Raw genomic sequence first — 112637 nt, forward strand, 5'->3', positions numbered from 1 at the left:
GCTGGGATTCGAGTCCGCCGACCACCCGGTCGAGGCACGCCTGAAGCGAGCACTGGAAATTTGCGCGGAGTGCGGCGCCGCATCGGCACCGCCGCCGCCTTGCGCCCGCTTGGTCAGCCAGACGAACACGATCAGCACGAAGAACAGCACGCCGGAGATCCAGAAGATGTCGTTGGCGCCCAGCATCGACGCCTGCTGCGACAGGTTGCGCTCGATGACGCCGATGGCCTGCATCTTCGACATGCCCATCTGCATCAGGTGGTCGAGCTGCGCCTGGTAGGCCGGGTTGTACGGGTTGATCTGCTCCACCAGCTGGGCGTGATGCAGCGCCGAGCGGTTTTCCCAGACCGTGGTCGAGATTGACGCGCCAATCGCGCCGAACGTGATCCGCACGAAGTTCGACAGCCCGGAAGCCGCCGGAATCTTCTCGGGCGGCTGCCCGGACAGGATGATCGACGTCAGCGGGATGAAGAACATCGCCATGGCCGCGCCCTGGATCAGGGTCGGGATCACCAGCGCGCGCGTGTCCACGCCGGTCGTGAAGCCGGCGCGCATGAAGCTGACCGCGCCGAACGTGATGAACGCCATGGTCGCCACCCAGCGCGCGTCCACCTTCGGCAGGATCCGGCCGATGATCGGCGACAGGATGATGGCGAAGATGCCCACCGGCGCCGTGACCAGCCCGGCGTCGGTCGCCGTGTAGCCGATGATGGTCTGCAGCCACAGCGGCAGGATCACGAGGTTGCCGAAGAAGAGCCCGTACGCCACCGAAATGGCCACCACGCCCGCCGCGAAGTTGCGGCCCTTGAACAGGTGGATGTCGACGATCGGGTGCTTTTCGTAGAGTTCCCAGGCCAGGAAGAACAGGAATCCCACCACGGCGATCACGGTCAGCGCCACGATCAGGCCCGAGTGGAACCAGTCCAGCTCCTTGCCCTTGTCGAGCATCAGCTGCATCGACCCGACCCAGATCACCAGCAGCGCCAGGCCGATGCGGTCGATGGGCAGCGTGCGGGTGGGCGTCTCGCGGTCGCGGTAGATGGCCCAGGTGACATAGGCCGTCAGGATGCCGATCGGCACATTGATATAGAAGATCCACGGCCACGTCATGTTGTCCGAGATCCAGCCGCCGAGCAGCGGCCCCATGATCGGCGCCACAAGGGTGGTCATGCCCCATAGCGCCAGCGCCATCGAACTTTTGGCCGGCGGATAGCTGGCCAGCAGCAGCGCCTGCGACAGCGGGATCATCGGCCCGGCCACGGCACCCTGCAGCACGCGGGCCGCCAGCAGCGTTTCCAGGTTGGGCGCCACGCCACAGAGCCAGGACGACACCACGAACAGCAGGATCGACAGCACGAACAGCCGCACCGCGCCAAAGCGCGTGGTCAGCCAGCCCGTGAGCGGCACCGAGATGGCGTTGGCCACCGCGAACGACGTGATGACCCAGGTGCCCTGGTTCGGTGAAACGCCGAGGTCGCCGGAGATGGCCGGGATCGATACGTTGGCGATCGACGAGTCGAGCACGTTCATGAACGTGGCCAGCGACAGCGCGATGGTGCCCAGTATCAGCTTGCCGCCCGTGAGCGGCGGATGCGCGGCGGGGCGCGCGGGGGCCGGCGACGGGGCCGGAGCCGCGCCGTCGCCCGGCGTTGCGATGGTGGAATTCGCCATGGGCAGTCAGCCAGTCGTGCGGGGGATCAGGTATGGGCCGGCTTGGCCGCCGGGGCGCGCGCCGCGCTGGCGGGGCCCGCCATGCCGCCCGGGGCCTGCGGGCGGCCGCCGTTGTTCACCGCGATGATGCGGGCGATCAGCGCGTCGGCGTCCTGCGCCACCTTGTCGTAGACGTCGGTCTGCAGCGGCTTGGCGGCATTGGCCGACACCAGCGAGGCGCCTTCCTCCTTGCGGACGTCGACCGTGACGTTCATCGACAGCCCCACGCGCAGCGGATGGGCCTTCAGTTGCTGCGGATCCAGCGCGATCCGCACCGGCAGGCGCTGCACCACCTTGATCCAGTTGCCGGTGGCGTTCTGCGCCGGCAGCAGCGAGAACGCGGCGCCGGTGCCGGCCGAGAAACCGACCACATGGCCCGTGTACTTGACCTTGGAGCCGTAGACATCGGCTTCCAGCTCCACCGGCTGGCCGATCCGCATGTGCGTGATCTGCACTTCCTTGAAGTTGGCGTCCACCCAGACCTGGTCCAGCGGCACCACGGCCATTAGCGGCGTGCCGGCGGCCACGCGCTGGCCTACCTGCACCGAGCGCTTGGCGACGTAGCCGGTCACCGGGGCCGGCATGGTCGACCGCGCGAAGGCCAGGTAGGCCGAGCGCAGGTTGGCGGCGGCGCGCTGCACGTTCGGATGCTTCTCGACCGTGGTCTGGTCGGTCAGCACCTGGTTCGAGGCCAGTTGCTCGCGGGCGGCCACCAGCGCCGATTCGGCGGCCTTCAGCGCGGTCTGGGCGTGGGCGATTTCCTCGCTCGACACGGCGCCCGAGCCGGCGATGGCCTGGCGGCGGCGCAGGTCGTCGCGCGCCTTGGCCACGTCGGCATCGCGCAGCGCCACCTGGGCCGACAGCGAGCCATTGTTGACGTACAGCGTGCGCACCTCGCGCACGGCCTGGGCCAACTGGGCCTCGGCCTGCTCCATCGCCACCTGGGTATCGGCGCGGTCGAGCTGGATCAGCGGCTGGCCGGCCGTCACCAGTTGCGTGTCGTCGGCGGCAATGGACACCACGGTGCCGCCAACCAGCGGCGTCACCTGCACCACGTTGCCGGCCACGTAGGCGTCGTCGGTGTTCTCGAAATGGCGGGCGTACAGGCCCCAGTACAGGCCATAGCCGATGCCGGCCACCACCACGGCGGCGGTCAGCGAAACAAGCAGGCGGCGGCGCTTGCCGTTGTTGTCAGCCGCGGGTGCGGCGGCTTGCGGGTTGGTGCTCATGATGGAATCTCTCTGGATCTCGTGCGGTATGTCGTCTTGTTGTCTGGTCAGGTGCTGGCGGATCAGCCCTGCGCGCTGGCGGACGCGGCCGGTGCGGCCGGCTTGCCGGGGGTGCCGCCGTGGTGCTCGGCGGGGGCCTCGTAGCCGCCGCCCAGGGCCTTCATCAGGCCCATCTGCAGGTCCAGCCGGCGCGCCTGCAGGTCGGTGGCCTGCCGGCGCTGCTGCAGCACGTTGCTCTCGGCGTTCAGCACGGTGAGCTGGGTGCCCAGGCCGGCCTTGTAGCGCGTGGTGGCCAGCGCGTAGGCGTGCTCGGCCAGGTCCAGCGCCTCGCGCTGGGTCTGGATCTGCTGGTCGACGCTGCGGATGCTGGTGATCGTGTCGGCCGTCTCGCGCAGCGCATCGACCAGTGCCTGGTTGTAGCTGGCTGCGGCGATGTCGTACTGCGCGTACTTGCCGCGCAGGTTGGCGCGCAGGCGGCCGCCCGCGAAGATCGGCAGCCGCAGCGAGGGGCCAAAGCCGAACGTGCGGCTGGCGCCGGTCAGCAGGTCGGCCGTATCCAGCGACGCCAGGCCGGCAAACGCGGTCAGCGTCAGGTCGGGCAGGAATTCCTTCTTCGCCACGGTGACGTCCTGCGACGCCGCCTCCACGCGCCAGCGGGCGGCCACGAGGTCCGGGCGCCGGCCAAGCAGGCCGATGGTCAGGTCGTCGGGCAACTGCGGCGTGGCGTTGGCCAGCAGGGTCGGCCGGGCGATCTGGCGCCCGCGGTCCGGGCCCTTGCCCAGCAGCGCGGCGATCTGGTTGCGGGCCAGCGCGATTTCCTCGTCCACGCGCTGCAGGTCAGTCTGGGCGGCGGCCACGGTGCCGCGCGCCTGCGTGGTTTCCACCTGCGTGTCCAGGCCGGCCGCCAGCCGCTGGCGCGACAGGTCGGTCAGGTCGCGGCGCTGCGCGATGGCGCGCTCGGCCACGTCGCGCTGGGCGTAGAGCGCGGCCAGCCGGTTGTAGCCGCGCGCCACCGATGTGGTCAGCATCAGCCGCGCGGCCTGGCTTTCGGCTTCCAGCGCGCGGTCTTCGGACAGCGCCGCTTCCAGCGCGTCGCGGTTCTTGCCCCAGAAGTCGAGGTCCCACGACAGGCCAAGCTGCAGGCGCGACTGGTTCTGCCACGAGCCAGCCAGCGGCGTGCCTTCGAACAGGTCGTTCTGCGAGAAGCGCTGGCGCACGATGCTGCCTTCGAAGTCGACGGCCGGGTACAGCGCGGCGCGCGCGGCGTCGGCCATCGCCCGCGACGCGGCCAGCCGCGCAAAGGCAACCTGGAGATTCGGATTGCCCTGGATGGCCTCGTCGACCAGCGCGCGCAACTGCGGGTCATGGAACTGGTCGACCCAGTCCTGCGATGGCCACTGGCCGTGGTCGTTGGTAAACGTCTGCGGCGACGCCAGCGTGGCCGGGTCCGTCACGGTCTGGGTGCTGTGCGAATCGCCCAGCGCGGCGCAGCCGGCCAGCACGACGGCGGCCAGCAGCGTCAGGGCCAGGCCGCCTGCGCGATGCAGCGGGCCGGGCGCGGCGCGGGGGGTGTCAAGGAGAGCGGTTGTCATAGGGTGTGAACTGTGGCGCGGTCGGGCGGTTTCCGGAATGGCGCTGCCGACGATTGGAATACTTGTTCGGTGTCGGGGAGGTGCCGGCGCCTATCCGGAGTTGCGGTCGAGCAGGCAGCCGGGGTCGGCGCCGGGGCAGCCGCTGTTGGCGATGACGCGCACCAGCATGTCGCGCAGCACCGCGATCTCGGCGTGCGTGAAGCCGTCGAAATGGCGCCGCATCACGTTGCAGAACGCGGCCGGTAGCTGCTCGACCATCGCGTGGCCCTCGGCCGTGATCGACAGGTCCACCACGCGGCGGTCGTCGTCGCGGCGCGTGCGGGCGATCAGGCCGCGCTTTTCCATCCGGCTCAGCAGGCGCGTGACCGAGCCCGCATCGGTATAGAGATTGCGCGCCAGGTCGGTGACCGTGGTGGCCTCGCCCTTGGCCAGCATCATCAGGCAGATGGCCTGGGCGTGCGTCATGTCCAGGCCGCTGACTTCCTGCTCCACGCCAAGCGACAGCATGTTCTTGGCGCGCCCGAGCAGGTAGCCGATGCTCTTGCCGATCTCGTAGTCGGCCGGATCGAACAGGTCTTCGGAAGGTTGGGGTGCTGTGGACGTCATCTCTTGTCACTGCAATCTTTGCTTGGGCAAATATAAGCAGACGAGAAGTGATGCACAAGGTCCGAAACTGGTTATTGCGTAAACCGCAATGAGATTCCTCGACTATGCTGAACAGCGACAGAGTGTTCTGCGCTGCAACATGCTAGAATGTCGGGTTAATTTTTTCCGATAGCTCCGCCTTCAGGGGACGCCGAATGACCCGCGCCATCCGTAATATCGCCATCATCGCCCACGTCGATCATGGCAAGACCACCCTGGTCGACCAACTCCTGCGCCAGGCAGGCACCTTCCGCGACAACCAGCAGATTGCTGAACGCGTGATGGACTCGAACGACCTGGAAAAGGAACGCGGGATCACGATCCTCGCGAAGAACTGTGCCGTCGAATACAACGGTACCCACATCAACATCGTCGATACCCCGGGCCACGCCGACTTTGGCGGCGAGGTGGAGCGCGTGCTGTCGATGGTCGACGGCGTGCTGCTGCTGGTGGACGCCGTGGAAGGTCCGATGCCGCAGACGCGTTTTGTGACGCGCAAGGCACTGGCGCTGGGCCTGAAGCCGATCGTCGTGATCAACAAGATCGACCGCCCGGGCGCGCGTCCGGACTGGGTGATCAACCAGACCTTCGACCTGTTCGACAAGCTCGGCGCCAATGACGAGCAGCTGGACTTCCCGGTCATCTACGCATCGGGCCTGAACGGCTACGCCGGCCTGACCGAGGACGTGCGCGATGGCGACATGAAGCCGCTGTTCGAGACCGTGCTGGCCAAGGTGCCGGTCCGTAACGACGATCCGGACGGCCCGCTGCAGATGCAGATCATCTCGCTGGACTACTCCAGCTACGTCGGCAAGATCGGCGTGGGCCGCATCTCGCGTGGCCGTGCCAAGCCGCTGCAGGACGTGGTGGTCAAGTTCGGTCCGGAAGGCAACCCGATCAAGGGCCGTATCAACCAGGTGCTGAAGTTCAGCGGCCTGGAGCGCGAGATCGTGCCGCAGGCGGAAGCCGGCGACATCGTGCTGATCAACGGCATTGAGGAACTGGGCATCGGCTGCACCGTGTGCGCGCCGGAAGCCCCGGACGCGCTGCCGATGCTGAAGGTGGACGAGCCGACGCTGACGATGAACTTCTGCGTCAACACGTCGCCGCTGGCCGGCCGCGAAGGCAAGTTCGTGACGAGCCGCCAGCTTCGCGAGCGCCTGGACCGCGAGCTGAAGTCGAACGTGGCGCTGCGCGTGGCCGATACCGGCGACGACACCATCTTCGAAGTTTCGGGCCGTGGCGAACTGCACCTGACCATCCTGCTGGAAAACATGCGCCGCGAGGGCTACGAGCTGGCCGTGTCGCGTCCGCGCGTGGTGTTCAAGGAAATCGACGGCGTCAAGCACGAGCCGTACGAACTGCTGACCGTGGACGTGGAAGACGGCCACCAGGGTTCGGTGATGGAAGAGCTGGGCCGCCGCAAGGGCGAACTGCTGGACATGGCATCGGACGGCAAGGGCCGCACCCGCCTGGAGTACCGCATTCCGGCGCGTGGCCTGATCGGCTTCCAGGGCGAATTCCTGACGCTGACGCGCGGCACGGGCCTGATCAGCCACATCTTCGACGACTACGCGCCGGTGCGCGAAGGCGGCCTGGGCGAGCGCCACAACGGCGTGCTGATCTCGCAGGACGACGGCGATGCCGTGGCCTACGCGCTGTGGAAGCTGCAGGACCGCGGCCGCATGTTCGTGAAGCCGGGCGACGCGCTGTACGAGGGCATGATCATCGGCATCCACAGCCGCGACAACGACCTCGTCGTGAACCCGATCAAGGGCAAGCAGCTTACCAACGTGCGCGCGTCGGGTACCGACGAAGCCGTGCGCCTGGTGCCGCCGATCCAGATGTCGCTCGAATACGCGGTGGAATTCATCGCCGATGACGAACTGGTGGAAATCACGCCGAAGAGCATCCGCCTGCGCAAGCGCCACCTGAAGGAACACGAGCGCAAGCGTGCGTCGCGCGAATCGGTGTAATCGCCGAATCGCCGAATCGCCAAAAAAACCGCGCCCTGGGTGGCGCGGTTTTTTTATTCCGCTGCCACTTCGCGTGGCGCGGCGCTACCGGCTGTCCGGCACCGCGGGCTGCGCCACTCGGGCGGTTTCCAGAGATAGCGGAGATCGCGGTCGCGCCACACATCGGCAAGCATCTCGCGCCACTCGTGGAAGGTCAGCGTCAGCGGGTTGTGCGTGCGGATCTGGCGCGTGATGCCGTACTCGGGCGCCGCCTGCTCGGGCACGAAGGTGCCGAACAGCCGGTCCCAGACGGTCAGCACGCCCGCATAGTTGCGGTCGATGTACTGCGGATTCTTCGCATGGTGTACCCGGTGGACGCTCGGCGTGTTGACCAGCCGCTCGACGCGCGGCCAGCGCTGCCCGAGCCGCGTGTGGACGAAGAACTGAAACGCGAGGTTCAGCCCGACGGCCAGGATCACCCAATCTGGCGAAAATCCGATCCACGCCAGCGGAATCCAGAACAGCCACATGCCTGACAGCGGATAGGTCAGGCTCTGCCGGAACGCGGTCGAGAAATTCATCCCTTCCGACGAGTGATGCGCCACGTGCGACGCCCACATCCATCGCACGCGATGGCTGGCGCGGTGGAACCAGTAGTACAGAAAATCCTGCAGCAGCAACAGCAGCGCGAACGACCACCACGTCTCCGGCACGGCGCGCAGCCCGTGGGCGTAGCACCACGTGTAGACCGTGCGGATCATCAGCCAGAGGAAGAACGCGTCCGACGCCTGGTGCATCAGCGCGAGCGTGGCGTTGGACAGCGTGTCGCGCCAGCTATAGACGGACGGGTCGCGCCGGCGCCAGTACCAGGCCTCCCAGCCGATGGTCAGCAGGAACACGGGCGCAAAGGCCAGCAGGATCAGGCCGGGGTCGAATCCGGCGGCATCGGTGGCGGGGGCGGGCGAGGGCGCGGCGGGCGTCATGGCGCCAGTGTGCACATTTCCAGCCGATTCGCACTGAGGATTTCCTCCATACGGCGCCATGTGGCGCCGGCGTAACGCCGGGCAAACCATCACGAAAACGCACGACAGACCATCACGGCAAGTGCATCAAGTCCGCGGCGGCGATGCCGTTCTTTGGGGCGACGGCCATGGAGGAGTGGCCGTTTTTCACGTCACGGAGAGACTGCCCCCATGTTTCGCAACACTACGATTGGAGCCCGGTTGTGGCTCCTGACGATTGTCACAAACTTGTTGCTGCTGATTGTCGGCGGCGTTGGCTGGTTCGGCATGTCGCGCAGCAACGATGCCACGCACCAGATCTACGAGCAGCAGCTGTCGGCGGCCACGCATCTGGCCGAGGCGCGCTCGAACCAGTTGCTGGTGCGCGTGCTGCTGGACCAGGCGGCGTTTGCCACCGATGCGGCCGACGCGAAGGCGCGCGCGGCCACGGCCGAGGACTTCATGCGCCAGTCGAATGCCGCGTGGCAGGCGTACCTGGCCATCCCGCGCAGCCCGGAGCAGGCGCGCGCCACCGAGGACGTGTCCGACAAGCGCCAGGCGCTGTTCGAGCAGGGCGTGAAGCCGATGATCGCCGCGCTGCACGCCGGCAACCGCGACGCGATGATGCGGGCCGTGATGGAGACGATTCCCAGGCTCGACATCGCCTTCACGGCCGTGAACACCGAACTGGGCCGCCTGCAGGTGGCCAGCGCCAGGTCGGTGTACCAGGCGTCGCAGCAGCGCTATGACCGGCTGCTGGCGGTGTCGGTGGCCGTGCTGGCGCTGGGGCTGGTGTTCAGCACGGTGGTGGCGTGGCGCCTGCGGCTGTCGATCGTCCGCCCGCTCGACGTTGCCATCGCCCGGTTCGCGCGCATGGCCGATGGCGACCTGGGCACGTCGTCGGCCCGCGACGCCGATGCCGTGGCCGACGAACACGCCCGCAACGAGACCAGCCGCATGCTCGGCATGCTGGACCGCATGCAGGCGCGGCTGGCCGGCATGGTGGGCGAGGTGCGCAGCGGCGCCGATTCGATCGCCGCCGCGAGCCAGCAGATCGCCAGCGGCAACACGGACTTGTCCCAGCGCACGGAGCAGCAGGCCGCGTCGCTGGAAGAGACCGCGTCGAGCATGGAGCAACTGACGAGCACCGTTCGTCACAACGCCGACAGCGCCCGCGAGGCCAGCACGCTGGCCGTCGACGCGCGCAAGCTGGCCGAGACCGGCAGCGACGCCGTGGCGCGCGTGCAGAGCACGATGCAGCAGATCGACACCGGCGCCAACAAGGTGGTCGACATCATCGAGGTCATCGAGAAGATCGCGTTCCAGACCAACATCCTGGCGCTGAACGCCGCCGTGGAGGCGGCCCGCGCTGGCGAGCACGGCCGCGGGTTCGCGGTGGTGGCGGGCGATGTGCGCGACCTGTCGCAGCGCTGCGCGGCGGCGTCGAAGGAAATCCGCGCGCTGATCGGCGCCTCGGTGTCGAACGTGCGCGAGGGCACGGCGCTGGTGGACAACGCGGAGCGGGCCATGCAGGACATCGTGGACGCGGTGCGGCGGGTCAGCGACATCGTCGGCGGCATCAGCGCGGCGTCCGACGAGCAGTCGCGCGGCATCGAGCAGGTCAACGTGGCGGTGTCCCACATGGACGGCATGACGCAGCAGAACGCGGCGCTGGTGGAGCAGGCCGCCGCCGCGGCCGGATCGCTGGAGGACCAGGCGCAACGGCTGACCGGGCTGATGGCGGCGTTCCGGCTTGCGTAAGCGGGCGCCAGCCCCGGCCCGCAGCCGGTTGAGACGATTCTGAAAAGCGGCCGTCATCGAATCCTGGCAAGTTGGCTGGCGTAAAATTGCCGCCTACCTGAACGAAGATGGAACGGAGACGGACATGACGGAGTTTGTATCGACGGCAGTGCAGGGCGGGGTGGCCTATCTGACGCTGAACCGGCCGCAGGCGCTCAATGCACTGTCGCTCGACATGATTCGCGCGATGACCGACGCGCTGCGCGACTGGGAAAGCGACCCGGCCGTGCACGCGGTGGTGGTGGCCGGCGCGGGCGGCAAGGCGTTCTGTGCCGGCGGCGACATCCGCTGGTTCCACCAGGCCCACCATGCCGGCGATCCGCTGCTCGACCAATTCTTCGTCGAGGAATACGCGCTCAACCACCGGATCCATCGCTACACCAAGCCTTACATCGCGCTGATGGATGGCGTGGTCATGGGCGGCGGCATGGGCATTTCGCAGGGCGCGCGGCTGCGCATCGTCACGGACCGGACCAAGATGGCCATGCCGGAGACCAACATCGGCCTGTTCCCCGACGTGGGTGGCGGCTGGTTCCTGGCGCGCACGCCGGGGCGGCTTGGCGAGTACCTGGGCCTGACGGGCGTGGTCATCCACGCGGCCGACGCGCTCCACGCGAAGCTGGCCGACGCCTACCTGCCGGCGAACGCGCTGGCGGAACTGGTGGCGTCGCTGCAGACCCGGTCATTCGAGAGCGGCGACGCGGTGCTGGCCCACATCGCCACGTTCACGGACGGGCACGCGCAGGGCTGTGCGCCAGCGGAGAGTGCGCTGGCGCACCATGCGGACCAGATCGACCGGCTGTTCGCCGCGCCGACCGTCGAGCAGATCGTGCAGGCGGTCAGCGACGCGGAGGGCGACTGGGCCGCCCAGACCGCCGCCACGCTGCGCAGCCGATCGCCGCTGATGCTCTGCGTCACGCTGGAGCAGATTCGCCGGGCGCGCACGATGTCGCTCGAAGACGAACTGCGGATGGAGCTGGACATGATGTACGACGTGTTCCGCCATGGCGACGGCATCGAGGGCATCCGCGCGCTCGCGATCGACAAGGACCACCAGCCCAGATGGAACCCGGCCCGGCTGGACGCGGTGACGCCGGCCCGGGTGCGGGCCTTCTTCGACAGCAAGTGGCGCAAGGAGGAACACCCGCTGGCCGGGCTGCAAGGCTAGCCGTCTGCGGCGGTCATCCAAGTCGAGTAGAGTGGCGGCTGGGCTGGCGGGCCGCCTGGCCGGCCTGCGCAGCCCTGCGAACGTGTGAAGCCGTGTGAACCGTGTGAACCGTGTGAACAGCGAAAGGAACCGTAATGAGCAATCCTCGTGATGTCGCCGTACTGGTGGGAAGCCTGCGCAAGGATTCCCTGAACCTGAAACTGGCCAAGGCCCTGGCCGAGCTGGCCCCGCCGCAGTTGAAGCTCGAAGTGGTTGGGATCGGCCAGTTGTCGCACTACAACCAGGACGACGACGCCAACCCGCCCGCCGAGTGGGTGGCGTTCCGCGACCGCATCCGCCGCGCCGATGCCGTGCTGTTCGTCACGCCCGAGTACAACCGCTCGGTGCCTGGGGTGCTGAAGAACGCCATCGACATCGGCTCGCGCCCGTACGGCCAGAGCGCGTGGGATGGCAAGCCGGGTGGCGTGATCAGCGCATCGCCGGGCAACATCGGCGGCTTTGGCGCCAACCATCACCTGCGCCAGTCGCTGGTGTTCCTGAACATCCCGGTGCTGCAGCAGCCGGAAGCCTATATCAGCGGCGTCGACAAGCTGTTCGACGAGAAGGGCGGCATCGCCAACGACTCGACACGCGGCTTTTTGAGCAAGTACATGGCCACGTTCGCCACCTGGATCGAGCGCAACGCCGCCAAGTAAGGGCAAGAAATGGCCAGGCCCGGCGCTCCTGATTCATCAGTGGTCAGCCCCGTCCTACAAAGCGAAGCGGGGCGGACCTGACACCGCTGCGGGGCGCTCATTTCTATATTGAACGCATGAACGCGACATATAGAAAGGAGGAAACATCATGCCCTACATCCTAGCCTGGCTGCTTGGCGTACCGGCCTTTGTACTGATCCTGATCTGGCTGTTCATGCACTGATGTGCGTGTGGCCAACGCCACGGAAAGGCGCCTTCGGGCGCCTTTCTTCATGCCGCGAACCGTGGCGGGGGTGGCGCATCGGTGGCGCCGGGCCCAACGCTGAAAATGGGTAACTCGCGTATACTTGCGGGTTGCCCTAGTTTCGCGGCGTCCCGGTTGTCTGGCGGCTTTTGCCGCCCCGGCGGGGCGCCCACGTCACCGTACCCATGACTGTGAATCCGCGCCGCATTTCCGTGGCACCCATGATGGACTGGACTGACCGGCATTGCCGCACGTTCCACCGCTCCCTGAGCCAGCACACCTGGCTCTATACCGAGATGGTGACGACGGGCGCGCTGCTGCATGGCGATGTCGCGCGGCACCTCGATTTCGACGCTGCGGAGCAGCCGGTCGCCCTGCAACTGGGCGGCAGCGAGCCCGAAGACCTCGCCCGTGCCGCCAAACTTGGGGAGCAGTGGGGCTATCAGGAGATCAATCTCAACTGTGGCTGTCCGTCGGAGCGCGTCCAGCGCGGCGCGTTCGGCGCGTGCCTGATGGCGGAGCCGCAACTGGTGGCCGACTGCGTCAAGGCGATGCGCGACGCCGTGGCGGTGTCGGTGACGGTCAAGCACCGGATCGGCATCGACACGGTCGAGCATTACGATTTTGTCCGCGATTTTGTCGGGACAGTGGCTGAGGCAGGTTGCGGCACGTTTATCGTGCATGCGCGCAACGCGATTCTGAAAGGATTAAGCCCGAAGGAAAATCGGGAAATCCCGCCGCTGCGTTATGAAGTGGCATATCGCCTGAAACAGGAATTCCCGGATCTGGAAATCCTGATTAATGGCGGAATCGTGTCGTACGACGAAATGGAAACGCATTTGCGTCATGTGGATGGCGTGATGGTCGGCCGTCAGGCATATCACGATCCCTATATTCTGTCCGAAATGGACCAGCGATTTTATGGCTCGACGGCGCCGGTGCCGACACGGGAAGACGCCGAGCTGGCCATGCAAGCCTACATTGGCAATCTGGTGGAGCAGGGCGGTTATATGGGCGCCACGACGCGCCATATGCTGGGCCTGCATCGCGGCGTCTACGGCGGTCGCGGATGGCGACGGGTCTTGTCGGACGCGCGCCGCATGCATGGCGCCCGCGCGCGCGCGGCGGTCGAGGCGCTTTTCGTCGAAGCCCGCTCGCACTTGCGTCCCGAGATGCAGGACGCGGCGTAAGCGAGCGACGATTCCCGCGCTGGAGGAAAAGCTCTAAATTCGAACGATCGTGCTGTGCCGAAGCCGCAAATGTATGCCCCAGCAGCGTTTGCGGGTGGGTATGTGGCCGGAAACCCGCACCAGCAAAGGGATTCCCCTAATTCGCCCAAAGCGGGCCATGTTCTTACACTGTGCCTGCCCTCGAATACAGGGCTTTCTTCAACTGATTTTTGAGCCCGCCGTGCGCGGGCTTTTTTTCGGCTGTCGGACGGGTGACACACCCACCCGTGGGTTTGCCCGGATGGTGATCGGCCGATTCGGGCATTACATTGAATGGGCCTTCAGGGCATTGAGATCGCTAATTTAAGAGTCCGCCTCGGCGGGCTCTTTTTTTATGTGCGTCCCCAAAAAAAGCAGGCGAACTCGTCGGGAGATCGCCTGTCGGGAATGTTCGAGGGGGTCAATGTCCCTCGCGAACGAGTATCCGATAGTCGTCTCCGCGACAAAACCCCGCGTTGGTGGGGCGGCCTCTGCGCTTTTGACCAACATTCAGATCGCGCCAGCTACTGTGCCGAGGTGCCATGATTTTAAGTCGAGCGACGCCGAGGTCATGTTAGGATGCGCTCGAAAATGCCGCGACAGTCGGCATACGCATACGCATAGGCAGGCCGTGCCGAAAGGGACGACGCCAAGCAGGGGTTAAGCAGGAGGGTTTGTCGATGCCGAGGCCTGAGTCGGGGCCAAGACCGAAACAAGCCCGAAGGAAACAAAATGGAAGCGGAAGAACCGTTCGGTGAAGTCTTCGAAGACTACCGGGTCATCTGGGTAGCGGAGCAGTTGCAGGACGGCAAGTGGACAGCCCGATATTGCTGGCATCCCGGCACGACCATCGAGGCCGGCAAGGCATTGCAGCGGGACGTCCTGAACGGAAAATCGAAACGCCTGCTCGGACTGTTTCCGACCGAGGCCGACACGATCGCCGCTATCAAGGAAGCAGTCCTGCTGGAAGCGAAGTGGGTAGGCCCCCGTTGAAGCGATCCCGCGCACCGGGCAGTACGAAATTTTTTGTGCGGAATACTAGCCATCTGCCGAGAATCCTTGTATAGTCTTGGTCTTCGCTGATCGACACATCGCTCAGCAAGCAATCTCTACGGTGGCTGTAGCTCAGTTGGTAGAGTCCAGGATTGTGATTCCTGTTGTCGCGGGTTCGAGTCCCGTCAGCCACCCCAAAGAATTTCCCGAAGCAGCCGCTCATTCGAGCGGCTGTTTTGCTTTCTGCGTCGGACGCAGCCATCGACGGACTCCCGCGACCTGTGGTTCACTGGCTGCTGTTCGCGGTGGAGCCCGGCAGATGATCCGACAAGCACGACCCTTGACGACTGACTGGGTGCAACGCGCCGTGCCGATGGAAGGCGTGGAGCGCATCGAGGCGTGGTTTCGGGGCAAGGCGTATGCGATGCATCGCCATGACACCTATGCCATCGGGCGCACGCTTGCTGGCGTGCAGCGCTTCAGCTACCGGCGCGCGCGGCGGGACAGCCTGCCCGGCAATACCATCGTGCTGCATCCCGACGAGATTCACGATGGCCAGGCCGGCACGGAGGAAGGTTTCCGATACCGGATGATCTACGTCGAGCCTGCGCTTTTTCAAGAGGTGCTCGGCGGCCAGGCGCTGCCGTTCCTTGAGGGCGGGGTAACAACCGACCCGCGACTGGCGGCCGCGACCGCCACGTTGCTCCAGCATGTCGGCTGCACGCTCGAACCGCTGGAACAAAGCGACGCGCTCGCCGAACTGGCGCATGCCTTGGCGGCCGTTGCCGGCACGCCCGCGCGTCGGTCAGGGGGCAACTTCCACGCGGCAAGCCTGGCGCGCGACTATCTGCAGGCAAATCAGACGCGCGTGGTGACGCTGGACGAACTCGAAACCGCGACGGGCCGCGACCGCTGGAGCCTGTCGCACGACTTCCGCACCTTCTACGGCACCAGCCCCTATCGCTACCTGACCATGCGCCGGCTCGACACGGTGCGCCGGCTGCTGCTGGCAGGCACCTCGCTGGCCGATGCGGCGGCCGGGGCCGGTTTTGCCGACCAGAGCCATATGACGCGCCATTTCTCGAAGACGTTCGGCCTGACGCCGGCGCGCTGGCTGCAGGTCGCCGGCGCCGGCGCCCGGCGCTGACAAGCACCCACGATCGTTCAAGACGGTGGCCAGTGCCCCGCGTAAGCTGGGGCACGTCAACCTTTGAACGGAGAAAACGATGTCCACGCCCTCGACGCCCCATGTCGCGCCTGCCGGCCGCGGTCAGTGCCAGACGATTGACCTTCTCGACAAGATTGCCCTGATCGACGGGCACTGGCAGCCGCGCGTCGTTGCGGAAATGAACGACTACCAGTTCAAGGTGGTGAAGGTCAAAGGCGACTTCGACTGGCATCGGCATGCCGATACGGACGAAACGTTCATCGTGCTCGACGGCGAGCTACGCATCGAGCTGCGGTCGGCTCCCGGAGGCGAGCAGGTTATCGTCCTGCGCGCCGGACAGATGGGTGTGGTGCCGAAGGGCGTCGAGCACAAGCCTTGCGCGGCAGAGGAGGTCCGGATGCTGCTGATCGAGCCGCGTGGCGTGGTGAACACCGGCGACGGCGCGACGAGCGAGCGTACGGTCCAGAATGACCAGTGGATCTGAAACGTTCCAAAGAAAAAACCGGCCGCCGACGGGGTTCGACAAGGCCGGGGGTGCGCATCACGCCAATGCGACAGGAGTACGGGGACGTGTAGGGTTCAGTCGAACCGGTTCAGTCGAACGATTTGGCGCTTGGCTCGGCCAATTCCAGCATGCGGCAGATGGCGGCCATATTGCCGACCATCGTGCGGCGCTGGGCGCCCTGGTAGACGCGCACGCCCTTGATCTGGCGGAACGGTACCGGTTTGACCGGGCGGCGGGAAGCGATGGGATTCGATTGCAGCATGGCAGCACCTCGTAATTTGCGGTCAGCAGTGGTCCGCACCCGTCGTCCAGCAAGGACGGGGCGGCATGGGCAAGGCAAAGCGGGTGACCCGGGCAGACGGCCGTGCTGCCGAAGTCTCGGAGACACGGAGGCGCCGTTCTGGCGTCTCCGCTTGTTGCTAGAAACCTGACGATCGAATCAGGCCGACAGCAATACCTTCCAGTGAGAATTCGTCGCGCCCCGAATGGAGCACGATGTTTTCGAAATCGGGGTTCTCGGCGATCAGTTCGACGGTGTCGCCGCGTTTCTTGAGTCGCTTGACCGTAACGTCCTCGCCGATGCGGGCCACGACGATCTTGCCGTTGGCCGCCTCGCTGGCCTTCTTCACGGCCAGCAGATCGCCATCAAAGATGCCGGCGTCGCGCATGCTCAGGCCGCGTACGCGTAGCAGGTAGTCGGGCCGTTCGTCGAAGACCGAGGCGTCCACCTGGTACTGGCGATCGATGTGCTCGGCGGCCAGGATCGGGCTACCCGCCGCGACGCGGCCCACCAGCGGCAGTGTCAGTTGCAGCACCCCCGCCATCGGCAGCGAGAACTGGTCCGAGCGTTCCGAATCGCTTCGCGCCACCTTGAGCCGGATGCCACGCGACGCGCCCGGCGTCAGCTCGATCACGCCCTTGCGCGCCAGGGCCCGCAAGTGTTCCTCTGCCGAATTGGGCGAGGAAAATCCGAACTCGGCCGCGATTTCCGCGCGGGTCGGCGGGAAGCCGGTGTTCCGGATCGTGTCGCGGATCAGGTCGAAGATCTGCTGCTGCCGGGGTGTCAGGGTCGCCATGGTTCGCCGGTCTCGTGCCTAAGCACTGTATGTTTAAACAGTATGCTGTGATTTTATACAGTATCGTGTGAAGTGCAAGCACAATTTGCGATCCCGGGCAGACACGCGCGACACCCCGTTGGCACGCACGGGTTTTTCACGGGCGCGCGGCGGCGGGCAGGGCAGTTACAATCGGCGCCCACGGCCGCTTGCCTGGCGGCCGCCAATGATCAAGCGTCGCCCATGCCAGATTCCTCGCACCCACGTCTTCCGCGTATCGTCGTGCTCGCCACCGGCGGCACCATTGCCGGTTCGTCCGGCAGTCCCGCCAGCAGCGCCCATTACCAGGCCGCCACCGTGCCGGTGTCCCAACTGGTGCAGGCAGTGCCGCCGCTGGCCGACGTGGCGCGTGTGGAAGCGGAGCAGGTGGCGCAGGTCGATAGCAAGGACATGATGTTCGGCCTGTGGCAGCAACTGGCCGAGCGCGTGGCGCACTGGTCGGCGCAGCCTGACGTCGCGGGCATTGTCATCACGCATGGCACCGATACGCTTGAAGAAACGGCCATGTTCCTGCAGCTCACGCAGGCGTGCCCCATACCGGTGGTGGTCACGGCGGCAATGCGGCCGTCGACCTCGCTGTCCGCCGATGGCCCGCTGAACCTGCTCGACGCCGTGCGCGTGGCAGCCAGCGCCGACGCACTGGGGCAGGGCGTGCTGGTAGTGCTGAACCAGCAGATCCATGCCGCGCGGGACGTGACCAAGGCGCATACGTCGGCCGTGGACGCATTTGTCTCGCCGATGACCGGACCGGTCGGCTTTGTCCAGGACGCCTATGTCCGCTTCACGCGACAGCCGGCCCGGCCGGACGCGGCGCGCTTGCCGGTGCCGGCGGCGTGGCCGATGGTCGAGGTCGTTGCCAGCTATGCCCAGCCCGGCCGGGTGGCGTTAGATGCGCTGGTGGCGGCGGGCGTGGAAGGGCTGGTCGTGGCGGCGGCCGGCAACGGGTCGGTCCACGAGACGCTGGCAGCGGCGCTGGCCGATGCCGCGGCTGCCGGCGTGGCCGTCGTGCGCAGCTCGCGGACCGGCGCGGGGCATGTGGCGATCCCGGCACGGCCGGCGCCCGACGCCGGCATCTTTGTCTCGGCCGGCGACCTCAATCCCTACAAGGCCAGGGTGCTGTTGCTGCTGGCCCTGGCCGCCGACCCCGGCCTGGCTCGCGACGCCGCGCGCCTGCAGGCGCTGTTTGCGGCGTATTGAGCCCCCGGCCCGGCAACCTTGCGAAGCAGCGGGGTTCCGGGCTATACTCGCGGGCTATTCAACCTTGCCGCACCGGACGTGACGCCCGGGTGGCTCATCCCAAAAGGAGCGTCAATGCGTCATTACGAAATCGTATTTATCGTCCATCCGGACCAGAGCGAACAAGTGCCGGCGATGATCGAGCGTTACAAGCAGCTCGTCACGTCGCAAAACGGCCAGGTTCACCGCGTGGAAGACTGGGGCCGCCGTCAGATGGCCTACATGATCCAGAAGCTGGCCAAGGCTCACTACGTTTGCCTGAACATCGAATGCGGCAAGGACACGCTGGCTGAACTCGAGCACGCGTTCAAGTTCAACGACGCCGTGCTGCGTCACCTGATCGTCCAGACCAAGAAGGCCGAGACGGCGCCGTCGCCGATGATGAAGGAAGTGCAGCGCGAAGAAGCCCGCAAGGCCGCGCAAACGACCACGGAAGGCCAGCCCGCCTGAGCGCGGACTGCGGTGCCGCGGTGAACCAGCTCCGGCTGACCGCCACGCTGGCCGAGCGCGATACGTTGCGCTACACGCCGGCCGGCATCCCCGTCGTCAACTGCATCCTGCAGCATGCCGGCGAGGTGATGGAGGCGGAAACGCCCCGGCAGGTGGAATTCGCGATCGTGGCCATGGGCATTGGCCCCATTGGCCAGCGGCTCGAGCGCATGCCGCTCGGCACGCTGATCGATTGCGAGGGTTTCCTGGCCCGCAAGCACCGCAACAGCAAGACGCTGGTCTTTCACATCACTCGATGTAAAGCATTCGAAAAGGATTGAATCATGGCATTCGTCAAACGTGACAACAAGAACAAGAAGCGCTTCCAGCAACAGAACCCGCTGTTCAAGCGCAAGCGCTTCTGCCGCTTCACCGTGGCTGGCGTCGAACAGATCGACTACAAGGATCTGGACACGCTGAAGGACTTCATCGGCGACAACGGCAAGATCACGCCGGCTCGCCTGACCGGTACCAAGGCTCACTATCAGCGTCAGCTCGATACGGCCATCAAGCGCGCCCGCTTCCTGGCGCTGCTGCCGTACACCGACCTGCACAAGAACTGATAGGCCCAGGACCGCAAGGAGAAATACACGATGCAAGTCATTCTGCTGGAAAAAGTCATCAACCTGGGCAACCTGGGTGACATCGTTCGCGTGAAGGACGGTTACGCACGTAACTTCCTGATCCCGACCAAGCGCGCCCGCCGTGCGACGCAAACCGCCATTGCCGAGTTCGAGGTGAAGCGCGCCGAGCTGGAAAAGGCCGCTGCCGAGAAGCTGGCCGCCGCGCAAGCCGAAGGCGAGAAGCTGAACGGCCTGACCGTCCAGATCACCCAGAAGTCGGGTGTGGACGGCCGCCTGTTCGGTTCGGTGACCAACGCCGACATCGCCGCAGCCCTGGAAGGCCAAGGTTTCAAGGTGGAAAAGTCGCAAGTGCGTCTGCCGAACGGCCCGCTGAAGGTCGTTGGCGACTACGCCGTCGGCGTGTCGCTGCACACGGACGTGCTGGTCGACATCACCGTGTCGGTGCTGGGCGACCACGCCTGAAGCCGTACCCGCGACGAGGCGCCGGCCCTGGCCGGTGTCTCCGACGCACCCCGAAAGGCAGGAGCCACGCTCCTGCCTTTTTTGTTGGCACGCCGTCCCGCACCGGTCCGCGCCGCTATAATTGCCCCCCATGAACGCGCCCGCCGCAGATCCCCAACTAGACAGTCTCAAGGTACCTCCGCACTCGATCGAGGCCGAACAATCGGTGCTCGGCGGGCTGCTGCTGGACAACGCCGCTTGGGACCGCATTGCCGATTTCCTGTCCGAAGCCGATTTCTACCGCTTCGACCACCGGATGATCTTCCAGAGCATCGCCCGGCTGATCTCCGCCACCAAGCCGGCGGACGTGATCACCGTGTTCGAGATGCTGCAGGTGGCCGGCAAGGCCGAGGAAGTGGGCGGGCTCGCGTACCTGAACTCGCTGGCGCAGAACACCCCGAGCGCGGCCAATATCCGCCGGTACGCCGAGATCGTCCGGGAACGGTCGGTGCTGCGCAAGCTCGTGACCGTGGCCGACGACATCGCCTCGGCCGCGTTCGCGCCGAAGGGCCGCGAGGTGCGCGAACTGCTGGACGAAGCAGAATCCAAGGTTTTTGCGATTGCCGAGGAAGGCTCGCGTGGCCAGAAGGGCTTCCAGGAAATCCAGCCGCTGCTGACGCAGGTGGTGGAGCGGATCGACGAGCTGTATCACCGGGATACCACCACCGACGTGACCGGCGTCCCCACCGGCTTCATCGACCTGGACCGGATGACCAGCGGCATGCAGCCTGGCGACCTGATCATCGTGGCCGGGCGCCCCTCGATGGGCAAGACCGCGTTCTCGCTGAACATCGGCGAGCACGTGGCCGTGGAGCAGGGCCTGCCTGTGGCCGTGTTCTCGATGGAAATGGCCGGCGTGCAGCTTGCCATGCGGATGCTGGGTTCGGTCGGCCGGCTCGACCAGCACCGGCTGCGTACCGGCCGCCTGCTGGACGAGGACTGGCCGCGCCTCACCCATTCGATCCAGCGCATGAACGACGCCCAGTTGTTCATCGACGAGACGCCGGCGCTGAACCCGATGGAACTGCGCGCGCGCTCGCGCCGGCTGGCCCGGCAGTGCGGGCAGCTTGGCCTGATCATCATCGATTACCTGCAGCTGATGTCCGGTTCGGGCAGCGGCGAGAACCGGGCCACCGAGATTTCGGAAATCTCGCGGTCGCTGAAAGGGCTGGCCAAGGAACTGAATTGCCCGGTGATCGCGCTGTCGCAGTTGAACCGCAGCCTGGAGCAGCGCCCCAACAAGCGGCCCGTGATGTCCGACCTGCGCGAATCGGGCGCCATCGAACAGGATGCCGACGTCATCCTGTTTATTTATCGCGACGAAGTGTACAACCCCGACTCCCAGGACAAGGGCACCGCCGAAATCATCATCGGCAAGCAGCGTAACGGCCCGATCGGTACCGTTCGGCTCACGTTCCTGGGTCAATTCACGAAGTTCGACAACTTCAGCGGTGGCCCGGCGTTCTTCGACAACGACACCTGATCGTTCGTCCGGTACCCCGCAGGACGGTGCAACCCTGTAAAATATTGCGTTTTGATGACAGCTGCCCACAAGGCGGCTGTCATGCCATTTGACCGTCTCCCCCTTTGCAACACAACCGAGCGCTGCCGTGAGGCGCGCCACAAGGACAGTTCATGTTCGGCCGTTTCATGCCCACCGAGGGCAAGTTCTTCGAGTATTTCAACCAGCACGCCGACTGCGCGGTCACCGCCGCGCACGAGCTGGAAGCGTTGGTCAATGACCTGCCCAACGCCGAAGGCCATGCCCGCCGCGTGCAGGCCACGGAAAAGAAGGCAGACCGTATCACCCACGACACGATCGACCTGCTGCACAAGACGTTCATCACGCCGCTGGACCGCGACGAGATCCACAAGCTCATCACGACCATGGATGACATCCTGGACCTGATGGAGGACGTGGCCGAGACCATCTCGCTGTACGACGTCACGCACCTGACCGACGAGGCGCGCCGCCTGGCGACGATCTGCGTGCAGTGCTGCGAGGCAGTCAAGATTGCCGTGGGCCTGCTGGAGGACATGGGCAACGCCAGCACGATACTGAAGACGGCGCAGCAGATCGACCAGCTGGAGTCCGAGGCGGACCGCGTCATGCGCTCGGCCATGTCGAAGCTGTTCCGCGACGAGACCGACGTCAAGCGCCTGATCAAGCTGAAGGCGATCTACGAGCAGCTGGAGTCCATCACCGACAAGTGCGAGGACGTGGCAAACATCATCGAAGGCATCGTCCTGGAAAACGCCTGAGGCCCGCACTGGCATGCAGACAATACAAATGAGTTTGTGGGTCATCGGCCTGCTGGTCGTGCTGGCCTTGCTGTTCGATTTCATGAACGGCTTTCACGACGCCGCCAACTCGATCGCCACCGTGGTGTCCACGGGCGTGCTGAAGCCGCACCATGCGGTGGCCATGGCGGCCATGTGCAACGTGGTGGCGATCTTCATCTTCCACCTGAAGGTGGCGGCCACGGTGGGCACGGGCACGGTCGACGTCAATATCGTCGATCATTATGTGATCTTTGGGGCGCTTGTAGGCGCTATCGTCTGGAACGTGATCACGTGGTTCTACGGCATCCCGTCGTCGTCGTCGCACGCGCTGATCGGTGGCCTGGTGGGCGCCGCGGTGGCCAAGGCGGGCACGGGCGCGCTGGTCGGCCACGGCCTGCTGAAGACCGTGGCGTTCATCCTGATCTCGCCGCTGCTTGGTTTCGTGCTTGGCTCGATCATGATGGTGATCGTGGGCTGGACGTTCTTCCGCACGCCGCCGTCGCGCGTGGACCGCTGGTTCCGCCGCATGCAGCTCGTCTCGGCGTCGCTGTACAGCCTGGGTCACGGCGGCAATGACGCGCAGAAGACCATCGGCATCATCTGGATGCTGCTGATCGCCAGCGGCCACTTGGCCGCTGGTAGCGCCGAGCCGCCGATGTGGGTGATCGTGAGCTGCTACGTGGCCATCGGCCTTGGCACGCTGTTCGGCGGCTGGCGGATCGTGCGGACCATGGGCCAGAAGATCACCAAGCTGAAGCCCGTGGGCGGCTTCTGCGCAGAGACCGGCGGGGCGATGACGCTGTTCATTGCGTCGGCGATGGGCGTGCCCGTGTCGACCACGCACACGATTACCGGCGCCATCGTCGGGGTCGGCTCGGCGCAGAAGATGTCGGCCGTGCGTTGGGGCGTGGCGGGCAACATCGTCTGGGCCTGGGTGCTGACGATTCCGGCTTCGGCGTTCATGGCGGCCATCGCCTGGTGGATCGGCAAGCAGATTCTCTGAAATCACGGGATCGGCAGATTCCGGCAGCCAGTCGAGCAAGCAAGACACCCGCGCAAGCGGGTGTTTTTTTATGTGGCCGGCATCCGCAGAATCCGTGCGATGGTGGCCGGGATCTGACGCCCGGCCCGGCGGCGGTCATTTGTTCGCGAAGGCAGCGATGGGATCGTCGTCGACCGGCGGCGGTGCAACCTCCGGAGCCGGAGCCGGGGTCGGAGCAGGCGTCGGCGCCGGTTGCACCGGTGCCGGCGTCATCGGCAGGTTGCTGGCCGCCACCACGCGCCGGGCGCCGTTGTAGCGCGATGCCCAGTACGACTTGCCCATGTCCTCCAGCCGCACCGTGCCGCCCGTGGCCGGGGCGTGGACAAAGCGGTTCTGGCCAACGTAGATGCCGACATGCGAGTTGGCCCGGCCCGTCGTGTTGAAGAACACCAGGTCGCCCGACGCCACCTCGCTGCGGTCCAGCGACGTGCCGCGCTGGCCCATTTGCTCGGTGGTGCGCGGCAGGTTCACGTTGGCGGCGCGCGAGACGACATAGCGGACCAGGCCGCTGCAATCGAATCCGGAATCGGGCGTGTTGCCGCCGTAGCGGTAGGGCGTGCCGACCAGCGACATGGCCTGGATCGAGATTTCCTCCAGGCCAGCGCTTGGGTCGATCATGGGCTTGCCCGGCTGGCGGGGCGGCGCGCCGCTGTGGCGGGCAGGCGGTCCGCCGGCGCAGGCGGCCAGCAGCATGACGCTGGCGCAGACTGCCGCAAGGGCAGGGCGGGACGACTGGAACGGTACGGGCGGGCGCTGCGGCATCCTTGCTGGGATCGTGGCTGGAACCTGGTGGCCGGGTCGATTGCCGGGTCAGGCGTCCACCTAGCGCTGGTATCCCGGCGGCTTGCCAGGAGAGACCAGCGACCGCGCAAACTTACCAGCGCAACTGTGCGTTGCGCGTGCCGGTGCTGATCTTGATGGACTTGGGCTGACCCTTGTAACTGGCCTCGATATTGTAGCTGCCTTCGGGCGCACGTATCAGGCAGCGCGGGCCGCCAGCGCGGAAATCGGCCACCTTCTGGCCGTCGCGTGTCAATTTCACGTCAACGTCGGCCAGGTACTCGCCCTCGGCGCCCCGCGTGAACAGGATGCCCATGTTGAAATCCTTCTCCTGGGCCGCCAGCCGGGCACGCTCGTCCTCGGCCACGCCGCCGCAGACGTAGCTGACCGGCCCCATGGTGCGGATCACCATCTCGTCGGCCGCCGCCTTGGCGGGTTGCAGCGCGGCGGCGACGATCACCGTCGCGCCGATCAGCGCGGCCACGGCAATGCGTTTGCGCCGGGCCACGCGCGCGTTATGGGAAAACAGGGTCCTGCTGGTCGACAGATATCTGCTGAATGACTGCTGCCGGTTCATCGACGCCTCCGTATCGACATGAACACCCGGCAATCATAGCCGGGTCGTGCGGCCCTGGCTGTCGGCCAAACGCCGACGCGCGGGGGGTGTTGCGCCACACTAAGCGATGCGGAACCGCCCGGCCATGGAACAGGCCGGGGGATACCAGAAAGACGGCCGCCCAACGCCGGGCCGCCGCCGTGCTACAGCACGTCCGCCGCGTGATCGGCCAGCCGCGAGCGCTCGCCGCGGGCCAGCGTCACGTGGCCGCTGTGGCTCCAGCCCTTGAAGCGATCCACCACGTAGGTCAGGCCAGACGACCCCTCGGTCAGGTACGGCGTGTCGATCTGGGCGATGTTGCCCAGGCAGACGATCTTGGTGCCCGGGCCGGCCCGCGTGACCAGCGTCTTCATCTGCTTGGGCGTCAGGTTCTGCGCCTCGTCGATGATGACGAACTTGTTCACAAAGGTGCGGCCGCGCATGAAGTTCATGCTCTTGACCTTGATCCGCGAACGGATCAGCTCCTGCGTGGCCGCGCGGCCCCATTCGCCGGCGCTGTCGTCGCTCTTCTGCAGCACTTCCAGGTTGTCGTCGAATGCGCCCATCCAGGGCTGCATCTTCTCTTCCTCGGTGCCGGGCAGGAAGCCGATGTCCTCGCCCACCGGCACCGTGGCCCGGGTGACGATGATCTCGTTGTAGAGCTTCTGGTCCAGCACCTGTTCCAGGCCCGACGCCAGCGCCAGCAGCGTCTTGCCGGTACCGGCCTGGCCCAGCAGCGTGACGAAGTCCACGTCCGGGCTCATCAGCAGGTTCAGCGCGAAGTTCTGTTCGCGGTTGCGCGCCACCACGCTCCAGACGTTGTTCTTGTTGTGGGTGTAGTCCTTCAGCGTCTGCAGCAGGGCGGTCTTGCCGTTGATCTCCTTGACCTGCGCGTACAGCGGCAGGCTGCCGTCCATCGGCTCCAGGTAGACGAACTGGTTGACCAGGAACGACGGCACCAGCGGGCCGGTCAGGCGGTAGAACATGGCGCCCGACTTGGGGTCCTGCCAGCTTTCCACGCCCTTGCCGTGCTTGGCCCAGAAGTCGTTGGGCAACTGCATCACGCCCGAGTAGAGCAGGTCCTTGTCTTCCAGGACCTGGTCGTTGAAGTAGTCCTCGGCCGGCAGGCCCAGCGCCCGCGCCTTGATCCGCATGTTGATGTCTTTCGACACCAGCACGACCTGGCGCTCCGGGTACTGCTGCTGCAGCGCGCTGACCACGCCCAGGATCTGGTTGTCGGCCTTGCCCTGCGGCAGGCCCTCGGGCAGCTTGATGTCGTTCAGGCGGGTCTGGAAGAACAGCTTGCCGGCGGCGTCGCGGTTGCCCAGCTTGGCCAGCGGCAGGCCCTCGTCGAGCACGCCGTCGGTGCCACCCACAAGCTGGTCCAGCGTGCGGCTGACCATGCGCGCGTTGCGCGCCACCTCACTCATGCCCTTCTTGTGGTTGTCCAGCTCCTCCAGCGTCATCATCGGCAGATAGATGTCGTGCTCCTCGAAGCGGAACAGCGAGCTCGGGTCGTGCATCAGCACGTTCGTGTCCAGCACGAACAGCTTGCTCGGCCCGGCCGACTTGCGCGTGCGGCGCGTGGGGCCGGCGGCGGGCTTGACCAGGCTGACGGCCGGCGCGGCCGGCGTGGTGGTGGCCGGCGGGGCGTCGGCGGTCTTGGCCCGGGTCGTGCTGCCGGCGCGTGCGCGGGTGGCGGGCGCCTGGGTGTCGCCGGTCTCGAGCAGTGCCACCCGCTCCAGGACCGGCACAGGTTTCTTACCCTGCGCGGCTTTGGCCTTGGAGCTTGCGACCGGCGCGAATTCGCTCGGATCCAGCAGTTGGGCAGGCTTGGCGGGCATGGTAGGCAGCGGCATGCTTGGCTTTCCTTTCAGGGGCTAAAGGGGGCGAAAAGACTGGCGTACAACCAGGGAACGGCAGAAAGCGGGAAAACCGAAGGGCGCGGAGACGCGGGGTTGCGGGTTGGAGAATCGAACGCGGATGCGCAAAACAAAAAAGCCGCCAGTCCTGGGGTACAGGTGTGGCGGCTTTGTTGCGGTCCGGCGGCACGGCAGGTCCGCTACCAGCCCTTGGACTGTGCCTGGTGGGCCGGAACGTTACTGCAGCGTGGCAACTGGGATCTGAACGCATTGAGGGCCAATCTACCCGAAGGTTTTGGCTTTTGCAATCGGTCAAATTCTCGTCGCGGCGGCGCAACTGCGATGGGCCGGGAGGATGCTCCCGTTCACATCGCCTTGATGATTTCGAGTACCTCGTCCACGTGGTTCGGCACCTTGATGCCGCGCATCTCGTGGCGCAGCACGCCCTTGCCGTCGACGACGAAGGTGCTGCGCTCGATGCCGCGCACTTCCTTGCCATACATCTTTTTCATCTTGATGACGTCGAACAGGCTGCAGATGGCTTCGTCGGCGTCCGAGATCAGCTCGAACGGCAGCTCCAGCTTGGCCTTGAAGTTCTCGTGCGACTTCAGGCTGTCGCGCGAGATGCCGTACACCGCCGCCCCGGCGCGCTCGAATGCGTCGTACTGGTCGCGGAAATTCATGGCCTCGGTGGTGCAACCCGGCGTGTTGTCCTTCGGGTAGAAGTACAGCACCAGGGTCTTGCCGCGCTGGTCGGCGAGGCGGAAGTCCGCGCCGGTCGCGGGGGCCCGGAAGTCGGGAACGGCCTTGTTGAGACTGACGGTCATGCTGGTGGCTCTCCTGGCTGGCGAAGCATCATCGGTGATGGCGGCGGCCCATTCCTGTCTGACAGCCCGGACCTGCGCCATGGCGGGTGCAGATTGGGGCAGTTAAACGGACTTCAAGCGTGGCGCCGGCTCAACCCGGCAAAAAGGCGCCGGGCGCGCTAGCCCTCGGCGGCGGGCTCCACCAGCAGCACGGCCGCCACCTTGCGGCCCTCGGCCATGAGGATATTGTAGGTGCGGCATGCGGCCTGCAAGTCCATCGCGTCCACGCCGATATGCCGGCGCGCCAGCGCCGCGGTCAGCCGCGGGTGCGGAAAGCGCAGCCGGTTGCCGGTGCCCAGCAGCACCACCTCGGGCTTGCGGTCCAGCAGCGCCTCGAAGTGCGCCGGTTCCAGGTCCTCGAAGCGGCCGGCCGGCCAGGGCACGACCTCGCCCTCGGGCATGACCAGCACGGACTGGTCGTGGCGGACTGCGTTGATCTCGATGTATCCGGGCCCGTAGCCGGTCACGGTATTGAGGTTCTGGGGCTTGTCGGCGTGGAGTTTCAAGTGGGGTGCCTCATGCCGCCCGGGGCTGCCTGGGCGCCGGCCCGGCGGCGCGGGGCGCGGCGGGACGCCTCGGCGGTGGGGGCGGGCGGCGGGTTGGTGGCAGGATCGTGCGCGCAGGCGCCCGGAAGGCGTGCCACGATGCAGGAATCCATGCCGAAGTCTGTCATAATCCGATATCTTATAGCTTTTGGTGCGACACGCACTCTTCGTGTCCGGTAGCTCATCGTTAAGAGCACGCTCAATAGAGCATCGACCTTTGCTGAGACAAGGGGAAGGCCTCGGCCTGAACCGTCCCATCTCAGCCATTTCTTGCTTTGACAAGCCCAGCCGCAAGGTTGGAGCGAGTCCATGTGTTGTGGGAAGGCCAGCGTATCCGCTAACTCGCAGCTTGCTATTTGCTGGATGGATTTCCAGCCATTGCCCAAAGGCGGGGACGCTTGCCTTTGGGCAGGTGTCTTTGCAGTACGCACGCTCCCCGGAGGGTGCGGGTGGACATGCAGCAGCAGTTTCGCTGCGTGTTCGCTACATAGCATTTAAACCGGCCCAATAGGGTCGGCGCTACGTTCTTTGGGACGCAGGCCATGCGCTCGCAAGAGCCCGTCTGTCGTCAAGCGCCTGCCAGCACGGAGGCACTGAAGTAATGAAGTGAGGTTCCCGGAGCGATAGCTCTGCGCGTTATGGTTCGGTCGAATACACCCGCGAGGGTGCCTCGATAGAGAACCTGCTATGCGACTAGCAGTAGCCTAGGGAGACATGCGTCACTGGTAACGGTGGGGTGTGAAGCTCTCCTGACAACGTAGCCCCTGTAAGGGTGCGTCCCTGTCGTGAGATAGGTTCGCAGAGACTCCGAGCAGCAATGGGGTCAAGGAGCCAGGCTGACTGGTATGGGTAATGTAAGTGAACTGCTGATAAACGTCGTAAATAAGGCGGTGCCAAAGCTGCTGATAGGCACTAACCAAACGGTACGTGATCGGATGCTCCGCTCGAAAGTCGGAGTACGTCGCTAGATAGATCACCGGCGAAGAGGCAGGCCCTAAGCCAGTCGTGTAATGCGCAGGGAACGTGGTAAGCCCGTATGGCTGCCGGAGCGCCGTATGGCTCTGGCAGGCGAACCGCAAGGGACGCTGTTGGCTGTGCGGGTATGGGAGGTTGGAGAAAGCGAACGCCGGGTTGTAATGATCCGGATAGGGGTTGAAACATCATCCCACGCGAAAGCGAGCAGACTTCCAACTGGTCTTTCGTCGCAAGACGGCTGACTGAACTCGCTTGTTTAATTTTCTTCCCTTTGGGGGGTGACATGCCCCCAAGGGGGCATGTTGTCTCTGCTGTTTGGGGAAGTCCTCAAGATAGGAGAGCAGCATGGAAGCATTGATCCGAGAGGATGAATCTGCGCCCTCCGGCATCCCGCAGCGATGGGGCGACATCAACTGGCGCCGCGTCGACCGGAATGTTCGGGCAATGCAGATTCGAATTGCGAAGGCAACACAGGAAGGGGATTGGCGCAGGGTGAAAGCCTTGCAACGATCTCTGACCCGCTCGTTTTCCGCCAAAGCATCGGCGGTACGACGAGTGGCGATGAACCAAGGAGCGCGGACGGCGGGAGTCGACCGCGTCGAGTGGGACTCACCTGAAGCCCGATGGGCAGCCATTGGGAGGTTGAAGCGCCGGGGGTATCGCCCGCTGCCGTTAAGGCGGGTGTACATCCCCAAGGCAAATGGGAAAGAACGCCCTCTGGGCATTCCGACCATGCACGACCGGGCCATGCAGGCGCTGTATCTGCTGGCGCTGGAACCGGTGTCCGAAGGAACGAGCGACCCGAACTCTTACGGGTTTCGGATCAATCGCTCTACTGCGGATGCCATGTCCCAGCTGTTTGTTTCCCTATCCAAGAAAGCCTCGGCTCAATGGGTGTTGGAAGCAGATATCAAAGGGTGCTTTGACCATATCAGCCACGACTGGCTGGAGCGCAATGTCCCTATGGATAAAGCAATCCTACGGAAGTGGTTGAAAGCTGGCGTGGTCTTTCAGGGCCAGTTTCAGGCGACCGACGCTGGAACACCACAGGGGGGCATCATTTCCCCGACCTTGGCAAATGTGGCACTGAACGGGTTGGAGCAACAACTGATCGAGTCCTTGCGGGCAAGACTGGGCGTTGCCAACACGAAGAAGCTGAAAGTGAACGTCGTACGGTACGCGGATGACTTTGTGATCACCGGCAACACGCCGGAAGTTTTGGAGCACGAAGTGAAGCCGTGGGTAGAGCAGTTCCTAGCAACACGGGGACTGACGCTCTCCACGGAGAAAACACGAATCGTCAACATCGCTGACGGCTTTGACTTTCTTGGGTGGAATTTCCGGAAATACTCGGGAACGCTGCTCATCAAACCGAGCAAGAAAAACGCGCAAGCGTTCTATCGCAAGGTCAAGGAGGTCATCGGGACACATAGGGGGAAACGGACGGCAGATTTAATCCAGACGTTGAACCCGATGCTGAGGGGCTGGGCGCAGTATCACAGCCCAGTGGTTGCGAAAGCGATGTTCGCCCACATGGAGCATCTGATTTTTAGGTCTCTATGGAGGTGGGCAAAGCGGCGACACCGAAGGAAGGATACCGAGTGGGTGCGAAGGACATACTTCGCCTCAGTTGGGAACCGGAACTGGGTGTTCGGTGCCACGATGTGGAATAGGGCGGGTGAGCGCTACTGGATGGAACTGTATTCGATGCCGAGTACGCCTATCCGGAGGCACAAGAAGGTTCGCGGGGACTACCATCCCTTCGACCCAGCGCAGGAAATGTATGGCGAGACGCTGCGGCAGGAACGTATGGCAGAAAGCATGTCGTACCGAAGGCAGTGGGCAAAGCTGTTCATGTCCCAGCGGGGCTTGTGTGCGGTATGCCAGAGCAAGATTACCAAAGAAACAGGATGGGATGACCATCACATCGAACCTCGGGTATCCGGGGGCTCGGATGCTCTAGGGAACCGCGTTCTGGTGCACCCCGATTGTCATATTCAAGTCCATTTCCACGGCCAAGTTGCTGTGAAGCCGGTGTATGATTCGTCCATATACTTTGTAGAGGCTTGAGCCGTATGCGGGGAAACTCGCACGTACGGTTCTTAGGGGGGAGGGGGTCAGTAATGACCGTTCTCCTACCCTACCCTCCCGGTCTGCCACGCTCGACTGCTGCCCAGCGACGCGCGCCGCCAGACGTCCAGGACAATCCAGAAGATTCCCAAGACCGCTGCCATCGCGACACGCAGCTTGCCCTGACCTCGCCAACACCGCCGTGAAACCCATCCAGAAATCCAACAAGCTCCAGAACGTTTGCTATGACATCCGCGGCCCGGTGCTGGAAAAGGCCAAGCAGATGGAAGAGGAAGGGCACAAGATCATCAAGCTCAACATCGGCAACCTGGCCGTGTTCGGCTTCGATGCGCCGGAGGAAATCCAGCAGGACATGATGCGCAACCTGCCCAATTCGGCCGGTTACTCCGATTCCAAGGGCATCTTCGCGGCGCGCAAGGCGATCATGCACTACACCCAGGAAAAGCAGATCCAGGGCGTGGGGCTGGACGACATCTACGTGGGCAACGGCGCCTCCGAACTGATCGTGATGTCGATGAACGCGCTGCTCAACAGCGGCGACGAAGTGCTGGTGCCGGCGCCCGACTACCCGCTCTGGACGGCCGCGGTGAGCCTGTCCGGCGGCACGCCCGTCCACTATATCTGCGACGAGGCCAACGAGTGGATGCCGGACCTGGACGACATCCGCCGCAAGATCACGCCGAACACGCGCGCGATCGTCGTCATCAACCCGAACAACCCGACCGGCGCGCTGTATTCCGACGAACTGCTGCAGGCCATCGTCGGCATCGCCCGCGAGCACGGCCTGATCATCTTTGCCGACGAGATCTACGACAAGGTGCTCTACGACGGCCACACCCACACGTCGATCGGCTCGCTGTCGACCGACGTGCTGACGGTGACCTTCAACGGCCTGTCCAAGAACTATCGCTCGTGCGGCTACCGCGCCGGCTGGATGGTCGTCTCCGGCGACAAGCGCCCGGCGCACGACTACATCGAGGGCCTGAACATGCTCTCGTCGATGCGGCTGTGCGCCAACGTGCCCGGCCAGTGGGCCATCCAGACCGCGCTGGGCGGCTACCAGAGCATCAACGACCTCGTGGCCGAGGGCGGCAGGCTGCGCCGCCAGCGCGACCTGGCGCACGAGCTGATCACCCAGATCCCCGGCATCACCTGCGTGAAGCCCAAGGCGGCGCTGTACCTGTTCCCGAAGCTCGACCTGTCGATGTACCCGATCCAGGACGACCAGGAGTTCATCTACGAACTGCTGCAGGAGTCGAAGGTGCTGCTGGTGCAGGGCACCGGCTTCAACTGGGACGCGCCGGACCATTTCCGGATCGTGTTTCTGCCGCACGAGGAAGACCTGCGCGAGGCCATCACCCGGGTGGCGCGCTTCCTTGAGAACTATCGCAAACGTCACGGCACTGCCTGAGCAAGCCGGGGCGCCCCCATTTCCGTATCAAGCAACCCAGAGTCAGACGTCCATGAATCCCATCAAAGTCGGCCTTCTCGGCATCGGTACCGTCGGTAGCGGCACGTTCAACGTGCTCCAGCGCAATCAGGAGGAAATCCGCCGCCGCGCGGGCCGCGGCATCGAGATTGCCGTGGTGGCCGACCTCAACACCGAGCGCGCCCGCGAGCTGACCGGCGGCGCCGTGGATGTGGTGGCCGACGCCAACGACGTGGTGACGCGCCCGGACATCGACATCGTGGTGGAGCTGATTGGCGGCTACGGCGTGGCCCGCGAGCTGGTGCTCAAGGCCATCGAGAACGGCAAGCACGTGGTCACTGCCAACAAGGCGCTGCTGGCCGTGCACGGCAACGAGATCTTCGAGGCCGCGCGCCGCAAGGGCGTGATCGTGGCGTTCGAGGCGGCCGTGGCCGGCGGCATCCCCATCATCAAGGCGCTGCGCGAGGGCCTGACCGCGAACCGCATCCAGTGGATCGCCGGCATCATCAACGGCACGACGAACTTCATCCTGTCCGAGATGCGCGACAAGGGCCTGGACTTCGACACGGTACTGAAGGAAGCGCAGCAGCTTGGCTACGCCGAGGCCGACCCGACGTTCGACATCGAGGGCATCGACGCCGCGCACAAGGTCACGCTGATGAGCGCCATCGCGTTCGGCATGCCGGTGCAGTTCGACCGCGCGCACGTGGAAGGCATCACGCGCCTGTCGGCCATCGACATCAAGTACGCCGAGGAACTGGGCTACCGGATCAAGCTGCTGGGCATCACGCGCCGCCGCGAGGAGGGTGTGGAGCTGCGCGTGCACCCGACGCTGGTGCCGGCATCGCGCCTGATCGCCAACGTCGAGGGCGCCATGAACGCCGTGCTGGTGCAGGCCGACGCCGTGGGCGCCACGCTGTACTACGGCAAGGGCGCCGGTGCCGAGCCGACCGCATCGGCCGTGATCGCCGACCTGGTGGACGTGACCCGCCTGCACACGGCCGACCCGAACCACCGCGTGCCGCACCTGGCGTTCCAGCCCGACGAGCTGTCGAGCGTGCCCGTGCTGCCGATCGACGAGGTCACCACGTCGTACTACCTGCGCATGCGCGTGGCGGACCAGACCGGCGTGCTGGCCGAGATCACCCGCATCCTGGCCGAAGGCGGCATCAGCATCGACGCGATGCTGCAGAAGGAATCGCGCGAAGGCGAGCCGCAGACCGACATCATCATCCTGACGCACCTGACCCGCGAGAAGCAGATCAACGTGGCCATCCGCAGCATCGAGGCGCTGCAGACCGTGTTGTCGCCGGTCACCCGCCTGCGCATGGAAGAACTGAATTAAAGAATCTGCTATGAAATACCAGTCGACGCGCGGCGACGACATTCCGCAATCGTTCTCGGAAATCCTGCTCGGCGGCCTGGCCCCGGACGGCGGCCTGTACCTGCCGAAGCAGTATCCGCAAGTCACCGCCGACGAGCTCGAAGCCTGGCGCAAGCTGCCATACGCCGACCTGGCGTTCGAGGTGCTGTCGCGCTTCTGCGACGACATCCCGGCCGACGACCTGCGCGCGCTGACGCGCAAGACCTACACGCCCGAGGTGTACTGCAACGCCCGCCCCGGCGACAACACGGCCGACATCACGCCGCTGCGCACGCTGGGCGAGGAAGGCGGCACCCGGCTGCAGTTGCTGGGCCTGTCGAACGGCCCGACGCTCGCGTTCAAGGACATGGCGATGCAGTTGCTCGGCAACCTGTTCGAGTACGCGCTGAAGCGGGCCGGGCTGAAGCTGAACATCCTGGGCGCCACGTCGGGCGACACCGGCAGCGCGGCCGAGTACGCGATGCGCGGCAAGGAAGGCATCCGCGTCTTCATGCTGAGCCCGCACCGCAAGATGAGCGCGTTCCAGACCGCGCAGATGTTCAGCCTGCAGGACCCGAACATCTTCAACATCGCCATCGAGGGCGTGTTCGACGACGCCCAGGACATCGTCAAGGCCGTGTCGAACGACCACGCGTTCAAGGCGCGCCAGCGCATCGGCACCGTGAACTCGATCAACTGGGCCCGCGTGGTGGCGCAGGTGGTCTACTACTTCAAGGGCTGGCTGCTGGCCACCGACGGCCCGGGCCAGAAGGTGTCGTTCTGCGTGCCGTCGGGCAACTTCGGCAACGTCTGCGCCGGCCACATCGCCCGCATGATGGGCCTGCCGATCGACAAGCTGGTGGTGGCCACGAACGAGAACGACGTGCTCGACGAGTTCTTCCGCACCGGCACGTACCGCGTGCGCACGGCGGCGCAGACGTACCACACGTCGAGCCCGAGCATGGACATCTCGAAGGCGTCGAACTTCGAGCGCTTCGTCTTCGACCTGCTGGGCCAGGACGCCGGCAAGCTGGCCGAGCTGTTCCGCGACGTGGACACCAAGGGCGGCTTCAGCTTCGCGGGCAAGCCCGAGTTCGACCGCATCCGCCAGTTCGGCTTTGTCTCGGGCCGCAGCACGCACGACGACCGCCTGGCGACGATCCGCGACGTGCACCAGCGCTATGGCGTGACGATCGACACGCATACCGCCGACGGCGTGAAGGTGGCGCGCGAGCACCTGGCGGCCGGCGTGCCGATGGTGGTGCTGGAAACGGCGCTGCCGGCCAAGTTCGCCGACACGATCCGCGAGGCGCTGGGCCGCGAGCCCGAGCGTCCGGCGGCCTTCGACGGCATCGAGCAGTTGCCGCAGCGCTTCGAGGTCATGCCGGCCGACGCCGATCAGGTCAAGGCGTACATCGCACGGCACACGGGCCTGTAGGCCGTTATAGCGGCCATTCACGCCGCCCCCGGACGGCCCCGGCGCCAACTCGCTACAATCGGGTTTGCCGGGTCCCGCTGCCACGGCCCCCAGGCGTCCGACGCCGGGGGCTGTTTGCTTTGGGGGCCAACCCTGACCCCGATATCCCCATGACCCAATCCGCAGCGCGCCCGCCGATGCTGACGATGGCCCAGGCCCTGGAAGCCCTGCTGGCCGGCGCCCGCCCCATCACCGAGACCGAAACCGTCGATACGCTGCAGGCCAACGGCCGCGTGCTGGCCACGCCGGTCACCAGCGCGCTGCGCGTGCCGCCGGCCGACAACACGTCGATGGACGGCTACGCCATGCGCGCCGCCGACGTGCCGGCCCCGGGCACCCGGCTGCCGGTCTCGCAACGGATTCCGGCCGGCCACGTCGGCACCGAACTGTCGCCCGGCACGGCCGCGCGGATCTTCACGGGCGGGCTGATCCCGCCCGGCGCCGATGCCGTGGTGATGCAGGAGCAATGCCAGGCCGATGGCGATGCGGTCATCGTCAACCACGTGCCGGCCAGCGGCGAATGGATCCGCCGCGCCGGCGAGGACATCGAGGCCGGCAGCCAGATCCTGCCGGCCGGCGCGCGGCTGTCGCCGCAGGCGCTGGGGCTGGCCGCGTCGGTCGGGCAGGCCCGGCTCGACGTGATTCGCCGCGTGCGCGTGGCCGTGTTCTTCACCGGCGACGAACTGGCGATGCCGGGCGAGCCGCTGAAGCCGGGCGCGATCTACAACTCCAACCGCTTCACGCTGCGCGGGCTGCTGGAAAACCTGGGCTGCGAAGTGTCCGATTTCGGCATCGTCCCGGACACGCTGGCCGCCACGCGCGACACGCTGCGCCGCGCCGCCGCGGGCCACGACCTGATCATCACGTCGGGCGGCGTCTCGGTGGGCGAGGAAGACCACATCCGCCCGGCCGTGACCGCCGAGGGGCGGCTGGACCTGTGGCAGATCGCGATCAAGCCCGGCAAGCCGCTGGCATTTGGGCAGGTCGACAACGGCACGGCGGCGCCGACGTTCTTCCTGGGCCTGCCCGGCAACCCGGTGTCGAGCTTTGTCACGTTCCTGCTGTTCGTGCGGCCGTTCCTGCTGCGCCTGCAGGGCGTGGCCGACGTCACGCCGCGCCGCCTGCCGCTGCGCGCCGATTTCGACCTGCCGAAGGGCGACCGCCGCAATGAATTCCTGCGCGCGCGGCTTAACGATGCCGGCGGGCTCGACCTGTTCCCGAACCAGAGTTCGGGCGTGCTGACGTCCACGGTCTGGGGCGACGGCCTGATCGACAACCCGCCCAACCAGCCGATCGCCCGCGGCGACACGGTGTCATTCATTCCATTTGCCAGCCTGCTGGCCTAGGTTTATCGCCATGCAACTCGAACTTCGATACTTCGCCAGCGTGCGCGAACAGGTGGGGCAGGGCGCCGAGCGCGCCGAGGTGCCGGCGGATGTCCGCACCGTCGGCGACCTGCGCGGCTGGCTGCGCGGCCGGGGCGGCGCGTGGGCCGAGGCACTGGCCGAAGGCCGCGCGCTGCGGATGGCCGTCGACCACAACGTGGCCCGTGCCGACACCCCGCTGGCCGACGGCTGCGAGGTGGCGTTCTTCCCGCCCGTGACCGGAGGCTGAGATGACGGTGCGCGTGCAGCACGACGATTTCGACCTGGGCGCCGAGGTGGCCGCGCTGCGGGCCGGCAACCGCGGCGTGGGCGCGGTGGCGAGCTTCATCGGCACCGTGCGCGACGTCAGCGACGGCGCCCGCGTCAGCACGATGGAGCTGGAGCACTACCCGGGCATGACCGAGAAGGCGCTGGCCCGCATCGAGGCGGCGGCGCGCGAGCGCTGGCCGCTGCTGGGCGTGACGATCGTGCATCGGGTGGGACTGTTGCAGCCGCTGGACCAGATCGTGCTGGTCGCCGTGGCGTCGGCCCATCGCGGCGCGGCGTTCCAGGCGTGCGAATTCATCATGGACTACCTGAAGTCCGAGGCGCCGTTCTGGAAGAAGGAAGCCACGCCCGACGGCGCGCGCTGGGTGGACGCCCGCGTGTCCGACGATGCCGCGCTGCAGCGCTGGGGCATTCCGTCGCTCAATGCAGACCCCGCTGGCGACCCGGCTGCCGATCCCGCCTCCGATTCTTCCGACAAGGCACGCTGATGGGGCCGCTCGGTTTTGTGGCGGTCGGCGTGGGTGCCGCCGTTGGCGCGTGGCTGCGCTGGGGCTTCTCCGTGCTCTGGAATGCGGCGAATCCGGCACTTCCATATGGCACGCTGGCGGCCAACCTGATCGGCGGCTACCTGATCGGGATCGCGGTGGCGTTCTTCCAGACCCATCCCGGCCTGCCGCCCGAATGGCGGCTGCTGGCGGTCACCGGCTTCCTGGGCGGGCTGACCACGTTCTCGACGTTTTCGAGCGAAGTCATCGCCAACCTGGTGTCGGGCGACTACCGCTGGGCGCTGGCCCACCTGGTGCTGCACCTGGGCGGCTCGGTGCTGCTGACCGCGGCCGGCATCTGGTCGTACCGCGCGCTGGCCTGACGCCTTACCTTTCGCCGGCGTTCGGAGACATAGGTAACACTCCTGATGCGCCGGCGCCCCTCCGGGTGCTGTTCAGCGCCTATATTCATTGTCACGGATGCACTTTGCCGGCAGCTTGCGGCGCATGAGCCACATCCGTCCCTGCCCAAGCCACGCGCGCTAGCCGGCCCGCCGTGGCAGTTCCAGAATCCGGTCGCCATACCTGCTGTCTCGCCTGATCCGCGCCCATTGCCGGCGCGTTGTGACGTTTGTGCCACACGTTCGATCCAGAAAACGAGGAGACCTCCCCATGCAGCCCAGCCATGCCCGCGTTTCCCGCCGCAAGGCGCCGTCCCGCCTGCGCCTGACAGCCATTTCTGGCGCGGTGGTCGCGCTGTCCGCCATGACCCTGGCGGCCTGCGGCGGCGACGACGATCCGCCCAGCAACGGCGGCACCCCGCCCAGCCAGACCCAGAACCCGAACAACCGCCCGACCTTTGTGGTCGGCACGATCAGCGTCAAGAGCTACGACGGTACCTCCGACGACCTGGCCACGGGCGGCCTTGGCAAGGACGGCATCGGCGCCGCCGCCGCGCCGCCGTTTGCCGATGCGAACAATCCCACGGCCGCCGAACTGCGCCGCAACGCGATCTTCACGAACTACCGCGCCATCGTCGACATCAACCCGGCCGGCGGCTACGGCACGCTGTACGGGCCCAACGTCGACCCGCAGGGCAACGCGACGGCCGGGCAGGGCAAGGTGCCGGGGACCGAATACATCGCCTATGCCGACGACGGCAGCGGCCGGCAGAACGTGACGCTGATGGCCCAGATCCCGGACAGCTTCGACCGCAACAACCCGTGCATCATCACGGCCACGTCGTCGGGCTCGCGCGGCATCTACGGCGGCATCGCGGTGGGCGAATGGGGGCTCAAGCGCGGCTGTGCCGTGGCCTACACCGACAAGGGCACCGGGGCCGCGCCGCACGACCTGGACACCGATACCGTGCCGCTGATCGACGGCACCCGGCAGGCGCGCGCCGGCGCCGGCAAGCTGGCCCAGTTCGCGGCCCAGCCCGGCAGCCAGACGCTGGCCGACTTCACGGCCGCCAACCCGCACCGGCTGGCATTCAAGCACGCCCACTCGCAGCAGAATCCCGAGGCCAACTGGGGCAAGAACACGCTGCAGGCCATCGAATTCACGCTGTTCGCGATCAACGACAAGTTCGGCACGATGGGGTCCGACGGCGTGCGGCAGGCCACCTTCAAGCCGTCGAACACGCTCGTGATCGCCTCGGCGGTGTCCAACGGCGGCGGCGCGGCCGTCGCGGCGGCGGAGCAAGACACGGCCGGGCTGATCGATGGGGTGGCGGTGGGCGAGCCGATGCTCGAAATCCCGCCCACGCCGGCCATCACGGTCCGCCGCGCCGGCGCCCCGGTGCTGGCGTCGGGCCGGCACCTGTACGACTACACGACCACCGCGAACCTGTTCCAGCTCTGCGCGCGGCAGGACGTCGGGCTGGTCAACGCCCCGTCGGCCGGCGCGCTGCTGCAGGCCACCAACCGCTGCCAGTCGCTGGCCGACAAGGGGCTGGTGAGCGGCGGGACGACCGACGCCCAGTCCGCCGCCGCGCTGACCGCGCTGCGCAACGCCGGCTGGGAGCCGGAATCGGACGAACTGCACGCGTCGCTGTCGGCGCTGGAGGTGGCCAGCTCGATCTCGGTCACGTACGCCAACGCCTACACGCGGTCGAGCGTGACCGACCGTTTCTGCAACTACAGCTTCGCGGCCACGGGCGCCGACTTCAAGCCGATCACCATCCCGGCCGCGTCGCTGGCGGCGTTCTTCTCGACCGGCAACGGCGTGCCGCCCAGCGGCGTGGTCACGCTCGTCAACGACGCCAACCCGGCGCCGACCGGCCCGATCAAGGACTTCGTGTCGCTGTCGCCCAGCACGGGCCGCCAGGACGCCAACCTTGACGGCGCGCTGTGCCTGCGCAACGCGTGGACGTCCAGCGCGGCGCTGCAGGCCGGCGTGGCGCAGACGTACCGCAACGGCAACCTGCAGGGCAAGCCGGCCGTGATCGTCCATGGCCGGTCCGACGCGCTGCTGCCGACCAACCACACGTCGCGGCCGTACCTGGGGCTGAACCGTACCGTCGAAGGCAGCGCCAGCAAGCTGTCGTACATCGAGGTGACGAATGCGCAGCACTTCGACGGCTTCATCGACGTGCTGCCCGGCTACGCGTCGCGCTACGTGCCGCTGCACCTGTACCTGAACCGGGCGCTGGACGCGGTCTACGCCAACCTGCGCAACGGCACCGCGCTGCCGCCGTCGCAGGTGGTGCGCACGACGCCGCGCGGCGGCACGGGCAACCCGGTGGTCGGCCCGCAGATCCTGCCGTCCAACGTGCCCGGCTTTGCCGCCACGCCGGCCGCCGCCGACGTGATCGCGGTCAGCGGGTCGACCGTCGACATCCCCAACTAGCCAGCCGGCGCCGGGGGCCGCCCGCCATGCAGGAATGTGCCAAAACTGCATGGCGGGCGGCTTGAAATGTCACCCTGAAGCCCTATCTTTCGGAAGTACCGTGTCCGGCAGGGTCTGCCGCGCAACGGCAGCCGTCGCGCTGCCCGGCCGCGCCCTCGCAGCAGGACACACTTTCATCGAGAGAGAGGGCACCTGATGCGTATCGACAAACTCACCACCCGGTTCCAGGAGGCGCTGGCCGAAGCGCAGAGCCTGGCGCTGGGCAACGACAACCAGTACATCGAACCCCAGCATCTGCTGCGCGCGCTGCTGAGCCAGGACGACGGCTCGGCGCGCACGCTGCTGTCGCGCGCCGGCGTCAACGTGGCCGGCCTGCAGACGGCGCTGGACGCGGCGATCAAGCGCCTGCCGCAGGTGCAGGGCACCAACGAGATCCAGGTCGGCCGCGACCTGAATAACCTGCTCAACGCCACCGAGAAAGAGGCCATCAAGCGCGGCGACCAGTTCATCGCCAGCGAGCTGTTCCTGCTGGCCGTGTCTGACGACAAGGGCGACACGGGCCGCATCGCGCGCGAGAACGGCCTGTCGCGCAAGGCGCTGGAAGCGGCCATCACGGCCGTGCGCGGCGGCGACAGCGTGAACAGCGCCGACGCCGAATCGCAGCGCGAGGCGCTCAAGAAGTACACGATCGACCTGACCGAGCGGGCGCGCGCCGGCAAGCTTGACCCGGTGATCGGCCGCGACGACGAGATCCGCCGCGCGATCCAGATCCTGCAGCGCCGCACCAAGAACAACCCGGTGCTGATCGGCGAGCCGGGCGTGGGCAAGACGGCCATCGTCGAGGGGCTGGCGCAGCGCATCGTCAACGGCGAGGTGCCGGAGACGCTCAAGAACAAGCGCGTGCTGGTGCTGGACATGGCCGGCCTGCTGGCCGGCGCCAAGTACCGCGGCGAGTTCGAGGAGCGGCTCAAGGCCGTGCTGAGCGACGTGGCCAAGGACGAGGGCCAGACCATCGTCTTCATCGACGAGATCCACACGATGGTGGGCGCCGGCAAGGCCGAGGGCGCCATCGACGCGGGCAACATGCTCAAGCCGGCGCTGGCGCGCGGCGAGCTGCACTGCATCGGCGCCACCACGCTGAACGAGTACCGCAAGTACATCGAGAAGGACGCCGCGCTGGAGCGCCGCTTCCAGAAGGTGCTGGTCGACGAGCCGAGCGTGGAGTCCACTATCGCCATCCTGCGCGGCCTGCAGGAAAAGTACGAGCTGCACCACGGCGTGGAGATTACCGACCCGGCCATCGTGGCGGCGGCCGAGCTGTCGCACCGCTACATCACGGACCGCTTCCTGCCGGACAAGGCCATCGACCTGATCGACGAGGCCGCCGCGCGCATCAAGATGGAAATCGACTCGAAGCCCGAGGCGATGGACAAGCTGGAGCGCCGCACGATCCAGCTCAAGATCGAGCGCGAGGCGGTGAAGAAGGAAACCGACGAGGCGTCGCGCAAGCGGCTGGAGCTGATCGAGCAGGAAATCACGCGGCTGGAGAAGGAGTACGCCGACCTGGACGAGATCTGGCGCGCCGAGAAGGGCGCCGCCCAGGGCGCGGCCGCGCTGAAGGAGGAGATCGAGAAGATCAAGCTCGACATCTCGCGCCTGCAGCGCGAAGGCAAGCTGGACAAGGTGGCCGAGTTGCAGTACGGCAAGCTGCCGGCGCTGGAGGGCAAGCTCCAGGCCGCCAACAAGGCCGAGGCCGACGAGCAGAAGCAGCCCAACAAGCTGCTGCGCACGCAGGTGGGCGCCGAGGAAATCGCCGAGGTGGTCAGCCGGGCGACGGGCATCCCCGTGGCCAAGATGATGCAGGGCGAGCGCGAGAAGCTGCTGAAGATGGAAGACCGGCTGCACCAGCGCGTGGTGGGGCAGGACGAGGCCGTGCGGCTGGTGTCCGACGCGATCCGCCGCTCGCGCGCCGGGCTGTCGGACGAGAACCGGCCGTACGGATCGTTCCTGTTCCTGGGCCCGACCGGCGTGGGCAAGACGGAGCTGTGCAAGGCGCTGGCCGAGTTCATGTTCGATTCGGAAGAGCACCTGATCCGCATCGACATGAGCGAGTTCATGGAAAAGCACAGCGTCAGCCGCCTGATCGGCGCGCCGCCGGGCTACGTGGGCTATGACGAGGGCGGCTACCTGACCGAGGCGGTGCGCCGCAAGCCGTACGCGGTGATCCTGCTCGACGAGGTCGAGAAGGCCCACCCGGACGTGTTCAACGTGCTGCTGCAGGTGCTGGACGATGGCCGGCTGACCGACGGCCAGGGCCGTACCGTGGACTTCAAGAACACGGTGATCGTGATGACGTCGAACCTGGGGTCGCACATCATCCAGTCGATGTCCGGCGAGCCGCAGGAGGCGGTCAAGGGCGCGGTCTGGCAGGAGGTGCGCACGCATTTCCGGCCCGAGTTCCTGAACCGGATCGACGAGGTGGTGGTGTTCCACGCGCTGGACCAGAAGAACATCGAGTCCATCGCGCGCATCCAGCTCCAGCGCCTGCAGGCCCGCCTGGCCCGCATGGACATGACGCTGGACGTGAGCGAACAGGCGCTGGAGAAGATCGCCAGCGCGGGCTACGACCCGGTGTTCGGCGCCCGGCCGCTCAAGCGCGCGATCCAGCAGCAGATCGAGAACCCGGTGGCCCGCGCCATCCTCGAAGGCCGGTTCGCCGCCAAGGACGTGGTGCCGGTGGACTACGTGGACGGCGCGTTCACGTTCGGCCGCCTGGTCCACTGACCGGCGCGGCTGGCCGCAGCTTCGCAAGGACCTCTTCGGAGGTCCTTTTTTTTGCGCGACAATGCCGGCTTCGGGTGAATGTCATCGATCAGGAGCCATCCGCGCCGGCGACGACGCCGAACGGGCCGCCCAGCTCCACCACGTGGCCCACGAAAAGTGCTACATCGCCAACTCGGTCAACTTTCCGATCCGCTGCGAGCCCGTCATCGACGCTGCCGCCGCCTGACTTTTGGCGTCATTGCCAGCAGCTTGACCTGCATCAATCCGGGAACGGGAACGGGTCGCTACTATCGACTCCGTCATGGAGATGCGGGGGCGCTCTTCATGACTTGTCTACCCGTTTCCGGAATGGAAACTTGACCCGCAGCGCAACTCCGGCGCTGCGGGTTTTTCTTTTTGGGGCGCCGGATCGGCACCGCTTACGCGAGCTGCACATCCAGCCGCCGGCCGAGCGAGCCCAGCGCCTTCTCGATCATCTCCAGCTTGGACGAATGCCGCAGGTCGAGCAGCCGATCCACCTGCGGCATATGGACGTCGAGCCGCCGCGCCAGTTCTGCCTTGCGGACGCCCTGTGCCAGCATCTCGTTGGCGAGCAGCACCTTGGCGGTCACCAGCGCAGGCAGGGTGACCGTGCGCTGGCCGCGCCGGGGCTTGGAGGGCAGGGGGATGGGCCGCCGCATGTCGAAGTAGATGTCGAGCGCGGCTTCCAGCGCGTCCAGCGCCTGCGCCAGCGCGTCGGCCTCGTCGTTGCCGACGGAGATCGCTTCGGGGATGTCGGGGAACGTCACGAGCAGCGTGCCGTTGCTGTCGCGGGTCAGGATTACGGGGTACGAGAACATGTCGTGTGTCCTGTGGTGAGGCGGTGAGTGCCGGGTCATGGCGATGCCATCGTCGAGCCGGCCGGCCGTTACTTCAGGCCAAGCTGCTTCTTGATCGCGAGTTCCAGCGATCTGCCCATCTCCTTGGCTCCGTGATACGGAAAAATCGTCGTACGACCTTTGAACGTGACCCGGTAGTGGCTGGACCCGCTTCGGTGCTTCTGGAAGATCGCACCTTGCTGTTCCAGCCACCGCTTGAACTCGCTGTATTTCATGTCCCTCCCTTGCCGGCGGCGGAATGCCGGGCGAGAGGGAAGGATGGTGCAACATAAATGTTGTGCCTGGCAACCGGGAAAATGCAACATTTATGTTGTAATGTCAAGCCCGGCGTGAGATCGGCCAGGCATGCCCATATTCCCGCCCGATCTTATGCAGAAAACGTGCTTGGATCGGCGAAACCATTCGTTCCGTTCAGATAGCCCCGCCGGTAGCCTGTCTCCCTGACAGAAGCCCCGCCGCACCAAGGCGGGGACATTTCACGACAACTCTGACGGGAGCAACCGAAGATGATCCGCAAGCTGGCCCTGGGCCTCGCCGTACTGTCCGCCGTGGGCGCCGCCCCCGCGGCCCTGGCCAATACCAACCTGCTGAACGTGTCCTACGACCCCACGCGCGAGCTCTATGTCGACGTGAACGCGGCGTTTGCCAAGGCGTACAAGGCGCAGGGCGGCGATACGGTGCAGATTCGCCAGTCGCATGGCGGCTCGGGCAAGCAGGCGCGGTCGGTGATCGACGGGCTCGATGCCGACGTAGTCACGCTGGCGCTGGGCTACGACATCGACGCGATTGCCGAGAAGGGGCTGATCAAGCCGGACTGGCAGAAGCGCCTGCCGCACAACGCGTCGCCGTACACGTCGACGATCGTGTTCCTGGTGCGCAAGGGCAATCCCAAGCAGATCAAGGACTGGAACGACCTGGTGAAGCCGGGCGTGCAGGTCATCACGCCGAATCCCAAGACCTCGGGCGGCGCGCGCTGGAACTACCTGGCCGCGTGGGGCTATGCGCTGCGCCAGCCGGGCGGCAACGATGCCAAGGCGCGCGAGTTCGTCGGCCAGCTGCTCAAGAACGTGCCGGTGCTGGATTCGGGCGCGCGCGGCGCCACGACGACCTTCGTCGAGCGCGGCCTGGGCGACGTGCTGATCGCCTGGGAGAACGAGGCCATCCTGGCCATCAAGGAGCTGGGTCCGGACAAGTTCGACATCGTCGCGCCGTCCGTGTCGATCCTGGCCGAGCCGCCGGTGGCCGTGGTCGACAAGGTGGTCGACAAGAAGGGCACGCGCAAGGCCGCCGAGGCGTACCTGCAGTTCCTGTACACCGACGAGGGCCAGGAGATCGCGGCCAAGAACTACTACCGGCCGATCTCGGAGAAGGTGGCGGCCAAGTACGCGGCCAACTTTCCGAAGGTGAAGCTGTTCACGATCGACGAGGTGTTCGGCGGCTGGGCCAAGGCCCAGAAGACCCACTTTGCCGATGGCGGCTCGTTTGACCAGGTGTACCAGCCCGGCAAGCGGTAATCACGATGGCGCGGCGGCGCGGCCAGTCACGGCCCGCCGCGCCGCGCCCGACGAAGGAGCCCCAGATGTCCGCTGTCCGCGCAGTCGTATCCCCCCGCATCGCCCTGGCGCGATGTCCCGCCTGACCTGAAGTCTTTCCCACGCATGACGTACCCGCATGCCGCGCACCGCGCCGGCAGGGCGTCGTGCGGCCGCGTCACCGTCCCTGCCACATCGTCCGACTCCGAGGAAACCCATGACATCGTCCGCTCCTGCCGCCTTTCATCCCCATTCCCTGCGCCGACGCCTGCTGCTCGGCGCGCTCGTGATCGCCACCGGCGTGGCCTACGGGCTGCTGGCGTCGCCGGCCCGGGCCCAGTCGTCCACGGTCAATGGCCGCGAACTCCGCATCGGCTATCAGAAGTACGGCACGCTGACGCTGCTCAAGGCGCGCGGCACACTGGAAAAGCGGCTGGCGCCGCAGGGCATCACGGTCAAATGGACCGAGTTCCCGGCCGGCCCGCAGTTGCTGGAAGGGCTCAACGTCGGCGCGATCGACTTCGGCACCGTTGGCGAGGCGCCGCCGATCTTCGCGCAGGCCGCCGGCGCGCAGCTTGCCTACATCGGCAACGAGCCGCCGGCGCCCACCTCGGAAGCTATCGTCGTGCCGAAGGCGTCGGCGCTGAAGTCCGTGGCCGACCTGCGCGGCAAGCGCGTGGCGCTGAACAAGGGCTCGAACGTCCACTACCTGCTGGTGCGGCAGCTTGAACGCGCCGGCATTCCCTGGAACGAGATCCAGCCGGTCTACCTGCCGCCGGCCGACGCCCGCGCGGCGTTCGAGCGTGGCGCGGTGGACGCCTGGGTGATCTGGGACCCGTTCCTGGCCGCCGCCGAAAAGCAGCTTGGCGCCCGCGTGCTGGCCGATGGCCGCGACGCGGCAGGCCGCAACGTCGTCAGCAATCACCAGTTCTACCTGGCGTCGCGGCCGTACGCGAACGTGCGGCCCGACGTCGTGAACGCGATCCTCGACGAACTGGCGCAGCTTGGCCAATGGGCCGAGAAGCATCCGAAGGACGCCACCCAGTTCCTGGCCCGCGAAACCGGGCTGGATGCCGGCGTGCTGGCGCTGGCCGTCTCGCGCTTTGCCTATGGCGCGCGGCCCGTGACGGCCGAGGTGCTGGCCGAGCAGCAGCGCATTGCCGACGCCTTCGTGACGCTGAAGCTGATCCCCAAGCCGATCAAGGTGGCCGATGCCGCCTGGCAGCCGCCCGCAGCCGCCGCCACCGCGCAGCGCTGATCCATCCCCCCATCGACGAGAGGCCCGACATGCAAGTTTTCTGGTTCATCCCGACCCATGGCGACAGCCGCTACCTGGGCACGTCCGAAGGCGCGCGCGAGGTCAGCTTCGACTACCTGAAGCAGATTGCCGTCGCCGCCGACACGCTCGGCTACGAAGGGGTGCTGATTCCCACCGGCCGGTCCTGCGAGGACCCGTGGGTGGCCGCGTCGGCGCTGGCCGCCGTCACGCGCCGGCTCAAGTTCCTGGTGGCCGTGCGGCCCGGCCTGATGACGCCGACGCTGGCCGCGCGCATGGCCGCCACGTTCGACCGCATCTCGGGCGGCCGGCTGCTCGTGAACCTGGTGACCGGCGGCGACACGGCCGAGCTGGAAGGCGACGGCCTGTTCCTCGACCACGCGGCGCGCTACGAGGCGTCGTCCGAATTCATCCGCATCTGGCGCGACGTGCTGGCCGCCAGCCACGACGCCGGCGAGGTGTCGGCCGCAGGCCGCCACCTGACCGTCAAGGGCGCCCGCGTGCTGTACCCGCCCGTGCAGCGGCCGCATCCGCCCGTGTACTTCGGCGGCTCGTCGGCCGCCGCGCACGACCTGGCGGCCGAGCAGGTCGATGCCTACCTGACCTGGGGCGAACCGCCGGCCGAAGTGGCCAGGAAGATCGCCGATGTACGCGCCCGCGCTGCCCGCCATGGCCGTACCGTGCGCTTTGGCATCCGGCTGCACGTGATCGTGCGCGAGACCGAGACCGCCGCCTGGGCCGCCGCCGAGGACCTGATCAGCCGGCTCGACGACGACACCGTGGCGCGCGCCCAGGCCGTCTTCGCCAAGATGGATTCGGAAGGCCAGCGCCGCATGGCGGCGTTGCACGGCGGCGGGGCCAGCCGCACGCGCGCCGCGCTGGAAGTCAGCCCGAACCTGTGGGCTGGCGTGGGCCTGGTGCGCGGCGGGGCGGGCACGGCGCTGGTCGGCGATCCGCGTACCGTGGCGGCCCGCATGGAGGAATACGCCGCGCTGGGCATCGACACGTTCATCCTGTCTGGCTATCCGCACCTGGAAGAGGCGTACCGGTTTGCCGAACTGGTGTTCCCGCTGCTGCCGCGCACGGTGCGCGACAAGCTGCCCGGCCAGGTGCTGTCCGGCCCGTTTGGCGAAGTCATGGCGACGGGCCTCGTCCCGCGCGCCTCGCAAAGCTGAAAGGGGGCCGATCATGACCGATTCCCGACCGAACAAGCGGCCCGGACTGGGCCAGGCCGTGGCGCCGTGGGTGGTGCCCGTGCTGCTGATCGTGGCGTGGCAGGCCGCGTCGCAACTGGGCTGGCTGTCGAGCCGCGTGCTGCCCGCGCCGCTGGCCGTGGTGGAGGCCGGCTGGGCGCTGGCGAAGTCCGGCGAGCTCTGGCGCCATGTCTGGGTCAGCACGTGGCGCGCGCTGATCGGGCTGGCCGTGGGCGGCTGGCTGGGGCTGGTGCTCGGGCTGCTGACCGGCACGTTCCGCACGGCGGCCACGCTGCTCGACAGCACGCTGCAGATGGTGCGCAACATCCCCACGCTGGCGCTGATCCCGCTGGTGATCCTGTGGTTCGGCATCGACGAGACGGCCAAGCTGTTCCTGGTGGCGCTGGGCGTGTTCTTCCCGGTGTACCTGAATACCTACCACGGCATCCGCGCGGTGGACCCGGCGCTGGTCGAGATGGCGCGCAGCTACGGCCTGTCCGGCTTCCGGCTGTACCGCGAGGTGATCCTGCCCGGCGCGCTGCCGAACATCCTCGTGGGTGTGCGGTTCTCGCTGGGCCTGATGTGGGTGATCCTGATCGTGGCGGAAACCATTTCGGCGCAGTCGGGCATCGGCTACATGACGATGAACGCGCGCGAATTCCTGCAGACCGACGTCGTGCTGGTCGGCATCCTGCTCTACGCGCTGCTGGGCAAGCTGGCCGACGTGCTGTCGCGCGGGCTTGAACGGTTCTGGCTGCGCTGGCACCCCGGCTACCAGGCCAACTAGGAGGATTCCATGCAAACGCTATTTCCCGTGGAACAGGCCGCGCTCGCGTGGGCCGAACGCGACCTGGCCCGCCGTGCGGCCGCGCGCGCCGAGGAACGCCAGACGCCGGTGGCGGGCGGCATCGCGCTGCGCGTGCAGCAGGTGGTCAAGCGGTACGACGGCCGGGCGGTGCTGCACGGCATCGACCTCGACGTCACGCCGGGCGAGTTCGTCGCCATCGTCGGACGCAGCGGCTGCGGCAAGAGCACGCTGCTGCGGCTGGTGGCCGGGCTGGAAGCGGCCGATGCGGGCGCGGTGCGCCTGGACGGAGCCGGTGCCGCGGACGCGCCCGCCGACGTGCAGGACAGCATCCGCGTGATGTTCCAGGACGCCCGGCTGCTGCCCTGGAAGCGCGTGCTGGACAACGTGGCGCTGGGGCTGCCGCGCGTGCGCCGGGCCGATGCCGAAGCGGTGCTGGCGCAGGTGGGCCTGGCCGACCGGGCCGGCGAGTGGCCCGCGCGGCTGTCCGGCGGGCAGCGCCAGCGCGTGGCCCTGGCGCGTGCGCTGGTCCACCATCCGCGGCTGCTGCTGCTGGACGAACCGCTTGGCGCGCTGGACGCGCTGACGCGCATCGACATGCAGGCGCTAATCGAATCGCTCTGGCGCCGGCTCGGTTTCACGGCGCTACTCGTCACACACGATGTGTCCGAGGCCGTGGCGCTGGCCGACCGCGTGGTGCTGATCGAGGACGGCCACATTGCGCTGGACCAGCGCGTGCCGCTGGCCCGCCCGCGCCAGCGCGGATCGGCGGCGTTCGCGCAACTCGAAGACGCCGTGCTGCGCCGCGTGATGCGCCAGCCGCCGGCTGCCCCGTCAGTCTCCGAACCATCAACGAATCTTCACGCCCGGCCCGCCGAGGAGCTTCTATCATGAGCAATCAGGCGAACCGCGCGTCCCCCTCTGGACGTCACCATGACCACCGCTTCCGCACTCGAACGCTACCTTGAAACGCTGCCGCGCCAGCCCGAGCCGGGCCGCGAACTGTGGCGCGACGCGCGCGGGCAGGTGCAGGGCCAGTATTTCAACTGCTCGCTGACCAGCGCGTTCGAACCGCTCGTGACGCTGGCCGGGCGTGACGTGGTGGCGCACGAGGGCGCCATCCGCACCTACGCCGACGACGGCATGGGCCTGGCCGCGTGGAAGCTGTTCGCGATGGCCGCCGACGACGCTTCGCTGGTGTCGCTGGACCGCCTGTCCCGGCTGGTGCACGCGATGAACTACTTTGCGGCGCATGGCGAGCACAAGCTCGTGCTCAACGTGCACAACCGGCTGCTGGCGGCCGTGGCCGACGACCACGGCGCGGCGTTCCGGCGGGCGCTGGAATCGCTGGGCCTGCCGATCGACCGCTTCGTGATCCAGGTGCCCGCCAGCGCCAACGACGACCTGCCGCTGCTGCTGCACGTGGTGGGCAACTACCGCCGCAACGGGTTTGCGGTGAGCCTGCAGGCATCGGACCCGGCCGAGGCCGGCGCGCTGATGGCCCACGCGCTGCCCGACTGGCTCAAGCTCGACATGCGCCGGCTGTGGACCGACCGCCAGCTGGCCGGCCTGCGCGCCAGCGCCGACGGCGCGGGCGTCACGCTGATCGGGCGGCGGCTGCAGGACGACGAGGCGGTGGCGCGGCTGCAGAACGCCGGCATCGCGCTCGGGCAGGGCCAGGCCGTGGCGGGCGCGCCGGTGCCGGCACGGCACTTGCGAGACCCGCTGGCGGCGGACAGTACCCAATAAGGTGGAACAACAAGGCGCGGGACGCGCCGGGCGAAGAGAAGGAGAGCGTATGGCAGCATCGACTCTATCGGGCGGTGTGGCGCGGGTGGAAGTGCCGCGCGGGCTGCAGATCCTGACGGTTCCGGGCCTGCACGGCAGCGGGCCGGCGCACTGGCAGAGCCGCTGGGAAGGGCTGTACCCGGACTGGCAGCGCATCGAGCAGCACGACTGGGGCCGGCCGAGCCTGCCGCTCTGGGCGGAGCGGGTGTCGGAAGGCGTGTCCCGCGCGCTGCGGGTGGCGCCGCGCGGCGCGGTGCTGGTCGCGCACAGCTTTGGCTGCCTGGCCACGCTGCGCCAGGCGTCGCTCGACCCGGTCGGCATCGCCGGCGCGCTGCTGGTGGCGCCGGCCGATCCGGACAAGTTCGGCGTCAGTGCGCTGCTGCCCACCTGGCGGCTGCCGTTCCCGACCGTGCTGGTCGCCAGCACCAACGATCCGTGGATGTCGCAGCGCACCGCGTTCAGCTGGGGCACGCTGTGGGGCAGCGAACTGGTCGACGCCGGCGCGCTGGGCCATATCAACGCCGATTCCCAGCTCGATAGCTGGCCGGCCGGGCAGGCGCTACTGGCTACATTGCTGCAGCGGATTGATTCCGAGGGGCGGATTCTCCACATGGGTGACGGATCGGACACCTGGGAGGCATCCGCAGAAGTCGCCCAGCCCACGCCTTATATCTAAACCGTCTAAGAAAATTCGGAAAGATTCGTTCTGTTTATAAGGACGCATCTGCAAAATTTGTCTCGTACACCGCCGCGTTATGCGCCGGCTTCATAAGACGAGACCACATGCCACCCTCGATTTCGCTGGCGGAAGCGCCGCCCCCCACGGCGCCCGCCGCGCGGCTGCCGGCCCCCGCCAGCCAGCGCTTTACCGTGTTGCCGGGCTTCGGGCTGTCGCTGGGCTTCACGATCTTCTACCTGACCCTGATCGTCCTGATTCCGCTGTCGTCGGTCTTCCTGAAGACGTTCACGATGACGTGGGACGGCTTCTGGGCCACGATCAGCAACCCGCGCGTGGTGGCGTCGCTGGAACTGAGCTTTGGCGCGTCGCTGGTGGCCGCCATCGTCAACACGGTGTTCGGGCTGATCGTGGCATGGGTGCTGGTGCGCTACCGCTTCTTTGGCAAGCGGTTCATCGACGCGCTGGTGGACCTGCCGTTCGCGCTGCCGACGGCCGTGGCCGGTATCGCGCTGACCGCGCTGTTCGCCGGAAATGGCTGGATCGGCCGCTGGCTGGAGCCGCATGGCATCAAGGTGGCTTTCACGCCGCTGGGCGTGGTGGTGGCGCTGACGTTCATCGGGCTGCCGTTCGTGGTGCGCACGGTGCAGCCGGTGCTGGAAGACGTGGAGCGCGAACTGGAGGAAGCGGCGGCCAGCCTGGGCGCGTCGCGGCTGCAGACCTTCCGCCGCGTGATCCTGCCCGCCATCCTGCCGGCGCTGCTTACCGGCTTCGCGCTGTCCTTCGCGCGTGCCACCGGCGAGTACGGGTCGGTGGTCTTCATCTCGGGCAACATGCCGATGGTCTCGGAAATCGCCCCGCTGATGATCTATTCCAAGCTCGAACAGTACGACTACGCGGGCGCCACGGCAGTGGCCGTGGTGATGCTGCTGATCTCGTTCGTGCTGCTGCTGCTGATCAACCTGCTGCAGGCCTGGACGCGCCGCCACCAGACCGGCGCCCGCGCCGCGGCGCTGCCCGACGGCAACCCGGAGGTGAACTGACATGGCCGGAGCCGTCTCCCGCCTGGGCGCCTCGGGGGCCCACCCGCCGCACGAGGCCACCGGCGAATCGCCGTGGGTGCGCTACACGCTGATCACGGTGGCCGTGCTGTTCCTGGCGCTGTTCCTGTTCGTGCCGCTGGCGTCGGTGTTCTACGAGGCGCTGCGCAAGGGCGCCGATACCTACCTGTCCGCGCTGACCGAGCCCGACGCCGTGGAGGCCATCAAGCTGACGCTGACCGTGGCAGCCATCGCGGTGCCGCTGAACGTGGTGTTCGGCGTGGCGGCCGCGTGGGCCATCGCCAAGTTCGATTTCCGCGGCAAGAACCTGCTGATCACGCTGATCGACCTGCCGTTCTCGGTCTCGCCGGTGATCTCGGGCCTGATCTACGTGCTGATGTTCGGCGCGCAGGGCTGGTTCGGCCCGTGGCTGGCGGCGCACGACATCAAGATCATGTTCGCGGTGCCCGGCATCGTGCTGGCCACGATCTTCGTGACGTTCCCGTTCGTGGCGCGCGAGCTGATCCCGCTGATGCAGTCGCAGGGCAGCGAGGAAGAAGAGGCGGCCATCGTGCTGGGCGCGTCTGGCTGGCAGACGTTCTGGCACGTGACGCTGCCGAACATCCGCTGGGGCCTGCTGTACGGCGTGATCCTCTGCAACGCGCGGGCGATGGGCGAATTCGGCGCCGTGTCGGTGGTATCGGGCCATATCCGCGGCCTGACCAACACCATGCCGCTGCACGTGGAAATTCTCTACAACGAATACAACTTTGCGGCCGCGTTTGCGGTGGCGTCGCTGCTGACGCTGCTGGCGCTGGTCACGCTGGGCATCAAGACGCTGGTGGAAATCCGTGCCAGCCGCGAACTGCAACCGGAAGGGCAGCCATCATGAGCATTCAGGTCAGGAACGTACAGAAGCGCTTTGGCGACTTTGTCGCGCTGGACGACGTCACGCTGGACTTTGCCGAAGGGGAACTGACGGCGCTGCTGGGGCCGTCGGGCTGCGGCAAGACCACGCTGCTGCGGATCATCGCCGGGCTGGAACGCGCCGATGCGGGCCAGGTGGTGCTGGCCGGGCAGGATGCGTCCACGCAGCACGTGCGCCAGCGCAACGTCGGCTTCGTGTTCCAGCACTACGCGCTGTTCAAGCACATGACCGTGTTCGAGAACGTCGCCTTCGGCCTGCGCGTGAAGCCGCGCGCCGAGCGGCCGTCGGAGGCGAAGATCCGCGAGAAGGTGCAGTCGCTGCTGGAACTGGTGCAGCTCGACTGGCTGGGCGACCGCTATCCGTCGCAGTTGTCGGGCGGGCAGCGCCAGCGCATCGCGCTGGCCCGCGCGCTGGCCGTGGAGCCGCGCGTGCTGCTGCTGGACGAACCGTTCGGCGCGCTGGACGCCAAGGTCCGCAAGGAACTGCGCCGCTGGCTGCGCCGGCTGCACGACGAACTGCACGTGACCAGCGTGTTCGTCACGCATGACCAGGAAGAGGCGCTGGAAGTGGCCGACCAGGTGGTGCTGATGAACCGGGGCCGCGTGGAGCAGTACGGCACGCCCGAGGCGGTCTACAACCATCCGGCCACGCCGTTCGTGTTCGGCTTCCTGGGCAACGTGAACCTGTTCCACGGCCGGCTGGAAGTGGGCGATACCGGCGGCCTGCTGCACACCGGTGAGGCCGTGCTGCCCGTGGTGGGCAGCGGCTTCGAGACGGCCGGCGACGCGGTGGCTTACGTCCGCCCGCACGACCTGGAACTGGAACGCTACGCGCCGGGCACCGACGGCATCGCCGTGACGCTGCGCCGCGCGCTGACGCTGGGCCCGGTGGCCCAGCTCGAACTCGAACGCGAGGACAACCAGGATGTGATCGAGGTGGCACTTCCGCTCGAACGCTTCCGCCATCAGGGCTTCCGCGAAGGCGAGCTGCTGGCCGTGCGGCCGCGCCAGCTCCGCGTGTTCAACCGCGCAACGACGACAGAAGGGGTGGCACGATGAACTTCCAGCAACTGCGGTCGATCCGCGAGGCGGTGCGCCGCCAGTTCAACCTGACCGAGGTGGCCAACGCGCTGTACACGTCGCAGCCGGGCGTGTCGCGCCAGATCCGCGAGCTGGAAGAGGAGCTGGGCGTCGAGATCTTCGAGCGCTATGGCAAGCGCTTGACCGGGCTGACCGAGCCGGGCCGCGAGATCGTGCGGATCGTCGAGCGCCTGCTGCTCGAAGCCGAGAACCTGCGCCAGGCCGGCGACGAGTTCGCGGGCCGCCATACCGGCCGGCTGACCGTGGCCACCACGCACACCCAGGCCCGCTACGCGCTGCCCAAGGTGGTGCAGAGCTTCCGCCGCGAATACCCGCACGTCACGCTGGCGCTGCAGGAGGCGTCGCCGTCGCATATCGTCGAGCTGCTGCTGACGGGGCAGGCCGATATCGGCATCGCCACCGAGGCCGTGGCCAGCGAGGCCGGGCTGACGTCGTTCGAGGCGTATAGCTGGCAGCACGTGATCGTGGTCTCGCCGGACCACCCGCTGACGCGGCTGCCCGAGCCGACGCTGGAAGACCTGTCGAATTTCCCGATCATCACGTACGACGCCGGCTTCACGGGCCGCCGCAAGATCGACGGGGCCTTTGCCGATGCCGGGCTGCAGCCCGAGATCGTGCTGACGGCCATGGACGCCGACGTGATCAAGACCTACGCCGAGCTGGACCTGGGCGTGGGCATCATCGCGTCGATGGCCTACGACGACCGCAAGGACGCCGGGCTGGTGCGCATTTCGGCCGACCACCTGTTCTCGCCCAACACGACCAGCGTGGCCGTGCGGCGCGGGGCCTACCTGCGCGGCTACGCCCACGCGTTCATCAACATGTTCGCGCCGCACCTGTCGCGCGACACGGTGTCCACGGCGCTGGCCGAGGCATCCAGCCGGCTGGCCGTGGCGGCCTGAGGCCGTCTGCCCCGGCGCGGCTGAAACGCGCGTTCCACGCGCGCCGGTCGCGGCACCACACCGCTCGCGCCGTCCGGCACCTGTTCGTCGCACGGCGCTTTTCTCTCGTCCCGCTCCGGCGTAAAGTGCCGATCATCGCGGTACCCGGTCGTCACCGAAGCCCCGGGTGCCCGCTTTGCCGCAGTGCATCAACAGAACTGCACGCGGCGGTGAGACGCGAAAGGAGGGAGAGAGATATGCGCATGTCGTGCGCGGTGCCGTCACGGCTCAACATTCTGGCGCGTGACCTGCTGTTCGTGCTCTGCATGAACACGGTGATCGCGGTCAGCCTCAACTACGGCTTCCAGACCGGCGGCACGCTGGTCCAGAACTTTGTCTACAGCCAGTTGATCGGCCTGTCCATCTGGACGCTGATCGACATTCCGCGCGTGCTGATCTGGTGGAACGACCGCCCGCGCCGCTGGCCGTTCATGTGCCTGGCCGTGGTGGCCGTGCCGCTGGGCGTGGTGCTGGGTAGCTGGTGCACGCGCGAACTGCTGGACCTGCCCGAGAAATCGCCCGCCGCCACGGGCGACATGCTGCGCATGTGCCTGATCGTCGGCATGCTGGCGTCGGCCAGCATGATCTATTTCTACTGGTCGCGCGAGAAGCTGGCCTACCTGGAGCGCCAGGCCGCGCTGGACGCGCTGCAGCGCGAGGAAGCCGAAAAGCAGCTTGTGCGCGCCCAGTTGATGGCGCTGCAGGCGCAGATCGAGCCCCACTTCCTGTTCAACTCGCTGGCCAACCTGGACGGCCTGATCGCCACCGACCCGCGCGCCGCGCGCCAGTTGCTGCAGCGGCTGATCGGCTTCCTGCGGATGTCGCTGTCGCACACCCGCGCCGAGCACTGCACGCTGGCGCAGGAATTCGAGCTGCTGCGCAGCTACCTGGAAATCCAGGGCATGCGCTTTGGCGCGCGGCTGGACTACGAGATCGACCTGCCGCCGGCGCTGGCCGATGCCGAGATCCCGCCGATGCTGATCCAGCCGCTGGTCGAGAACGCCGTGACGCACGGCATCGAGCCCTGCATGCGCGGCGGCAAGATCGTGCTGTCGGCCCGCGAAGGCGAGGGCGGCAGCCTGCAGGTGCTGATCGCGGACACCGGCGTGGGCTTCTGCCAGAGCGGCAAGAGCGGGTCCGGCCTGGGCCTGACCCACGTGCGCGAGCGGCTGGCGCGGATCTTTGGCGCCGCCGCCACCATGCAGATGGAGGAAAACGCGCCGCGCGGCGTGGTGGTGCGGCTGACGCTGCCGCTCACGCGCAGCACCGAGCCGACCATCGCCCCGATGCGCCCCGCGCCCGAAGCGCGGCCCGCGCCCCATGCCCCCGTGACCCCGGCGGTTTCCCGCACCTGACGCCCCATGTCTCCCACCCTGTTGATCGCCGACGATGAGGCGCTGCTTGCGCGCGTGCTGGAATCCGAACTGAAGACGCTGTGGCCCGAGGCCACGATCGCCGCCGTCGTGCACGACGGCATGGCCGCGCTGGACGCGGCGCGCGAACACCAGCCCGACGTCGCGTTCCTGGATATCCGCATGCCCGGCATGAGCGGCATGGACGTGGCGCGCGAGCTGATCGAATTCGACCGGCCGCCGCTGGTGGTCTTTGTCACCGCCTACGACCAGTTCGCGCTGGAGGCGTTCGAGCGCGCCGCCGTCGACTACGTGCTCAAGCCCGTGCAGCACGAGCGGCTGGAAGCCACCGTGGAACGGCTGCGCGCGCGCCTGAGCGCCAAGGCGGCCGAGGACATCGACGACGACGCGCAGGACGACGCCGCGGCGACCGATATCGGCACCATGGTCGACACGGACCGGCTGGCGCAGTTGCTGGCGCGGCTGGAGTCGCTGGACAAACCCCAGGCCGCCGCGCGCGGCCAGTACCTGCGCTTCATCAAGGCGCTGGTGGGGCAGGAGGTGCGCATCATCCCCGTGGACGAGGTGGTTTACCTGGAAGCCACCGACAAGTACGTGAACGTGGTGTCCACCGGCGGCGAGGCGCTGATCCGAACCAGCCTGCGCGAACTGACCCAGCAGCTCGACCCCGACCGCTTCTGGCAGATCCACCGCGGCACCGTCGTGAACATCGACTGCGTGGCCAGCGCGGTGAACCAGTCGCTGGGCCGGCTATCGCTGAAACTGCGCGACCGGCCCGAATCGCTGCCCGTGGCAAGGCAGTACGCGCACCTGTTCAAGCAGATGTGAGCGCGGGATCGTCAAAGCCGCACAGATTTCATCATGCGGAACGATGTTTTGATGCGCAAAAATCCGCCCGCGCGGGGTAGGGGTCCCATTTCTCACTGTGAAAAATTCCGTGCCGCATCGTGAAAAGTCGACGATAACTCGTTGATTTACGATGAATAAATAGTTGGTTGTGCACGCCGCACATCGCTTGTTGCATCGCGGGAAGGCTCTCTACACTCTTATATAAGACACATGTCTTGAGACGCAGGAGAGTGAACATGACGACCCGCCAACAACAGATCGATGCCCTGAAGCAGGACTGGGAGACCAACCCGCGCTGGAAGGGCGTGCAGCGCCACTTCAGCGCCGAGGACGTGGTACGCCTGCGCGGTTCCGTCCAGATCGAGCACACGCTGGCCCGCCGCGGCGCCGAGAAGCTCTGGCATCTGCTGAACACCGAGCCGTTCGTCAACACGCTGGGCGCGCTGACCGGCAACCAGGCGCTGCAGCAGGTCAAGGCCGGGCTGAAGGCCATCTACCTGTCGGGCTGGCAGGTGGCGGGCGACGCCAACCTGGCCGGCGAGATGTATCCCGACCAGTCGCTGTACCCGGCCAACTCGGTGCCGATGGTCGTCAAGCGCATCAACAACACGTTCCAGCGCGCCGACCAGATCCAGTGGAGCGAAGGCAAGGGCGATACCGACTTCTTCGCGCCGATCGTGGCCGATGCCGAGGCCGGCTTTGGCGGCGTGCTGAACGCGTTCGAGCTGATGAAGTCGATGATCGAGGCCGGCGCGGCCGGCGTGCACTTCGAGGACCAGCTGGCGTCGGTCAAGAAGTGTGGCCACATGGGCGGCAAGGTGCTGGTGCCCACCCGCGAAGCGGTGGCCAAGCTGACCGCCGCGCGGCTGGCTGCCGATGTGTCGGGCACCCCGACGCTGGTAATCGCCCGGACCGACGCCGAGGCGGCCGACCTGCTGACGTCCGACGTCGACGAGCGGGACCAGCCCTTCCTGACCGGCGGGCGCACCGTGGAGGGCTTCTTCCGGACCCGCCCCGGCATCGCGCAATCCATCGCCCGCGCGCTGGCCTACGCCGAAGTGGCTGACCTGGTCTGGTGCGAAACCGGCAAGCCGGACCTGGAATTCGCGAAGAAGTTTGCCGAGGCCGTGCACGCCAGGTTCCCCGGCAAGCTGCTGGCGTACAACTGCTCGCCGTCGTTCAACTGGAAGAAGAACCTGGACGACGCCACCATCGCCCGGTTCCAGCGCGAGCTGGGCGCCATGGGCTACAAGTTCCAGTTCATCACGCTGGCCGGCTTCCACTCGCTGAACTATTCGATGTTCAACCTGGCGTACGGCTACGCCCGCAACCAGATGTCGGCGTTCGTGGAGCTGCAGGAAGCGGAATTCGCCGCGGCCGAGAAGGGCTTCACCGCGGTCAAGCACCAGCGCGAGGTGGGCACCGGCTACTTCGACGCCGTGACGCAGGCCATCGAGGGCGGCCAGTCGTCGACGACCGCGCTCAAGGGATCGACCGAGGACGAACAGTTCTTCGACAAGAAGGTGGCGTAGCGCGCCGGCGACGGCACAACGATTCGGGGACGGCGCGCGACCATCGCGCCGTCAGTTTGGCCCCGCGCCGCACAACCTGCGGCGCGGTTTTTTCCAGAGGCGCTGGCCGGACCGGCGCCTGCGGAAAGAAGGGTGGGATCAGCGGTAGACGATGACCGGGATATCGGTATGGGTCAGCACCTTCTGCGTCTCGCTGCCGAGCAGCAGGCCCGACAGGCCGCGCCGGCCGTGCGACGCCATGAAGATCACGTCGCAGCCGTGGCGCTCCGCCGCATCGATGATGCCGAGGTAGGGCACGGCAAAGGTGGTCATGTCGGCATCGAACGGCAGGCCCTGTGCGACGGCCGCGGTTTCGATTTCCTGCAGATAGAGCCGGGCCTGGTTCTCGATGCGTTCCTTGAACGCCTGGGGCGCCTCGACCACGATCTCGCTGAAGGGCGTGTACGGATATTCCTCCAGACAGACGTAGGCGGTGACCCGCGCGCCGATGACCTTGGCCAGTTCCAGGCCGCCATCGATGGCCTTCTTGGACAACTCCGAACCGTCGGTGGGCAACAGGATGTGCTTGAACATACCGGACCTCCTTTCACGAGTGGGACGGGGGCAGGCCAGCATGGCGCCTGTCTTTTTGATTGTAGTCAGTGTGGAGTCTGCGCCATTGCGAAATATCAAGATTGTGCGATGGACAACCAATCGGAAAGGATGCCTGCCGTGCTAGGCCACGACCGCATGGACCTCGGCCACCGCGCTGCTGGGCGCCTGTTCGGCGCGGCGCCAGTAGACCGGGTTGCCGTAGGTGTTCTTGAGATGGTCGATGAACAGCCGCACGCGCAGCGGCAGGTGCTTGCGCTGGGGAAAGACCGCGTGGATGCCGATGGGCGGCGCCTGGAACTCGTCCAGCACGGTCACGAGCCGGCCGCTGACGATCTCCTGGCCGACTTCCCACCAGGACCGCCACGCCAGGCCATGGCCCTGCAGGCACCAGGCGTGCAGCACGGCGCCGTCGGTGCATTCCATGGTGCCGCCCACCTTGACCGTGACGGCGCGGCCGTCCTGCTGGAACACCCAGCCGCGCTGCACGTTGGCGCTGGCGCCGAAGGCCAGGCAGTTGTGGCGCGACAGGTCCTCGGGCAACTGCGGCGTGCCGGCGCGGGCCAGGTATTCGGGCGAGGCCACCACGACGCGGCGGTTTTCGGCCAGGCGGATCGACACCAGGCTCGAATCGGGCAGGTCGCCCAGCCGGATCGCGCAGTCGAAGCCCTCGTTGACGAGGTCGACCACGCGGTCCGAAAGATCGAGCGTGAGCGTGACGTCGGGATGGGATTCGATGAACAGCGGCACCAGCGGCGCCACGTGCTTGCGGCCAAAGCCGGCCGGGGCGGTCACGCGCAGGTGGCCGCTGGCCTTGACGCCGCCGGCCGACACGCTGGCCTCGGCGTTGTGGAGGTCGTTCAGGATGCGCTGGCAGTCTTCCAGGAAGGCCGAGCCTTCGAACGTCAGCGTGATCTTGCGCGTGGTGCGCACCAGCAGTTTCACGCCCAGGCGTTCTTCCAGGGCGTCGATGCGGCGGCCGATGATCGCCGGCGCCACGCCTTCGGCGGCTGCGGCGGCAGACAGGCTGCCGCGTGACGCCACCGACACAAAAGTCTCAAGTTGCTTGAAGTGGTCCACGAAAGATCGCTCGGCTGTACACAAGTCCGGAGGAGGATGGCCAAGATTAGTAGTGCAAAAGTAAAAGATCAAGTGACAGCGTGCCTCTTTGCCGCACTGCAGCGCGTCACTAGAATTCCATGCATTCAATCGTGTACAGGTCCATTCAGTCCCTGGCGTTTTGACAGATGAACAAAATCCGCGCGGTCGTTTTTGATGCCTACGGCACGCTGTTCGACGTGTATTCGGTCACGGCGCGGGCGGAGCAATTGTTCCCGGGCAAGGGCGAGGCGCTGGCGCTGCTGTGGCGCGAGCGCCAGATCGACTACACCCGGCTGCGCTCGCTGGCCGCCCCGGACGGCGCCCGCTACAAGCCGTTCTGGGACATCACGATCGACGCGCTGCGCTACGCGGCGGAGCGCCTGGCGCTGCGGCTCGACGACGCCGCGCAGGCCCAGTTGCTCAAGGAATACGCTTGCCTGTCGGCGTTCCCGGAAAACCTGGCGGCGCTCAAGCGGCTGCGCCGCGCCAACCTGCCGCTGGGCATCCTGTCCAACGGCAACCCCGAGATGCTCGACATCGCGGTCAAGAGCGCCGGCATGCAGGGGCTGTTCGACCATGTGCTGTCGGTCGATGCGGTGCGGCAGTACAAGACCGCGCCGGCCGCGTACGCGCTGGGGCCCAAGGCGTTCGGCGTGCCGGCGGCCGAGATGCTGTTCGTGTCGTCGAATGGCTGGGACGCCTGCGGCGCCACGTGGTTTGGCTACACCACCTACTGGATCAACCGTGCCGGCCATCCGGCGGAGCGCCTGGACGTGGCGCCCACCGGCACCGGGCACGACATGAACGACCTGCTTGCCTTCGTCGCCGCCTCGGGTGCGACGCTCTGACAGGCGGGCCCCCCTTAATACACCATCGCATACAGGAGAAGACTGATGGCTATCACGCTGCCCGCGGGCATGAAGATTACCGGCGAGATCCTGCCGGCCTACGAAGACATCCTCACGCCGGAAGCCCTGGCCCTGGTCGACAAGCTGCACCGCGCGTTCGAGCCGCGCCGCCAGGAATTGCTGGCCGCCCGCGTGGAACGCGCCAGGCGGCTGGACGCCGGCGAGATCCCCGACTTCCTGCCGGAAACGCGCAGCATCCGCGAGGGCGACTGGAAGGTAGCCCCGGTGCCCAAGGCGCTGGAATGCCGCCGCGTGGAAATCACGGGCCCGGTCGAGGCCAAGATGGTGATCAACGCCTTCAACTCGGGCGCTGACAGCTACATGACGGACTTCGAGGACTCGAACACCCCGAACTGGCACAACCAGATGCAGGGCCAGGTCAACCTGAAGGCCGCCGTGCGCCGCACGCTGACGCTGGACAGCAACGGCAAGCACTACAAGCTCAACGACAAGATCGCCACGCTGCAGGTGCGTCCGCGCGGCTGGCACCTGGACGAGAAGCACGTCACCATCGACGGCAAGCGCGTCTCGGGCGGCATCTTCGACTTCGCGCTGTTCCTGTTCCACAACGCCAAGGAACAGATCGCGCGCGGCGACGGCCCCTTCTTCTACCTGCCGAAGATGGAGAGCCATCTGGAAGCCCGCCTCTGGAACGACATCTTCGTGATGGCCCAGAACGAAGTGGGCCTGCCGCAGGGCACCATCAAGGCCACGGTGCTGATCGAGACGATCCTGGCCGCCTTCGAGATGGAAGAAATCCTGTACGAACTGCGCGACCACAGCGCGGGCCTGAACGCCGGCCGCTGGGACTACATCTTCTCGTGCATCAAGAAGTTCAAGGTCGACAAGAACTTCTGCCTGGCCGACCGCGCCAAGGTGACGATGACCGCGCCGTTCATGCGCTCGTATGCGCTGCTGCTGCTGAAGACGTGCCACAAGCGCGGCGCGCCGGCCATCGGCGGCATGAGCGCCCTGATCCCGATCAAGAACGATCCGGAGAAGAACGCCGTGGCCATGGAAGGCATCATCAGCGACAAGCGCCGCGATGCCACCGACGGCTACGACGGCGGCTGGGTGGCCCATCCGGGCCTGGTCGAGCCGGCCATGAAGGAATTCGTCGCGGTGCTGGGCGACAAGCCGAACCAGTTCGACAAGCAGCGTCCGGACGTGGACGTGAAGGGCGCCGACCTGCTGAACTTCCAGCCGGAAACGCCTATCACCGAGCACGGCCTGCGCATGAACATCAACGTCGGCATCCACTACCTGGGCGCCTGGCTGGCGGGCAACGGCTGCGTGCCGATCCACAACCTGATGGAAGACGCCGCCACGGCCGAGATCTCGCGCTCGCAGGTCTGGCAATGGATCCGCTCGCCCAAGGGCAAGCTTGAGGACGGCCGCAAGGTCACCGCCGAACTGGTCCGCGCGCTGATCCCCGAGGAACTGGCCAAGGTCAAGGAAGTGGCCGGCGGCGGCGCCACCTACGACCGCGCCGCGCAGATCTTCGAGCAGATGTCGACGTCGGAAGACTTCGCCGAATTCCTGACGCTGCCGCTGTACGAGGAAGTGTGAGGCCGAGGTAGTTGCCTGGCCGAGAACCCCGCGCGTTGTCGCGGGGTTTTTTGTTTTTGGGGGTGGCGGCGTGGTCGGCCGACGGTTTGCTCAACACCCCCAACACACCACCGTTTCTCCAGAACCCCCATAATACGGACCATCACGAACGGGAGAAAAAAGTTGCGTTTCGAACACCTGGTGGAAATCAATGACCCAGGCAACCCGACGCTGGAGCCGTTGACGGCCGACCAGCTCTGGCAGGGCCTGGTGCTGCGGGCGGAGTCGCCCGAGCTGTTCGTGCTGGGGCTGGACCGCGCGGAGATCGTCGCGCGGGGCGATGGCTGGCTCGAACGGGTGCTCCATTTCGGCCAGGCCCATATCAGCGACCGCGTGGTCTACGTGCCGCGCCGCGCCGTGCGCTATGAAACGGCCGCCACGGCCGAGCATGCCGGGGGCACGCTGACGATGACCATCGAGACGCCGGCGGCCGGGGCGCTGCTGGTGCGTTTTGTCTACGAGACCACGATGCCCAACGTGGACGCCAGCGGCGACGACCGCTACGCGGAGATCGTCAAGTCCGCCTATCACGAGGCGGACCTCGATACCGTGCGCAAGATCCGCGAGATCGCGTCGACCGGGCGGCTCGGGTGAGCGGCGAATCCACTGCGCCGGCAAGTACCGGCAGCGGGGACGATCCGGGAGGAGACAAGCCCGAGCCCAGGGCCGGCGGCCCCACGCGCGCCGCGCTGCGCGACCGCTACGGCGACCGCCTGCGCTGGCTGATCCTGCTCACGCTGATGCTGGGCGCGATGTCGTCGATCGTCTCGTCGACCATCGTCAACGTGGCCATTCCCGACCTGAGCCGCCATTTCGTGCTGGGCCAGGAGCGCGCCCAGTGGGTGGCGGCCAGCTTCATGATCGCCATGACGATGTCGATGCTGCTGACGCCGTGGCTGCTCAACCGCTACGGGCTGCGGCGCACGTTCATCGGCACGCTGCTGCTGCTGGGCACCGGCGGGCTGGTCGGCGGGTTCTCGCCCACGTTCGGCGTGATGCTGGCCATGCGCGTGGCCGAGGGCATCGCCGCCGGCATCATGCAGCCGCTGCCCAACATCTTCATCCTGCGTGCGTTCGACGAGCGCGAGCAGGGCCGCGCGATGTCGCTGTTCGGCTTTGGCGTGGTGCTGGCGCCGGCCATCGGCCCCAGCCTGGGCGGCTTCCTGGTCGAACTGTTCGGCTGGCGCTCGATCTTCTTTGTCGTAGTGCCGCTGACGCTGGCCGGCTGGTGGATGGCGCGCCGCTACATGGCCGTGGATTCGGCGATGATCGGCGAGCGCAAGCCGCTGGACTGGCGCGGGCTGGCGCTGGTGGGCGTGGCTACCGTCAGCCTGCTCAACGGGCTGGTGGCGATGCGTGCCAACGCCGGCGAGGGCATCGGCCTGGCGCTGTTCGGCGTGGTCATGCTGGCCGTGTTCGTGGCCTGGCAACTGCGCGCGCCGGATCCGCTCATGAACATGCGGCTCTACAGCTACCGCCAGTTCGCGGCCGGCGCCATCGTCGCGTTCATCTACGGCGCCGGGCTGTTCGGCTCCACGTACCTGCTGCCGGTCTACATGCAGACGGCGCTGGCCTATACGCCGTCGGCGGCCGGGCTGGTGCTGATGCCGGCCGGCATCGCGCTGGCCGTGACCATCGCCGTGGCTGGCCGGCTGACCAGCCGCATCCGGCCGCACAAGCAGGTGTCGTTCGGGCTGGCGCTGCTGGCGGGGTCGTTCCTGCTGATGGCCACCGGCTCGATGGCCACGCCGTACCTGCTGATCGTGCTGTATGCCGTGATCGGGCGGATCGGGCTTGGCTGCATCCTGCCGTCGCTGACGCTCGGATCGATGCGCGGCGTCGATTTCTCGCTGATCGCGCAAGGGTCGAGCTGCATCAACTTCCTGCGCCAGCTGGGCGGGGCGATTGGGGTGAGCCTGGCCGGCGTGGGGCTGGAATGGCGGCTGGCCGAGCACGGCGTGATGCTGGGCGCCAGCGGCCAGATGGCCGCGCAGGCGGTGCAGGCGGCCCAGATCCGGGCGTTCGACGAGACGTTCCTGGCCGTGGGGGTGGTGATCGCCACGGCGATGCTGGCCGCGTGGCGCATCCGGCCGCGTCCGGCGCCGCCGGGCTAGGGCGCCTGGCGCGGCGTTACTGCAGCGTCGGCAGTTCGTTGCGCTGGTAGCAGACGCCAGCCAGGAAGCCGCTGAGCGTGGAGGCGGCGTCGCGGCCGCCGGCCGGGCGGGCCTGGATGGCCGACGCGGCGAATTCGGTCAGCGCCACCATCGGCGCGGAGGGCGGGTTGCCGCCTTCGAACAGTGCCCGCTTGGCGCTGTAGCCATGCGTGCGCATGTCCACGGCCGCCGACAGCGCCGTGGCCGCGTAGACCGTGCACGACCGGTAGCGCACCGGATCATAGGCCGGCGCGGCCGGTGCGGCTGTCCTGGCCGATGGCTGCGCGGGGTGGGCGGCGTGCGGTGCGGCCGTCAGCGCCGCGGGCAGCGCCAGCGCGCAGGCGGTGAACAGCACTCGGAATGTCTTCATGTCTGCCTGGGGTACGACACCATTGCGGATAGTCTGGTTATCGGCAGGAAAGACCGCGGGCTGAGCGCCGCGTGGGCGGCGCCCGCCGCGCCGGGCCCGGAGTGGGCGCCGGCAGGAAAGAGCAGGGGAGCCGGATCAGCTGGCGCGGCCGGCCAGCAGGTCGGCCACCAGTTCCACGTACTTCTGCTTGGCGTCGTCCTGACTGGTGCCCTTGAGCGCCTCCCAGGCCTCGAACTTGTAGCGGCCGACGAAATCGGTCATGCCGGGCTTGTCGCCGTGCGCGTCGCCCTCGGCACCCTGCTTGTAGAGCGCGTACAGGCGCAGCAGCGTCATGTTGTTGGGGCGCTCGGCCAGCGTCTTGACGTCGATTTGGGCCTGGTCGAATTGGGCCTGCAGGTCGCTCATGGGGTCTCCGGGTGGGATGGCAATGACAAGGGCCGATGATAAGCGCCCGCGCCGTCCGTTCGGCGGCAAAAAAATCGAGGAAGCCTTCGGTCGGGCCGCGCGGCGCGGTGCGCGCCGCGTGCCGGCGCCAATACTGCTTTGCCCCGGCAGCGGATACAATCGCTGCCATGTCCTGGATTCTTGCTGTCGAAACCTCCACAGAGTGGTGTTCCGTCGCACTCGGGCGCGCCGCCCCCGACGGCGCCATCGAGTGTTTCTCCCGTCATGAGCACACCGGCGCGCGGTCGTCGTCGCGCGTGCTGCCCGCCGTGGGCGAGGTGCTGGCCGAAGCCGGCATCCGCCTGGCCGACTGCGCCGCCATCGCCTTCGGCGCCGGCCCCGGATCGTTCACGGGCCTGCGCACCGCCTGCGGCGTGGCCCAGGGCCTGGCCTTTGGCGCCGACCTGCCCGTCATCCCCGTCAACGTCCTGATGGCTTGTGCCGAAAGTGTACGCACCGGCACGCCGCCGCTGCCCGCCGGCGCCGCCGTGCTGGTGGCGCTGGACGCCCGCATGGATGAAGCCTACGCCGCCGCGTTCCGCTGGGACGCCGCCGCCGGGGAATGGTCGATGGCCGGTGCCATGCACGTGGGCGCGCCCGAGGCGGTGGCCGCCCCGGACGGCGATTACTGGCTGGCCGGCAACGCCGCCACGGTGTTCGGCGAGCGGCTGGCCGTGGCCGCCGGCGCGGCCCGCACCGTGCCGGACGCCATGCCCGATGCCCGCGCGATGGTCGCCATCGGCCTGCGGGCGCTGGCGCGCGGCGAGACCATCGACGCCGCCGACGCCATGCCGATCTACGTGCGCGACAAGGTCGCCCAGACCATCGCCGAGCGCGAAGCCGTTGCCGCGGCCAAGGCCGCCGCGCTGGCCGGAGGTGCCGCATGAGCGCCGCGCTGCTGCCCGCCGAACGGCCCGACTGGCCACTGGTGCCGGTGATGCCGGCGCTGGCGCCGGGCTGGGCGCTCGACCACATGAGCGCGCGAGATTTGGCCGAAGTCGCCGCGATCGAGCAGCGCGCCTACAGCCATCCGTGGACGCGCGGCAACTTTGAGAATTCTCTGAAGGCCGGCCATTTCGGCCTGACGATGCGCGACCCGTCGCGGGCGCTGATTGGCTACGCGATGCTGATGCCGGTGGTCGACGAGATGCACCTGCTCAACATCACGATCGACCCGACCTACCAGCGGCAGGGCTACGGCCGGCTGCTGCTGGCCATTGCGCTGGCCACGTCGCACGCGCACCAGCTGCGGACCATGCTGCTGGAAGTGCGGCCGTCGAACCTGGGCGCGCTGGCGCTGTACCTGGAGGCCGGGTTTGTCGAGATCGGACGCCGCAAGGGCTACTACCCGGCCACGGCGCTCGGGCGCGAGGACGCGCTGGTGCTGCGCCGCGTGTGGACGGCCGATGGCGCGGGAGCCGCCACATGAACCGCCGCGCGATGTTCCTGGAAGTGCTGGGCATTCCCGCCGAGTGGGTGCCGCGCCAGCCGGCGGGCGATGAGGTGGGCGAAGATTCCGGCGTGCCGCTGGCCGCGGAGCCGGCGGAGTCGGCCGTGGCGGAGGCGCCGGCCGAGGTTCGCGCCGAAGCTCTGACCGAAGCGCCGGCCATCTCGCGCGCCGACCCCGTCATCGATCCGGCCGACGCCGCGCTGGAACTGGCCGAGACCGTCGAGGCGTTCGACGTCCCGCCGCCGTCCCCGCCGCCTGCGCCGCGCGCCGCCGCGCCCGTGTCGCGCCTGCCGGACCCTTCGGGCCGCGCGACGGCCATCGCCGCCATGGCGTGGCCGGACCTGGCCGACAGCGTGGCCGGCTGCACCGCCTGCGGGCTGTGCGAATCGCGCACGCAGACCGTGTTCGGCGTGGGCGACACACAGGCCGACTGGATGCTCGTGGGCGAGGCGCCCGGCGAGAACGAGGACCTGCAGGGCGAGCCGTTCGTCGGCCAGGCCGGCAAGCTGCTCGACAACATGCTTGGCGCGCTGGGCCTGGCGCGCGGGCAGAACGTCTACATCGCCAACGTGCTCAAGTGCCGGCCGCCCGGCAACCGCAATCCGGAGCCGGACGAGGTGGCGGCCTGCGAGCCGTACCTGCGGCGCCAGATCGCGCTGATCCAGCCGAAGGTGATTGTCGTGCTGGGCCGGTTCGCCGCGCAGTCGCTGCTGCGCGCGACCACGCCGATCGGCAAGCTGCGCGGCACGGTGCACCAGTACGAAGGCATTCCCGTCGTGGTGACCTACCACCCGGCCTACCTGTTGCGCACGCTGACCGACAAGGCGCGCGCCTGGGAGGACCTGTGCCTGGCCCGCGAGGTACATGACCGTGCGGGAGCTGAAGCCTGATCTCGCGCAACTGAACCTGCCGGGCGGCTGCGCGCCGTCCGGGGTGGACGCGCCGCTGCCGCTCTGGTGCGGCGCGCCGTCGCAGCGCACGCGCGACCTGGCGTGGTGCTCGCTGTCGCCCGCGCTGCTTTCCCATCTTCCCGCCGTCTATGGCGATGCGCCGGCCCGGCTGGCGCAGTGGCCGGCCGGTGCCCGCGCCGCCTGGCGCACGTGGCTGGCGCAGGCCGATGCCGCGGGCCTGCCCGAGACCATCGCCGAACTGAGCCAGCATCCCGACCCCACCGGCAGCCGCAGCCTGCGGCTGGGCCGCCATGCCGAGCGGCTGCTGCACTTCGCGCTGCAACACGCGCCGGGCGTCGATCTGCTGGCCGCCAACGTGCCGATCCGCCGCGCCAACGGCCACGGCGTGCAGACGCTGGGCGAACTCGACGTGCTCTGGCGCGATCCGGCCGCCGAGGCGACCGTGCACTGGGAGATGGCCGCCAAGTTCTACCTGCACGTCGGGGGCCACGCCAGCGACCGTGCGTTCGTCGGCCCGAACCTCGTGGACCGGCTGGGCGACAAGCTCGACCATATCGTCCGGCGCCAGTTGCCGCTGGGCCGCACCGCCGAGGCGCAGGCCGTGGTCGGGCGGCCCGTGGACCGCAGCGAGGTCTACCTGCTGGGCTGGCTGTTCTATCGCGATGGGGCGATGCCGGCCGGTCTCGATGCGCTGGGCATCGCGCCCGATCACCTGAACGGGTGGTGGCGCACGCTCGATAGCTGGCACGGCTGGGCAACCGAGCCGGCGCGGCAGGACGTGCGGTGGTGCCGGCTGTCGCGCACCGACTGGCTGTCGGGCGCCCGCGTGCCGGCCGCCGGCACCGAATCGGCCGAGGCACTGCGCGACGGGCTGGCCGAGCGGTTCTCGGATGCCGTCCACGCCTGGCGCCGCGAGGCGCCGGTCATGGTCTGCGAACTGGTGGAAGCGGAGGGCGCGCCCGGCACCTGGCGCGAGCGGTCGCGCGGGTTCGTGGTGCCGGACGGGTGGGAGGCCAGGGCGGCGCAGCGGGCCGCCGCGCCGTAAGGGGAGGGCTGGCGGGCCTAGTGGTGCTTGTCCTCGCCGATCATCGCCAGCGAGTTGTACACCCGGACATTGTGCTTGTGCAGCCGCATGACCAGCGCCATCGTCGCCACGATGAACAGGCCCAGCGCGACGATCACGAAGCCGATCGGCACGTTCAGCTTGATCAGCAGCGCGTACAGGCACAGCATCAGCAGCACCGACACGTTTTCGTTGAAATTCTGCACCGCGATGGAGTGGCCGGCCGACAGCAGCACGTGGCCCCGGTGCTGCAGCAGCGCGTTCATCGGCACCACGAAATAGCCCGACATGGCGCCCACGATCATCAGGAACACGTACGCGATGGCCATGTACAGCGGCATGGCCATGCCGAACACGTCCAGCGTCACGTCCGGCATGGTGTCCTTGGTGTAGAACGCCATCAGCACCACGGTGGCGCCCATGGCCACGCCGAACGGCAGCACCGACAGCGAGCGGCGCAGCGGGATGCGCGCGGCGGCCATGATGGCGCCCACGGCCACGCCCACGGCCACCACGGCCTGGAGCAGCGCGCCCTGCGACAGGTTCAGCCCCAGCGACTTCTCGGCCCACTTGAGCACGATGAACTGCAGCGTGGCGCCCACGCCCCAGAACAGCGTGGTCACGGCCAGCGAGATCTGGCCGAGCTTGTCACGCCACAGCGCGATGAAGCAGTCGCCGAATTCGGCAATCAGCTTGACCGGGTTCTTTTCCTGCTGGGGATAGCGCGCGCCCGTGTCCGGGATGAACAGGTTGAAGACGGCGGCGACGAAGTAGAACAGCATGATCACCACCATGGCCGCCTCGGCCGGGGTGTTGATGCCGGTGTCGACGTAGGGCAGGTCCAGCCGCAGCAGGATGGTCGACAGGTGCACCGATATCAGCGCGCCGCCCACCACGGTGCCCAGGATGATCGACCCGACCGTCAGGCCCTCGATCCAGCCGTTGGCCATGACCAGCTTCTCGGGCGGCAGCAGCTCGGTCAGGATGCCGTACTTGGCCGGCGAATAGGCCGCCGCGCCGAACCCGACCACGCCGTAGGCCAGCAGCGGGTGCAGCCCGAACATCATGATGGCGCAGCCGACGATCTTGATCGCGTTGGTGATCAGCATCACCTTGCCCTTGGGCATCGAGTCGGCAAAGGCGCCCACGAAGGCGGCCAGCACCACGTAGGACAGCACGAAGAACAGCTTGAGCAGCGGAGTCATCCACTGCGGGGAATGCAACTCGGTCAGAAGGGCAATGGCCGCGATGAGCAGGGCATTGTCGGCCAGCGACGAGAAAAACTGCGCGGCCATGATCGTGTAGAAACCCTTCTTCATACCTTGGACTTTGTCTCCATCGCGGGCATCCGTTTGGACGGGCAAAAGTGCACCGGCGGGCAGCGCGGTGGCTTGCAGGGAACCTGTCGCGCCTGCCTTGTCAAAGTGGGGCGGCGACGCTACCTTCGCGCGCCTTGCGGCTTGCCTTACCGTCATTGACATATTGCTTCTCTTTTAAAACATGGCCGGAGCGTCCGGCTTTATATCACGAATCCGCGACATTTCAGCACACCGGCGGACGCGCATTGGACAGTACATGCCCGGATGGATTCCCGGACCCGGCTCGTGAATGTGGTCAAATACCGCCTGCGCGAGGTGGGCCCCAGCGTCCGCACCGGCCAGCCATGCCAGATGCCTTCCGATGCACAGTGTGTGCCACCTCAACGCCCGAATCCAGCGGGCTGCCGACCGGGTCTACCCGAACCCGGACCGCGCACCAGCGTGCGGCAGCCCACCCAAGTTGTCATTCCCATGCCAAGACCCATTCACGCCGTCATCCACCAGCCCGCGCTGGCCAACAACCTTGAGGTGGTCCGCCGCCACGCGCCGGACGCCCGCGTCTGGGCCGTGGTCAAGGCCAACGCCTACGGCCACGGCATCCGCCGGGCGTTTGCCGGCCTGAAAGCCACCGACGGCTTCGGGCTGCTGGACCTTGACGAGGCCGTGCTGCTGCGCGAACTGGGCTGGCAGGGGCCGATACTGCTCCTGGAGGGATTCTTCCAGCCGCAGGATGTTCCCCTGATCGAACAATATCGCCTCACCACGGCCATTCATTGCGAGGAACAGCTTCGCATGCTGGAGCTGGCCCGGCCCAAGGGCCCGCTGCCCATCCAGCTCAAGCTCAATACCGGGATGAACCGGCTGGGCTTCCGCCCGGCGCAGTACCGGGCGGCCTGGGAGCGGGCGCGCACGCTGTCGTGCGTGGGGAGCATCGTCCACATGACGCATTTTTCCGATGCCGACAGCCCGCGCGGCATCGCGCACCAGATCCAGGCATTCGAGGCCGCCACGGCCAACCTGCCGGGCGAGGCCAGCCTGTCGAACTCGGCGGCCGTGCTCTGGCACCCGTCCGCGCACCGCAACTGGGTGCGGCCGGGCGTGATCCTGTACGGCGGCTCGCCTACCGGGCTGTCGGCCGACATCGCCGAGACGGGCCTCCAGCCGGCCATGTCGCTGCATAGCGAACTGATCGGCGTGCAGGACCTGCAGCCCGGCGATACGGTCGGCTACGGGTCGATGTATACGGCCGACCGCCCGATGCGGATTGGCGTGGTGGCCTGCGGCTATGCCGACGGCTACCCGCGCCACGCGGCGGGCTGGGGCGAGCGGCGCGCGCCGGTGCTGGTGGACGGCGTGCGTACCGAACTGGTGGGCCGCGTGTCGATGGACATGCTCTGCGTGGACCTGAGCCCGTGCCCGAAGGCCCGCGTCGGCACGCCGGTCACGCTCTGGGGCCATGGGCTGCCGATCGACGACGTGGCCGCGGCCAGCGGCACGGTGGGCTACGAGCTGATGTGCGCGCTGGCGCCGCGCGTGCCGACGACCGTTGCCACGCTGACCACCGCCGACAGCGCCGCCGTCCACGGCGCCTGAGCCCGGCCGCCGTCCGACCCCGACCTCCACTTTCTCGCCGATGGCCAAGACCAAGACCGTCTACACCTGTACCGAATGCGGCGGCACCGCGCCGCGCTGGGCGGGCCAGTGCCCGCAATGCAACGCCTGGAACACACTTGTCGAAACCGTGGCCGACTCGGGCTCGTCGGCCGCGCGGCGCTTCCAGCCGCTGGCGGCGTCGGCCGTGGTCCGCAAGCTGAGCGATATCGAAGCGGCCGACGTGCCGCGCTTCACCACGGGCATCGACGAGTTCGACCGCGTGCTGGGCGGCGGGCTGGTGTCCGGCGGGGTGGTGCTGATTGGCGGCGACCCCGGCATCGGCAAGTCCACGCTGCTGTTGCAGACGCTGGCCAACCTGTCCGCCAGCCGGCGCGTGCTGTACGTGAGCGGCGAGGAATCGGGCGCCCAGATCGCGCTGCGCGCCCACCGGCTGGGCGTGGAGGCGGCCTCGCTGGGCCTGCTGGCCGAGATCCAGCTGGAGAAGATCCAGGCCGCGCTGGAGGCGGACAAGCCCGAGGTGGCCGTGATCGACTCGATCCAGACGCTGTACTCGGACGCGCTGACGTCGGCGCCGGGCTCGGTGGCCCAGGTGCGCGAATGCGCGGCGCAACTGACGCGCATTGCCAAGAGCAGCGGCACGACCATCATCCTCGTCGGCCACGTGACCAAGGAAGGCAGCCTGGCCGGGCCGCGCGTGCTCGAACATATCGTCGATACGGTGCTGTATTTCGAGGGCGACACCCATTCGTCGCACCGGCTGATCCGCGCGTTCAAGAACCGTTTTGGCGCGGTCAACGAGCTTGGCGTTTTTGCGATGACCGAGCGCGGGCTGCGCGGCATCAGCAATCCGTCGGCGTTGTTCCTGTCGCAGCATGCCGAGCAGGTGGCCGGCTCGTGCGTGCTGGTGACGCAGGAGGGCACGCGGCCGCTGCTGGTGGAGGTGCAGGCGCTGGTGGACACGGCCAACGTGCCGAACCCGCGCCGGCTGGCCGTGGGGCTGGAGCAGAACCGGCTGGCGATGCTGCTGGCGGTGCTGCACCGGCACGCGGGCATCGCGTGCTTCGACCAGGACGTGTTTCTGAACGCGGTGGGCGGGGTCAAGATCAGCGAACCGGCGGCCGATCTGGCCGTGCTGCTGTCGATCCATTCGTCGATGCGCAACAAGCCGCTGCCGCGCGGGCTGGTGGTGTTCGGCGAGGTGGGGCTGGCCGGCGAGATCCGGCCCAGCCCGCGCGGGCAGGAGCGGCTGCGCGAGGCGGCCAAGCTCGGTTTCACGACGGCCGTGATTCCGAAGGCCAACGCTCCCAAGCAGGCCATCGACGGGCTGGAAGTGATTGCCGTGGACCGCCTGGAGCAGGCCATCGACCGCGTGCGGCAACTGGACTGAGCGGGTGCGTCAATCGACCACAGCGGCCCGGCCGCCCAATTACGCGGCGGGCCGGCTGTGGGTCATCAAAATCGGTAATAATTCGCGTCGACGCCGTTCCTGGCATTCGACGCATCCGTTCCCATGCAAGCCAATTCCCGACCCTATTTCCTGCTGATCGCCATCGTCTCGTTCGCCCTGCTGGGCGCCGCGCTGTACATGCAGTTCGTGGAAGGCTACCAGCCGTGTCCGCTCTGCATCATGCAGCGGTTCGCGTTCGTCGGCATCGGCGTGTTCTCGCTGCTGGCGGCCATCGCGCAGAACACGCGCACGCTGTGGCAGGGGCTGGGCATGCTGTCGGGCGTGGCCGGGATTGCGGTGGCCGGCTACCACGTGTCGCTGCTGTTGAACCCGAAGTCGTCGTGCGGCATCGACCCGCTGGAGAACTGGGTCAACGCGCTGCCCACGGCCAAGCTGCTGCCGCAGTTGTTCTATTCCGACGGCCTCTGCACCGCGCCGCTGCCGCCGCTGTTCGGCCTGTCGATCCCGGCCTGGTCGCTGATCTGGCTGGTCATCCTGACGCTGACGCTGGCAGTGGGCCTGATCCGGCGGGAGAAGAATTTTCGGTAGGGAGCCGGCGGTGAGGGCAGGCGGTTCCACCGGCGACAAGTCGCAATTTGAACCTCAACGCCCTCTCCCCCAACCCCTCTCCCGCACGGCGGGAGAGGGGAGCCACACCCCCCGCCGCCCCTCAAAAACCTCAAGCACCCATCAAGCAATCTGCTCGATCTGTTCCTGCAGTGCCAGCCAGCGTTCCTCCAGCTGGTCCAGTTCGCCGGTGACGTCGGCCTGGCGCTTGAGCATTTCCATCAGCCTGGCCTTGTTGGCGTCCTCGTAGCTTGAGGATTCGGCCATGAAGGCGTCAATGGCGGCCTTGTCGGCCTGCAGCGTCGACATGCGCTTTTCCACCTTTTCCAGTTCCTTGGTCAGCGGCTTGCGCAGCGCGGACAGCCGCTGGCGTTCGTCGGCTTCGGCGCGGCGCTGGTCGCGGCGGTTGACGGCGGGCGCGCCGGCGTCGGCCGCGTGGCTGGCCACGGCGGCGTTGCGCTTGGCGGCGGCCTGCTGCAGCAGCCAGTCGCGGTAGTCGTCCAGGTCGCCGTCGAACGGCTGGATCGTGCCGTCGGCCACCAGCATGAACTGGTCCGACGTGGCGCGCAGCAGGTGGCGGTCGTGCGAGACCAGGATCAGCGTGCCTTCGAACTGGGCCAGCGCCATGGTCAGCGCCTCGCGGGTGTCCAGGTCCAGGTGGTTGGTCGGCTCGTCCAGCAGCAGCAGGTTCGGCTTCTGCCAGACGATCAGCGACAGCGCCAGCCGGGCCTTTTCGCCGCCCGAGAACGGTTCGATGGGCGACGTGGCCATGTCGCCCCGGAAGTTGAAGCTGCCCAGGAAGTCGCGCAGTTCCTGCTCGCGCACGTCCGGGGCCAGCCGGGCCAGGTGCTGCAGCGGCGAATCGTGGTCGCGCAGCGTTTCGAGCTGGTGCTGGGCAAAGTAGCCGATGACCAGCCCCTTGCCCAGCCGCAGCGTGCCGTTCAGCGGCGGCTGCGTGCCGGCCAGCGTCTTGACCAGCGTCGACTTGCCCTGGCCGTTGGCGCCCAGCAGGCCGATGCGCTGGCCGTTCTGGATCGACAGCATGAGCCGGTGCAGGATGGTGACGGGCGGGTCGGCCTCGGCGTAGCCGCAGTCCACGTTGTCCAGCACCATCATCGGATTGGGCGCCGAATCGGGCTCGCGGAATTCGAACGCGAAGCCGGCCGCCACGTGCACGGGCGCCAGCCGCTCCATCTTTTCCAGCGCCTTGACCCGGCTCTGCGCCTGCCGCGCCTTGGTGGCCTTGGCCTTGAAGCGCGTGATGAACGATTCCAGATGCGCGATTTCCTTCTGCTGGCGCGTGTAGGCGGCCTGCTGCTGGGCCATCTGCTGCAGCCGCATGGTCTCGAACTGGGTGTAGTTGCCGCCGTAGCGCTTGAGCTGCTGATTCTCGATGTGGACCGTGACCGTGCAGATCGCGTCCAGGAACTCGCGGTCGTGCGAGATCATCACCAGCGTGCCCGGGTAGCGGGCCAGCCAGTCTTCCAGCCAGACGATGGCGTCGAGGTCCAGGTGGTTGGTCGGTTCGTCGAGCAGCAGCAGGTCGGACGGGCACATCAGCGCCTGGGCCAGGTTCAGCCGCATGCGCCAGCCGCCCGAGAACGACGCCACCGGCTGCGACACCTGCGGCAGCGTGAAGCCCAGCCCCAGCAGCAGCGCCTCGGCGCGGGCGGCGGCCGTGTAGCCGTCGGCATCGGCGTAGGCGGCGTGCGCCTCGGCCTCGGCCGAGCCGTCGCCGCTGGCCTGCGCGCCGGCAATGCGAGATTCGATGGCGCGCAGCCGCGTGTCGCCGTCGATGACATAGTCCACGGCCGTGCGGTCCACGGCCGGGGTTTCCTGCGCCACGTGCGCGATGCGCCACTGGGCAGGAACAATCACATCGCCGCCATCGGCATGCAGTTCGCCGCGCAGCATGGAAAACAGCGTGGACTTGCCGCTCCCGTTGGCGCCGACAAGGCCCACGCGCTCGCCCGGGTTGAGCGTCACGCTGGTGTGGTCGAACAGCACCTTGGTGCCGCGCTGGAGGACAAGCTGGTCGATTCGTATCACAAGACTCACCGTGGTTTCGGCAGGCCGGCATTGTAGCGCCGTGGCGGGCCGCCCGGCCCGTGCCGCGCGCGGCGGCTTTCAGCGAGCTTGCATGTCCGCCTCCATGTATTGAGGGATTTCCCCTAGACCGTCACATTCGGTCGCGCGGGCACAGCATTTGCGTGTAAATTTATTTACATTGGTTGCTGCACTGCGAAAGTGCCTTTTCATTGCCGATTGCCCGCGTGACCCGCAATCGGCGCCGAAATGGTGCGCCGCCTGCCCATTTCCCACCGCCACGCTCCTGCCATGTCCAACGGCCAGACGATTTCCGAACGCATCGCCCGCGCGCTGCCCACACTGACGCCCGCGCACCAGCGCATGGCGAACTATGTGCTGGACAACCTGTTTCGCGCGGCCACGATGCGGATCGACGAGTTCGCGGCGGCCGTGGAAGTGTCCGTGGCCACCGCCAACCGCTTTGCCAAGGCGCTGGGCTTCGACGGCTATCCGCAGTTCCGGGCCGAGCTGGTGCGCGGCTTCGAGGCCACGCTGGCGCCGGTGGAGCGCCTGCGCGACGAACTGGCCCGGCCGTCGACCGTGGCCGACGTGTTCGCGGCCTCGCTGGAAGACGGCGCCCGCAACCTCGAATCGACGCGGCGCAGCCTGGACCCCGAGTCCATCGAGCGCGCCGTCGACGCGATCCTGCAGGCCGAGCGCGTCTATGTGATGGGCTTTGGCGCCAGCGGCTACCTGGCCGGGCTGATGCAGCACGGGCTGGAGATGCACTGCCGCATGGTGACGTCGGTATCGACGGTGGGCGGCGCGTCGCACGCGGCGCGGCAACTGTTCAAGCTCACGCCGCGCGATCTGGTGGTCTGCATCGCGTTTCCGCGCTACGTCACCGACTCGATCAAGCTGGCGCAGCGCGTGAAGATGCACGGCGGCCGGCTGCTGGCGCTGACCGACGGCCCCACGTCGCCGCTGGCGCCGCTGGCCGACATCGCGCTCTACGCCAACGCCGGCAACCGGCTGTCGGCCAATTCCGAGGCCACCGTGCTGGCACTGATCGAGGCGCTGTGCGGGGCCGTGTCGTACCGCTCGGTGCGGGCCGTCAAGGCCGCCGCCGAAATGACCGAATTCCTGCTGCCGTGGCTGTATGGCGCGCCCGGTGCGCGCGACGACCGCGCCGCACCGAAATCCTCCGACTGAAGCAAAGAAGGGAAGTAGAAGGACCTATGCCTCAAGCTGTTATCGCCATCCACGGCGGCGCCGGCACGATTACCCGTGCGGCCATGGACGCCCAGCGCGAACGCGACTACACCGCCGCGCTGGAACAGGTGCTGCTGGGCGGCCAGCGCGTGCTGGCCGACGGCGGCAGCGCCCTCGATGCCGTCACCGAAGCGGTGCGCCTGCTCGAAGAGTGCCCGCTGTTCAACGCCGGCCGTGGCGCCGTGCTGACGCACGCCGGCACCTACGAACTGGACGCCTCGGTCATGGACGGCCGCACGCTGGCCGCCGGCGCCGTGGCCTGCGTCAAGCGGCTGCGCAACCCGGTGCTGGCCGCGCGCGCCGTGCTGGAGCGGAGCGAACACGTGTTGTTCGCGGGCGAAGGTGCCGAGGCATTTGCCGAAGCGCAAGGCCTGGAACTGGTGGCACCGGAATACTTCTTCACACAGGCCCGCTACGACCAGTGGCAGCGCGCGCGCGGCACGGCCGGCATGGCGCTGCTGGACCACGACGCCGCCGCGCTGGCGGCCAGGGCGGCCCAGGCCGATCCGCTGGACGCCGACAAGAAGTTCGGCACGGTGGGCGCGGTGGCCTGCGATGCGCAGGGCAACCTGGCCGCGGCCACGTCCACGGGCGGCGTCACGAACAAGCAGGTGGGCCGGGTGGGCGATACGCCGCTGCTGGGCGCCGGCTGCTACGCCGACGACATGGCGGCCGTGTCCGCCACGGGCACCGGCGAGATGTTCATCCGCACCGCCGCGGCGTTCGATGTCTCGGCGCAGATGCGCTACGCCGGGCTGTCGCTGGAGGAATCGGCGCGGCGCGTGGTCATGGAAAAGCTGCCGGCCATCCAGGGGCGCGGCGGCCTGATCGCGGTGGACCGCGCCGGCAACGTGACGCTGCCGTTCAACACCGAAGGCATGTACCGCGGCGTGGCCCGCGTGGGCGAGCCGGTCAACGTCTGGATCTACGGCTGATATGGCGAATACTGTTTCCAAGCAAGGCATTGTGCTGCCGCCCGAGCGGGTGGTGGCCGTCGACAACCTGACCGTGCGCTTTGCCACGTCCGAGCGGACCGTGGAGGCCGTGCGCAACCTGTCGTTCCACGTCGACCGGGGCGAGACGCTGGCCGTGGTGGGCGAATCGGGATCGGGCAAGTCTGTGACGTCGCTGGCGCTGATGCGGCTGGTCGAGCACGGCGGCGGCAAGATCGCCCAGGGCAGCATGCTGCTGCGCCGGCGGGCCGGCGAGGTGCTGGACCTGGCCCGGGCGCCCGAGTCCACGCTGCGCACCGTGCGCGGCGCCGACGTGGCGATGATCTTCCAGGAGCCGATGACGTCGCTGAACCCGGTGTTCCCGGTAGGCGAGCAGATTGCCGAGTCGATCCGCCTGCACCAGGGCAAGAGCAACGCGGCCGCGCGCGCCGAGGCGCTGCGCATGCTGGAACTGGTTCGCATTCCCGAGGCGCGCCGCGTGCTGGACCGCTATCCGCACCAGCTCTCGGGCGGCATGCGCCAGCGCGTGATGATCGCCATGGCGCTGTCGTGCAAGCCGGCGCTGCTGATCGCCGACGAGCCCACCACGGCGCTGGACGTGACGATCCAGGCCGAAATCCTGCAGCTCATCCGCAACCTGCAGGCCGAGATGGACATGGGCGTGGTCTTCATCACGCACGACATGGGCGTGGTGGCCGAGGTGGCCGACCGCGTGCTGGTGATGTACCGCGGCGAGAAGGTGGAAGAGGGCACGTCGGACGACGTGTTCCACGCCCCGGCGCACCCGTACACGCGCGCGCTGCTGTCGGCGGTGCCCAAGCTGGGCGCCATGGCGGGCACGGACCTGCCCGCGCGCTTCCCGCTGGTGCAGATGACCGACGGCGCGGCCGCCGTGGCGGAACTGCCGCAGGACACCGTGCCGGCCGGCGCCGCGCCGATCCTGCGCGTGCGCGACCTGGTGACGCGCTTCGACGTGCCGGGCGGGCTGTTCGGCAAGGTCACGCGCCGCGTGCACGCCGTGGAGCAGGTCAGCTTCGACCTGTACCCGGGCGAGACGCTGGCGCTGGTGGGCGAATCGGGCTGCGGCAAGTCCACCACGGGCCGCTCGCTGCTGCGGCTGGTGGACGCGCAGAGCGGCACCATCGAGTTCGCCGGCCAGAACATCAGCAAGATGCAGGGCCCGGCGCTGCAGGCGCTGCGCCGGAACATCCAGTTCATCTTCCAGGACCCGTTTGCGTCGCTGGACCCGCGCGTGCCGGTGGGCTACTCGATCATGGAGCCGCTGCTGGTGCACAAGGTGGCCAGCGGCAAGGAAGCCGAGGCCCGCGTGGCGTGGCTGCTGGAGAAGGTGGGTTTGACGGCCGCGCATGCGTCGCGCTATCCGCACGAGTTCTCGGGCGGCCAGCGGCAGCGCATCTGCATTGCGCGGGCGCTGGCGCTGAACCCGAAGGTGGTGGTGGCCGACGAGTCGGTGTCCGCGCTGGACGTGTCGATCCAGGCCCAGATCGTCAACCTGATGCTGGACCTGCAGCGCGAGCTGGGCGTGGCCTTCCTGTTCATCTCGCACGACATGGCCGTGGTGGAGCGCGTGAGCCACCGCGTGGCGGTGATGTACCTGGGCCAGATCGTCGAGATCGGCCCGCGCCGCGCCATCTTCGAGAACCCGCAGCACCCGTACACGAAGAAGCTGATGTCGGCGGTGCCGATTGCCGACCCGGCCCGCCGCCATCTGAAGCGCGAGCCGCTGAACGACGAAATCCCGAGCCCGATCCGCGCGGTCGGCGACGAGCCGGTGGTGCAGCCGCTGGTGGCCGTGGCCGGCAGCGGCGCGCAAGGCCACTTCGTGGCCCGCCACGCGGTGGGCGGCGCGTACTGACCGGCCCGGAACCCGTAGTCCCAAAGTCCTGTAGTCCCGTAGTTGCTTTTGCGTTTTCGCTATCCCGAAAGAGGAGAAGAGATGTCCAAGAACACGTTCCGGCTGATGGCCGGTGCCGCCACGGTTGGCGCCATGGGCCTGCTGGCCGCCGCGCCGGCGTTTGCCGCCAAGGATGCGGTGATGGCCGTGTATTCCACGTTCACCACGCTGGACCCGTATGACGCCAACGACACGCTGTCGCAGGCCGCCACCAAGTCGTTCTACCAGGGCCTGTTCGGCTTCGACAAGGACATGAAGCTGGTGAACGTGCTGGCCGAGAGCTACGACGTCAGCAAGGACGGCCTGGTCTACACGTTCAAGCTCAAGAAGAACATCAAGTTCCACGACGGCACCACGTTCGATGCCACCGCCGTCAAGGCCAACCTGGACCGCGTGACCGATCCGGCCAACAAGCTCAAGCGCTACACGCTGTTCAACCGCGTGGCCAAGACCGAGGTGGTGGACCCGTACACCGCCCGCGTCACGCTCAAGGAACAGTTCTCGCCGTTCATCAACGTGCTGGCCCACCCGTCGGCCGTGATGATCAGCCCCACGGCGCTCAAGAAGTACGGCAAGGAAATCGCCTTCCACCCGGTGGGCACGGGCCCCTTCGAATTCGTCGAGTGGAAGCAGACCGACTACCTGAAGGGCAAGAAGTTTGCCGGCTACTGGAAGACCGGCTACCCGAAGATCGACACGATCACCTGGAAGCCGGTGGTGGACAACAACACCCGCTCGGCCGTGATGCAGACCGGCGAGGCTGACTTCGCGTTCAGCATCCCGTTCGAGCAGGCCGCCGTGCTGAAGGCCAGCCCGAAGGTGGACCTGGTGGACGCGCCGTCGATCATCCAGCGCTACCTGTCGCTGAACACGATGGTCAAGCCGTTCAACGACCCGAAGGTGCGCCAGGCCATCAACTACGCGATCAACAAGGAAGCGCTGGTCAAGGTGGCGTTTGCCGGCCATGCCGTGCCGGCCGAAGGCGTGGTGCCGCCGGGCGTGGACTACGCCGAGAAGCTGGGCCCGTGGCCGTACAACCCGGCCAAGGCGCGCGAGCTGCTGAAGGAAGCCGGCTACCCGAACGGCTTCGAGACCACGCTGTGGTCGGCCTACAACCACACGACGGCCCAGAAGCTCATCCAGTTCGTGCAGCAGCAACTGCAGCAGGTGGGCATCAAGGCCCAGGTGCAGGCCCTGGAAGCCGGCCAGCGCGTGGAGCGCGTGGAATCGGTGCAGAAGCCCGAGGAAGCCGGCGTGCGCATGTACTACGTGGGCTGGTCGTCGTCGACCGGTGAGTCGGACTGGGCGCTGCGTCCGCTGCTGGCATCGGAATCGATGCCGCCGAAGCTGCTGAACACGGCGTACTACAAGAACGACCAGGTCGACGCCGACATCGCCGGCGCCTTGCGCACCACCGACCGCGCCGAGAAGGCCCGCCTGTACAAGGACGCCCAGGAACGCATCTGGAAGGACGCCCCGTGGGCCTTCCTGGTGACCGAAAAGGTCCTGTACGCCCGCGCCAAGCGCCTGACCGGCGCCTACGTGATGCCCGACGGCTCGTTCAACTTCGACGAGATCGACATCAAGCAGTAAGCAGTTGGTTTTCCCCTCTGCCGCCTGGCGGAAGCGGGGCCGGGGGACGGGCGGGCGATGCGGCTTGCGACTTGTCGCGGCTGGCGCAGCCGGCCCTCACCCCCAACCTTTCCCCCGCTGGCGGGGGAGGGGCGCAGCAAAGGCAGTGGCCTTGAAACGAAGTGGTAGCAGTCGCGGTACGCAGTACGCATAACAAGCTGTTCATAAAGCGGTAAGCCGTAAGCCGCCTGCCCGTGTAGGCGGGGTGAAAGGGCGGGCGGCCTTCGGTCTCAATTTCTGGTTTTCTGGTGTCAGGATGCTGAATTACTTCCTCAAACGATTTCTGGGCGTCATACCGACAATGCTGATCGTGGCAGTGTTGGTGTTTCTGTTCGTCCACCTGCTGCCCGGCGATCCGGCGCGGCTGGCCGCGGGCCCGGAAGCCGATCAGGCGACCGTCGAGCTGGTGCGCAAGGACCTGGGGCTCGACAAGCCGATGCACGAGCAGTTCGTGCGCTTTTTCACGAACGCGCTGCGCGGGGAGTTCGGCACGTCGCTGCGCACCAAGCGTCCGGTGGCCGACGAGATCGGCGAGCGCTTCCTGCCCACGCTGTACCTGACGCTGACGTCCATGGTCTGGGCCGTGGTCTTCGGCATGGCCATCGGCATCAGCTCGGCCGTCTGGCGCAACCGCTGGCCGGACCGCCTGGGCATGACGCTGGCCGTCTCGGGCATCTCGTTCCCGGCCTTCGCGCTCGGCATGCTGCTGATGGAGATCTTCTCGGTGCAGCTCGGCTGGCTGCCGTCGATTGGCGCCGATAGCTGGAAGCACTACATCCTGCCCTCGCTGACGCTGGGCGCCGCCGTGGCCGCCGTGATGGCGCGGTTCACGCGGGCGTCGTTCATCGAGGTGCTGCAGGAGGATTTCGTGCGTACCGCCCGCGCCAAGGGCGTGCGCGAGACCGTGGTGGTCATCAAGCACACGCTGCGCAACGCGATGATTCCCGTGGTCACCATGATGGGCCTGCAGTTCGGCTTCCTGCTGGGCGGGTCGATCCTGGTGGAGATGGTCTTCAACTGGCCCGGCCTGGGCCGGCTGCTGGTGGACGCCGTGGAGATGCGCGACTACCCGGTCATCCAGGCCGAGGTGCTGCTGTTCTCGCTCGAATTCATCCTGATCAACCTGGTGGTGGACCTGCTGTACACCGTGATCAACCCCACCATCCGCTACAAGTAAGGAGGCCGACATGACCGAGCTTTCCACGTCCGCCCCCGCCGCCCAGGCCGCCGCGCCCGAGGCCGTCCGCACGCCCTGGACCGAGTTCTGGCGCAAGTTCCGCAAGCAGCACCTGGCGCTGGCCGCCGGTGTGTTCGTGCTGCTGCTGGTGGTGATCGCCATCCTGTCGCCGCACATCGTGCCGTACGACCCCGAGAACTTTTTCGACTACGACGCGCTGAACGCGGGTCCGTCGGCCGCCCACTGGATGGGGGTCGATTCGCTGGGCCGCGACATCTTCAGCCGCATCCTGGCCGGCACGCGCATCTCGCTGGCCGCCGGCGTGTTCTCCGTGATCATCGGCGCCATCATCGGCACGCTGCTGGGCCTGCTGGCCGGCTACTACGAAGGCTGGTGGGACCGCATCGTCACGCGCATCTGCGACGTGCTGTTCGCGTTCCCGGGCATCCTGCTGGCCATCGCCATCGTGGCAATCCTGGGCAACGGCATGTTCAACGTGGTCTGCGCCGTGGCCGTGTTCAGCGTGCCCGCGTTTGCCCGGCTGGTGCGCGGCAACACGCTGATGCTCAAGCGCCTGACCTACGTGGAGGCCGCGCGCAGCATTGGCGCGTCGGACTGGACCATCCTGATGCGGCACATCCTGCCGGGCACGGTATCGTCGATCGTGGTCTATTTCTCGATGCGGATCGGCACGTCGATCATCACCGCCGCCGGCCTGTCGTTCATCGGCCTGGGCGCCCAGCCGCCCACGCCCGAGTGGGGCGCGATGCTGAGCCAGGCGCGCGCCGACATGGTCACCGCGCCGCACGTGGCAATCTTCCCGAGCCTGGCGATCTTCCTGACCGTGCTGGCGTTCAACCTGCTCGGCGACGGCCTGCGCGACGCGCTGGACCCGAAGATCGACCGCCGCTGATCGCATGGCCAACGCTCCCATCGTCGGCAAGCTGCCGGCGGGCCCGCGCAACGCCATCACCGACGTGGCCGGCGTGACCGTCGGCCACTGCACGCTGGCCGACGGCGCCTGCCAGACCGGCGTGACCGTGATCCGGCCGCATCCGGGCAACGTCTACGTGGACAAGGTGCCGGCCGCCGCCACCGTGTTCAACGGCTTCGGCAAGAGCATCGGGCTGGTGCAGGTGGACGAACTCGGCGTGATCGAGACGCCCATCGCGCTGGGCAACACGTTCGCGGTTGGCGCGCTGGCGCAGGCCCAGATCCGCGCCGCGATTGCCGACAACCCCGAGATCGGCCGCGGCTGGCCGACCGTCAATCCGCTGGTGTTCGAGTGCAACGACGGCTACCTGAACGACATCCAGGCGATGGCGGTGCAGGGCGCCCACTACGACGCGGCGCTGGCGGCGGCCGGCCCGGACGTGCCGCAGGGCGCGGTGGGGGCCGGGCGCGGCATGTCGTCGTTCGGCGCCAAGGGCGGCATCGGCACGGCGTCGCGCGTGGCTGGCGGGTATACGGTCGGCGCGCTGGTGCTGTCGAACTTCGGCTCGCCCGATTCGCTGATCCTGGCCGGCCGTGCGCTTGGCGCCGCGCTCGACGCCCGGCTGAAACAGCCGCCCGAGCCCGAGAAGGGCTCGATCATCCTGATCGTCGCCACCGACGCGCCGCTGGACGCGCGCCAGTTGCGCCGGCTGTCGATGCGCGCGGGCACCGGGCTGGCGCGTACCGGGTCGGTCTACGGGCACGGCTCGGGCGACATCGCGCTGGCATTCTCCACGGCCTACACCGTTCCGCACCTGGCCAGCGCGCCAATGCCGGCCGTGCCGATGGTCCACGAATCGGCGCTCGACCCGTTGTTCCGGGCGGCCGCCGACAGCGTCGAACAGGCCATCGTGCACGCGCTGTGGCACGCCGAGACCGTCCACGGCCGTGACGGCCATACCCGCCGCGCGCTGCGCGAGCTGCTGCCAGACCTGCTGCAAGGCTTTACCGCATGAAGATCCTGATTTCCGTCGATATCGAAGGCGTGGCCGGTGTGTTCCACGCCGAGCAGACGCGCGCCGGCAACGGCGAATACGAACGCGCCCGCGCGTGGATGACCGGCGAGGCCAACGCGGCCGTGCAGGGCGCCTTTGCCGGCGGCGCCACCGAGGTGCTGGTCAACGACTCGCACGGCGGCTTCCGCAACCTGCTGCCGGACCAGATCGACCCGCGCGCCCAGCTGGTGCTGGGCAAGCCGCGCTACCTGAGCATGGTGGCCGGCGTGGAGCAGGACTGCGACGGCCTGTTCATGATCGGCTACCACGGCCGGGCCCAGAGCCGCGGCGTGCTGGCGCATACGATCAACAGCGGCGCGTTTGCGCGGGTCTGGTTCAACGGGCTGGAACTGGGCGAGGCCGGCATCTACGCCGCGCTGGCCGGCGAGTTCGACGTGCCCGTGCTGATGGCCAGCGGCGACGACGTCTTCGTCGCCGAAACCCGCCCGCTGATGCCGTGGGTGCGCTACGTGCAGACCAAGACGGCCGGCGGGCAGGGCAGCGGCACGTCGCTGTCGCCCCAGGCCGCCCGCGACGCCATCGCCCACGCGGCCGAAGCGGTCACGCGGCAGGCCATCTCGCGGCCCGAGGCGCGCTGCTTCGAGTTGTCCGGCCCAGTCACCTGCCGCCTCCAGACGCAGACCACGGCCCACGCCGACCTGTTCTGCCAGTGGCCAACGTTCGAGCGCGTCGACGGCGTCACGCTCACCTTCACCGCGCCCACCGTCCAGGCCGCCGTCCGCATGCTGAACTGCTGCTCGGCGATGTCGTTCATGCTGAAGTAGCCCGCCCAGCGTTCTGTGGCGGTTTGCTCCCCTCTCCCGCCCGGCGGGAGAGGGGCCGGGGGAGAGGGCGGGCGGTGCAAACTGCCACACGTCGGCAAGCAGAGCCTCGACACCCTCACCCCCAACCCCTCTCCCGCGCGCGGGAGAGGGGAGTCCCGACAGCGGCGACTTGCAGGCTGCCAGCCGATCAGTGGGACAATGGCGTCCGTTTTCCCACTGGTATCGCTCATGACCGTACCGCCGCCCGGGCGCTGGATGCCTGTTCGCAAGGATTTTGTCGATCCGACGGCTACGCGCTGCCATGCGCGCAGTGCCCGCGGCGGGCGCCATCACGGCTTTCCGGAAGGGCAGGCGTGGATCCTGCGCGGGCCTGACGGCCACGAGTATCCGTTCGGCGACGCATGCGCCCGGGCCGTGCTGGCCGTGCCGGGCGAGCTGGACACGGTGCCCGACTACACCGAGCGCGACGCGGTCAAGCGGGTCGATGCCGCCATCGACGCCGCGTTCGCCAGCCAGCCGCGCCGCAAGCCGACGCCCGCCGAACTGGCGCTGGAGCGCCGCAACGCCGCCACGCGCTACGTCGTGCTGCGCATGGAGAAGGTGGCTGGCGTGCCGCGCGTGCAGCCGACGGTGCGGTTTCCGGCGCTGGAAGACCTGTACCAGCAGATCGTGGCCGGCCAGCCGCTGGCGCCGGCGCAGGTGCAGCGCGTGCTGGCAATCGAGCGCAGCCCGGCCACGCCGCCCAAGCTCAAGGCGCTGAACCTGCTCGATGTCTACACGGCCCACGTGAAGCTGGAATGGCTGATTGCCGCCGCCAGCCGCGAGGACCGTATCCGCTTCCTGCGCAGCCTGCACGACTGGCTGGCGCGGCACCTGGTGCTGTCCGCCGCGCAGATCGAGGCGGCCGGCATCGTCATGCATCCCCACGCGTTCCGCTCGGCCTGGCCGGCCGCTGGCGCCGGCGAACTGTTCTGAGGCGCTGGCGCTCGCGCCGTCCTACGTGCCGCTTTCCTCGATCAGCCACTGCCGGAACGCCCGCGCGGCCGCCGGCTCGGCGCGGTCGCGTGGCCACGCCACGTAGTAGCCGCCGCCCAGCGACGCACTGGCGTCGCACGCGCGCACCAGCAGGCCGGCCGCCAGGCACCGGTCGATCATGTAGCGCCATCCCAGCACGATGCCCTGGCCCTCGATGGCCATCTGCACCAGCACCGGATAGGTATTGGCCACCAGCTCGCGCTCGAAACGGGTCTCGCGCAGGCCGTTGCGCGCGAACCAGGCCGGCCACGACATCCAGATGCGCTGGGCGTCTTCCAGCACCAGCAGCGACTCGCGCGGCAGGTCGGCCACCGACAGCGTGCGGCCATTGAGGTACGACGGCGCGCAGACCGGGAACACTTCCTCGTCATAGAGCCGCTGCGCGGCGATGCCGCTGGGCGCGCCCTCGCGCAGGTAGTAGATGCCGACGTCGAAATCGGTACCCGACAGCGACGCCAGGCTGTCGTTGACCAGCAGCCGCACGTGGAAGTCCGGATGCCGCGCGCGGAACGCGGCCAGGCGCGGCGTCAGCCACAGCACGGCCACGCCCGACGAACAGGCCACGGTCAGCTCGACCTGGCCCTTGCGCTTCATCACGTCCTCGGTGGCTTCGGCACAGCGCACCAGCAGCCGCTGCACCTGCTCGGCGTATTGCTGGCCGCTCACGGTCAGCCGCAACGCGCGCGGCTCGCGGATAAACAGCTTCTTGCCAAGGAATCGTTCGAGCTGCGCGACCTGCCGGCTGATGGCGCTCTGCGTCAGATGCAGCTCGGCCGCGGCCTTGGTGAAACTGCCGTGCCGCATCGCCGATTCGAACGCGACAAGACAGGGCAACGGGGGCAGGGGGGTGATGCGCATGGGGGCGTCAGGCAGTGGCAGCGGTAGTGCCATGATAGACGCAAGGGGTGTGCCAGAGGGGCGACGTTTTTGGCTCCCCTCTCCCGCGAAGTGGGAGAGGGGCTGGGGGTGAGGGCAAGGCGGTTCCGATGCGGCTTGTCCCGGTTAGAACCGCTGGCCCTCACCCCCGACCCCTCTCCCGCAGGCGGGAGAGGGGAGCAAACCGGCGGGCTGCGAAATTCGCTTACCGCTCCCCGTAAACCTTCCCCGCCTGCATCACCATCGTGATGCGGGCGTCGGGGCCGGCCAGTACGCCGATGTCGGTCAGCGGGTTGCCGTCGACGAGCAGCACGTCGGCCATGGCGCCGGCCTGGATCACGCCCAGTTCGCCTTCGCGCTGCAGGATCTCGGCGGCGATCGAGGTGGCGGAGCGCAGCGCTTCGGCGTTGCCCAGCAGTTCGGCGCGGATCAGGAATTCCTCGGACTGGTACTGGTGCATCTCGCCCAGCAGGTCGGAGCCGAAGCCCATCGGCACGCCGGCCTCGGCGTAGATGGCCAGCGAGTCGCGGCCGGCCTGGCGCACGGTCTCGATCTTGGCTACCGAGTCGGCCGGCAGGCCCAGGCGGGCGCCGTCGCGGGCCAGCGCGTCGTAGGTGATCAGCGTGGGCACCACGTAGGCGCCGTGCTCGCGCATCACGCGCGCGGCTTCTGCATCGACGAGGTTGCCGTGCTCGATGGTCCGCACGCCGCAGCGCACGGCGCGGGCGATGGCGCGGCCCGTGTAGGCGTGGGCCATCACGTAGGTCTGCGCGGCCTCGGCCTCGGCCACGATGGCGCGGATCTCGTCCTCGCTGTACTGGGTGTGGCCGATCGGGTCGGTCGGCGACGCCACGCCGCCAGACGCCATGATCTTGATCTGCGTGGCGCCTTTCTGGATCTCCTCGCGCACGGCCAGCCGCACGGCGTCCACGCCGTCCACCACGCGGGCGATGGCGCCGGCGCGGAACGCGCACGAGCACGGCTCCAGCGTGTCCGAACGGGGCCGGAAGTCGCCGTGGCCGCCGGTCTGGGACAGCGCCTTGCCCGACGGGAAGATGCGCGGCCCGGGAATCAGCCCCGTGGCCACGGCCTGGGACAGGCCCCAGTCGGCGCCGCCGGCGTCACGCACGGTGGTGAAGCCGCGCTCCAGCATGCCGCGCATGATCGGCATGGCGCGGAAGGCCACCAGCACGTTCGGCTGCACCGCGTTCAGGCCAAGGTTGGCCAGCGACGCCAGCACGTGCACGTGCAGGTCGATCAGGCCCGGCATCACGGTCTTGCCGGTCGCGTCGATGGTGCGGGCCTGCGGCGCGTGGATCGGCGTGGCGCTGACGTCGACGATGCGGTCGCCGTCGATCAGCACGTCATGGCGCGGCAGCAGCGCGCCGCGCACGGGGTCTAGGACGTTGCCGCCCTGGAGCAGGATCTGGGTCATCTGGACTTCGCGGTTACTTCGATTGCAGGTAGGCCGGCTCGCGCACCAGGCGCGTGCCGCAGAAGCTGATGGCGGCCGCGATCATCACGTAGATGGCCGGTGCCATGGTGCTGCCGGTGCTGGCGATCAGCCACGTGATGAAGAACGAGGCAAAGCCGCCGAAGATCGTCACGGCCAGGTTGTAGGCCACGGACAGGCCGGTGGACAGCACCTTGGCCGGGAACAGCTCGGCAAACGCGGCCAGGATGGGGCCCGTGTAGGCGGCAATCAGCACGCCGAACACGATCTGGAACACCAGCAGCGACGCCAGGCCCGGCGCGTGGTTGATGTAGGCGAACATGGGCCACGCCAGCACGAAGATCAGCGCGGCGGCGCCCGACAGCAGCCCGCGCCGGCCGATGCGGTCGGCCATCATGCCCACGATGGGCGCGAACACCATGATCGCCAGGCCGCCGGCCATGCCGGCCACGAAGCCGGTGGACTGCGGCACCTTGAGCACCTTCACGGCGTAGGTCGGCATGTAGAACAGCAGCACGTAGGTGCAGACCGTCCACAGGATCACCATCGAGAAGCTGGCGGCGGTCTGGCGCGGGTAGTCGCGCAGCACCTCGGTCAGCGGCGAATCGGTCTTGTCGGTGGTGGCCTGGAACGTCGGCGTCTCGTCGAGGTTGTTGCGGATGTAGAACCCCACCGGGCCGATGATCATGCCGATCAGGAACGGCAGGCGCCAGCCCCAGCTATTGAGCGCCTCGGGGCTCAGCGTCGAGGTGACGAACGTGCCCACGGCGGCACCCAGCAGCACGGCCACGCCGATGCTGGCCTGGATCCAGCTCGAATAGTAGGCGCGCTGCGTCTCCGGGGCGTACTCGGTCAGGAAGGCGGTGGCGCCGCCCATCTCGCCGCCGGCGGAGAAGCCCTGCATCAGCCGGGCCACCACGATCAGCAGCGGCGCGAACAGGCCGATCTGGTCATACGTGGGCGCGATGCCGATCAGCGTGGTGCCGGCCGCCATCAGCAGGATGGTCAGCGACAGCGCGGCCTTGCGGCCCACGCGGTCGGCGTAGACGCCCAGGATGATGCCGCCCACGGGGCGCATGAAGAAGCCCACGCCGAACGTGGCCACGGCCAGCAGCAGCGATGACAGGTCGTTCCCGGTGGGGAAGAAAAGTTTGGCGATGATCACGGCAAAGAAGCTGTACACCGTGAAGTCGAACCATTCGAGGCCGTTGCCGATCACCGTGGCGATGATGGCGCGGCGGCGTTGACTGGCCCCGATGGGGGGCACCGTCTCCGCATAGGCGGGGGCGCTGGCTTGCATGTCTCTCTCTCCCTGTTTGGCAGAACGCTGGGAAGCCTGTTCTTGTTTCAGGCTCTGGCCGATGGTAGGGGTGCCGTGCCGGGCGCGAGAAACGATATCTGCGCATGGTCGCATGACGCCAGCGCATGGCTGGCCCGCGCCGCCGCTGGAACTAGTCCGCGCCGTTGATGCGCCCCAGCGCGCCCGTCACGCCGTACGCGCACAGCGTTTCCAGCTGCGCGGCCACGGTGTCGACAAAGACCGGCGACTGCGCAAGGTCGCCAAACACCGGCGCAAAGCCGGCGATGATCCGCACGCGCGCCTGTTCGCGTGTGCGGGGATCGAACAGTTTTTCGGTCTCGCGCGCGGCGCGGGCCATCGCGTCGGCCAGCGCCGGGGCCAGCGGGTCTTCGATCGGGAAGGCGTTGCCGGCTTCGTCGTAGCCGCGCAGGAAGTGCAGCCACGCGGCCACGCCCAGCGCCAGGCGCGGAAACGGCTGGCCGGCGGCCAGGCGGTCGCGGATCGGCGCCAGCAGCCGCTGCGGAATCTTCTGCGAGCCATCCATGGCGATCTGGCGCGTGCGATGACCCAGCGCCGGGTTGGTAAAGCGTGGCAGCAGGCTGGCGCGGTAGGCGTCCACGTCGAGCCCGGGCAGCGGCGGCAGCGTGGGCTGGGTCTCGCGCGCCATGGTGTCGGCGATGAACGTGTGCACGGCCGGCTGGGCGATCACGCGGTCGGTGGTGGGCCAGCCGGCCAGCACGCCCATGTAGGCCATCATCGACTGGCTGCCGTTGACCAGCCGGTGTTTGAGCACCTCGAACGGCCGCGCCTCGGCCACGAACTGCGCGCCGCCGGCTTCCCACTGCGGACGGCCGGCCGCAAAGCGGTCCTCGATCACCCACTGGAAGAACGGCTCGCCGACCACGGGCCAGGCGTCGTACAGGCCCATCGCGCCGGAGACCTGCGCGACGTCGTCGGGGGTGGTGCGCGGCACGATGCGATCCACCATCGTGTTCGGAAACGTGCAGCGCGCGGCCACCCAGTCGTGCAGCGCCGGGTCCAGCTGCGCGCAGAAGGCCAGCAGCACGCGGCGCAGCGTGTCGCCATTGGCGGCCAGGTTGTCGCACGACAGCAGCGTCACGGGCCCCAGCCCGCGTTCCATCCGCCGCGCCAGCCCGCGCGCCAGGTAGCCGATGGCAGTGACCGGATGGGTACCGCCGGACAGGTCCTCGACGATGCCACGGTCCTGGCGGTTCAGCTCGCCGGTGGCCGGGTCGTGGCAGTAGCCTTTCTCGGTGACGGTCAGGCTGACGATGTGGGTGTCGCGATGCGCGATACGGTCCAGCACGACCTCGGGGTCTTCCTCGGCCACCAGCACGTCCAGCACGGCGCCCACCACCTGCAGCGTCTGCGCCGTGGCGCTGCGCAGCGCCAGCGTATACAGGCCGTCCTGCGGCTTGAGCGCGTCGCGCGTGTCGGGCCGGCGCAGCGACACGCCCACGATGCCCCAGCGCAGACCGTCCTCGCCGGCCGCCTCGATGGCTGCCTCGGTGATCTCGGCCTGGTGGCCGCGATGGAACGCGCCGATGCCCAGGTGGACGATGCCGGCGCGCAGCCGGTCACGCGGATAGCCGGGGCGGCGCACGGCGGCCGGCAGGGCCGCGAGCCGGCCCGGGTGCAGGCGCGGCAACTGTTCGATATCGCTCATCACGGTCTCCGTTGTTTGTCGGCCTGCCCGCCTGCGCCGGGGCCCGGCGCTACCAGTGCCACAGCGTGCCGTCGTGGGCCAGCCGGTTCACGGGCAGGTACGCGCGCTGGTACGGGTAGCGGGCCGCCAGCGCCTCGTCGATGTCGACGCCATGGCCCGGCGCATCGCCGGGGTACATCATGCCGTCCGCAAACGTGTACGCGTGCGGGAACACGGCGTCGGTCTCCTCGGTGTGGCGCATGTACTCCTGGATGCCGAAGTTGGGCACCCAGATGTCGAAGTGCAGCGCCGCGCCCATGCAGGCCGGCGACAGGTCCGTGGCCCCGTGGCAGCCGGTGCGGACCTGGTACATCGCCGCAAAGTCGGCAATCCGGCGCAAATGGGTGATGCCGCCGGCGTGCACCACCGTCGCACGAATATAGTCGATCAACTGTTCCTCGATCAGCGTGCGGCAGTCCCAGATGCTGTTGAAGACCTCGCCCACGGCCAGCGGCGTGACCGTGTGCTGGCGGATCAGCCGGAACGCGCGCTGGTCCTCGGCCGGCGTGGCGTCCTCGATCCAGAACAGCCGGAACGGCTCCAGCGACTTGCCGAGCCGGCCCGCCTCGATCGGCGTCAGCCGGTGGTGGACGTCGTGCAGCAGGTGGATGTCCGGGCCCACGGCGTCGCGCACCTTGTCGAACAGCTTCGGCGTGTGATCGAGGTAGCGCTCGGTGCTCCAGTCGTGCTCGGACGGCAGGCTCGCGTCGGCCGGCTCGTAGAACAGCCGGTCGCCGGACACGCCGTAGACCTTGTTTAGCCCCGGCACGCCCGACTGCGCGCGGATGGCCTTGTAGCCCATCTCCTTGTAGCGCAGCACTTCTTCCACCGTGTGGCCGATGTCGCTGCCGTTGGCATGGCCGTAGACCATCACGCCGGTGCGGCTCTTGCCGCCCAGCAACTGGTACAGCGGCAGGTTGGCGGCCTTGGCCTTGATGTCCCAGAGCGCGGTGTCCACGGCGGCGATGGCGCTCATCGTCACCGGGCCGCGCCGCCAGTAGGCGCCGCGGTACAGGTACTGCCAGATGTCCTCGGTCTGGTGCGGGTCGCGGCCGATCAGGCACGGGATGACGTGGTCCTCCAGGTAGCTGACGACGGCCAGCTCGCGGCCGTTGAGCGTGGCGTCGCCGATGCCGGTCAGCCCTTCGTCGGTCTCGATCTTGAGCGTGACGAAGTTGCGCCCCGGGCAGCAGACGATGACGCGCGCGTTGGTGATCTTCATGCAGGGTCTCCGGAAGTCCAGCGGGTTGTCACATCACGGCGCCCAGCGCCCACGGCACGAACTCGTTCTGCCCGTAGCCGTGCTGCTCGCTGCGCGTCTGGCGGCCCGACGCGGTGTCCAGCATCAGCCGGAAGATGGCGGCGCCCTTGTCGGCAATCGTCGCGTCGCCGTCCAGGATGTCGCCGCAGTTGATGTCGATGTCCTCGGCCTGCCGCTGCCACAGCGCGGTATTGGTCGACAGCTTCAGCGACGGCGCCGGCGCGCAGCCGTAGGCCGACCCGCGCCCGGTCGTGAAGCAGATCAGGTTGGCGCCGCCGGCCACCTGGCCCGTGGCCGAGACCGGGTCGTAGCCGGGCGTGTCCATGAAGACCAGTCCGCGCGCCTGCACGGGCTGCGCGAATTCGTAGACCTCCACGAGGTTGGTGGTGCCGCTCTTGGCCACGGCGCCGAGCGACTTTTCCAGGATCGTGGTCAGCCCGCCGGCCTTGTTGCCGGCCGACGGGTTGTTGTCCATGTTGCCCGCGTGGCGGGCCGTATAGGCTTCCCACCAACGGATGCGGGCCAGCAGGCGCTCGGCCACGGCCGGCGACACGGCGCGCCGCGTCAGCAGGTGCTCGGCGCCGTAGATCTCGGGCGTCTCGGACAGGATGGCGGTGCCGCCCTGCGCCACCAGCAGGTCGACGGCGGCGCCCAGCGCCGGGTTGGCCGTGATGCCCGAGTAGCCATCCGACCCGCCGCACTGCAGCCCCACGACGATGTGGCTGGCCGGCACCGGCTGGCGCGCCACGCGGTTGGCATCGGCCAGCAGCCCGCGCACCACGTCCACGCCACGCGCCACGGTGCGGGCGGTGCCGCCCGTGTCCTGGATGTTGAAGCTGTGCAGCCGCGCGCCGTCGGCCAGCGCCGCCAGGCCGGGCTCGGCCAGCAGCCCGTCGATCTGGTTCGTCTCGCAGCCCAGGCCCACCACCAGCACCGCCGCAAAGTTCGGATGGCGCGCATAGCCGGCCAGCGTGCGGCGCAGCACGCGCAGGTTCTCGCCCTCGCTGTCTGTGGCGCAGCCGGCGCCGTGGGTCAGCGCCACCACGCCATCGACGTTGGGGTAGGGCGCCAGCGCCTCGGGGTGGATGTCGCGCCGGAAATGGTCGGCGATGGCCCGCGCCACGGTGGCCGAGCAGTTCACCGACGTCAGGATGCCGATGTAGTTGCGCGTGGCCACGCGGCCGTCGGCCCGCACGATGCCGTCGAAGGTCAGCGCCTCGGTGGCCAGCGGGGTGTCGCGCACGTCGCTGCCGGACGCCGGGTCGCGCGAGACATCGCCCATCGCCAGGTTGTGGGTGTGCACGTGCTGGCCCGGCGCGATGGCCTGCCGCGCAAAGCCGATCACCTGGTTGTAACGCCGCACGGGCGCGCCCTCGGCAATGGCGCGCACAGCCACCTTGTGGCCTGGGGGGACGAGGCTCGTCACGGTCACGCCTTCGTCGCGCAGCACCGTGCCGGGCAGCAGTTGGCGGCAGGCGATGACGATGTCGTCGGCGGGATGGATGCGGATGACTGCCGGTGCGGACATGCGGCGCTCCGTCGGGGTCAGTTGGACCAGCCGCCGTCGATGACCTGCGCGGTGCCGGTGGTGAACGCCGATTCGTCGGACGCCAGGTAGACGGCCAGCGCGGCGACCTCGGCGGCGGTGCCGATGCGGCCCATCGGCTGGCGCGCGATGAAGTCGGCCTCTACCTGGGCCAGCGTCTTGCCGCCGGCGGCGGCCTGCTGGCTGATGCGCTGGCGCAGCGACGGCGATTCCACGGTGCCGGGGCAGATGGCGTTGCAGCGGATGCCGCGCGTGATGAAATCGGCCGCCACGGCCTTGGTCATGCCGATCACGGCCGCCTTGGAGGCACCGTAGACGAACCGGTTCGGCGCGCCCTTGATGCTGCTGGCCACCGACGCCATGTTGATGATCGACCCGCCGCCCGCGTCGAGCATCGCCGGCAGGAACGCCCGCATCATCCGGTACATCGCTCGCACGTTCAGGTTCATCGAGAAGTCGAAGGCGGCGTCGTCGCAGTCCAGGATCGAGCCGTGATGGACAAAGCCGGCGCCGTTGAACAGCACGTCGATGCGGCCGATCTCGCGCGCGGCGGCCTCGACGGCGGCGCCATCGGTCACGTCCAGCCGGCGGGCCTGGCAGCCCGGCAGCGCGGCCAGCGCCGCCAGCGTCTCGGGGTTGATGTCGGTGGCGTGCACCTGCGCGCCTTCGCGCAGGAACGCCTCGGCCGTGGCGCGGCCGATGCCCTGGCCGGCGGCGGTGACCAGCGCGATCTTGCCGGCGAGTCGTTGCGACATGGATGGCTCCTTGGGTGCGGGTCGTTATCGGACAAACGAACAAAGGCGGGGGCGGCGCGTGCCGTCACTTGCCGCCGACGAGGTTGGGCAGCCACATCACGATCTGCGGCACGTAGGTGATGGCGATCAGTGTCAGGAACAGCGGCGCCAGCCACGGCAGGATGGCCACCGTGGTGCGCTCCACCGACAGCCTGGCCACGCGCGCCAGCACGAACAGCACCATGCCCAGCGGCGGGTGCAGCAGGCCGATCATCAGGTTCAGCGTCATGATCAGGCCGAAGTGGATGGGGTCGATGCCAAGCTTGAGCACGATGGGCAGCAGGATCGGCACCAGGATCGTGATGGCGGCCGTGGTGTCGATGAAGCAGCCGACGATCAGGATCAGCACGTTGGCCAGCAGCAGGAACACCCACTTGTTCTGGGTGAAGGACAGGATGGCGTCGGCCAGCGCCTGGGCTGCCTGGCTGGTGGTCAGCAGCCAGGCGAAGATCGACGCCGCCGTGACGATGAACAGCACCGATGCGGTGGTCTCGATCGTGTCGAGCGTGGCCTTGGCCAGCGCCCGCAGCGTCATCGACCGGTAGCGCACCAGGCCCAGGAACAGCGCCCAGATCACGGCGGCCACGGCGGCCTCGGTGGGCGTGAACCAGCCCAGCGTCATGCCGCCGATCAGGATCACGGGCGCCATCAGCGCCATCACGGCCGAGAAGTCGAAGTACCAGTCCAGCGCCAGCAGCACCACCAGCGCGATCATCGCGGCCATGTTGGTCGACATGCCGGCCGACACGGCCAGCCAGATCGCCATCGGGAACGCCAGCACCACCACGATCTCCACCGTGGCCGCGCCCAGCAGCTTCCACGAGAACGCGGTGTCGCCGCCCCAGCCGCGCCGGTGCGCGATCCACGCCACGGTGGCCATCATGAACAGCGTCAGCACCAGCCCCGGCACGATGCCGGCCAGGAACAGCGAGCCGATCGACACGTTGGCCATCATCCCGTAGATCACGAACGGCAGCGACGGCGGGATGATGGGCCCCAGCGTGGCCGACGCGGCGGTCACGCCCACGGCGAACTCGGTCTCGTAGCCGTGGTCCTTCATCGCCTTGATCTCGATGGTGCCCAGCCCGGCCGCGTCGGCAATGGCCGTGCCGCTCATGCCCGAGAAGATCACCGAGCCGATGATGTTGACGTGGCCCAGCCCGCCGCGCATCCAGCCCACCAGCGCCACGGCGAAGTTGTAGATGCGGCCGGTGATGCCGGCCACGTTCATCAGGTTGCCGGCCAGGATGAAGAACGGCACGGCCAGCAGCGGAAAGCTCTCGACGCCGGCGATCATCCGCTGCGCCAGGATCACGTCGGGCACGGTGCCGCTGGCCCAGATGTAGAACAGCGACGCCAGCGCCATCGACACGGCCACGGGCATGCCCACCAGCATCAGCAGCAGGAACGATGCAATCAGGATCCACATGCGGCGCTCCTCAGTTGTCCGGCGCCTCGAACGCCGCCGGGCGCTCCAGGATCGAATAGCCGCGCCGCCAGTTCTGCACGGTCACCTGCAGCGACCGCCCGAACATCAGCACGAAACCCGCCAGCGCAATCCAGTACACGTGGCCCTTGTTCCATTCGATGGTGGTCATGGGCTCGTCGCCGACGATGCCGATGAACTTCCAGACCAGCCAGCACGCGTAGCCCAGGAACGCGGTGCGCAGCACGTCCACCAGCGTCGACAGCACGCGCGCCGGGCCGTGGGGCAGGTAGCGGTAGATCAGGTCCACCTGGATGTGGCGGCTCTTGCGCACGCACATCGACGCGCCGATGAAGACCACGCCGATCAGGCAGTAGGTGGCCAGCTCCTCCGTCCACGCCAGCGAGTCGTTCATCACGTAGCGCGTGAAGAACTGCAGGAAGACCAGGATCGTCATGACCCAGAACAGGCCCACCGTGAACCAGTCCTCGGTGGCGTAGCCGGACAGGTCCACCGGCTGCGCGTCGGCCTCCTCGAAGCTCTGGACGATTTCCTCGACCGAGGTCATGTGCGGGGCGCCCGCGGGCGGACTCGGGGCATCCCGGTCCGGCGGCAGGGCCTGGGAACGCATTTCCATTGGATGTCTCCGTTCCGTTGGTGGGGGTGCGGTGCTGGGGCTCCGTTTCCCGGCTGCGGGAGCGGGGGCGCCTTGTCTTTCTCCCCTCTCCCGCGCGCGGGAGAGGGGCCGGGGGAGAGGGCGTCGAGGTGCAAGTTGCGACGGGTCCGACGTGGAACCACCGGCCCTCACCCCCAACCCTCTCCCGCCAGGGCGGGAGCCGGATAGCGCGCTACTTCACCGCCTGGATCTTCTCCCAGTCGGCCTTGCGGTAGCCCTGGGATTCCACGCTGACGTTCTTGAGCACCGCGTCGCGGTATTCCGGGATGCTGACCTCGGTCACCGTGATGCCTTTCTGCTTGAACACGGCCACCAGCTCCTTCTCGCGCGCCACCACGTCGGCCGTGGCCTTGGCGGCGGCTTCCTGCGCCACCTCGGCAAACATCTTGCGCTCGGGCTCGGACAGCTTCTTCCAGAGCGCGCCGGAGATGATCGTGTTCAGGTGGTCGACGATATGGCCCGTCAGCACGATGTACTTCTGCACCTCGTAGAACTTCTTCGCCTCGATCGTCGTCAGCGGGTTTTCCTGCGCCTCGACGGTGCCGTTCTGCAGCGCCAGGTAGACCTCGGCGAACGCGATGGGCGACGTGTTCACGCCGCACGCGCGCGGCATGGCCAGGTAGGCCGGCACGTCGGGCACGCGCATCTTCAGGCCCTTCATCTCGGCGCAGTGCGAGAACGGCTTGTTCGACGTGGACTGCCGCGTGCCGTAGTACGTGGTGGCCACGATGTGGTTGCCCGTCTTCTGCTCGTAGCCGGCCGTCAGTTCCTTGTAGATGTCGCTCCGGGTGTAGGCCAGCAGGTGGTCGGGATTGCGGAAGATGTACGGGTAGTAGGTCACCCCGATGCGCGGGAACGACTTGGCCGCGAAGCTGGAGCCCGAGATGATCATGTCCACGGTGCCCATCGCCAGGCCCTGGTTGATGTCGTTCTCCTTGCCAAGCTGCGACGCCGGGAAGACGTCGATCTGGTACTTGCCGTTGCTGCGCTTCCTGATCTCTTCGGCTGCCCACACGGACCACTTGTGGAATGGCTCGGACGTCTCGTAGACGTGGGCCCACTTGAGCTTGGTCGGCGCGGCCTGCTGGGCCTGGGCGGGGGTGGTCAGGGCGGCGGCCAGCAGCAGGCCGGCACCGAGCATGGACGACAACAGACGGCGGCGATGCATCATGAATGTCTCCTATCCGTGAAGATGCCGCCGGCCTTTATCGGATGGCCGGTCGGCGGCGAGGGGGCGAAACGTCACCCGGTCAACTGAACCTTGGTACTGCGCGACTTGTCCGCGGCCAGCCGGAACGCCTCTGCCGCCTGCGCCAGCGGTAGCTGCGCGGACAGCAGCGGGCGCACGTCGAGCCGCCGGCTGGTCAGGTATTGCACGGCCCAGTCGAACTCGCGGCCGAAGCGGAACGCGCCCACGTAGTCGAGTTCGCGCGCCATGATGTTGTTGGCGGGGAAGTGCAGCCCCTCGGCCGGCAGCGTGCCGACCTGGACGATGCGCCCGCCGCGCCGCGTGGCGGCCAGGCAGGTGTCCAGCGCCGCCGGGCTGCCGGCCGCTTCCAGGCTGACATGGGCAATGTCCTGCCACGCGCTGGCTGGCGCCTCGGTGGTCAGGATCGCGTCGTCGGCACCCACGGACAGCGCCACGTCCAGCGGCCGCCGCGCGATGTCGCAGACGACGATCTTCGCCGCGCCGGCCAGCCGGGCCGCCATCACGGCCAGGCTGCCGATGGTGCCGCCGCCCGTGACCAGCACGGCCTTGCCCAGCAGGTCGCCCGCGCGGTGCACGCCGTGCAGCGCCACCGACAGCGGCTCGGCAAACGCGAGTTCGCCCAGCGAGATATCGGCGGTCACCGGCGTCAGTTGCGCCTCGTGCATCAGAAAGTGCTGCCGGAACATGCCCTGCACGTGCGGATACACGCTGGCGCTGCCCAGGAATCGCATCTGGCGGCAGAGGTTGTCGCGGCCGGCGCGGCAGTAGTCGCACTGGCCGCACGCGTGCGACGGGTTGATCGCCACCTTCATGCCCGGCGCCAGGCGCGTGACGGCGCTGCCCACGGCCTCGACGATGCCGGACGCCTCGTGTCCCGGCGTCAGCGGCTCGCGGATCACGAACGCGCCGACCTTGCCGTGGAAGTAGTAGTGCAGGTCCGACCCGCAGATGCCGGCGGCGCCCAGCCGCACCAGCACCTCGTGCGGGCCCGGCGCGGCCGGTTCGACGTCGGAGAAGCGCAGGTCCTCGCTGGCGTGGATATGGCAGGTCAGGGACATCACGACTCCTCCGTCGACAGTCTCGCGTCCTTGGCGTGGCCCGGCCACGCCGCGTAGAAGCGGCTGTGCGACCGCTCCAGGTGCTCGCACATCGCGCTGCGGGCCTGGTCGGGGGCGCCCAGCGCGATGGCGTCGATCACGGCGCGGTGCTCGGCAATGGCGGCGGCCCAGCTCTCCGCGTTCTCGAAGTGGTTGCCGAACTGCGCGAACAGCGGGTTGTGGCGCTCGTCGAACAGCTCGGCCACCAGCCGCAGCAGCACGGCGTTCTCGGCCACCTCGGCAATGCGCAGGTGGAACATCCGGTCGCCGCGCACGGGAATGTTGCCGCCGCCGGCTTCTTCCTCCATCAGCGTGACCGATTCGGCCAGCGCGTCCAGCAGCGGCGGGGTGCAGTGGCGCGCGGCGCCGGCCGCCAGTTCGCCTTCGATGATCTGCCGGGCGCGAATCACGTCCAGCGGCGGGGCGGCCACCACGCCGGCCGGCCGGCCCGCGTCGGCGGCGCAGGCATAGATGCCAGATCCCATCCGCACCTCGACCAGTCCTTCCACTTCCAGCGCGATCAGCGCCTCGCGCACCGACGGGCGCGACACGCCAAGCTGCACCGCCAGATCGCGCTCGGGCGGCAGCCGCGAACCGACGGGAAACTCGCCCGACTCGATCAGCCGGCGCAACTGGTCGGCAATCTGGCGGTAAAGGCGACGCGGTTCGATCTGCTGAAGCGGCATGGGGATTCCCGGCAGAGCAGCGGACAAATGGTCAAGCGGTCAGACCAATTTCTAGGAGACTTCGGGCCCCCCTTCAAGGAAAAGTTGTGGCGCGCCGCAGCATGGCCGTCACTTCAATTTACGCAGGCCGTGCCGCCCAAAACTACCGGCCGGGCCATTCGGCGGCAGGATTGTCCATGCCGGCCGCTACCGGGCGGCGGTCGCTATGTCGTTGAAAACGTTGAGGAATTTTCGATGAAACGCGCGTGCGGCGGCTGCCGTGCTTATGCGGGCCCCGCATTTGCTACTAAGCTTGGTTGGGACTGTCCGGTTCGCGGGCAGTCTGACGTGTTCCATCTGTGAGGAGATCACGATGAAAACGAAGACGTTAATACCCGCCGTCCTGGTCGCCGCCGGCATGCTCGCCGTGCCGTTCGCACAGGCCCAGCAACAGCAACAGGTGCCCGGTCAGACGCAACCCGCCGGTCCCCGGCCGATGCCCGCCCCCGGCCAGGCTGGCGCCATGCCGCCTACCGCCACGCCGATGCCACCCGCCACGGGCGGCCGCCAGCCGAGCGGCACGTCGCAGGGGCAAGGTATGCAGGGGCAAGGTATGTCGCAGGGGCAGGGCATGTCGCAGGGACAAGGCATGTCCCAAGGCCAGGGCATGCAGGGGCAGGGCCAGGGCATGTCCCAGCCAGGCAGCCGCCCGTCGGGCGCAATGTCGTCCAGCCCGTCCATGGGCTCACAGCCGATGGGCGCCCAGTCGCCGTACGCGCCCAAGAAGTGGAGCAAGGGGGACAAGCTGCCCGCCGAATTCCGTGACCGCCAGTACGTGATCGACAAGTACAAGGACTACAACCTGCCGGCCCCGCGCAAGGGCCACCACTGGGTCGGCGTCGGCGCCGACTACTACCAGGTATCGTCCAACGGGACGATCTACTCGGTGGGGCCGGGAGGAAGCTGATCCCCGGTGGGTAGGCAAGACAAAACGCGCCGGAGATCCGGCGCGTTTTTTACTGGTCAGTCCGGCAGTGCATCATAAGTCACCAGGAACACCTGGTCGTCGCCGGCGCTGACCGACAGCCAGACGATGTCCAGGTCCGGGAACGCGGCTTCCACGTTGGCGCGTTCGTTGCCGATTTCGACGACCAGCACGCCGCCCGGGTTCAGGCGCTTGCGGGCGCCCGCGACGATCCGGCGCACGATGTCCATGCCGTCGTCGCCGCCGGCCAGCGCCAGGCGCGGCTCGGCCAGGTACTCGGCCGGCAGTTCGCGCATCGACTGTTCGTTGACGTAGGGCGGGTTGGTCAGGATCACGTCGTAGGTGGCCCCCGACGGCAGCGGCGCGTAGAGGTCGCCCTCGTACAGCGCGATGCGGTCTTCCATCTTGTAGTCGGCCACGTTGCGGCGGGCCACGGCCAGCGCGTCGGGCGAGATGTCCACCGCGTCGATGCGGGCGGCGGGCCAGACGTGGGCGGCGATGATCGGCAGGCAGCCCGAGCCGGTGCAGAGCTCCAGCACCGGGCCGATCTGCGCCGTATCGCCCAGCCACGGCTCCAGGCCGTCCTGCAGCAGTTCGCCGATGAAGCTGCGCGGCACGATCACGCGCGAATCCACGTAGAAGCGCAGGCCGTGCATGAACGCCTCGTGCGTGATGTACGCGGCGGGCACGCGCTCGGTCACGCGGCGGTCGATGACCTTGAGCACCGCGTCCACTTCCTCGGGCAGCAGGCGGGCGTCCAGGAACGGGTCCAGCGTGTCCAGCGGCAGGTTCAGCGTGTGCAGCACCAGGTAGGCGGCTTCGTCGTAGGCGTTGGCGCTGCCGTGCCCGAACGACAGCCGGGCGGCCGTGAAGCGGGAGACGGCCAGGCGCAGCAGGTCGCGGACGGTCTGGAGAGGGGAGGTATTGGCCATGTGCGGACCCCGGAAATCAGGCGATCAGGCGTTCGAGCACGCCACGGTAGACATTCTTGAGCGGCTCGATGAAGCGCACTTCCACGTGTTCGTCGATCTTGTGGATGCTGGCGTTCGGCGGGCCGAATTCGATGACCTGCGGGCAGATCCGGGCGATGAAGCGGCCGTCGGACGTGCCGCCGGTGGTCGACAGCTCGGTGGTCACGCCCGTCTCGGCGGCGATGGCGGCCGACAGCGCGTCCGACAACTCGCCGCGCGGCGTCAGGAACGGCTCGCCGCCGAGCGTCCAGTCCAGCGTGTAGTCGAGCCCGTGCTGGTCCAGGATGGCGTGGACGCGCTGCTTCAGGCCGTCCGGCGTGCTGGCCGTCGAGAAGCGGAAGTTGAAGTCGATCGTCACATGGCCCGGAATCACGTTCGTGGCGCCGGTGCCGGCGTGGATGTTCGACATCTGCCACGTTGTCGGCGGGAAGTACTCGTTGCCGGTGTCCCACGTCTGGGCCACCAGCGCGGTCAGCGCCGGCGCGGCCAGGTGGATCGGGTTGCGCGCCAGATGGGGGTAGGCGATATGGCCCTGCACGCCCTTGACCGTCAGCTTGCCCGACAGCGACCCGCGGCGGCCGTTCTTGACCATGTCGCCCAGCGTGTCGACCGAGGTCGGCTCGCCGACCACGCAGTAGTCCAGCCGCTCGCCGCGCGCGGCCAGGGCCTCCACGACCTTGACCGTGCCGTCGTGCGCCGGGCCTTCCTCGTCGCTCGTGATCAGGAACGCGATGGAGCCGGCGTGGTCCGGATGGGCGGCGACGAATTCCTCGCAGGCCACCACGAAGCCGGCGATCGACGTCTTCATGTCGGCCGCGCCGCGCCCGTAGAGCTTGCCGTCGCGGTGGGTGGGCTCGAACGGGTCCGACGACCACTGCTCCAGCGGGCCGGTGGGCACCACGTCGGTATGGCCGGCAAAGGCCAGCAGCTTGCCCGCCGTGCCCTGCGTGCCACGCCGCACCGCCCAGAGGTTGGTCACGCGGAAGGTGTCAGGGCCGCTGACGATGTTCTCGCAGGTAAAGCCAAGCGCGCGCAGGCGTGCTTCGAGCACGGCCTGGCAGCCTTCGTCGGCAGGGGTGACCGAGCGGCGGCGCATCAGGTCTTCGGTCAGGGCAAGGGTCGGATTCATGGGGCAGGTGGAGCGGAAAACGTCAGAACAGCGAGGCGTAGGTGTCGGCGGAAAAACCGACGCTGACCTGGCCATCGCGGTCGAGGACCGGGCGCTTGATCAGCGACGGGCTGGCCTGCATCAGGGCCACGGCGCCAGCTTCGCTCTCCGCGCGGGCCTTGTCCGCATCGGACAGCGCGCGGTAGGTGGTGCCTTTCTTGTTCAGCAGCACGGCCAGCGGCACGTGCTTGAGCCAGGCGTTGAGCATGGCGGCGTCGACGCCCTGTTTCTTGAAATCGTGGAACGTGTAGGCGACGCCGTTCGTGTCCAGCCACGTGCGGGCTTTCTTGACGGTGTCGCAGTTGGGAATGCCGTAGAGCAGGACGGTCATGGTGCCGGGTGCGGAGTGGGGTAGCGGGAAAGCCGCGGGATGGGCTGGCGCGGTCAGCGGAACAGCAGGTTGATCGCGATGACCAGCCCGCCCAGGCCGAATGCCACGCCGGCCATGGCCACGGCGGTCATCAGGCGCAGCCGGCGGTCCAGCCGGCCGGCCTCCTTGCGCAGCGCCTCGATCGTGATGGCGTGCTGCTCGGCCAGCATCTTGACCGCCTCGGCCTGCTGCACGGCCGCGGCCTCCAGTTCCGCGATGCGTGCGGCCGGGTCGCGCGGCTCGGCGCTGTCGGCGGGCGCGGCATCGTCCTTGCGCTTGCCTTTCTTGAGCTTCTCGATGGTCTTGTTGGCCTGTTCGAGGATGGTGGGCAGCAGGGAGAGCACGGTACTGACGGTAGCGGGGTCGAGGGCCATGAGTCGCTTGCGGAGGGATGGCATCGGCGGGGTGTCCGGCCGCCGGGGCGGGCCCGGCGGCAGGCGCGACGGATCAGTCGCGCAGCAGGTCGTTCAGGCTGGTCTTGGCGCGGGTCTGCGCGTCCACCTTCTTGACGATCACGGCGCAGTACAGGCTGTACTTGCCGTCCTTCGACGGCAGGTTGCCGGCCACCACGACCGACCCGGCCGGCACGCGGCCGTAGTGGATCTCGCCGGTCTCGCGGTCGTAGATCTTGGTCGACTGGCCCAGGTACACGCCCATCGAGATGACCGAGTTCTCTTCCACGATCACGCCTTCCACCACTTCCGAACGGGCGCCGATGAAGCAGTTGTCCTCGATGATGACCGGGTTGGCCTGCAGCGGCTCCAGCACGCCGCCGATGCCCACGCCGCCCGACAGGTGAACGTTCTTGCCGATCTGCGCGCACGAGCCCACGGTGGCCCAGGTGTCGACCATCGTGCCTTCGTCCACGTAGGCGCCGATGTTCGTGTACGACGGCATCAGCACGGCGTTCTTGGCAATGTACGAGCCACGGCGGGCCACGGCCGGCGGCACCACGCGGAAGCCGGCGCGGGCAAAGTCTTCCTGGCTCCAGTTGGCGAACTTGGTGGGCACCTTGTCGTAGAACTGGGCAAAGCCGCCGGCGCTCATCGGCGCGTTGTCTTCCAGGCGGAACGACAGCAGCACGGCCTTCTTGACCCACTGGTTGACGATCCATTCCTTGCCTTGCTTCTCGGCCACGCGCAGCGAGCCGTTGTCGAGCTGCGAAATCACGTTGGCCACGGCTTCGCGGATATCGTTCGGCGCGGACTTCGGGCTCAGGCTGGTGCGGTCTTCCCAGGCCTGGTCGATCAGGGCTTGCAGAGCTTGCGTCATGATGGTGTTCTCGGTAGTGATTGTGTTCAGGGGAAGGCGCCGGAAGCTTTGCGCCCCGGCGCCAGGGCATTCGATCGGTGAAGCAGGAAAAAGCGTGCGCGCCGCGTCAGCCCAGCGACTTGCAGAATTCGACGATCCGGCGCGCGCCCTCCAGGCATTCGTCGGGCGTGGCCACCAGGGCCATGCGCACGCGGTTGCGGCCGGGGTTCACGCCGTGGGCATCGCGCGCCAGGTAGCTGCCGGGCAGCACGGCCACGTTCTGTTCGGCCAGCAGGCGCACCGCGAATTTGGTATCGGTCAGGCCCGTGCGCGAGACATCGGCCCAGAGGTAGAACGCCGCGTCGGGCAGGGCCACGTCCAGCACTTCGGCCAGCAGCGGCGTGACCTCGGCAAACTTGCGCACGTAGGCGGCGCGGTTGTCGCGCACGTGCGACTCGTCGCGCCACGCGGCCACGCTGGCGGCCTGCACGGCCGGGTTCAGCGCCGCGCCGTGGTAGGTGCGGTACAGCAGGAACTTGCGCAGGATGGCCGCGTCGCCGGCCACGAAGCCCGAGCGCAGGCCCGGCACGTTGGACCGCTTGGACAGGCTGGAGAACATCACCAGCCGCTCGAAGCCGCGGCCCAGCTTGTGGGCGGCTTCCAGCGCGCCCAGCGGCGGCGTGGCCTCGTCGAAATAGATCTCGGAATAGCACTCGTCCGACGCGATCACGAAGCCGTAGCGGTCGGACAGATCGAACAACTGCTTCCAGTCGTCCAGCGACAGCACGGCGCCCGTGGGGTTGCCCGGCGAGCAGACGTAGAGCAGCTGCACGCGGGGCCAGACGTCGGCGCCGATCTGGTCGAACGCGGGCGCGAAGTTGCGGGCCGGATCGCTGTTGGCAAAGACCGGCCGGGCGCCGGCCAGCAGGGCGGCGCCTTCGTAGATCTGGTAGAACGGGTTCGGGCACAGCACCAGCGGGTCGGGCTGGCTGGCGTCGATGACGGTCTGCGCGAACGCGAACAGCGCCTCGCGGGATCCGCTGACCGGCAGCACCTCGGTGGCGGCATCGACCTTCGGCAGCCCGTAGCGGCGCTCCAGCCAGCCGGCGATGGTCTCGCGCAGTTCGCTGGTGCCGGCGGTGGCCGGATAGACGGCCAGCCCGGACAGCGACGCGGTCATCGCGTCCTTGATGAACTGCGGCGTGGGATGCTTGGGTTCGCCGATGCCGAAGCTGATGGCCGGCTTGTCGGCCGGTTTCACATCGGCCACCAGCCCGCGCAGTTTCTCGAAAGGATAGGTCTGGAGCAGGTCGAGGCGCGGATTCACGGTGGCAGGCGGGGCGGCGGTTGAAACGCAGCATTATAAAGGAATGCCGCGCGCCGCCACAGGCGCCGTGCCGGCCGTGCGGCGCCGGCGCCGCGGGCCTGTGGCAAGGCCTCAGTACAGCATCACGCGCGACACCATGGCGACGATCGGCCGCCTGACCAGGCTCTCCAGCCGCGCGTGCAGGTGCAGCGGCCGCAACAGCATCTTGACCGTCATCTCGATCGGCAGATGGCGCCGCACCACGGCGCTGCAGCGCGAGTTCAGCGCCCGGACTTCGCGCTCGGGCACGTCCTCGCGGCCCTGTTCCACGCGCAGCACGTTGCGCAGCGCGATCTCGGTATCCTCGTTCTTGATTTCGAGCAGCCGGCGCGCCAGCGCCGACAGCACCTTGCCGCGCCCAAGCCGCTCGCGGTCGCTCAACTCGTTGAAATAGCGGAAGAAATGCTTGTAGTGACGCACCTCGTCGCTGGCGATGCGCCGGGAGAGGTCGCGCAGCACCGGCTCGTCGCTGGCCTGCTCCAGCGCCCGGTAGTAGGACGCCGTGCCGGTCTCCACCACGCAGCGGGCCGCCATTTCCAGCGCCAGGGTCGGCTCGAAGTTGTCGATCGAGCAGGTGGCGCTGTATTCCTCGAAGAACCGGCGATAGCCCAGTTCCCAGTCGAACTCGGGCCAGACGTGCTCGACGTAGCGGCGCAGGGCCAGGCCGTGCTGCAGTTCCTCGGCCTCCCAGTGGCGCGACAGCCATTCGGCGGCCTCGGGCACGGCGGCGTAGTAGCTGGCCAGGTTGCCGGCGTAGGTGTCGGACCCGCTCTCGACGAACGAGGCCCCGACGAGCAGGTAGAACAGGGTGCGGTTGTCGCGGACGCGTGCGACGTCGATGGCGGCGTAGTCGATGTCGGCAATCGACCAGGGCAGGTCGGCCGGCGCCTGGGCCGGCGGTGTTGCAGTCATGCTCGATCCTCCTGCGGCGGTGCGGCGGGGACAGCGCTTGCCAGAGGGGTCTCCGGCGTCACGCCAACCATTGCAAAGACTAGCACTAACCCTGATTAGTTTCAGTCCGGCCCGGCGGTGTGACGTTTTCATGAAACAACGAGCCGCAGTGGAAACCGCTTGCAGAATCGCGCGCAACCCTCGGAAAGTTATGGCTTTTCGGCGCGGGCGGAACGTGGCCGCGCGCCGGCCGCCACGGGCGATAAAGCGGCCGACCCATGGATTGGCGATGGTATGATTAGCGCCAATCTATCGGGCCCCGGGGGCAGTTTGCGGCGCAGGCGTCACGCCATGCCGTGTTCTCCGGCATGGGCCCGGCATTTCCCAATTCGTATCGCCCAAACCACACGACAACCGTGCGACTGTCCTCGATCAAGCTGGCGGGCTTCAAGTCCTTCGTCGATCCCACCAATTTTCAAGTGCCGGGCCAACTGGTCGGCATCGTAGGTCCCAACGGCTGCGGCAAGTCCAACATCATCGACGCGGTGCGCTGGGTGCTGGGTGAGTCACGTGCGTCGGAGCTGCGCGGCGAATCCATGCAGGACGTGATCTTCAACGGGTCCACGGCGCGCAAGCAGGCCGGCCGGGCCAGCGTGGAACTGGTCTTCGACAACGCCGAGGGCCGCGCCGCCGGGCAGTGGAGCCAGTACGCCGAAGTGGCGGTCAAGCGCGTGCTGACGCGCGATGGCACCTCGTCCTACTACATCAACAACCAGCCGGTGCGCCGCAAGGACATCCAGGACATCTTCCTGGGCACCGGCCTGGGCCCGCGCGCCTACGCGATCATCGGGCAGGGCATGATCTCGCGGATCATCGAGGCCAAGCCCGACGACATGCGGATCTTCCTGGAAGAAGCGGCCGGCGTGTCGAAGTACAAGGAACGCCGCCGCGAGACCGAGAACCGGCTGTCGGACACCCGCGAGAACCTGACCCGCGTGGAAGACATCCTGCGCGAACTGGGCAACAACCTGGAAAAGCTGGAAGGCCAGGCCGAGGTGGCGCAGCGGTTCCGCCAGTTGCAGTCCGAAGGCGAGGAAAAGCAGCACCTGCTGTGGCTGCTCCGCAAGCGCGAGGCGCAGGCCGAGCAGGAGCGGCACGCCCGGGCCATCGAGCAGGCGCAGATCGACCTGGAAGCCCAGACCGCCCAGTTGCGCCATGTCGAGGCCGAGCTGGAGACGATGCGCGCGGCCCACTACGCGGCGTCGGACGGCATGCACGCCGCCCAGGGCGCGCTCTACGAAGCCAATGCCGAAGTCAGCAAGCTCGAAGCCGAGATCCGCTACGTGGTGGAATCGCGCAACCGGCTGCAGGCGCAGATCGCCGCCCTGACCGCCCAGCGCGAGCAGTGGCAGGGCAAGGCCGACCAGGCCAATGACGACATCGCGCAGGCCGAGGAAGACCTGGCGCTGGCCGAGGCCCGCACGCTCGAAGCCCAGGACACCGTGGCCCAGAAGAGCGAGGAACTGCCCACGCTGGAAGCGCAATGGCGCGACGCCCAGCAGAAGCTCAACGACCAGCGCAGCGGCATCATGCAGGCCGAGCAGGCGCTGAAGCTCGAAGCGGCGCACCAGCGCAACGCCAACCAGATGCTGCAGCAGCTTGAGCAGCGCAAGGAACGCCTGAAGGGCGAGGAACAGGGGCTGGACCGGCCCGACGAGGTGCGTCTGGAAGAGCTCCGGATGGACCTGGCCGAGCAGGAAGCCATGCAGGAGGAAGCGCAGGCCGCGCTGACCGAGGCCGAGGAAGCGCTGCCGCGCCTGGATGCCGAGCGCCGCGCCGCGCAGGAGCGCGTGACCAGCGAGGCCGCGGCCATCGCCTCGCTCGACGCCCGCCTGGCGGCCCTGCGCCAGTTGCAGGAAAGCGTGCAGGCCGACGGCAAGGTCCAGCCGTGGCTGGAGCGCCACGGGCTGGCCGAGTTGCCGCGCCTGTGGAAGAAGGTCCATATCGAGCCGGGTTGGGAAAACGCGCTGGAATCGGTGCTGCGCGAGAAGCTCGCGGCGCTGGAAGTGTCCGACCTGGACGGGATCAAGGGCTTCCTGTCCGATGCCCCGCCCGCCAAGCTGGCGTTCTACACGCCGCCGGCCGCCGCGCGGCCCGTCGAGGCCCCGGCCGGGCTGCGGCCGCTGATGTCGCTGGTGCAGATCACCGAGCCGGGCATCCGCGCCGTGATGCAGGAATGGCTGGCCGATGTCTACACGGCCACCGACCTGCCGCAGGCGCTGGCCGCTCGCCACACGCTGCCCGAAGGCGCTCAGTTCGTGGTGGCCGACGGCCATCTGGTGGGCCGCAACGGCATCCAGATCTACGCCGCCGATTCCGAGCAGGCCGGCATGCTGGCCCGCGAGCAGGAAATCGAGAACCTGCAGAAGCAGTCGCGCGCGCAACTGCTGCTGGCCGACGAGGCCAAGTCGCAGGCCGTGCGCGCCGAGACGGCCTACACGCACGCCAGCACCACGCTGATCGAGGCCCGCGCCCGCGCCGAGCAGGCCACGCGCCGCGTGCACGCGCTGCAGATGGACGTGCTCAAGCTGTCGCAGGCCATGGAGCGCTTTTCGGCCCGCAGCAACCAGATCCGCGAGGAACTGGCCGAGATCGATGCCCAGATCGACGAACAGCGCGCGATCCGCGCCGAATCCGAGGCGAGCTTCGAACAGCACGATACCCAGCTGGCCGAGCTGCAGGCGTCGCACGAGGACCAGCAGATGGCCTTCGACGCGCTGGATACCCGGCTCACGAACGCGCGCCAGCAATTGCGCGACCTCGAACGCGCAGCCCAGGAGGCCGTGTTCGCCGAGCGCAACCTGTCCGGCCGCATCGACGAGCTGCGCCGCAACATCCAGATGGCCGCCGACCAGAGCGAGCGCGTGGCCGAATCGCTGGAAAACGCCCGCGCCGAGCTGGAAACGATCAACGAGCAGACCGCCAACACCGGCCTGCAGGAAGCGCTGGAAGTGCGCGCCGAGAAGGAACAGAAGCTGGCCGCCGCGCGCATCGAGCTGGACGCGCTGTCGGCCCAGCTGCGCCAGTTCGACGAACAGCGGCTGGCCGCCGAGCGCAGCCTGCAGCCGCTGCGCGACCGCATCACCGAATACCAGCTCAAGGAGCAGGCCGCGCGCCTGAACCAGGAGCAGTTCACCGAGCAACTGGCCACGGCCGAGGTGGACGAGGCCGCGCTGGCCCAGAAGCTGACCGGCGACCTGAAGCCGTCGTACCTGCAGGGCGAGGTGACGCGCCTGAACAACGCGATCAACGCGCTGGGCCCCGTCAACATGGCGGCGCTGGACGAACTGGCCGCCGCGCGCGAGCGCAAGACGTTCCTCGATGCCCAGTCGGCCGACCTGACCGACGCGATCAACACGCTGGAAGACGCCATCGCCAAGATCGACCAGGAAACCCGCGCGCTGCTGCAAGGCACGTTCGACCAGGTCAACCACCACTTCGGCGAGCTGTTCCCGTCGCTGTTCGGCGGCGGACAGGCGCGGCTGATCATGACCGGCGAGGAAATCCTCGACGCCGGCGTGCAGGTGATGGCCCAGCCGCCCGGCAAGAAGAACTCGACGATCCACCTGCTCTCGGGTGGCGAGAAGGCGCTGACGGCCATCGCGCTGGTGTTTGCGATGTTCCAGCTCAACCCGGCGCCGTTCTGCCTGCTGGACGAGGTGGACGCCCCGCTGGACGACGCCAACACCGAGCGCTACGCCAACATGGTGGCGCGTATGTCGGACAAGACACAGTTCGTTTTTATTTCCCACAACAAGATTGCGATGGAGATGGCCCACCAGTTGATTGGCGTGACGATGCAGGAGCAGGGGGTCTCGCGGATCGTGGCGGTGGACATGGATGCAGCCGTATCGATGGCGGAGGCCGCTTAAGATGGAACTGCAGAACGCACTGATCATCGCGGGTGTTGTATTGCTCCTGTTGCTGGTGGCCTATAACCGCTGGCAGATCCACAAGGCGCGCCGCGTGCGGCCGCTGATGCCCGAGGACGACCTGCCGCCGATGCGCGAGCCGGTGGTGGGCAAGACCATCCAGCCGGAAACGGAAGCCAAGCTGCGCGAGGCCCCACCGCCCGAGCACGTCTCGCGCCGCGAGCCGACGCTGGGCGAGGCCGGCAAGGGCCTGCGCCATGACACGGACGCCGACGCCGCAGCCGTGGCGACGGCCTCGGCCGCCGCGCACGCCGCGGCAAGCACGGCCGATGCCGACGAGATCGTGACCGACGAAGTGGCCGTCGCCGCAGCCCCGGCTGCCCACGCTGGCGCCCACGCGGCGCCGGCCGACGCCCAGGCGGAGGCCGAAGCACTGGCGCCGGCCCATCGGGCCCAGGCGGCCCAACCCGCCGAGCCCACCGAACCCTTGAAAGCCGCCGAGGCCAAGCCTCGC

Annotated in this window: 102 protein-coding genes, 1 tRNA gene and 1 pseudogene (1 of these 104 running past the window's edge); 65 read left to right on the forward strand and 39 right to left on the reverse strand. The window is 67.9% G+C overall.

What is annotated here, in order from left to right; genetic code table 11:
* The 4 genes from QTN24_RS08280 to QTN24_RS08295 form a co-directional block, all read right to left on the reverse strand.
* Positions 1-1671, reverse strand: a 1671-nt coding sequence (locus QTN24_RS08280) for a DHA2 family efflux MFS transporter permease subunit (RefSeq protein ID WP_313836402.1), incomplete at its 3' end; no start/stop codon positions are given.
* A 26-nt stretch (positions 1672-1697) separates the two neighbouring features.
* Complete coding sequence (locus tag QTN24_RS08285; RefSeq protein WP_313836404.1) at positions 1698-2939, reverse strand: HlyD family efflux transporter periplasmic adaptor subunit; 1242 nt, start codon at positions 2937-2939, stop codon at positions 1698-1700.
* Positions 2940-3001: 62 nt separating this feature from the next.
* Positions 3002-4531: an AdeC/AdeK/OprM family multidrug efflux complex outer membrane factor gene (locus QTN24_RS08290; protein ID WP_313836406.1), complete on the reverse strand. Its 1530-nt coding sequence runs from the start codon at positions 4529-4531 to the stop codon at positions 3002-3004.
* A gap of 90 nt (positions 4532-4621) precedes the next feature.
* Entirely contained in the window at positions 4622-5137 is a 516-nt protein-coding gene (locus QTN24_RS08295) for a MarR family transcriptional regulator (protein ID WP_313836407.1), read from the reverse strand.
* A gap of 194 nt (positions 5138-5331) precedes the next feature.
* On the opposite strand from QTN24_RS08295, the gene typA reads away from it, so the two are divergent.
* The gene (gene typA / locus QTN24_RS08300; RefSeq protein WP_124684051.1) at positions 5332-7152 is read left to right on the forward strand and encodes a translational GTPase TypA; all 1821 of its coding nucleotides are present in this window, start codon (positions 5332-5334) and stop codon (positions 7150-7152) included.
* Positions 7153-7205: 53 nt separating this feature from the next.
* Here the strand turns inward: typA and QTN24_RS08305 are convergent, their stop codons facing one another.
* Entirely contained in the window at positions 7206-8114 is a 909-nt protein-coding gene (locus tag QTN24_RS08305; protein ID WP_313836411.1) for a sterol desaturase family protein, read from the reverse strand.
* A gap of 210 nt (positions 8115-8324) precedes the next feature.
* Here QTN24_RS08305 and QTN24_RS08310 point away from each other — a divergent pair, with 210 nt between their 5' ends.
* From QTN24_RS08310 to QTN24_RS08345, 8 genes are all read left to right on the forward strand, one after another.
* The gene (locus tag QTN24_RS08310) at positions 8325-9893 is read left to right on the forward strand and encodes a methyl-accepting chemotaxis protein (RefSeq protein ID WP_124684053.1); all 1569 of its coding nucleotides are present in this window, start codon (positions 8325-8327) and stop codon (positions 9891-9893) included.
* A gap of 124 nt (positions 9894-10017) precedes the next feature.
* On the forward strand, positions 10018-11100 hold the full coding sequence (locus QTN24_RS08315; RefSeq protein WP_313836419.1) for an enoyl-CoA hydratase/isomerase family protein: 1083 nt from the start codon (positions 10018-10020) through the stop codon (positions 11098-11100).
* Between the two features lie 134 nt (positions 11101-11234).
* Positions 11235-11795: an NAD(P)H-dependent oxidoreductase gene (locus QTN24_RS08320; RefSeq protein WP_313836421.1), complete on the forward strand. Its 561-nt coding sequence runs from the start codon at positions 11235-11237 to the stop codon at positions 11793-11795.
* Between the two features lie 429 nt (positions 11796-12224).
* Positions 12225-13229: a tRNA dihydrouridine(20/20a) synthase DusA gene (gene dusA, locus QTN24_RS08325; RefSeq protein ID WP_313836422.1), complete on the forward strand. Its 1005-nt coding sequence runs from the start codon at positions 12225-12227 to the stop codon at positions 13227-13229.
* Positions 13230-13979: 750 nt separating this feature from the next.
* A complete protein-coding gene (locus QTN24_RS08330) occupies positions 13980-14240 on the forward strand; it encodes a hypothetical protein (RefSeq protein ID WP_124684057.1) in 261 nt (86 codons plus the stop codon).
* Positions 14241-14361: 121 nt separating this feature from the next.
* Positions 14362-14437, forward strand: a tRNA-His gene (locus tag QTN24_RS08335).
* Between the two features lie 158 nt (positions 14438-14595).
* Complete coding sequence (locus QTN24_RS08340) at positions 14596-15387, forward strand: AraC family transcriptional regulator (RefSeq protein WP_313836424.1); 792 nt, start codon at positions 14596-14598, stop codon at positions 15385-15387.
* A 79-nt stretch (positions 15388-15466) separates the two neighbouring features.
* Positions 15467-15892, forward strand: coding sequence for a cupin domain-containing protein (locus QTN24_RS08345; RefSeq protein ID WP_124684059.1), 426 nt, complete (start codon positions 15467-15469; stop codon positions 15890-15892).
* 109 nt (positions 15893-16001) lie between these two features.
* Here QTN24_RS08345 and QTN24_RS08350 read toward each other — a convergent pair whose 3' ends face one another.
* Entirely contained in the window at positions 16002-16175 is a 174-nt protein-coding gene (locus QTN24_RS08350; RefSeq protein WP_313836425.1) for a hypothetical protein, read from the reverse strand.
* Positions 16176-16332: 157 nt separating this feature from the next.
* Positions 16333-16989 (reverse strand): transcriptional repressor LexA, encoded by a 657-nt coding sequence (lexA, locus tag QTN24_RS08355; RefSeq protein WP_124684060.1) that lies wholly within the window; start codon positions 16987-16989, stop codon positions 16333-16335.
* A 222-nt stretch (positions 16990-17211) separates the two neighbouring features.
* On the opposite strand from lexA, the gene QTN24_RS08360 reads away from it, so the two are divergent.
* The 8 genes from QTN24_RS08360 to QTN24_RS08395 all read left to right on the forward strand — a co-directional run bounded on the left by QTN24_RS08360 (position 17212) and on the right by QTN24_RS08395 (position 23124).
* Positions 17212-18225, forward strand: coding sequence for an asparaginase (locus QTN24_RS08360; RefSeq protein ID WP_313836426.1), 1014 nt, complete (start codon positions 17212-17214; stop codon positions 18223-18225).
* 114 nt (positions 18226-18339) lie between these two features.
* Positions 18340-18714, forward strand: a complete 375-nt coding sequence (rpsF, locus tag QTN24_RS08365) for a 30S ribosomal protein S6 (protein ID WP_124684062.1) — start codon at positions 18340-18342, stop codon at positions 18712-18714.
* Between the two features lie 20 nt (positions 18715-18734).
* On the forward strand, positions 18735-19034 hold the full coding sequence (gene priB / locus QTN24_RS08370) for a primosomal replication protein N (protein WP_124684063.1): 300 nt from the start codon (positions 18735-18737) through the stop codon (positions 19032-19034).
* 3 nt (positions 19035-19037) lie between these two features.
* Positions 19038-19316, forward strand: a complete 279-nt coding sequence (rpsR, locus tag QTN24_RS08375; protein WP_006575387.1) for a 30S ribosomal protein S18 — start codon at positions 19038-19040, stop codon at positions 19314-19316.
* Between the two features lie 30 nt (positions 19317-19346).
* Positions 19347-19799, forward strand: a complete 453-nt coding sequence (gene rplI, locus QTN24_RS08380) for a 50S ribosomal protein L9 (RefSeq protein WP_313836432.1) — start codon at positions 19347-19349, stop codon at positions 19797-19799.
* Positions 19800-19929: 130 nt separating this feature from the next.
* Positions 19930-21321 (forward strand): replicative DNA helicase, encoded by a 1392-nt coding sequence (locus tag QTN24_RS08385; protein WP_124684065.1) that lies wholly within the window; start codon positions 19930-19932, stop codon positions 21319-21321.
* Between the two features lie 152 nt (positions 21322-21473).
* Positions 21474-22100 carry a DUF47 domain-containing protein gene (locus tag QTN24_RS08390; protein WP_029051063.1) on the forward strand — a complete coding sequence of 209 codons (627 nt, stop codon included), beginning with the start codon at positions 21474-21476 and terminating at the stop codon, positions 22098-22100.
* Between the two features lie 13 nt (positions 22101-22113).
* Positions 22114-23124, forward strand: coding sequence for an inorganic phosphate transporter (locus QTN24_RS08395; RefSeq protein ID WP_124684066.1), 1011 nt, complete (start codon positions 22114-22116; stop codon positions 23122-23124).
* Between the two features lie 135 nt (positions 23125-23259).
* Here QTN24_RS08395 and QTN24_RS08400 read toward each other — a convergent pair whose 3' ends face one another.
* The 5 genes from QTN24_RS08400 to QTN24_RS08420 all read right to left on the reverse strand — a co-directional run bounded on the left by QTN24_RS08400 (position 23260) and on the right by QTN24_RS08420 (position 27772).
* Positions 23260-23925, reverse strand: a complete 666-nt coding sequence (locus QTN24_RS08400; RefSeq protein ID WP_313836435.1) for a C40 family peptidase — start codon at positions 23923-23925, stop codon at positions 23260-23262.
* 112 nt (positions 23926-24037) lie between these two features.
* Complete coding sequence (locus tag QTN24_RS08405) at positions 24038-24520, reverse strand: hypothetical protein (protein ID WP_253699828.1); 483 nt, start codon at positions 24518-24520, stop codon at positions 24038-24040.
* A gap of 182 nt (positions 24521-24702) precedes the next feature.
* Complete coding sequence (locus QTN24_RS08410) at positions 24703-26397, reverse strand: PhoH family protein (protein ID WP_124684069.1); 1695 nt, start codon at positions 26395-26397, stop codon at positions 24703-24705.
* A gap of 368 nt (positions 26398-26765) precedes the next feature.
* The gene (locus tag QTN24_RS08415) at positions 26766-27227 is read right to left on the reverse strand and encodes a peroxiredoxin (RefSeq protein ID WP_124684070.1); all 462 of its coding nucleotides are present in this window, start codon (positions 27225-27227) and stop codon (positions 26766-26768) included.
* Between the two features lie 158 nt (positions 27228-27385).
* Complete coding sequence (locus QTN24_RS08420) at positions 27386-27772, reverse strand: Mth938-like domain-containing protein (protein ID WP_124684071.1); 387 nt, start codon at positions 27770-27772, stop codon at positions 27386-27388.
* Between the two features lie 1359 nt (positions 27773-29131).
* On the opposite strand from QTN24_RS08420, the gene ltrA reads away from it, so the two are divergent.
* The 11 genes and pseudogenes from ltrA to QTN24_RS08475 all read left to right on the forward strand — a co-directional run.
* Positions 29132-30856: a group II intron reverse transcriptase/maturase gene (gene ltrA, locus QTN24_RS08425; RefSeq protein ID WP_029051481.1), complete on the forward strand. Its 1725-nt coding sequence runs from the start codon at positions 29132-29134 to the stop codon at positions 30854-30856.
* A gap of 202 nt (positions 30857-31058) precedes the next feature.
* Entirely contained in the window at positions 31059-32288 is a 1230-nt protein-coding gene (locus QTN24_RS08430; protein ID WP_124684073.1) for a pyridoxal phosphate-dependent aminotransferase, read from the forward strand.
* A gap of 52 nt (positions 32289-32340) precedes the next feature.
* Positions 32341-33651 carry a homoserine dehydrogenase gene (locus QTN24_RS08435; protein WP_124684074.1) on the forward strand — a complete coding sequence of 437 codons (1311 nt, stop codon included), beginning with the start codon at positions 32341-32343 and terminating at the stop codon, positions 33649-33651.
* 10 nt (positions 33652-33661) lie between these two features.
* A complete protein-coding gene (gene thrC / locus QTN24_RS08440) occupies positions 33662-35107 on the forward strand; it encodes a threonine synthase (RefSeq protein ID WP_313836444.1) in 1446 nt (481 codons plus the stop codon).
* 149 nt (positions 35108-35256) lie between these two features.
* Positions 35257-36492 (forward strand): gephyrin-like molybdotransferase Glp, encoded by a 1236-nt coding sequence (glp, locus tag QTN24_RS08445; RefSeq protein WP_313836446.1) that lies wholly within the window; start codon positions 35257-35259, stop codon positions 36490-36492.
* A gap of 10 nt (positions 36493-36502) precedes the next feature.
* Positions 36503-36760 carry a molybdopterin converting factor subunit 1 gene (gene moaD / locus QTN24_RS08450; RefSeq protein ID WP_124684077.1) on the forward strand — a complete coding sequence of 86 codons (258 nt, stop codon included), beginning with the start codon at positions 36503-36505 and terminating at the stop codon, positions 36758-36760.
* Position 36761: 1 nt separating this feature from the next.
* On the forward strand, positions 36762-37286 hold the full coding sequence (moaE, locus tag QTN24_RS08455; RefSeq protein ID WP_313836448.1) for a molybdopterin synthase catalytic subunit MoaE: 525 nt from the start codon (positions 36762-36764) through the stop codon (positions 37284-37286).
* Positions 37286-37666 (forward strand): fluoride efflux transporter CrcB, encoded by a 381-nt coding sequence (gene crcB, locus QTN24_RS08460; RefSeq protein ID WP_124684079.1) that lies wholly within the window; start codon positions 37286-37288, stop codon positions 37664-37666. Before moaE ends, crcB begins: the two co-directional genes overlap by 1 nt.
* Before the next feature lie 382 nt (positions 37667-38048).
* On the forward strand, positions 38049-40133 hold the full coding sequence (locus tag QTN24_RS08465) for a D-(-)-3-hydroxybutyrate oligomer hydrolase (protein ID WP_313836680.1): 2085 nt from the start codon (positions 38049-38051) through the stop codon (positions 40131-40133).
* 195 nt (positions 40134-40328) lie between these two features.
* A complete protein-coding gene (gene clpB / locus QTN24_RS08470) occupies positions 40329-42917 on the forward strand; it encodes an ATP-dependent chaperone ClpB (RefSeq protein ID WP_124684081.1) in 2589 nt (862 codons plus the stop codon).
* Positions 42918-43014: 97 nt separating this feature from the next.
* Positions 43015-43143: pseudogene (locus QTN24_RS08475) on the forward strand (OsmC family peroxiredoxin); the annotation flags it as partial.
* A 193-nt stretch (positions 43144-43336) separates the two neighbouring features.
* On the opposite strand, the gene QTN24_RS08480 reads toward QTN24_RS08475, so the two are convergent.
* Positions 43337-43756, reverse strand: a complete 420-nt coding sequence (locus tag QTN24_RS08480) for a type II toxin-antitoxin system HicB family antitoxin (RefSeq protein WP_313836451.1) — start codon at positions 43754-43756, stop codon at positions 43337-43339.
* Positions 43757-43824: 68 nt separating this feature from the next.
* Positions 43825-44010, reverse strand: a complete 186-nt coding sequence (locus QTN24_RS08485) for a type II toxin-antitoxin system HicA family toxin (RefSeq protein ID WP_313836453.1) — start codon at positions 44008-44010, stop codon at positions 43825-43827.
* Positions 44011-44301: 291 nt separating this feature from the next.
* On the opposite strand from QTN24_RS08485, the gene QTN24_RS08490 reads away from it, so the two are divergent.
* The 14 genes from QTN24_RS08490 to aceA all read left to right on the forward strand — a co-directional run bounded on the left by QTN24_RS08490 (position 44302) and on the right by aceA (position 58828).
* Positions 44302-45309 carry a sulfate ABC transporter substrate-binding protein gene (locus tag QTN24_RS08490; protein WP_124684082.1) on the forward strand — a complete coding sequence of 336 codons (1008 nt, stop codon included), beginning with the start codon at positions 44302-44304 and terminating at the stop codon, positions 45307-45309.
* 235 nt (positions 45310-45544) lie between these two features.
* Positions 45545-46585 (forward strand): sulfonate ABC transporter substrate-binding protein, encoded by a 1041-nt coding sequence (locus QTN24_RS08495; protein ID WP_313836456.1) that lies wholly within the window; start codon positions 45545-45547, stop codon positions 46583-46585.
* Between the two features lie 29 nt (positions 46586-46614).
* Entirely contained in the window at positions 46615-47778 is a 1164-nt protein-coding gene (ssuD, locus tag QTN24_RS08500; RefSeq protein ID WP_313836458.1) for an FMNH2-dependent alkanesulfonate monooxygenase, read from the forward strand.
* A 13-nt stretch (positions 47779-47791) separates the two neighbouring features.
* Positions 47792-48583 (forward strand): aliphatic sulfonate ABC transporter permease SsuC, encoded by a 792-nt coding sequence (gene ssuC, locus QTN24_RS08505; RefSeq protein WP_313836460.1) that lies wholly within the window; start codon positions 47792-47794, stop codon positions 48581-48583.
* A 9-nt stretch (positions 48584-48592) separates the two neighbouring features.
* The gene (locus QTN24_RS08510; RefSeq protein WP_313836462.1) at positions 48593-49495 is read left to right on the forward strand and encodes an ATP-binding cassette domain-containing protein; all 903 of its coding nucleotides are present in this window, start codon (positions 48593-48595) and stop codon (positions 49493-49495) included.
* A 39-nt stretch (positions 49496-49534) separates the two neighbouring features.
* Positions 49535-50350, forward strand: coding sequence for an EAL domain-containing protein (locus QTN24_RS08515; protein ID WP_313836464.1), 816 nt, complete (start codon positions 49535-49537; stop codon positions 50348-50350).
* 49 nt (positions 50351-50399) lie between these two features.
* Positions 50400-51065 carry an RBBP9/YdeN family alpha/beta hydrolase gene (locus tag QTN24_RS08520; protein WP_124684088.1) on the forward strand — a complete coding sequence of 222 codons (666 nt, stop codon included), beginning with the start codon at positions 50400-50402 and terminating at the stop codon, positions 51063-51065.
* A gap of 107 nt (positions 51066-51172) precedes the next feature.
* A complete protein-coding gene (cysT, locus tag QTN24_RS08525) occupies positions 51173-52108 on the forward strand; it encodes a sulfate ABC transporter permease subunit CysT (protein ID WP_124684089.1) in 936 nt (311 codons plus the stop codon).
* A gap of 1 nt (position 52109) precedes the next feature.
* On the forward strand, positions 52110-52997 hold the full coding sequence (gene cysW / locus QTN24_RS08530; protein WP_124684090.1) for a sulfate ABC transporter permease subunit CysW: 888 nt from the start codon (positions 52110-52112) through the stop codon (positions 52995-52997).
* Positions 52994-54091, forward strand: coding sequence for a sulfate/molybdate ABC transporter ATP-binding protein (locus tag QTN24_RS08535; protein WP_124684091.1), 1098 nt, complete (start codon positions 52994-52996; stop codon positions 54089-54091). Before cysW ends, QTN24_RS08535 begins: the two co-directional genes overlap by 4 nt.
* Positions 54088-55035 carry a CysB family HTH-type transcriptional regulator gene (locus QTN24_RS08540; protein ID WP_124684092.1) on the forward strand — a complete coding sequence of 316 codons (948 nt, stop codon included), beginning with the start codon at positions 54088-54090 and terminating at the stop codon, positions 55033-55035. Before QTN24_RS08535 ends, QTN24_RS08540 begins: the two co-directional genes overlap by 4 nt.
* Before the next feature lie 236 nt (positions 55036-55271).
* The gene (locus QTN24_RS08545; protein ID WP_124684093.1) at positions 55272-56429 is read left to right on the forward strand and encodes a sensor histidine kinase; all 1158 of its coding nucleotides are present in this window, start codon (positions 55272-55274) and stop codon (positions 56427-56429) included.
* Between the two features lie 6 nt (positions 56430-56435).
* Positions 56436-57275: a LytTR family DNA-binding domain-containing protein gene (locus QTN24_RS08550; protein ID WP_313836468.1), complete on the forward strand. Its 840-nt coding sequence runs from the start codon at positions 56436-56438 to the stop codon at positions 57273-57275.
* A gap of 257 nt (positions 57276-57532) precedes the next feature.
* Entirely contained in the window at positions 57533-58828 is a 1296-nt protein-coding gene (gene aceA / locus QTN24_RS08555) for an isocitrate lyase (RefSeq protein WP_313836469.1), read from the forward strand.
* 138 nt (positions 58829-58966) lie between these two features.
* Here the strand turns inward: aceA and QTN24_RS08560 are convergent, their stop codons facing one another.
* Both QTN24_RS08560 and QTN24_RS08565 read right to left on the reverse strand, forming a co-directional pair.
* The gene (locus tag QTN24_RS08560) at positions 58967-59401 is read right to left on the reverse strand and encodes a universal stress protein (RefSeq protein ID WP_124684096.1); all 435 of its coding nucleotides are present in this window, start codon (positions 59399-59401) and stop codon (positions 58967-58969) included.
* A 141-nt stretch (positions 59402-59542) separates the two neighbouring features.
* A complete protein-coding gene (locus QTN24_RS08565; RefSeq protein ID WP_409558992.1) occupies positions 59543-60571 on the reverse strand; it encodes a LysR substrate-binding domain-containing protein in 1029 nt (342 codons plus the stop codon).
* A 95-nt stretch (positions 60572-60666) separates the two neighbouring features.
* On the opposite strand from QTN24_RS08565, the gene QTN24_RS08570 reads away from it, so the two are divergent.
* The 4 genes from QTN24_RS08570 (at position 60667) to QTN24_RS08585 (ending at position 65150) form a co-directional block, all read left to right on the forward strand.
* Entirely contained in the window at positions 60667-61368 is a 702-nt protein-coding gene (locus QTN24_RS08570) for a haloacid dehalogenase type II (protein ID WP_124684098.1), read from the forward strand.
* Positions 61369-61413: 45 nt separating this feature from the next.
* A complete protein-coding gene (aceB, locus tag QTN24_RS08575) occupies positions 61414-62997 on the forward strand; it encodes a malate synthase A (protein ID WP_124684099.1) in 1584 nt (527 codons plus the stop codon).
* A 162-nt stretch (positions 62998-63159) separates the two neighbouring features.
* Positions 63160-63630 carry an SRPBCC family protein gene (locus tag QTN24_RS08580; protein ID WP_124684100.1) on the forward strand — a complete coding sequence of 157 codons (471 nt, stop codon included), beginning with the start codon at positions 63160-63162 and terminating at the stop codon, positions 63628-63630.
* On the forward strand, positions 63627-65150 hold the full coding sequence (locus QTN24_RS08585) for a DHA2 family efflux MFS transporter permease subunit (protein WP_409558993.1): 1524 nt from the start codon (positions 63627-63629) through the stop codon (positions 65148-65150). The genes QTN24_RS08580 and QTN24_RS08585 overlap by 4 nt, the downstream gene beginning before the upstream one ends.
* A gap of 16 nt (positions 65151-65166) precedes the next feature.
* Here QTN24_RS08585 and QTN24_RS08590 read toward each other — a convergent pair whose 3' ends face one another.
* Together QTN24_RS08590 and QTN24_RS08595 are read right to left on the reverse strand one after the other, a co-directional pair.
* The gene (locus QTN24_RS08590; RefSeq protein ID WP_313836473.1) at positions 65167-65559 is read right to left on the reverse strand and encodes a hypothetical protein; all 393 of its coding nucleotides are present in this window, start codon (positions 65557-65559) and stop codon (positions 65167-65169) included.
* A 135-nt stretch (positions 65560-65694) separates the two neighbouring features.
* A complete protein-coding gene (locus QTN24_RS08595) occupies positions 65695-65964 on the reverse strand; it encodes an acyl-CoA-binding protein (protein WP_124684103.1) in 270 nt (89 codons plus the stop codon).
* 167 nt (positions 65965-66131) lie between these two features.
* On the opposite strand from QTN24_RS08595, the gene tsaB reads away from it, so the two are divergent.
* From tsaB to QTN24_RS08615, 4 genes are read left to right on the forward strand one after another with little or no spacing between them, the layout of a single operon-like run.
* Positions 66132-66890: a tRNA (adenosine(37)-N6)-threonylcarbamoyltransferase complex dimerization subunit type 1 TsaB gene (gene tsaB, locus QTN24_RS08600; RefSeq protein ID WP_124684104.1), complete on the forward strand. Its 759-nt coding sequence runs from the start codon at positions 66132-66134 to the stop codon at positions 66888-66890.
* Complete coding sequence (gene rimI / locus QTN24_RS08605; protein ID WP_313836477.1) at positions 66887-67432, forward strand: ribosomal protein S18-alanine N-acetyltransferase; 546 nt, start codon at positions 66887-66889, stop codon at positions 67430-67432. Before tsaB ends, rimI begins: the two co-directional genes overlap by 4 nt.
* Entirely contained in the window at positions 67429-68343 is a 915-nt protein-coding gene (locus QTN24_RS08610; RefSeq protein WP_313836479.1) for a uracil-DNA glycosylase, read from the forward strand. The genes rimI and QTN24_RS08610 overlap by 4 nt, the downstream gene beginning before the upstream one ends.
* The gene (locus QTN24_RS08615; protein WP_124684107.1) at positions 68318-69409 is read left to right on the forward strand and encodes a DUF1853 family protein; all 1092 of its coding nucleotides are present in this window, start codon (positions 68318-68320) and stop codon (positions 69407-69409) included. The genes QTN24_RS08610 and QTN24_RS08615 overlap by 26 nt, the downstream gene beginning before the upstream one ends.
* A gap of 17 nt (positions 69410-69426) precedes the next feature.
* On the opposite strand, the gene lplT is transcribed toward QTN24_RS08615, so the two are convergent.
* Positions 69427-70746: a lysophospholipid transporter LplT gene (gene lplT, locus QTN24_RS08620; protein ID WP_124684108.1), complete on the reverse strand. Its 1320-nt coding sequence runs from the start codon at positions 70744-70746 to the stop codon at positions 69427-69429.
* A 471-nt stretch (positions 70747-71217) separates the two neighbouring features.
* On the opposite strand from lplT, the gene alr reads away from it, so the two are divergent.
* The 3 genes from alr (at position 71218) to QTN24_RS08635 (ending at position 74356) form a co-directional block, all read left to right on the forward strand.
* Positions 71218-72339 (forward strand): alanine racemase, encoded by a 1122-nt coding sequence (alr, locus tag QTN24_RS08625; RefSeq protein ID WP_313836481.1) that lies wholly within the window; start codon positions 71218-71220, stop codon positions 72337-72339.
* 40 nt (positions 72340-72379) lie between these two features.
* Positions 72380-73747: a DNA repair protein RadA gene (radA, locus tag QTN24_RS08630; RefSeq protein ID WP_124684110.1), complete on the forward strand. Its 1368-nt coding sequence runs from the start codon at positions 72380-72382 to the stop codon at positions 73745-73747.
* 123 nt (positions 73748-73870) lie between these two features.
* Entirely contained in the window at positions 73871-74356 is a 486-nt protein-coding gene (locus QTN24_RS08635; protein ID WP_124684111.1) for a disulfide bond formation protein B, read from the forward strand.
* A gap of 141 nt (positions 74357-74497) precedes the next feature.
* Here the strand turns inward: QTN24_RS08635 and QTN24_RS08640 are convergent, their stop codons facing one another.
* On the reverse strand, positions 74498-76423 hold the full coding sequence (locus QTN24_RS08640; protein WP_313836483.1) for an ATP-binding cassette domain-containing protein: 1926 nt from the start codon (positions 76421-76423) through the stop codon (positions 74498-74500).
* 288 nt (positions 76424-76711) lie between these two features.
* Here QTN24_RS08640 and QTN24_RS08645 point away from each other — a divergent pair, with 288 nt between their 5' ends.
* From QTN24_RS08645 to QTN24_RS08685, 9 genes are all read left to right on the forward strand, one after another.
* Positions 76712-77614: a MurR/RpiR family transcriptional regulator gene (locus QTN24_RS08645; protein WP_313836485.1), complete on the forward strand. Its 903-nt coding sequence runs from the start codon at positions 76712-76714 to the stop codon at positions 77612-77614.
* 26 nt (positions 77615-77640) lie between these two features.
* Entirely contained in the window at positions 77641-78609 is a 969-nt protein-coding gene (locus tag QTN24_RS08650; RefSeq protein WP_313836486.1) for an isoaspartyl peptidase/L-asparaginase, read from the forward strand.
* A 1-nt stretch (position 78610) separates the two neighbouring features.
* Positions 78611-80503, forward strand: coding sequence for a dipeptide ABC transporter ATP-binding protein (locus tag QTN24_RS08655; protein WP_124684115.1), 1893 nt, complete (start codon positions 78611-78613; stop codon positions 80501-80503).
* A gap of 81 nt (positions 80504-80584) precedes the next feature.
* On the forward strand, positions 80585-82135 hold the full coding sequence (gene gsiB, locus QTN24_RS08660) for a glutathione ABC transporter substrate-binding protein GsiB (RefSeq protein WP_124684116.1): 1551 nt from the start codon (positions 80585-80587) through the stop codon (positions 82133-82135).
* Positions 82136-82430: 295 nt separating this feature from the next.
* A complete protein-coding gene (gsiC, locus tag QTN24_RS08665; protein ID WP_124684117.1) occupies positions 82431-83351 on the forward strand; it encodes a glutathione ABC transporter permease GsiC in 921 nt (306 codons plus the stop codon).
* A 10-nt stretch (positions 83352-83361) separates the two neighbouring features.
* Entirely contained in the window at positions 83362-84264 is a 903-nt protein-coding gene (gsiD, locus tag QTN24_RS08670) for a glutathione ABC transporter permease GsiD (protein ID WP_124684118.1), read from the forward strand.
* Positions 84265-84268: 4 nt separating this feature from the next.
* Positions 84269-85300, forward strand: a complete 1032-nt coding sequence (locus QTN24_RS08675; protein ID WP_313836487.1) for a P1 family peptidase — start codon at positions 84269-84271, stop codon at positions 85298-85300.
* The gene (locus QTN24_RS08680) at positions 85297-86124 is read left to right on the forward strand and encodes a M55 family metallopeptidase (RefSeq protein WP_313836488.1); all 828 of its coding nucleotides are present in this window, start codon (positions 85297-85299) and stop codon (positions 86122-86124) included. Before QTN24_RS08675 ends, QTN24_RS08680 begins: the two co-directional genes overlap by 4 nt.
* Positions 86125-86352: 228 nt before the next feature.
* On the forward strand, positions 86353-87099 hold the full coding sequence (locus tag QTN24_RS08685) for a hypothetical protein (RefSeq protein WP_313836490.1): 747 nt from the start codon (positions 86353-86355) through the stop codon (positions 87097-87099).
* 21 nt (positions 87100-87120) lie between these two features.
* Here the strand turns inward: QTN24_RS08685 and QTN24_RS08690 are convergent, their stop codons facing one another.
* The 12 genes from QTN24_RS08690 to QTN24_RS08745 form a co-directional block, all read right to left on the reverse strand.
* Positions 87121-88017: a LysR substrate-binding domain-containing protein gene (locus tag QTN24_RS08690; protein ID WP_124684122.1), complete on the reverse strand. Its 897-nt coding sequence runs from the start codon at positions 88015-88017 to the stop codon at positions 87121-87123.
* A 223-nt stretch (positions 88018-88240) separates the two neighbouring features.
* The gene (locus tag QTN24_RS08695) at positions 88241-89470 is read right to left on the reverse strand and encodes a metal-dependent hydrolase family protein (protein WP_124684123.1); all 1230 of its coding nucleotides are present in this window, start codon (positions 89468-89470) and stop codon (positions 88241-88243) included.
* Positions 89471-89483: 13 nt separating this feature from the next.
* Positions 89484-90788 carry an MFS transporter gene (locus QTN24_RS08700; protein WP_124684124.1) on the reverse strand — a complete coding sequence of 435 codons (1305 nt, stop codon included), beginning with the start codon at positions 90786-90788 and terminating at the stop codon, positions 89484-89486.
* Positions 90789-90939: 151 nt separating this feature from the next.
* Positions 90940-92475, reverse strand: a complete 1536-nt coding sequence (locus QTN24_RS08705) for a mannitol dehydrogenase family protein (RefSeq protein ID WP_313836494.1) — start codon at positions 92473-92475, stop codon at positions 90940-90942.
* A 49-nt stretch (positions 92476-92524) separates the two neighbouring features.
* Positions 92525-93736 (reverse strand): D-mannonate dehydratase ManD, encoded by a 1212-nt coding sequence (manD, locus tag QTN24_RS08710; RefSeq protein WP_124684126.1) that lies wholly within the window; start codon positions 93734-93736, stop codon positions 92525-92527.
* A 28-nt stretch (positions 93737-93764) separates the two neighbouring features.
* Complete coding sequence (locus tag QTN24_RS08715; RefSeq protein ID WP_313836496.1) at positions 93765-95303, reverse strand: altronate dehydratase family protein; 1539 nt, start codon at positions 95301-95303, stop codon at positions 93765-93767.
* Between the two features lie 17 nt (positions 95304-95320).
* The gene (locus QTN24_RS08720) at positions 95321-96076 is read right to left on the reverse strand and encodes an SDR family oxidoreductase (protein ID WP_313836498.1); all 756 of its coding nucleotides are present in this window, start codon (positions 96074-96076) and stop codon (positions 95321-95323) included.
* 64 nt (positions 96077-96140) lie between these two features.
* Positions 96141-97544, reverse strand: coding sequence for a TRAP transporter large permease (locus tag QTN24_RS08725; RefSeq protein ID WP_124684129.1), 1404 nt, complete (start codon positions 97542-97544; stop codon positions 96141-96143).
* Positions 97545-97554: 10 nt separating this feature from the next.
* Entirely contained in the window at positions 97555-98178 is a 624-nt protein-coding gene (locus QTN24_RS08730) for a TRAP transporter small permease (RefSeq protein ID WP_124684130.1), read from the reverse strand.
* 211 nt (positions 98179-98389) lie between these two features.
* A complete protein-coding gene (locus QTN24_RS08735) occupies positions 98390-99385 on the reverse strand; it encodes a sialic acid TRAP transporter substrate-binding protein SiaP (protein ID WP_124685097.1) in 996 nt (331 codons plus the stop codon).
* A gap of 74 nt (positions 99386-99459) precedes the next feature.
* Positions 99460-100485 (reverse strand): L-idonate 5-dehydrogenase, encoded by a 1026-nt coding sequence (locus tag QTN24_RS08740; RefSeq protein WP_313836502.1) that lies wholly within the window; start codon positions 100483-100485, stop codon positions 99460-99462.
* On the reverse strand, positions 100485-101210 hold the full coding sequence (locus QTN24_RS08745) for a FadR/GntR family transcriptional regulator (RefSeq protein ID WP_313836503.1): 726 nt from the start codon (positions 101208-101210) through the stop codon (positions 100485-100487). Before QTN24_RS08745 ends, QTN24_RS08740 begins: the two co-directional genes overlap by 1 nt.
* A 352-nt stretch (positions 101211-101562) precedes the next feature.
* On the opposite strand from QTN24_RS08745, the gene QTN24_RS24900 reads away from it, so the two are divergent.
* Positions 101563-102156, forward strand: a complete 594-nt coding sequence (locus QTN24_RS24900; protein WP_409558994.1) for an RcnB family protein — start codon at positions 101563-101565, stop codon at positions 102154-102156.
* 56 nt (positions 102157-102212) lie between these two features.
* Here the strand turns inward: QTN24_RS24900 and prmB are convergent, their stop codons facing one another.
* From prmB to QTN24_RS08785, 7 genes are all read right to left on the reverse strand, one after another.
* The gene (prmB, locus tag QTN24_RS08755; protein WP_313836504.1) at positions 102213-103106 is read right to left on the reverse strand and encodes a 50S ribosomal protein L3 N(5)-glutamine methyltransferase; all 894 of its coding nucleotides are present in this window, start codon (positions 103104-103106) and stop codon (positions 102213-102215) included.
* A 16-nt stretch (positions 103107-103122) separates the two neighbouring features.
* Entirely contained in the window at positions 103123-104274 is a 1152-nt protein-coding gene (gene dapE, locus QTN24_RS08760; protein WP_313836506.1) for a succinyl-diaminopimelate desuccinylase, read from the reverse strand.
* A gap of 22 nt (positions 104275-104296) precedes the next feature.
* Positions 104297-104644 carry an arsenate reductase gene (locus QTN24_RS08765; RefSeq protein ID WP_124684135.1) on the reverse strand — a complete coding sequence of 116 codons (348 nt, stop codon included), beginning with the start codon at positions 104642-104644 and terminating at the stop codon, positions 104297-104299.
* Positions 104645-104697: 53 nt separating this feature from the next.
* Complete coding sequence (locus tag QTN24_RS08770; RefSeq protein WP_253699832.1) at positions 104698-105057, reverse strand: hypothetical protein; 360 nt, start codon at positions 105055-105057, stop codon at positions 104698-104700.
* Between the two features lie 73 nt (positions 105058-105130).
* The gene (dapD, locus tag QTN24_RS08775) at positions 105131-105955 is read right to left on the reverse strand and encodes a 2,3,4,5-tetrahydropyridine-2,6-dicarboxylate N-succinyltransferase (protein ID WP_124684137.1); all 825 of its coding nucleotides are present in this window, start codon (positions 105953-105955) and stop codon (positions 105131-105133) included.
* 106 nt (positions 105956-106061) lie between these two features.
* The gene (gene dapC, locus QTN24_RS08780; RefSeq protein WP_313836510.1) at positions 106062-107261 is read right to left on the reverse strand and encodes a succinyldiaminopimelate transaminase; all 1200 of its coding nucleotides are present in this window, start codon (positions 107259-107261) and stop codon (positions 106062-106064) included.
* Between the two features lie 111 nt (positions 107262-107372).
* Positions 107373-108212 (reverse strand): ferritin-like domain-containing protein, encoded by an 840-nt coding sequence (locus tag QTN24_RS08785; protein ID WP_313836511.1) that lies wholly within the window; start codon positions 108210-108212, stop codon positions 107373-107375.
* A gap of 395 nt (positions 108213-108607) precedes the next feature.
* On the opposite strand from QTN24_RS08785, the gene smc reads away from it, so the two are divergent.
* Together smc and QTN24_RS08795 are read left to right on the forward strand one after the other, a co-directional pair.
* Positions 108608-112123 carry a chromosome segregation protein SMC gene (gene smc, locus QTN24_RS08790; protein ID WP_313836513.1) on the forward strand — a complete coding sequence of 1172 codons (3516 nt, stop codon included), beginning with the start codon at positions 108608-108610 and terminating at the stop codon, positions 112121-112123.
* A 1-nt stretch (position 112124) separates the two neighbouring features.
* Positions 112125-112637, forward strand: the 5' portion of a protein-coding gene (locus QTN24_RS08795) for a cell division protein ZipA C-terminal FtsZ-binding domain-containing protein (protein WP_313836514.1). 870 nt of this gene lie beyond the right edge of the window; 513 of the gene's 1383 nt are visible here — the first part of the coding sequence; its start codon is at positions 112125-112127; its stop codon lies beyond the right edge, outside the window.

Origin of the sequence: Cupriavidus sp. SZY C1 (genome assembly GCF_032190535.1) — a bacterium.
Classification (GTDB): Bacteria; Pseudomonadota; Gammaproteobacteria; order Burkholderiales; family Burkholderiaceae; genus Cupriavidus; species Cupriavidus pauculus_C.

What these genes read in the sequence shown, in the direction of transcription:
- QTN24_RS08285 (WP_313836404.1), bottom strand. Translation starts at nt 2,939, where the DNA reads ATGAGCACCAACCCGCAAGCCGCCGCACCCGCGGCTGACAACAACGGC.
- QTN24_RS08290 (WP_313836406.1), bottom strand. Translation starts at nt 4,531, where the DNA reads ATGACAACCGCTCTCCTTGACACCCCCCGCGCCGCGCCCGGCCCGCTG.
- QTN24_RS08295 (WP_313836407.1), bottom strand. Translation starts at nt 5,137, where the DNA reads ATGACGTCCACAGCACCCCAACCTTCCGAAGACCTGTTCGATCCGGCC.
- typA (WP_124684051.1), top strand. Translation starts at nt 5,332, where the DNA reads ATGACCCGCGCCATCCGTAATATCGCCATCATCGCCCACGTCGATCAT.
- QTN24_RS08305 (WP_313836411.1), bottom strand. Translation starts at nt 8,114, where the DNA reads ATGACGCCCGCCGCGCCCTCGCCCGCCCCCGCCACCGATGCCGCCGGA.
- QTN24_RS08310 (WP_124684053.1), top strand. Translation starts at nt 8,325, where the DNA reads ATGTTTCGCAACACTACGATTGGAGCCCGGTTGTGGCTCCTGACGATT.
- QTN24_RS08315 (WP_313836419.1), top strand. Translation starts at nt 10,018, where the DNA reads ATGACGGAGTTTGTATCGACGGCAGTGCAGGGCGGGGTGGCCTATCTG.
- QTN24_RS08320 (WP_313836421.1), top strand. Translation starts at nt 11,235, where the DNA reads ATGAGCAATCCTCGTGATGTCGCCGTACTGGTGGGAAGCCTGCGCAAG.
- dusA (WP_313836422.1), top strand. Translation starts at nt 12,225, where the DNA reads ATGACTGTGAATCCGCGCCGCATTTCCGTGGCACCCATGATGGACTGG.
- QTN24_RS08330 (WP_124684057.1), top strand. Translation starts at nt 13,980, where the DNA reads ATGGAAGCGGAAGAACCGTTCGGTGAAGTCTTCGAAGACTACCGGGTC.
- QTN24_RS08345 (WP_124684059.1), top strand. Translation starts at nt 15,467, where the DNA reads ATGTCCACGCCCTCGACGCCCCATGTCGCGCCTGCCGGCCGCGGTCAG.
- QTN24_RS08350 (WP_313836425.1), bottom strand. Translation starts at nt 16,175, where the DNA reads ATGCTGCAATCGAATCCCATCGCTTCCCGCCGCCCGGTCAAACCGGTA.
- lexA (WP_124684060.1), bottom strand. Translation starts at nt 16,989, where the DNA reads ATGGCGACCCTGACACCCCGGCAGCAGCAGATCTTCGACCTGATCCGC.
- QTN24_RS08360 (WP_313836426.1), top strand. Translation starts at nt 17,212, where the DNA reads ATGCCAGATTCCTCGCACCCACGTCTTCCGCGTATCGTCGTGCTCGCC.
- rpsF (WP_124684062.1), top strand. Translation starts at nt 18,340, where the DNA reads ATGCGTCATTACGAAATCGTATTTATCGTCCATCCGGACCAGAGCGAA.
- rpsR (WP_006575387.1), top strand. Translation starts at nt 19,038, where the DNA reads ATGGCATTCGTCAAACGTGACAACAAGAACAAGAAGCGCTTCCAGCAA.
- rplI (WP_313836432.1), top strand. Translation starts at nt 19,347, where the DNA reads ATGCAAGTCATTCTGCTGGAAAAAGTCATCAACCTGGGCAACCTGGGT.
- QTN24_RS08385 (WP_124684065.1), top strand. Translation starts at nt 19,930, where the DNA reads ATGAACGCGCCCGCCGCAGATCCCCAACTAGACAGTCTCAAGGTACCT.
- QTN24_RS08390 (WP_029051063.1), top strand. Translation starts at nt 21,474, where the DNA reads ATGTTCGGCCGTTTCATGCCCACCGAGGGCAAGTTCTTCGAGTATTTC.
- QTN24_RS08395 (WP_124684066.1), top strand. Translation starts at nt 22,114, where the DNA reads ATGCAGACAATACAAATGAGTTTGTGGGTCATCGGCCTGCTGGTCGTG.
- QTN24_RS08400 (WP_313836435.1), bottom strand. Translation starts at nt 23,925, where the DNA reads ATGCCGCAGCGCCCGCCCGTACCGTTCCAGTCGTCCCGCCCTGCCCTT.
- QTN24_RS08405 (WP_253699828.1), bottom strand. Translation starts at nt 24,520, where the DNA reads ATGAACCGGCAGCAGTCATTCAGCAGATATCTGTCGACCAGCAGGACC.
- QTN24_RS08410 (WP_124684069.1), bottom strand. Translation starts at nt 26,397, where the DNA reads ATGCCGCTGCCTACCATGCCCGCCAAGCCTGCCCAACTGCTGGATCCG.
- QTN24_RS08415 (WP_124684070.1), bottom strand. Translation starts at nt 27,227, where the DNA reads ATGACCGTCAGTCTCAACAAGGCCGTTCCCGACTTCCGGGCCCCCGCG.
- ltrA (WP_029051481.1), top strand. Translation starts at nt 29,132, where the DNA reads ATGGAAGCATTGATCCGAGAGGATGAATCTGCGCCCTCCGGCATCCCG.
- QTN24_RS08435 (WP_124684074.1), top strand. Translation starts at nt 32,341, where the DNA reads ATGAATCCCATCAAAGTCGGCCTTCTCGGCATCGGTACCGTCGGTAGC.
- thrC (WP_313836444.1), top strand. Translation starts at nt 33,662, where the DNA reads ATGAAATACCAGTCGACGCGCGGCGACGACATTCCGCAATCGTTCTCG.
- glp (WP_313836446.1), top strand. Translation starts at nt 35,257, where the DNA reads ATGACCCAATCCGCAGCGCGCCCGCCGATGCTGACGATGGCCCAGGCC.
- moaD (WP_124684077.1), top strand. Translation starts at nt 36,503, where the DNA reads ATGCAACTCGAACTTCGATACTTCGCCAGCGTGCGCGAACAGGTGGGG.
- moaE (WP_313836448.1), top strand. Translation starts at nt 36,762, where the DNA reads ATGACGGTGCGCGTGCAGCACGACGATTTCGACCTGGGCGCCGAGGTG.
- crcB (WP_124684079.1), top strand. Translation starts at nt 37,286, where the DNA reads ATGGGGCCGCTCGGTTTTGTGGCGGTCGGCGTGGGTGCCGCCGTTGGC.
- QTN24_RS08465 (WP_313836680.1), top strand. Translation starts at nt 38,049, where the DNA reads ATGACCCTGGCGGCCTGCGGCGGCGACGACGATCCGCCCAGCAACGGC.
- clpB (WP_124684081.1), top strand. Translation starts at nt 40,329, where the DNA reads ATGCGTATCGACAAACTCACCACCCGGTTCCAGGAGGCGCTGGCCGAA.
- QTN24_RS08480 (WP_313836451.1), bottom strand. Translation starts at nt 43,756, where the DNA reads ATGTTCTCGTACCCCGTAATCCTGACCCGCGACAGCAACGGCACGCTG.
- QTN24_RS08485 (WP_313836453.1), bottom strand. Translation starts at nt 44,010, where the DNA reads ATGAAATACAGCGAGTTCAAGCGGTGGCTGGAACAGCAAGGTGCGATC.
- QTN24_RS08490 (WP_124684082.1), top strand. Translation starts at nt 44,302, where the DNA reads ATGATCCGCAAGCTGGCCCTGGGCCTCGCCGTACTGTCCGCCGTGGGC.
- QTN24_RS08495 (WP_313836456.1), top strand. Translation starts at nt 45,545, where the DNA reads ATGACATCGTCCGCTCCTGCCGCCTTTCATCCCCATTCCCTGCGCCGA.
- ssuD (WP_313836458.1), top strand. Translation starts at nt 46,615, where the DNA reads ATGCAAGTTTTCTGGTTCATCCCGACCCATGGCGACAGCCGCTACCTG.
- ssuC (WP_313836460.1), top strand. Translation starts at nt 47,792, where the DNA reads ATGACCGATTCCCGACCGAACAAGCGGCCCGGACTGGGCCAGGCCGTG.
- QTN24_RS08510 (WP_313836462.1), top strand. Translation starts at nt 48,593, where the DNA reads ATGCAAACGCTATTTCCCGTGGAACAGGCCGCGCTCGCGTGGGCCGAA.
- QTN24_RS08515 (WP_313836464.1), top strand. Translation starts at nt 49,535, where the DNA reads ATGACCACCGCTTCCGCACTCGAACGCTACCTTGAAACGCTGCCGCGC.
- QTN24_RS08520 (WP_124684088.1), top strand. Translation starts at nt 50,400, where the DNA reads ATGGCAGCATCGACTCTATCGGGCGGTGTGGCGCGGGTGGAAGTGCCG.
- cysT (WP_124684089.1), top strand. Translation starts at nt 51,173, where the DNA reads ATGCCACCCTCGATTTCGCTGGCGGAAGCGCCGCCCCCCACGGCGCCC.
- cysW (WP_124684090.1), top strand. Translation starts at nt 52,110, where the DNA reads ATGGCCGGAGCCGTCTCCCGCCTGGGCGCCTCGGGGGCCCACCCGCCG.
- QTN24_RS08535 (WP_124684091.1), top strand. Translation starts at nt 52,994, where the DNA reads ATGAGCATTCAGGTCAGGAACGTACAGAAGCGCTTTGGCGACTTTGTC.
- QTN24_RS08540 (WP_124684092.1), top strand. Translation starts at nt 54,088, where the DNA reads ATGAACTTCCAGCAACTGCGGTCGATCCGCGAGGCGGTGCGCCGCCAG.
- QTN24_RS08545 (WP_124684093.1), top strand. Translation starts at nt 55,272, where the DNA reads ATGCGCATGTCGTGCGCGGTGCCGTCACGGCTCAACATTCTGGCGCGT.
- QTN24_RS08550 (WP_313836468.1), top strand. Translation starts at nt 56,436, where the DNA reads ATGTCTCCCACCCTGTTGATCGCCGACGATGAGGCGCTGCTTGCGCGC.
- aceA (WP_313836469.1), top strand. Translation starts at nt 57,533, where the DNA reads ATGACGACCCGCCAACAACAGATCGATGCCCTGAAGCAGGACTGGGAG.
- QTN24_RS08560 (WP_124684096.1), bottom strand. Translation starts at nt 59,401, where the DNA reads ATGTTCAAGCACATCCTGTTGCCCACCGACGGTTCGGAGTTGTCCAAG.
- QTN24_RS08570 (WP_124684098.1), top strand. Translation starts at nt 60,667, where the DNA reads ATGAACAAAATCCGCGCGGTCGTTTTTGATGCCTACGGCACGCTGTTC.
- aceB (WP_124684099.1), top strand. Translation starts at nt 61,414, where the DNA reads ATGGCTATCACGCTGCCCGCGGGCATGAAGATTACCGGCGAGATCCTG.
- QTN24_RS08590 (WP_313836473.1), bottom strand. Translation starts at nt 65,559, where the DNA reads ATGAAGACATTCCGAGTGCTGTTCACCGCCTGCGCGCTGGCGCTGCCC.
- QTN24_RS08595 (WP_124684103.1), bottom strand. Translation starts at nt 65,964, where the DNA reads ATGAGCGACCTGCAGGCCCAATTCGACCAGGCCCAAATCGACGTCAAG.
- tsaB (WP_124684104.1), top strand. Translation starts at nt 66,132, where the DNA reads ATGTCCTGGATTCTTGCTGTCGAAACCTCCACAGAGTGGTGTTCCGTC.
- rimI (WP_313836477.1), top strand. Translation starts at nt 66,887, where the DNA reads ATGAGCGCCGCGCTGCTGCCCGCCGAACGGCCCGACTGGCCACTGGTG.
- QTN24_RS08610 (WP_313836479.1), top strand. Translation starts at nt 67,429, where the DNA reads ATGAACCGCCGCGCGATGTTCCTGGAAGTGCTGGGCATTCCCGCCGAG.
- QTN24_RS08615 (WP_124684107.1), top strand. Translation starts at nt 68,318, where the DNA reads ATGACCGTGCGGGAGCTGAAGCCTGATCTCGCGCAACTGAACCTGCCG.
- lplT (WP_124684108.1), bottom strand. Translation starts at nt 70,746, where the DNA reads ATGAAGAAGGGTTTCTACACGATCATGGCCGCGCAGTTTTTCTCGTCG.
- alr (WP_313836481.1), top strand. Translation starts at nt 71,218, where the DNA reads ATGCCAAGACCCATTCACGCCGTCATCCACCAGCCCGCGCTGGCCAAC.
- radA (WP_124684110.1), top strand. Translation starts at nt 72,380, where the DNA reads ATGGCCAAGACCAAGACCGTCTACACCTGTACCGAATGCGGCGGCACC.
- QTN24_RS08635 (WP_124684111.1), top strand. Translation starts at nt 73,871, where the DNA reads ATGCAAGCCAATTCCCGACCCTATTTCCTGCTGATCGCCATCGTCTCG.
- QTN24_RS08645 (WP_313836485.1), top strand. Translation starts at nt 76,712, where the DNA reads ATGTCCAACGGCCAGACGATTTCCGAACGCATCGCCCGCGCGCTGCCC.
- QTN24_RS08650 (WP_313836486.1), top strand. Translation starts at nt 77,641, where the DNA reads ATGCCTCAAGCTGTTATCGCCATCCACGGCGGCGCCGGCACGATTACC.
- QTN24_RS08655 (WP_124684115.1), top strand. Translation starts at nt 78,611, where the DNA reads ATGGCGAATACTGTTTCCAAGCAAGGCATTGTGCTGCCGCCCGAGCGG.
- gsiB (WP_124684116.1), top strand. Translation starts at nt 80,585, where the DNA reads ATGTCCAAGAACACGTTCCGGCTGATGGCCGGTGCCGCCACGGTTGGC.
- gsiC (WP_124684117.1), top strand. Translation starts at nt 82,431, where the DNA reads ATGCTGAATTACTTCCTCAAACGATTTCTGGGCGTCATACCGACAATG.
- gsiD (WP_124684118.1), top strand. Translation starts at nt 83,362, where the DNA reads ATGACCGAGCTTTCCACGTCCGCCCCCGCCGCCCAGGCCGCCGCGCCC.
- QTN24_RS08675 (WP_313836487.1), top strand. Translation starts at nt 84,269, where the DNA reads ATGGCCAACGCTCCCATCGTCGGCAAGCTGCCGGCGGGCCCGCGCAAC.
- QTN24_RS08680 (WP_313836488.1), top strand. Translation starts at nt 85,297, where the DNA reads ATGAAGATCCTGATTTCCGTCGATATCGAAGGCGTGGCCGGTGTGTTC.
- QTN24_RS08685 (WP_313836490.1), top strand. Translation starts at nt 86,353, where the DNA reads ATGACCGTACCGCCGCCCGGGCGCTGGATGCCTGTTCGCAAGGATTTT.
- QTN24_RS08690 (WP_124684122.1), bottom strand. Translation starts at nt 88,017, where the DNA reads ATGCGCATCACCCCCCTGCCCCCGTTGCCCTGTCTTGTCGCGTTCGAA.
- QTN24_RS08695 (WP_124684123.1), bottom strand. Translation starts at nt 89,470, where the DNA reads ATGACCCAGATCCTGCTCCAGGGCGGCAACGTCCTAGACCCCGTGCGC.
- QTN24_RS08700 (WP_124684124.1), bottom strand. Translation starts at nt 90,788, where the DNA reads ATGCAAGCCAGCGCCCCCGCCTATGCGGAGACGGTGCCCCCCATCGGG.
- QTN24_RS08705 (WP_313836494.1), bottom strand. Translation starts at nt 92,475, where the DNA reads ATGAGCGATATCGAACAGTTGCCGCGCCTGCACCCGGGCCGGCTCGCG.
- manD (WP_124684126.1), bottom strand. Translation starts at nt 93,736, where the DNA reads ATGAAGATCACCAACGCGCGCGTCATCGTCTGCTGCCCGGGGCGCAAC.
- QTN24_RS08715 (WP_313836496.1), bottom strand. Translation starts at nt 95,303, where the DNA reads ATGTCCGCACCGGCAGTCATCCGCATCCATCCCGCCGACGACATCGTC.
- QTN24_RS08720 (WP_313836498.1), bottom strand. Translation starts at nt 96,076, where the DNA reads ATGTCGCAACGACTCGCCGGCAAGATCGCGCTGGTCACCGCCGCCGGC.
- QTN24_RS08725 (WP_124684129.1), bottom strand. Translation starts at nt 97,544, where the DNA reads ATGTGGATCCTGATTGCATCGTTCCTGCTGCTGATGCTGGTGGGCATG.
- QTN24_RS08730 (WP_124684130.1), bottom strand. Translation starts at nt 98,178, where the DNA reads ATGGAAATGCGTTCCCAGGCCCTGCCGCCGGACCGGGATGCCCCGAGT.
- QTN24_RS08735 (WP_124685097.1), bottom strand. Translation starts at nt 99,385, where the DNA reads ATGCATCGCCGCCGTCTGTTGTCGTCCATGCTCGGTGCCGGCCTGCTG.
- QTN24_RS08740 (WP_313836502.1), bottom strand. Translation starts at nt 100,485, where the DNA reads ATGTCCCTGACCTGCCATATCCACGCCAGCGAGGACCTGCGCTTCTCC.
- QTN24_RS08745 (WP_313836503.1), bottom strand. Translation starts at nt 101,210, where the DNA reads ATGCCGCTTCAGCAGATCGAACCGCGTCGCCTTTACCGCCAGATTGCC.
- QTN24_RS24900 (WP_409558994.1), top strand. Translation starts at nt 101,563, where the DNA reads ATGAAAACGAAGACGTTAATACCCGCCGTCCTGGTCGCCGCCGGCATG.
- prmB (WP_313836504.1), bottom strand. Translation starts at nt 103,106, where the DNA reads ATGGCCAATACCTCCCCTCTCCAGACCGTCCGCGACCTGCTGCGCCTG.
- dapE (WP_313836506.1), bottom strand. Translation starts at nt 104,274, where the DNA reads ATGAATCCGACCCTTGCCCTGACCGAAGACCTGATGCGCCGCCGCTCG.
- QTN24_RS08765 (WP_124684135.1), bottom strand. Translation starts at nt 104,644, where the DNA reads ATGACCGTCCTGCTCTACGGCATTCCCAACTGCGACACCGTCAAGAAA.
- QTN24_RS08770 (WP_253699832.1), bottom strand. Translation starts at nt 105,057, where the DNA reads ATGGCCCTCGACCCCGCTACCGTCAGTACCGTGCTCTCCCTGCTGCCC.
- dapD (WP_124684137.1), bottom strand. Translation starts at nt 105,955, where the DNA reads ATGACGCAAGCTCTGCAAGCCCTGATCGACCAGGCCTGGGAAGACCGC.
- QTN24_RS08785 (WP_313836511.1), bottom strand. Translation starts at nt 108,212, where the DNA reads ATGACTGCAACACCGCCGGCCCAGGCGCCGGCCGACCTGCCCTGGTCG.